Origin of the sequence: Brevibacillus laterosporus DSM 25 (assembly GCF_002706795.1) — a bacterium.
Taxonomy (GTDB): domain Bacteria; phylum Bacillota; class Bacilli; order Brevibacillales; family Brevibacillaceae; genus Brevibacillus_B; species Brevibacillus_B laterosporus.
This window is the reverse complement of record NZ_CP017705.1, coordinates 2,805,686-2,910,000: the sequence shown is the minus strand read 5'-3', so window position 1 is coordinate 2,910,000 and position 104,315 is coordinate 2,805,686. Positions and strand designations below refer to the sequence as shown.

Below are 104,315 nucleotides of genomic sequence, written 5' to 3'. Positions count from 1 at the left end.
GCTCGTGTAGTAACCCTCGTTTAACCAGCTTATCAAGTAAAAGTGGCATACTTTCTTTACAGTGCTCCGATTCAAATAGCTCAAGCATTTGTGCTAGTCGCCATGGACGATATTCATTTTGCATCTGATCTAAAAGAAATTCTGATCCTATTTTTATTTTAGCCATTAATTGAATCTCAATTGGAAGCAAAAGCAGTTCTATCCGCTTGTCCAATATTTCCAAACTGGTTACAACTTCTTCATATAATTTATAAACCGTCGGAGCTATAGTCTTTACTCTATAAAATACAGGCTCATCAGATAATACATCAACTTCAATTAATTCAAGACATGCCCAGTGAAACAAAGCTTGCAAAGCATTTTGAAAAGAATCGGGTATCTTCTGTTGTTGCAATAGTTCCTTAGCTTGAGCAAAATGATTTAATAGCGCCATATAATGTTTAAAGATAAGTTGCTTTTTCCTCTCATTTGGCAATTGTAGAAGGCCGGACATTTTATCCCTTATAAAATTAAATTTATCATAGATAATATCTGCCTGTTCCAAAAGCTGTCTTGCTCGTTTAGGGGCCCCGTGTACACACCATTGTTGAATTTGCCACTGACTAACAGTGTGCTCCTCCAAAGCAACCTTTTTGAATTGATACTGTTTGATCAGCCAATTAGGTTCGTGATTATTCACAACAATAAAGGAAATGAGGTCAGCACCTTCTGAAAGAAGCTTAATTTTTTCGGCTTGCTCGATAGCCATAATAGACAAAACATCCGTATGCATGGTCTTTTCCCATAAATACTGCTGATGATACTCCAGCAAGCTTTCTTTCATCGCTCCCACACCTCCCAACCCGATCTTCTTACTATAAATAATCACGAATGGCTTAACTACTTTAACAGGTTCGCTATATCAAGAAAGTTTCCTTCCTCTCTATTAAAGTTCCACCTCTGTAAAAACATCCATGTTAGGAATTAGTATGCATAATTCCAAGAAGCACATTACAATATCCTGACTATGGAAATAACTATAAAACTTTTTTGAATGCTTGTGCTATACTGACAACGGGAGGTATGCACTTATGAAAAATGTAGACCATTTAAGTAAGATTAAGAGAATTCGTGGATGGGCTAATTGGAATATGCTTATCGGTATCATCCTCATGTACATAGGGTATATATCTTTTGCCGGTTATTTTTTCAAATGGTTTGCCGACATTCCACTGCTTGGTGCTATTAGTCAACAGCTAAAAGGTTCTCATATGACCTTTACAATCATCCTAATTATCGGCTTTCTGATGATGATGGTAAGTACAGTTTTATATATGGTATCCGGTATGGTCTCAACTACATCCCCACAGGTGCAGTGCCCTTCTTGTGGCAAAGTAACTAAAATGCTTGGAAAAGAAGATGCTTGTATGTTTTGTGGCCAACCACTTTTACTGGAAGAAGATACCCCAGAACCTCCATCTTCGCTTGAACAGAAGATACGTTCTTAATAGAAAAAAGGCAGCGAGAATATCTCCTGCCTTTTTGTTACATTCTAATTTAAATTGCTATCAATATGCTGCCAAATATTTGGCTCTTCAAAGCCACGGCGCCATGAGGCAACCCCTGCCAAATCATATTTTTTTGAAACCTCAATCCGCTTTTTGAGCGAAGTCTCATCTTCCAACCACATTTTGTACGTCGCATTTTCTTGCTTATCATAATAGCTGACGTAATTTTGTCCCGTGGTCTCATCATAAGTGGCTGTAAGTTTGCGCTCCTCCATCCACTTTTTGGCCCCCGACATGTATAAAGCGCGAGATGACACCTTTACACTGCCATCATCTTGCTTTACTTCCTTCCATAAACGGGTGTAGAAAGGCATACCTAACAACAGTTTTTCCTTAGGTACTTCCGTCAACACCTGCTTCAAACCATTTTCTACCCATGGTAATGACGCTACGGAACCAGCTACAGGGCTAGAACCCCAGTGTTCGTCATAAGCCATCAACATCGTGTAATCCACCGTTTCAGCTAATGACTTACGATCTAAGAAATTAGACCAACGATCGCTTCCATGCATCATCGTAACATCAACAGACACCGTTAACTCCTGTTCATGTAAATACGGTGTTAACTCACGAACAAATTGGACGAAGCGCTGCTTGTCATCTAGATAAACATCCTCAAAATCAAGATTAATTCCGTCAACTTGATACAAATTAGCATATTGCACAATCTGTGTAATCATCTTTTGACGAGTCTCAAAATCAGATAACACTGCTTTTGTCCAGTCTGGATTAAATCCATTAGATACGACTGCCCATACTTTAAATCCTTCACGATGAGCCCATCTTACATATGAAGCGTCAGCTTTATTGCCGACCGTTCCTTTATCGTCTTTTAATTCAAACCATGTAGGAGCTACTACATGCAATCCAGACATTTTAGGGATGCTGTCTAATTTAGGATTTCGATTAACAACTTGCTCCTATACTACATTTAATTTTTGTCCATCCGGCTTCCAGGCAGTATTTCGTTCCTTCGGAGTATCAACATTCACTTCTACCTGATAAGAATCCAATTTCTTAACCTGATCCATTGGCAAATAACCAAGAACACCTTCATTAGATAAAAGATGATACCATCCATTTGTTTCATTTAAAATAATTACTTTTTGACCGGATGCAAGATCAGAGACAATAGGACTCTCTTTCGTAGCATCCAATCTCATTGGTAACGGCTTATCTTTTTCAGAACTAACTTGTCCCTGTTGGATTGTATCACCGTTGTTATCCACTGCGATAACATCTCTGCCTTCCATCTTACGTAGATGAATACCATATATCTTTTCTAACGGGCTTACTGGAACGTATTTTTCTCCGTCAATAATTGTGACAGGCACACGTAAATCAACTGGTTTTTTATTAACAAATGCTTGTAATTTTTCGCTCGGCATTTGGATTACTTTATCTTTGGTAGTGATGATAACAGAGCGACTAGGTTCATCCCAGAATAAGTGCTGATCGATTTGTTCCTTTAAAAATGAAAAAGGTAGCAGTACCTCGTCTTCTTTCATTTGATAGGATTGCGGAACTGCTTTTCCTTTATGTACAATTACCTGTTGGCGCCCGTCATAAGGAGTAACTCGTTGATGACTACCAGATTGAAAATACATCCAGATAAAATATCCTACTACAGCAAGCATGACCAAAAATAGTACCTTAGGAAAAAGCCTATTCCTTCTTCTTTTTCGACTTGGACGCTTTGACGTCTCTAAATGTACGCTCATGACTCCTCCCAATGTATCTGAGTTCAGTTTATTCTTCATTATAGAGACAGTTTTGAGGGCTATTTGGTTACAAACTTCTGTACATTTTGCGGTAAAATTCATAAAATGTCGAATCACGCTCATTGTAGAGACTTATTACTCTCTGCATGGAATACGGCTTAGTTGAACTTATACGTCATCCATGCCAATTTATGCTATCAAATAAGTAAAAAAAGAACCCTACACGTCGTATACCTGACATGAAGAGTTCTTCGAAAACACTTGCCATTACTTTGGCTTATTTTCTTGACAGCTATTGCATACACCATAAACTTCCATACGATGCCCAGAAACATGAAAGTTAGCTTGTTCACAGGCTGCCGCTTCTACCTGTGATAAGTACGGGAAGTGAAAATCCTGAATAGCCCCACACTCCGAACAAATAATGTGATAATGTTCATCTTCTACATTCGCATCGAATCGACTGGAAGCATCTCCGTATGTTAATTCGCGAACCAACCCTGCTTCTTTAAATACTCGCAGGTTATTATAGATGGTTGCCACGCTCATATTAGGAAATTTCCCTTCCAATGCTTTATAAATTTCATCAGCAGTTGGATGAGTCATCGTCTCAAGTAAATACGCTAATATGGCATGACGTTGCGGAGTCATACGAACACCTTGATTCTTTAAAATCTCGACAGCTCTCTCGACTTGTTGCATCATCGCCATGCACCTCACATAATATGACCTTTAAAAGTAAGTAATTAGAAATATTCTTATCCGTTAACAATAATCTAATTAGAATTGTTATAAATAAGTGTACGCTGATTCTGGAGGTTCGTCAATAACAAGCTTACATTTGGGGCTTGTTCCCCCTTATTAGCTTGTCCAAGCATCTCTTCTAATTCAATACATTACGCTCAGGATGTCTTCTTAGATGACACTTTTGGCTTCTTATTTCCTTTTAGAGCTTTTTTCCGAGTCGGGCATACATCTTCTAATGGGCAAATGTCACACTGCGGACTTTGTGCCTTGCAGTGATAACGACCGAAAAAGATCATTCGATGATGTGTGTCTGACCACTCCTTCTTCGGGATTTTTTTCATGAGAATTTCTTCTACCTGAACAGGAGTAGCATCTTGAGGACAGAATCCTAATCGTTTTGATATTCGCTCTACGTGCGTATCTACAGCGATAGCTGGTACCCCAAATGCGACACTGACCACAACGTTGGCAGTTTTCCGTCCAACCCCAGGCAACTTTACCAACTCCTCATGCTTATTGGGCACTTCTCCTCCATATTCTTCTAGTAACAGACGACAGAGCGACTGGATGTGTTTAGCCTTGTTTTTATAAAGACCAATTTGTCTAATATCCTCTTGAAGCTCTTCTAATGAAACCTTTAAATAGTCTTCTGGGGTCTTGTACTTTTGAAATAAATGTTCTGTGACTTGGTTTACTTTTTTATCTGTACATTGCGCTGACAAAAGTACCGCAATGGTCAACTCAAACGCGTTACTATGAGTAAGCTCACAATGTGCATCAGGAAACATATCCGCGAGCGTCTGTAAAAATAATTTCATGGATAATCGACGCATTTCCTTTTCCCTCCTACTATACTCCGAACCAGTTTTACTTTATGCATGCGTTCTATTGTAACATATGAAAAAGTTTGATCGAACCCTCCTCCAGCAGGTAATTACATGGAGAAAAAACGCGAGAAGGTACATGTAAACGGTCATAAATGGTATTTTAATGTGATTAGGCTGCGAATATGTAAGAAATACAGGTATATCTAGGCATCTCATCGAATGATGAATTTATCAAGAGGTGTAAAGGAGGAACTGCCGTGAAGGTATTCATAACAGGTGGATCAGGATTTGTTGGTCATGGCATAATCGCTGCCTTGTTAGAAGCTTCCCATGAAGTACACTGCTTACTTAGACTAGGATCTGAATCGAAACTTAAACAATTGTTTTCCCATACAGACCACTTTCATATTCATACAGGGGACATTTTTTCTATCGATTCTCTCCGTGTAGCGATGCGTGATTGTGATGCGGTCATTCATCTAGTAGGTATTATAAGAGAACAGTCAGGTAAAAAAATTACGTTCTCTCGCATTCATGTAGAAGGTACACGCAATGTACTACAAGTAGCAGCAGAACTATCTATCAGTCGCTTTTTATTCATGAGTGCACTTGGTACACGACCTCAGGCTACTAGTGACTATCATCAGACGAAATACGAAGCGGAACAACTGGTAAAAGCATCCGGAATACCTTATGTGATATTTCGTCCCTCCGTTATTTTTGGTCCAGGCGATGAATTCGTCACTATGCTTGCTGATGTAGTACGCCTCCCATTCACCCCTGTAATTGGAAGTGGTACATATCTCTTGCAGCCTGTTTCTCGGAAAACGGTAGCAGAGGCTTTTACGCAAGCATTGACCAATGAGCAAGCTACCAATCAGATTTATGAAGTAGGCGGCCCCCAACAGCTCTCCTACATGCAAATCTTACAGATCATTGGACATGCCATTGGGAGAGCACATATAAAGACGCTTCATGTACCACTATGGTTCATGAAACCTCTCGTTCGGATTATGCAAGGGTTCTCCTTTTTCCCCATTACTACTACCCAATTAACGATGTTACAAGAAGGCAACTATTGTGAAAATGGTGATAGATTATACAAAGATTTTCAAATTAATAAAATTGAATTCTTCTCTGGTATATCCGAATATCTTCCACAGGCTAAATTGGAGACAAGTTGACACTCCCCATGCCTAAAGGCAGGGGATTCTTGGGTAGTCACTCCTAACGGAGTGAAATTTACCAAGCTATCCCTGTGTGTCCCACAGTTCAGTTGGTTATGCCAACAATCGAAGTCCTTCTTGCTCAATATTGATGGCAGCGTTTTTGTCACGATCATGTTGTACGCCGCAGTTCGGGCATGTCCAATTACGCAAATTGAGATTCTTTACCTCTTTATTTTGGTATCCACAACCAGAACACAACTGCGAAGACGGAAATTGTTTCCCCATAATGGAAATTGTTCTTCCATACCAAGCTGCTTTGTATTCCAGCATGGTTCTGAATGCCGACCATGACGCATCTGCAATGCTTTTCGCAAGCTTGTGGTTCTTGATCATGTTTTCCACACGTAAGTCTTCCAAGCAGATCGTTTGATTTTCACGAATCAGTTGAGTTGACAGTTTATGTAGAAAATCGTTTCGTGTGTTCGATATTCTTTCATGTAGACGAGCTACTTGTTTTCGTGATTTTTCTCGGTTCTGACCACCTTTTTTACGTCTGGACAGTTTCTGTTGCCAAGTAGCAAGCTTCTTTTCGTAGTAGCGAAGAACTTTGGGATTGGCTATTTTCTCACCTGTCGAAAGAATGGCAAAGTCTTTGATGCCAAGATCAACTCCAACAGTCTTTTCTGCTTGTAATAGGGGTTGAATCTCTGTTTCGCACAAAACAGATACAAAGTATGTGCCTGAAGGATTTTTTCTAACGGTAGCCGAGAGAATGCGTCCTTCGACTTCTCTTGACTTCGCAAATGTAACCCATCCAAGTTTAGGTAGTTTAATGCGATCACCTTCCACTTTGATGTTCATCTTGCATGTGTAGGATTGCTTTGGATTCTTCTTGCTCTTGAATTTAGGATATCCTTTCTTTTCCTTGTAAAACTTTTTGTACGAAGAATCCAAATCTTTCAAAGTGGATTGCAGGGCAGTGGAATCTACTTCTTTCAGCCACTCTATCTCTTTTTTGAGTTGTGTGAGCAGGGCAGAGCAATCGTTGTAGTTGAGTGTTTTCTGTTCTTGTTCGTAAGCATCCTTTCGCTTCGCAAGAAAGTGATTGAATACAAAGCGAGTGCATCCGATAGTTTTGTTGATGAGTGTTGCTTGTTCTTTGTTTGGATACAAACGAAATTTGTAAGCTCTGTGCATGTTCAATCACTCCTTTCTTTTTGTGACTCAATGTATTGTTTAATCACATCCAGTTGAACAGTCCCAACTGTGGCAACAAAGTAAGAGTTTGTCCAAAGTGAGGGGAGTCTACTTTTGAGATGTCTAAATTCCATCCGCAAAACTCTGGATGTATAGCCCTTCAAATGTTTCACTATTCGGTGGATTCCGAATTGAGGATCGCATGTGATGAGCAAATGAACGTGATCGGGCATGATTTCCATCTCAACCACTTCAGCACGCAATTCCTGTGCTTTTTCAAGAAACAATTCCTTTAATCGAACATCTACTGGTTCAATCAAAACCTTTTTGCGATACTTTGGACAAAAGACAACGTGGTATTTACAATCAAATACGATATTATGGTTACTTTCCACTGATATACTCAAAGCCATCACCTCTGGCTAATTATACCACATGTCGTTAGATACATTTAGCATATCTAACGTAAATCAGCGAAAAAAAAAGTACTCAGAGTGTTGAAAAAGCCCCCTGTCGCAAAAAAGAGGGCTTTTCATCTGTTTTTATGGGGTACAAATATGGCTCCCCACCATCGAAAAACGCCTTAGAAACGATTCTGGAAGGCCAAATTTTTTCTACCCAATCAGCGAAATTCGTAGAGGGGGTTTCTCGACAACCTGCTATTAAATTGTTAAATTTCCAAAAGATACATTTTTACTTTCAATTGTATGTATAGTATTTTTTATAGGTATTTATTACTGCATCTTATATCTAAAAGAGGGGATAACCTCATGAAACCTGAATTGAATCCCATTAACCCCCATACAGGACATACCTATAAGAAAACTTATATCCCAGTAATAACAAAATTCTGGATCAGTCACGCAGGTGCTTTGCTTTGGATGTGCTTTTCTATTTACTTGGCGCTTCCATGGTTAGAAGACCTTGCGCATATTGTATCCTTTCCTTTAGCTTTATTAATTATCGGAGGTATATCATACATTCCTGGCTATATGAATGCCTTTTTAGTAATAAGTTTAATTCTTGATCGTCAGCCTGCTTTCAAAAATGAATTTCCTCATGATGAGATTATCGTTCTTATAGCTGCCTATAACGAAGAGAGACAAATCTATCAAACTTTGCAATATATAAATAAACAAGATTATCACGGGAAAATTAAGGTATTTGTTATTAATAATTGTTCTACAGATCAAACAGTTCACGAAATCATAAAAGCAAAAAAAGAATTAGGTATTGAAATTGCATTACTTCATGAAGAAATGCCGGGAAAATTCCATGCCTTGAACCATGCTCTAAAATTTGTTGAAACTCCTTATGTCATTACGATCGATGCAGATACACTGCTTCCTAAATCCTCTATACGTTATCTTGTAGCACGTATGAAATCTAGCCCAGAAAATGTTTGTGCTGTTGCTGGCTCGGTTCTGACCAAAAACAGCAGAGAAAACTTTTGGACAAAAATTCAAGAATGGGATTACTTTTTAGGTATTGCGTCCATTAAAAGACTTCAAGGCCTATATCAAGGAACTTTAGTTGCTCAAGGAGCCTTTAGTATATATAAAACACAATGTGTAAAAGAAGTCGGTGGTTGGCCAGATGCTATAGGTGAAGATATTGTTTTAACATGGCGTTTACTTGAGAAAAAGTGGAAAGTTTATTTTGAGCCATTGGCAGTTTCATTTACTGAAGTACCTAGTTCCCTTAAGCACTTTGTCAGACAGAGAGCAAGATGGGCAAGAGGTATGATAGAAGGTTTAAATGAAATAAAGCCATGGAACCAGCCTCAAGTATTTGTTAAATACTTAACTGGAATTAATTTAATCATGCCTTATTTAGATCTTACTTATACACTATGTTGGCTTCCTGGGCTGATATTGACTTTTTTCGGTTATTACTGGATTGTTGGCCCAATGACACTTCTTGTTTTACCTTTAACCCTAATCAGTTATAGTATTCTTTATTTTTATCAAAGAAATTTTGTATTTAAACCTTTAAATCTTAGAATTAGAAAAAACTTTATAGGCTTTATTTTCTTTATTCTTGGCTATCAAATGATTATGTCACCTATCTCTGTGTATGGTTATATACAAGAATTTTTTAAATTTAAAAGAAACTGGAAGTAAGAGAGTTATCGAAGAATGAACCATTAGCTTAGGGTGTATTAGTTCAGCAAGCTAAAGTAGCAGTCAAATATTTGTATTCCCGTCTACATAAAATTTTAATAGAACGTAACGAGTTTCTGTATAGTAATTTGTTCAAATCTATCTTATCTGTATGTAAACGTATGACTGATTTAAATTACACCAAGCAAGATGCAATAAAAATCTCTGCTAAAAAATTTAAGGTAACTCAAAAAGAAATTAAAAAATATGTAGATTTACTTGGTATAGAAAGTAAGCGGTATATTGAATCTAAGAAAACTTTTTTAACAAAAGAAGATAGGATTAACATACGAGCGCATAAACAACGATTAGAAGCTAATGATTAGTTATTTGGATAACACGATTGCAAACATAAACGAAAACAAATGAAACATCAATATTTTTCCAAATATTCTAGAGTAGCCGGACTCACTCAAAATTATCATTACACAAGCTCCGTCACTTTCTACTGACCTAGTTAAAAAGCAAGGAATCGACGACATGTTTATTTAGCCATATTAAGCAGAAAGTCTCTTCAGGCATTTTCAAAATTGGCTGGGAAACAATGGTTCAAGCTATGCTGTCCTTCATTTTTAGTATCTTTCCTATTGGAATTGTCTTCTTAATTATGGGTGCCTCAAATTGAATTTTGATGTATTTCCAATAAATCTCGTTCTATTGATAAGTCCCGTAGTATTAATAAATCTGTTTGGAAAGCTATCATCACCTTTATTAATTCCGAGTATTCATTTACTTGTTACATTAGGGCTTGGTATCTTCCTATATCAGCGTAATCGATTAGAGAAGAATGGCAAAGTTATTATGTTTCCAGCGTTAGAGCCTGTTTTTTATGAAGGGGCTATTCTGTGCTTTGCCTTGCTTGGTGGTCTTTTTTCCTCAACTGTCATTGAGAGGGATTTATTCACGTATTATGCAGGATTTATTACTCTAGGGATTTTAGCAGCGATTGGATCTTACTATTTACGTAGGGCACGCATTCGTATGTAGTTTACATGTAAAAGGATAGCCTTGTTGTCATAAGCTAGATTGGAATGGGTATACCACTGTTTGGCTTTGCAACAAGGTTATTTTTTTAAAACGACTAAAACATGGATTTGACCCAGCAATTTTACTTTTATGACAAGAGGGGATCGGCAAAGCATGACTTATTGATTATAAAAAACAGCCTTTTCTTATACACACATATAAGAAAAGGCTGTTTGAAGTTCTATTCATGTAAATTAGGTTCAGTCTCTCCTAACTGACTATTAACATACCGAGCTGCTACGAATAAAAAATCCGATAAACGGTTCAAATATTTAATAGCAATTGGGTTAATTGGTTCTGTCTCCATAAGCTCGGTAGCTCCGCGTTCAGCACGTCTCACTACCGTACGAGCTACGTGAAGAGCAGCACCCGCAGGATTTCCACCTGGCAAAACAAAATTAGTCAGTGGAAGCAGCTTCGCATCTAACTGATCGATTTGCTTTTCTAAATAATCTACGTCCTCATCGACGATAGGCCAACCAACCTTTTTCCCTTCAGGTGTAGCCAGCTCTGCTCCAATATGAAATAACTTGGTTTGGATCAGGTGAAACGTCTCTAACAATTCAGCCCATTTGCGCTCTTTAGGTAAAAAAGATACTGCTGCCCCAACATGCGAGTTAGCCTCATCGCACGTTCCATATACTTCTACTCGTGGTGCATGCTTAGGTACACGTACGCCATAAACTAAAGATGTTTGACCTTTGTCTCCTGTTTTTGTATAAATCTTCATGTCATACCCACCTTTTCTTCGTTTTTATAAGCAACGTAAAAATTTACGCTGGGCTAGCGACTATAATGAATTCTGTACTGGTTGCATCAAATGGAGCTTTTGCAAAACTACCGTAGCGTTCCAAAACTTTGAACCCAGCTAAACGCAATAAGTGATGCAATTCTGCCGGGAAGACGTAACGTAATGTAAAACGCCCAGTCACACGCTCCTGCATTTTTCCATTTTTATCAAGACGTTCATAGCTACGTGTCACTTCTGCTAATTGTTGAAAATAATCATAACGAGTAAAATCATACATCGCAACTTCCTGTCCGTCCTGCAACGGATACATGCCTCGCAATGTCAATTTTTCGCTCTCTTCATAGAGATGTTTGATATGCGGCACAAAGACATTAAAGACCAGCTTGCCATCAGGCTGAAGATGCTCTCGTATGCAGCGCAACGCCTTCAACTGTTCCTGAATATGAAGCAAATGTAAAAACGAGCGATAGGGAATCATGATTAATCCAAACTTTTTCCCTAAAGAGAATTGACGCATATCCCCTTGAATAAAAGACAAATGCTCGATTCCACCAGCTTCTTCTGCCTTTGTTACTGCTTTTGCCAACATTTCCTGAGAAATTTCAAGCCCTGTCATATGGATGCCCGCCTTAGCAAGTGGAATTGTTACTCGTCCAGTTCCACATCCTAATTCTAGGACTTCCCCGTTTGCTGCTTTAGCATATTCTTCGTAAAAAGCCGAATCTCCTGCTAATCCTTGTTGTGTGAGATCATAATAGTCAGTCCAATGATACATATTCACCACTGACCCTCCTATATTACCAACTCGTCCGATAAAATATAAGCCATGATTAATTTAGCAGTATTATCAAAAGCAGATGAATGTGTACGCTCATGCGAATGGGATGCATCAACACCTGGTCCAATCAAGCCATGAACAATATCATATCCAGCTCGTAGTGCAGCACTAGCATCGGAACCATAATACGGGTAAATATCGACTTGATAATTAAGTCCATTTTCATCCGCCAATGCAACTAACTTCTTACGGAATCCATAATGATAAGGTCCAGAGGAATCCTTTGCGCAGATAGAAACACAATATTCATCAGTTGTTTGGCCCGTACCGATAGCTCCCATATCCACCGCCAAATACTCTACAGTATCTACTGGAATACTAGAGTTACCACCATAACCAATCTCCTCATTATTACTGATCAAAAAGTGGGTCGTGTACGGTAGTTCTAGCTTATCTTCCTGAACCGCTTTTATTATACCTAAAAGGATTGCTACGCTCGCTTTATCATCTAAATGGCGCGATTTCACGAATCCACTCTCCGTAACAGTTGTACGCGGATCAAAAGAGACAAAATCACCTACACTTATTCCAAGAGCCTTGACCTCTTGAGCATCCGTCACCTTTTCGTCCAATCTGACTTCCATTAAATCCTCAGTACGCTCTGCCTTGCCACTGTCGCGATATACGTGAACAGATGCTTTAGAGGTCAAAATCGTTCCTGTATAAATGCGTCCTGTAGCTGTTTCAATCTGGCAATGTTCACCTTCAATCGCATTCCATGCAAAGCCACCCACCATAGAAAGCTTTAGGCGACCATTACTTTTTATTTCTTTGACCATAGCACCAAGCGTATCCACATGAGCCGTTAGCAGACGATGCTTATCGTTGTTGCGTCCTGATAATGTAGCCAACAATGCCCCTTTATTAGTCCGCTCGACGTGCACGCCACTTTTACTCAATTCTTCAGATACCCAGGAAATTACTTGATTTGTGTTACCAGATGGGCTTGGAATCTGTGCTAATTTGACAAATGTATCAATCATATAAGACAAGGACAAATTCATCGTCTTCTTCCTCTCCTCTTGCTGTTTTTAGACTAGATGTTCTTTTATGTATGCTACTACTTGTTGCACATGATCCTTTACTTTCACTTTAGGGTATATCTGTGCAATTTTGCCTTCTGTATCTAAAATAAAAGTAGAACGCTCAATACCCATGTACTCTCGACCATACATTTTTTTGAGTACCCACACTCCATACGCTTCTGCGACACTATGGTCTTCATCCGCAATTAATGGGAACGGTAGCTCATGTTTTGCAATAAATTTATCATGGGATGTAACGCTGTCCGGACTTATCCCAAGCACGACTGTGTTAAGAGTGGCAAAATCACCATGGTAATCTCGAAAATCACATGCTTCCGTCGTGCATCCAGGTGTGGAGTCCTTTGGATAAAAATAAAGCACGACATTTTTGCCGCGATACTCTTCTAGGTTTATGGTTTGACCATTATTTGCAGGCTTTTTAAAAGCTGGTGCTACTTGACCTACTTCCAACATGAAAATCCCTTCTTTCCTTCATTTTTCTTATTGTAACAAAAGTTAGGTTTAGGAAAAAGAAAAGGGAGAAGATGCATTGCACTTTACTTAATAAAACATTACGATTACATAATAGTAAAAATTCCGACCTTTTCAAATAGAAAAAGAAGAACCTGGTGGTGGCTAACGTGATAAGAGAAGTATTTGAAATAACAGATCCTGAGGCACTTAAATCCTTCGCTGTGCCCGAAAGAGTTAAAATTTTACAGCTTTTTGAAGACCTAGAGCCTCGAACCGCAAAACAAATTGCTACTGAACTAGGGGAAAACGCAGCACGGCTGCATTACCATGTTAAAGAATTAGTAAAAGTTGGTCTGTTACAACAAGTAGATACCCGTGTAAAAGGCTCCATTATCGAAAAATATTATCAGCCAATAGCGAAAGTCATCAGGGCCAATCTGCACCTCGTCGTGGAAGAAAATGCTCAACAATTGAGCGAAATTATGTTTTCTCCTTTGCATGCGACTGAACAGGAGCTTCTTTATACCATGAATCATCTAGCTGCATCTGATATTGATAAACGAAAGGATTATCAGGACACCTTTGCATATAACTTTGGGAATTTACATTTGACTAAAGAGGAACGTAATCAACTTTTTAGTGAAATGAAGGATCTCTACCAGCGATTTAAAGACAACAAGCCATCAGCCGATCGACTAAACTTCCATTACCTAAATCTACTCTTCCCAACTTCACCACGCCAAGATGATCCAGATAATGCTGAATTCGTAGACGATGATGAGTAAGTAACCATAGTTACTCAAAAAGGAGTGGTTGTGTATGCATAGTTCCGAAGCCTATACCGTACTGTTTGATTTTGACGGAACAATAGCTGATACATTACCAGCTATTTTTACGGCCATGCGTCATACCTTTTATACGTTTCTACAAGAGGAGTATTCTGACCAACAGATTATTGAATTATTCGGACCACCGGAAGCGGGAATTATCGAAAATAAAATTCCACCGGAGAAATGTGATGACGCCCTTCAGTGTTTTTACGAGAAATATGTAGATGAGCACCGTGAGCTAGTAACCCCTGCACCTCTGCTTACCATGCTAGAAACATTTCAACAAGCAGGTATTCAAATGGGAATTATTACGGGGAAAGGTAGAAGAAGTGCTGATCTGTCTCTCGAAGCGTTAGATCTAACTCATTATTTTCCAATCGTCATAGCAGGTGATGAAGTATCAAAGCATAAGCCTCATCCTGAAGGTATTCTTCATGCAATGAAACAACTCCAAGCTTACCCGGAAAATACTCTCTATGTAGGAGATAGCCAAGCGGATATCACAGCGGCTAGAGCTGCCGGTATTTATGCGGTTGGTGTGAATTGGTTCCCTGCATCGCAAAGCAATGGGATTTTTGATCCCTCTCCTGATGTATTGTTTACAGAACCCTCGATGATGATGGAGTGGTTGTTAAAAAGATGGAATATAGACAGTAAATAATGCAAAGAAAAAAGAGGCTTCCCTCTATATTAATGGGAAACCTCTTTTTTCTTTGCATTTTATTCATAAATCGTACTAGTTTACGAAATAACTGGTTTACTTGACGAAACGGGCTTGGTAACTATCAATCCAAGTCGCGCGGACATTTTTATAAATACCGGGTATGCAATAAGCGACAGCAGGACACCTTTGATAATATTAAAAGGTACAATTCCAAGTAAGATCATACTCCATAAGCTTTCCATATGGAACATTTGTAGTAATTGCTCCATCGAGATAGAGTAGAGCACAGCATAGAACGGCAATAATACAAAGTAGTTAGCCATAGCCATAATCACTGTCATAACAAGCGTACCTGCTGACAAACCTAAAAGAAAACCGACTTTATTTTTACATAATCGCTGTGTATAAACAGCCAAAAACACAAAGCTTCCGCCTGCAAGCGTATTAGCAATTTCTCCAATGATAAAGCCATCTGTGTTTTTTAACAGAAGATGCAATCCATTCTTTAAAACTTCAATCAATACTCCCGCTGCTGGTCCAAAGACAAGCCCACCAATAATGGCTGGTACAGTACTGAAATCAAGCTTTAAAAAAGTCGGCATCAACGGTACATGAAACTCTAGATAGTACAGCAAAAACGCAATAGCCGAAAGCATAGGTATCGTGACTAGCTTTTTCAGACGTTCTCTTTGAATCGTGTGACTTGTTTTTCCTTGCATGTTGACCATCCTCTCTTTTCTTTCTCCTTCTTGAGAGATGGCAACAGCAATCCGCAACCGCGTGTTATCTTTCGCTCCAAAACCAAGCAAGCATACGACGACTGTTCCGCTCTTAGAAAAGCATAAAAAAACCCCTAAAAAAGCATCATGCTTCTTCAGGGGCATACTGACGATTTTTACCATAATCCAGAGGGTATAGGGAAATAAAGGGCTGTTTATCGAGCAGTCCCCTCCCTCAGCCGACACAGCGAAATAAGCACGTGTGCATCGTACTGTCGTCATCCTTCTCCCATCCAGACTGTACTGTCGGCTCCGGATTCTCACCAGATCCTGCACACTCCTGCCTTATATAGCAAAAGTGGCTCGCGGGCTAACGCTCGATATGCGCATCACCGCCGGTCGGGAATTTCACCCTGCCCCGAAGGAATGTGAAATTTTTCTCACGAAACTATTATACCCTTAATTTCAATGTCTGACAATATCAATTTATTATGCTATTTCCTCACGAACCTGCACCGCTATATTTTTTAACACCTTGATTCCAGATCAAAATCCCTAAGGTAAAAAAGACAATTCCCATCACAGGGGTTAACATTGTGTACCCATATAAAGCTTCTTTTTTCAAAAAATAAGCGGAAGGATAGAAACCTACAAATGCAAATGGCAAAATCCATTTCAACAAAATTGCAATTGCATTGTTGTAAATATCTACTGGGTAACGCCCATAGTTTTGAATATTCCAGATCATAGGAGCGATTCCCGTGCGTGAGTCACTATAAAAACTGACAGACGCTATTGCAGTATAAACACCACCATAGATCAAGGTACTACTCAATACTAACAGGATAAAGATAATGGGATCATACCAGGAGATTGTAAGCTGAAGCTTCCATCCCGCGTACAGCATAATTAACAACCCCGTTAGTACTCCAAATATACGATCTGGTGAAATGGATTCCAGTGAAATTTGCGCTAAATGATTGACTGGTCGCGTCAAGATACGATCCATCTCTCCTTTGATAATATAGCGCTCATTAAAATCCCAAAAGCCAAAAAACATTGTAAACAGAGCATATGGTACTAGAAAGTATCCATAAATAAAAATAATCTCGTACATAGTCCAGCCCTGTAAGGTCGGGACATGCGTGAATACAACTAGGATGAATACCAGATTTAACAGTTCACTTACGATATTAGACAGCAATTCAGTGATGAAATTGGCCCGATACGACAGTTTTACTTTAAAATACTGGCTGAGATAATCTTGAAACAAACGTATAACTTGCCCCATCTGGCTATCCTCCTTGCACGACCAAATTTCGTTTTGCACGTTGCCACAACAGAATAATCGGTATAAACAATAAAGCGATCCAAATAACCTGTGTGCCAATTGCTATCCAGGCTTTATCACCATGGAGTGCTCCTGTAAAAATCATACTAGGTGTAAAATTGATGGCCTGAAACGGCAGATATTGTAATATCGTTTGGGTTACCCCTGGAAAGAAACTAATCGGAATGACTACACCTGACAGCAAATCTACAACCATGCGTTTTGCCATAATCATCCCTTCATTTCTCATGAAGAAAAACGTTAGTAAGCCTGTGAGTAAATTGATTTGCGTATTTACGACAAAACCAAGTAGCAAGCTTACACTGTACATCCCCCATATTTGCCCACTATGCGGAAATTCGAAAGGAATAAACAATCGCACGATGAGAAGCCCCGGAAAAGCAAAAAACACAAGGCGAAAAATCCCTTCTCCCAATGCTTGTGCTGTTTTTACTGACAGGTAATTATAGGGACGAATAAGCTCGGTAGCTACTTTTCCTTCTCTAACGTCCTGTCCTATTTCTTGGTCTATATTGTTAAAGTAGAATGCACGAGACATCCAAGCAATCGCGACATAAGAAGTCATTTGAACCAAAGACATCCCAACTAGATTGCTCTGCCCAGAATAGATTGCTCCCCATAAGAAGTAATAAGCTCCGATATTAATCGCATAAATTATAATCCCGCTGTAATAATTTACCCGGTAAGCAAGCATGGTCAGAAAGCGAATTCGTATCAACTCTTGATAAAGTTTCCACATGCTAGAATCCCCCGCCTGTCGTCGAGTAGATGTTGCGTACAATCTCTTCCGTAGAAGTTTCTTTGATCGTTACATCTGTTAGTTCAAAGCTAGCCATCACTTGAGTCAAAATCGCTGGCAACTTTTCATGTTGAAAAGACACAGACAGGGAGTACGCATTGATGCCCTCAATACTACATTCAAACCCAGATAATGCAGCACGCAGATTCTCTGCTGTCATTTTTTGTTTAAATTGGAATACTACTTCTGTCTTATTCCCCCAGCGCTCCTTCAAATCGGTTAAGAGTCCGTCAAAAATCAACTTGCCACTATCCATAACCAACACTCGTTTACATAGCGCCTCAATATCAGATACATCGTGGGTAGTAAGCAAGACGGTTGTATTTTCCGTTTCATTTAGACTTTTTAGGAAGTCACGAATCTTTTGTTTAACCAGTACATCTAAGCCTACTGTTGGCTCATCGAGAAACAACAGCTTAGGCTTATGGATAAGAGCAGCAGCGATTTCACAGCGCATTCGCTGTCCAAGACTTAATTTACGCACAGGTTGCTGGATGAACGAGCCCATATCCAATTCTTCTATTAAACGATCCTGCCATGCTTGCCCAGCTTCCTCATCCACTTTATAGACACGGCGCAATAGACGAAACGACTCTAATGGGGACAAGTCCCACCACAATTGTGAACGTTGTCCAAATACAACCCCGATGGATTCAACATATTTTTCTCGATTCTGATACGGATGATAGCCATTAATTAAAATCTCTCCGTTAGAAGGAGTCAAAATGCCCGTTAGCATTTTTATAGTCGTTGATTTTCCGGCTCCGTTTTCACCGATTAAAGCAAACATTTCACCTGCTTGTACCTCAAAGCTAAGCTCATCAACAGCCCGTACTGTTTTATATTCTCGTTGAAAAAGATCGCGAAAAGCACCAGACAAGCCATTGCGAGCTTGGTGAATGCGAAATACTTTCTCTAATTGCGTTACGTTTATCATATTTCTCGCGTTCCTTCCTCTCCAGCATTATGGTGTAACTACCACGATAGATAGTGTATATGAGCGAATGATAACTTGCAAAAAGAAACTTGCCCCAAATACACTTGGTATCCTATGTTATGATAAAAGGACCGAAAAAGGAGTGAAAGAATTCATGAATCGTGAACAATCAACTAAACTGTATGAACAAGCGTATGGTGTCATTGTAGGGGGCGTAAACAGTCCTTCCCGTTCGTTTAAAGCCGTTGGTGGCGGTTCTCCTGTCGTCATGACCAAAGCACAAGGAGCTTATTTCTGGGACGCAGATGGCAATAAATACATAGATTATCTGGCAGCATACGGTCCCATCATTACTGGACATGCTCATCCACACGTTACAAAAGCAATCGTGGATGCTGCTCAAAATGGCACACTGTATGGTACACCTACCCCTTGGGAGATTACCTTCGCTGAAATGATTCGGGAAGCGATTCCTTCGATGGAACGTATTCGTTTCAATAACTCAGGTACAGAATCTGTTATGACATGCATTCGTGTGGCTCGCGCTTACACCAATCGAACAAAAATCATTAAATTCGCTGGCTGCTATCACGGACATTCTGATTTAGTATTAGTAGCCGCTGGTTCTGGCCCATCAACACTAGGTATTCCAGATAGCGCTGGTATTCCACAAAGTATTGCTAATGAGGTTATCACCGTTCCATTTAATAATGTGGACGCCTATAAAGAAGCGCTAGAAAAATGGGGACATGAAATTGCCGCTGTTTTAGTTGAACCTATCGTTGGTAACTTTGGTATCGTGATGCCGCAAGAAGGCTTCCTACAAGAAGTCAATCGCCTGACTCACGAGGCTGGAGCCTTGGTCGTATATGACGAAGTAATCACCGCTTTCCGCTTCTGCTATGGTGGAGCACAGAACCTACTTGGAGTTGAGCCTGACTTGACTGCCCTAGGTAAAATTATTGGTGGAGGTTTGCCAATTGGCGCATATGGCGGTCGCCGTGAAATCATGGAGCAAGTAGCACCCCTTGGACCTGCTTACCAAGCTGGTACACATGCCGGAAACCCTGCCTCCATTAAAGCAGGTATCGCATGCTTAGAAGTGCTCAAAGAAACCGGTGTATATGAAGAACTAGATCGTTTAGGTATGCTACTAGAAGCTGGCATCAGTCAAGCTGCAGAAAACCACGGTGTAACCGTTCGCATTAATCGCGTAAAAGGTGCTTTAGCTGTTTACTTTACCGATGTCACCGTTACAGATTATGATGGAGCCCAAAGTGCTGATGGAGAACAGTTTGCCCAATTCTTCCGTTTGTTATTGGACGAAGGAATTTGCCTGGCTCCTTCTAAATATGAAGCTTGGTTTATCACAACAGCCCATAACGAGGCAGATATTAAACAGACAATAGAAGCAGTAGACCGTTGCTTTGCTAAAATGGCACAGAAATAAACAATGAATGAAAAGACCCCCATTCATATTAATGATATGGGGTCTTTCCCATTTTACATATGGAAAAAAACGATCGGACAAACTTCTGGCTTTAGGGGAAAACTAAGTCTGTCTTCACCCAAAAAGCGTAATACAGGAGGGGTAGTCAATGTCCAGAGGCAAAAATGACTTTCCGCAAGCACCCGAACAAACCTTCACTGATCCCAAAATGAGTGCAAAACCATTAGAATTTCTAAGCTTCCAGAATCCACGTAAAACAGAGCATCACAAAACACAGGAACATAAAACAGAAAATCGAGACCATTAATCGAAACAGCCCCCATTACAGGGGGTTTTTTGTATAAATTATACAATTTTATACCAAAATATTGCTTAATAATTCCTTAAACACACAAATATCAGAAAAAAAATTGCATAAAAACGCTTACATTTGTATAATTAATTGTTTTGTTATTGTTTTGCTTGCCCCTTTCATGTTATTCTCAATGGTAAATAACGATATGCTTCCCCTGTTTGCTATATTGAACATCCACATTGAGGTCTACTCCTCTATAAAAGGATTTATACTCAACTGTCTTAGAAGAACTAAGGAGGTGGAGGTCAGGCCTACTGACCGTTACTATGCAAAAGAGAAATGAAAAGCATACACACACCGAAAACTTTCGGAATTATCACACAACAGAGCATGATAGCTGCGGAATTATCTGTATCATTGAAAAAAAAGGAACACCTACAAGAAAAAATGTAGATGAAACAATTCGTACCCTCGTACAAATGGAGCATCGCTCTGGATTTATTGATGGAGAAGGTGACGGATGTGGTGTATTAACTGATATCCCACGCTATATCTGGGAAAAACATTTGGAAAACTCAATCTTTGAAAGCGACTTGGCTTATGATCCTTCCTTTGCTGTTGCTCATATTTTCGTTCCACGCAAAGGACATGAAGTAGAAAAAGTCCAAGAAGGTATTGGCTTGCTTATTAAAAAGCATGGCTTAACTATTTTAGCTGAACGTGAAAATCAAGTTCATTCAGACGTTCTAGGAAAAAACGGAAGACAGGATGAACCACTTTTTTGGCAAATTGCTCTAATGCCGAATCAAGCCACCCAAACAACTTCACTATCGCCTGAACAATACGTCAAATTATTGTTTGAACTGCACGTCGAAATTGAAGATACCTATCATGTACATGTTGCTTCCCTCAGTAATCGCACCGTTTCTTATAAATTGATGGGCGCAGCGAACATCTTACCCCGCTATTTCGTAGATTTAGCTGATCCATCCTTCGCCTCCACTGTTACAATCGGTCATAATCGCTACTCAACTAACACATTGTCTAATTTTTTCCGAGTTCAGCCCTTTTCTTTACTAGGACATAATGGCGAAATTAATACCATTAGTAAACTAGAAGAAGAAGCTCGCATGCTACAAGTGCCGTTAGTCGAAGGCGGTAGCGACTCTCAAAATCTAAATCGTACTATTGAAACCTTTATTCATCGCTACGGATTAACTCTGTTTGAATCCTTAGAGGTAATTTTTCCACCTATCCACAATGAAATCAAATTGTTATCTCATGATTTACAGGATTTATACACTTACTTACGACAGGCTTGGGGCCACTTTGCTCAGGGTCCCGCGGGAATTGTTTCTCGTTACGCCGATCAATGCGTATTTAGCGTGGACTCCTTGGGATTGCGCCCCGTCTGGATGGTAGAAAGTGAAGAATCACTTTATTTCTCCTCCGAACAAGGCATTATTCCTGTGTCAGAAATGGTTAGTGAACCAAAATCATTAGCACCTGGTGAGAAAATTGGTGTTCAGCTAAGCCCGCAGGGTATCACAATTTTTAGTCACTCAGAGTTACGAGAGCTTGTTAAAGGTAGCTTTCAGACAAAAATTTCCTGTCACCACTTCCGCCAGCATTTACATTACGCCTATAAAAGTGAAATGGTTGCCCCTTCTTATGATTATGAAGCGCCTACAGCTCAAACATTCAGTGCGTTTGGCTGGGATCGAGAGCAAATTCAACTTATTGAGCAAATGGCTTCTAATGGCGCAGAGCCGATTCGCTCCCTTGGCTATGACGGACCACTTGCGGCCCTCTCCAAAGAACGCCAGAATATCAGCGATTATATTAAAGAGAGCGTGGCAGTCGTAACCAATCCGGCAATTGATAGAGATCGTGAAATTGAGCATTTTTCAACACGTGTGGTTTTAGGAAAACGCACATTTCTATCCCAGAAAGATACCACACCACATACTCGCATGGAGATCGCTTCGCCGCTACTAGTAGAGGGACAATCGTTTCAAGAGCTTGCATCTCCTCAGGGAATGATGACTTTGGAACAAATTATTTCTAGCTTCCATAAAAATCCGCATAGTGTAGTCGTCCTGCCCATCGTATTTCGAGAAGCAGAACGTCTGCTAGAAGCCCTGGATCGTCTTGCCCAAGAAGCCTGTCAAGCTGTGGAAAAAGGTGCCTCCTTACTGATTCTCGATGACTCAATGGTGCATATTGAAAATCAATATTTTATTGATCCTTTACTCGTAACAGCTCACATTGACAGAGCGCTCAAACAAACTGAATCTTCCAGTAAGAACCTGCGAAGACAAGTAAGCATCATCGTTCGCTCCGGTGCTATTCGTTCCTTGCATGACATCGCTCTTCTACTGGGAAGCGGTGCAGAGGCGGTGGCTCCACACGTATTGTTTGCCACTGTATATGCAAAGGGCGGAACAACAGCTGTTCATAATCTATTTACAGCTTTAACGAAAGGCTTAGAAAAAGTAACATCAACGATCGGTATTCACGAACTACGTGGCTATGGACGCCTCTTTTCTGCAATAGGTATCAGTACAGAAGTGGCTAGTATCCTCCAAATCCCAACCTTCTGTGGCTCAGATAAAGCTGGCTTGTCACTTGACCAGTTAGAAGCAGAAAGCCGTCAACGCTACGAATTATATAGAGATGAAAAATCTCGTGAAGCACGAACCTTCCATCTATTTCCACGTTTATGGAAAGCAATAGGGCAAATTGCCAGTGCTGAAATACCTTATGCAGATTACGCATTAAAATTAGAAGAAAACGAACAGGCAAATCCGATTTCCATCCGTCACTTAACTGATATTGCTTATGAAAAAAGTAGCAATCAGCAAGAGGACGCTCAAATCGAACCCGATCAAGTAGACAACAGCGTAGGGGAGCATTCATTACCGTTTATGATTTCTTCTATGTCATTTGGTTCACAGAATGAAACAGCCTTCCGTGCCTATGCAGAAGCAGCTGATCGACTAAATATGATTTCCATGAACGGTGAAGGTGGAGAGATTAAAGATATGCTGGGTAAATACCCACGCACCCGCGGTCAACAGATTGCATCAGGACGATTTGGCGTAAACGTTGAATTAGCTAATTCTTCAAACTTATTGGAAATCAAGATTGGTCAAGGGGCCAAACCAGGTGAAGGTGGGCATTTACCCGGCTCTAAAGTTACAGAAAAAATTGCTGCTGCCCGTAATGCTACCGTAGGTTCCGATCTAATCTCACCTTCCAACAACCATGACATTTACTCCATTGAAGACTTGGCTCAGATGATTACAGAATTAAAAACAGCCAATCATCAAGCAAAAGTATGCGTAAAGGTGCCTATCGTACCAAATATCGGGACCATTGCTGTTGGAATAGCCAAAGCTGGTGCTGATTACATTACGTTGTCAGGGTTTGATGGAGGTACAGGAGCTGCCCGTGTGCATGCCCTACAACACGTTGGACTTCCTGCTGAGATTGGTGTAAAGGCAGCTCATAATGCCTTACTGGAGGCTGGCCTACGCAATCAGGTGGAGCTATGGGCAGATGGTGGCGTCAAAAGCGCACTGGATGTAGCTAAATTAATGATGCTAGGGGCTAATCGCATTGGCTTTGCTACATTAGCTATGATTGCTGTCGGGTGTACCACCTGCCGTGGCTGTCATTTAGATACCTGTCACGTTGGGATAGCCACTCAAATTGACAATATGGAGGAGGCACATGAAAAAGGCTTACGCCGTTTTGTCCCACGTCAATTTGATTTAGCGGTAGCTGGTCTTACTAATCTGTTCACTCAATTTGGTCAGGAATTACAACGAATTACTGCTACACTTGGATTGACCCATTCGCAGGACTTAGTTGGTCGATCCGATTTGTTAGTGCAAGCACGTGGTTTTAACCAAATGGATTTGGATTCACTGCTTTCTGTACATCCATTGTTTACTACCAAACAATATCGTGAAGCTATTTATGAATCCACAGCGGCTAAGGTATTGGTAGCAGCAGGAATAACAGAAAAAACAGAACAAATTCATGAAAAAGATCACTATTTCAGCCAAGATCAACCCATTCAGCAAAATTTCTCAGCCATTTTATCAGGAGAACGAGTATTGGGAAGTCGTTGGTCAGGGGCACGTGTGAAACCTTATTTGGACGGAAGCTATGTGTCCTTTCCAGAAGTCTCTTTGCACCTTGATCACGGCAGTGTTCCAGGAAATGGTCTTGCAGCTTACAATGCGGAGGGTGTGAGAATACGAGTACAAGGCGGGGCACAAGATGGTGTAGGTAAAACAAGCTTTGGAGGCGTCGTCTCCATACTCAAATCTAAAGGAGCACACGGGCAATATATAAATGGGTCTGTTGGTAAAAGCTTTTGCTATGGGGCACAAAAAGGGCTATTTATCGTGCAAGGGAATGCTGATTCTCGTGCCTGTATCCGACTTTCCGGTGCGGACGTTGTATTTGGCGGTGGTATTACAGAACCTCTTCAGGATCAATTAGGAGGTTTGGGTGCCCGCGCCAATCTAAAAGGTTTCGCTTTTGAATACATGACAAATGGTCGGGCAATCGTATTGGGTGATCCAGGTCCATGGATTTGTGCCGGAATGACAGGTGGTACCGTATATGTTCGACTACAACCAGAACTAGGCTTTGATGAAGATGCCTTGAAACGTCGTATCGCCAAAGGAGCCAAAGTATTTATTTACAAGCTTGATTCCAAAGGCATCTCTGATGTATCTGAGCTACTAGGAAAATATAAAGAAGAGCTATCGGCTACTGAACAATATGAGGAAGCAGGGCTCATTCAAAAATTATTGGAACATCCAGAAGCACACTTTGTACAAATTACTCCTAAAAAAGAGCAAGCTGATCCATCTGTATCAACTGAATAACAAAAGAAGTGAAGCAGGCCCCGTCGTGGGCTTGTTTTTTCTTTGATCTCTTTTTGTGGTACTATCAAAATAAATGAAACTTTTTTTAATTTAATTCGTATCTAAATTAACTGGCAAGACTATGCTAACGAGCTACAATCTATTTCTTTTCATGTAAAGATGTATTTTTGTGTCTTCTCACCATTTTTAGTGCACAATGAGCATAGGATGAGAAAAGGACAAGAATAATCATCATAGATAGGAGTGATATTATATGTTTTTTACCCCATGGACGCTGTTAATTTTCGCGGCATTCGGTCTAACAATGTGGGCACAGTTCCGTGTTAAGGGAACGTTTAGCAAATACTCGGAGGTACCTGTCTCCTCTGGAATGACCGGAGCTGAAGCAGCTAGACATTTACTGGATTCTAACGGTTTATCGCATGTTCCAGTCGAACATATACCAGGTACTCTTACCGACCACTACGACCCGATGTCTAAAACTGTTCGCTTATCAGATCCTGTGTATTTTAGCGATTCCATCTCAGCGGTATCTGTAGCCTGTCATGAGGTAGGTCACGCGATTCAGCACAAGGTTGATTATCCAATGTTAGTTGCTAGACATCGCATTTTCCCATTAGTTAACCTTACCTCTGGGATAGCCCCTTTCTTGTTGTTAGGTGGTCTCTTCCTTAAAATTAGTGGTCTCTTCCTACTTGGGATCATTGCTTTTAGCGTAGCCGTTCTATTTCAAGTCATCACATTGCCAGTCGAATTTAATGCTAGTAGCCGCGCTAAAGATTTAATGATTAAAATGGGCTATATCCGCAATTCAGAAGAGCGTGAAGTTAAGGCCGTACTTGGTGCCGCAGCTCTTACTTATGTAGCGGCAGCTCTCATGTCTGTGCTACAGTTGCTAGAGTATATCTGGTTGTTTAAACGAGATAGTGACGACTAACTTTTACTTCCATTCACAAAAAAAGGCGTCCCATCAGGGGCGCCTTTCATTTGTTTTTGATGCAAATTACTCCTTCACACCGGGAATTGTATCAAGCTTCCATACGCCATCCTCTTGTTTAATACGTACAGAATAGACTTTAAAATCAACTTGATCGCCTTCTCCGATAGGAACTTTAATCTCATACTCTCTGCCATTTTGGTTTTCTGTAATCATTTCTGCCTGTCCACTACCCCATTGAAGCACACTACTTTTATCAATGCTTGGTTGAGCCAGCTTTCCATCTTTTTCAATCAGCTTGAGATTGTTCACTACTTTATCGCTTGCTGTTTTTGTATAGACATTCTCCAGATATTTCATCAGCTTTTCTTTTGTATCTATATCGCTTCCTACAAAGCGATAGTCTTTACCCTCATGAGTGAAGCTCTTACTTTTATCTGGCTCTATTTTTCCACCGTTCAATACATACGCATAAGCGTCTGCTCCCTCTGCGGCCAAAGCGACAGCTTCCTTTTCATCCATATTGATATGCTTACTTCCAGCTGGTTTTGTAATTTCAGTAGCTGGTTGAGCAGTTTCTGTCGTTGGAGTTGTAGGCTTCTGGTCTGGCTGATTGCCGGTACAACCTGCCAATGCTACAACCAAAGCTGATAAAAGCAGAAAGCCTGTCCATTTTTTCATATTGTTTCACTCCTTTTTCAGTATGACGACAAAACGTAGTGGCACGTTACGCCTATTCACTCGACACTGCTTGAAAACCATGTCGAACCACATACAAGAACCATAAAAAATTTATAAAGAGGAGGATGCTCGTCATTAAGAATACACCGTTTAATCCTACATATCCAGCTAGAAATCCACCTGTCATCGGTCCAAGCATATTGCCAAGACATAGAAAGCTATTATTATAGCCAAATACTCGACTAACCATATGACTTGGAGTAGCTTTTCGTAACAATGAATTAACAGCCGGTAATAGTCCGCCTACACATAATCCCGCCATGAAACGCAAAATAAGTAGCTGCCAAAGCGTTTGCACCATCGCCGTTGGAATATAGACAATAGCAGAGGCAAGTAAACAGCCAAGCAATACTTTATGCGAACCAATTCTATCCCCCAATTTTCCTAATTGAGGAGAAGCTAGAACATTAGCTATCCCTGTCATAGCTGTAACCAATCCTGCAAAAAAGGCTACTCTCTCGCCACTTCCAATTAGCTCTTTAACAAAGATCGGTAAGATTGGAACAATCCCATTTAACGCAAATTGAACAATTACGGTCACGCCAAACAGAACCGGTAACGTTTTGCTTGCAAACACCATTTTAAAATCATCCCGCAAACTTGTCTGTTCTGTTTTTGGCAAAGGTGTAAAGTCTTCCTTGACGGTAAACGTGATGATGAGAGTTGCTATAAATAATAAACTACCCGTTACCATAAACACAGCACGGTACCCAACTAGATCAGCAAGCAAGCCTCCAAAGAAAGGCCCCATAATCGAACCAGATACAACACAGGATTGCAAAATACCCAAAGCCCATCCCGAACGCTCCTTAGGCACGCTGGAGGCTACTAAAGCATTGCTGGCAGGAATGATTCCACTAATCGTTCCGTTTAATAAACGCAGCAATAATAAATGCCATACATTTCCTGCCAGTCCGGTTAGCCCAATCGTAATTGACATTAAAAAACCAGAGCGGAGTATCATAATTTTACGCCCATATTTGTCTGCCAAATTCCCCCAAATAGGAGAAACTAATCCAGCCGTTAAAAAGTTAGCTCCAAATATGATCCCAGACCACAACGTTGCGTCATGAGTGTTCGTGATATGTAATTCTTCTTGAATAAAGAGCGGGAGAAATGGCATCACCATACTCATTCCTACCATAACGATAAACAAAGCACCACAGAGAACAAACAAATTGCGTTTCCAGGTCTCCATACCCTCACTCCTTATTTTAAGCCAGTGAAAAAGTCAGAGGCTGTTTTTCTAAGTTGGATGTTACCTGCTCATCCCATCGTGGAAATAGCTTCTTGATCTACGTTGCCAAAATCCTGTACGTTCCACAAAGCATGATAAACTCCTTGCTGTTGAAGAAGTTCTTCATGTTTCCCCATCTCCACAATTCGTCCATCCTTTAACACAACTATCTTGTCTGCATGCGTAATGGTAGACAGACGATGAGCCACAATAATAGTCGTTCTGCCCTTTGCCAAATGAGCTAAGGATTCTTGAATCATGTGCTCAGATTCCAAATCTAATGCGGAAGTGGCTTCATCTAAAATTAAAATAGCAGGGTCCTTTAAAAAGACGCGAGCAATAGCAATTCGTTGCTTCTGACCCCCTGAGAGCTTGACTCCTCTCTCACCCAATTCAGTATCGTAGCCCTCTGGTAACTCGCAAATAAAGTCATGTGCATTCGCGGCTTTGGCTGCTGCTAACATCTCTTCTTCTGTCGCTTGCGGATTCCCCATTGTAATATTCATTCTGGCTGACTCGCTAAACAAAATGTTATCCTGCATAACAATTCCAATTTGCTCACGTAAGCTGTTTTGAGTAACGTCCCGTACATCGATGCCATCAATAAGGATTCGTCCACCCGTCACATCCCAAAATCGCGGAATTAAACTAATAAGAGAAGACTTTCCACCTCCTGACATACCGACTAATGCTACCGTTTCACCAGGCTCAATCCGTAAATGTACGTCATGTAGAACAGGTTCATCTCCTTTGTTATAAGCAAATGTAACCTTTTCAAACTCTACACGCCCGCTAATCCTTTTTGTTTCAGGATTCACGGGCAACGTACAAGCTTCAGGCCGATCCACGATATCATATTGCTCATCAATAAATTCAAACATACGATCCATAGAAGCAATCGCCTGCGTCAATGTAGTCGATGAATTAACAACCCGTCTAAGTGGTGTATATAATCGCTCCAAATAAGCGTAAAAGGCCATGAGTGTTCCAATCGTTAACATACCTTGGATAACTTGATAACCGGCAAAGCCAATAACTAACAGCGGCGCAATATCAGTAATCGTATTAACCACAGAAAACGTATAGGCATTCCAACTAGTTTGCTCTAAAGCTTTATTTAGGAATCTTTGATTTTTCTTTTCAAATTGTTTAGCTTCATACTCTTCCAAAGCAAAACTACGAGTAACAGAAATTCCATTAACTCTCTCATGTAGATGCCCTTGTAATTCAGCTAGCTTCTGGGACCGGTCCCTCATTAATTGGCGCAATCTCTTATAAAAATACTTAATCGAGAATCCGTATAAAGGAAACACAACAATAGCAATCAAAGTTAGTTTTACATCCATAAATAACATAATGGAAAGCGTAATCACAATGGTCACCAAATCCAGCCAAATATTCATAAGACCTGTTTCAATAAAGCTTTTCGTCTGTTCTACATCATTCACAACTCGTGAAATAATTTCACCTACCTTATGATTGTTGTAAAATCGCATAGATAATTTCTGTAGGTGGCTAAATAATTGATTACGAATGTCGAATAGAACACGACTGGATATCCATTGGGCGTAATATTGGCGATAGTACTCTACAGGAGCTCGCACGATTGTAAACAGAAAAAAAGCAGCACACATTAACCAAAACAATTGATATAGCTTATCTTCCTTAGGCATTGTACCGGTAACCAAGGTATCTATCACATACTTGAGAATTAATGGCATTAATAATGGAATCCCAAATTTTACAATACCGATACCAATGGTTAAAATAATTTTCACTTTGTAAGGTCCCACATAACGTAAATATCTGCGTATGCTACTCATAGCACCCCTCCTGCTGTTAGTATGAAAGATGGATGCGCCGCTTTAATCCTCCGAAGCTAAGTCTCTGTGAACCGATTTTACACCAGATAGACGGTTATGTCTTGTTGTCAAGTATATGGTAACAGCCCATTTACCTCCAATAAATTCACGTTTCTTTTTCTTTTTAGCCGGTTTTCTCTGTTTTCTAACTATTGCAAGCGTATGGGATTTAAAAATACCCCTGTTATCGTTGGCAAATTTGCGCTTGACCGATAACAGGGGTGTGTGTCCATGACATATAATTGACTACTCTTCATCATTGTGTTTTAACAGTTGATAACGTTCATACCATCTTTGAACAAACCCACTCTGGAAAGGCCCACGTCTCGCTTTGATCCACTCCAAAACCTCATCCAACGCCAAGTGAACCCGTTCTTTTACATATGGAGGGTAATTCATTTGTGCGCTATGTAGTGCATATTCTTCTTCATCTAATACCGTATACGTCATATCTGGATAGACCTTCACATCCAGATCATAGTCAATGTAGCTAAGTAAATTTCCTTTTAAACTGAAAGGAGAACCGATGTTACAATAATAGTAAATCCCGTCATCACGGATCATGGCGAGTATATTAAACCATTGTCCCCGTCCAAATGTACAGATTGCAGGCTCTCTTGTACGCCATTCACGCCCATCAGACTCTGTGACTTTGACACGATCATTACCGGCTATCACCACTGCATCGCTTGTATGAATAAGCGTAGTGCGATCCCAAGTACGGTGTAAGGACTGATTATGTTTAAAACTTTCAATGCGTATAATGGAACCTGGTACTTGCGACGACATGACTCTCTCCTTTCTTCAATTCTGCATCTTTCAAAGAAATATTTCCTTTAGGAGGAAATCCTTTTAGAAAGCGTAATATACTGTTGCAACTCATATCCCATGGTTTGGTAAAAAGGTAGCACCCGTTCATTCGCCTGATTTACCATGATAAGAATTTGATTGACTCCACGTTGGTGAAAACGATTCTCTAGAGCTTCCACTAACTTACGGCCTATGCCCATTCCTTGGGAAGAAAGCGAAACGGCTAAACGATAAAAATAAGCACGAGTCCCATCTATCGTGCCGACAATAACGCCTACGACTTCTCCATCTTCCTCAGCAACCATAACCAAGTCGCTGTCCCAAGCTAATTGTTTAGCAAGAGAATCCATCGTTTCGGTATCAGTTCGATCTAATTCTGTTTCTTGCCAAATACGAGTAATTGCCGCATAATCGCCCAGACGAAACGTCCGAATAATCATAATAGGCGCCTCCCTTAGACGGCTTCATTTTTCTATTGTACACTACTAGGGAAAGTTTGTCCCCTTAAACACAACTAACATTGTAGCAGTTTTCTAACAGGAACTAAACCAGTAAAGAAATACCGCCATCAACAATAATCGTCTGTCCGCAAATCATTTTTGCTTGGTCTGATAACAAGAATATCGCCGCATTAGCCAAATCCTCTTCTTCTACCATACGACCTACTGGAGTGCGGTTAGCGGATGCTTCTAATAATTCTTCTCGGTTTGGGAAGTGCTTTAATGCGCCTGTATCGACAACGCCTCCAGACACAGCATTTACAGAGATATTATACGGAGCTAATTCTACAGCAAGATAACGAGTTAAAGCCTCTACAGCGGCCTTAGATACTCCCACAGTTGTGTAGTTTTCAATTACGCGTATGGAGCCCAAACTGGACAAGCTTACGATTTTACCACCATCATTTGTTTTTTGCATCAGTTTCGCTGCTTCTTGCGCACAGAATAATAAAGCTTTACTGTTAATTTCCATAGTCCAATCCCAGTGGCTCTCTTCAAGCTCCATTAAAGGTCGTAGGACACCAGAAGCTGCATTGTTTACAAGAATATCCAGACGGCCGAATACCTCATCAATCTCTTTAAACATTTCTTTGATTTTTGCAACATCTCCAACATTGGTTTTCACCAAATGAACGCGAACACCCTTCGCTTCCAATTCAGCTGCTGTTTCTCTTGCTGCTGTACGATTCCGTAGATAGTTAATGACTAAATCATAGCCTTGATCAGCTAATTGGTGTGCAATCGCCTTCCCAATACCTCTGGTTCCACCTGTAACTAACGCCACTTTCCCATTTCTACTCATATATTTCTTCCCTTCTTCCTAAAATGTTAAAAAAACATTTCATCTACCAGCTATTAACATCTGGTACTAATTGACTTCTATATTATACAAGCTATATCATCGCATCGCTACGTGAAAATGTGGATAAGGTGTAGCCCTCATTACCTAATTATTGCCATCTAATTAATAAGCCTTCAATGTTTTTATTTTTTTTTACAAATGATTAATATTATGCTTTACAAATTGAAAATAATGCCATACTATTAAGGAATAATACCAGTCATATGGAAAGGAGGTTCAGAAAATGATGTTTATGGGAATCTTTACACAATTAGTTGGCAACAATAGTGCTATGCATAATTTCATAACATCTTCTCTCCTCGCTTCCAGACAGGTGATGGTTGTTTAGCCATTCTTTATGCCTGATAAGTAGATCGTAGGAGAGGTATCTCTTGCGGTGCATATTTACTTTTACACGCTCAGACCGTGAGATACCCATATCTTACGGTCTTTTTATGTTCTTTTTTCATAGAAATTGAAAGGGGGTGACACAAGTCATGGTATTTCATTTTTTTATGTTTTCTGTTCAGATTAAACGCAACAAGCCGCCTGTTGAAAGGCAAACAGAACTTTACTTCCAGGAACAATGGATTAAAGAACGCGATGAAAAACGGTACATGTTAGACGCCCAAACGCCGTATATTATGTAAGTATTCTTACTTTGAATGGGAGGAATGTTGAGATGAGAAATGTTAAACGTAAACAACGTATGAAGTATGTAGGTGTAAAGGCGCTAGATGGGACCTGACTGGATGAACAAAAAATAAAAGGAGGATGTGCACTGTGCATATTCCAATGATCTTTTTTACCATTATTATTGAACGTAAAAAGAAATCACCGGAGAAAACATACCGAGATTATATCCAACATAAACGTATTGAAAAAATCCGTGAAGAAAACCAACAACGATGTATTGAGCACCATTATTTAATGAATCGATTCTAAAAAATCGGAATAAGCCTGTAAAAAGCCCCTCTTGTGAAGGGGCTTTCTCCGTTAACAATTTTCTTCCTTCGCTAATATTTCGGCAATGATCTTATTGTGTAATACGGGGAATGCATATTGTGCCATTTCCTCTGAGGTAACAAACACAGCATTCTCTTTTAGCGGCTCACCTGAAATGTGCTCCATTACATACACATCTACATTCCAATGCAAATGTGAGAAGGTATGTTGTACATTCATCAGATAATCTCCCAAATCTACCTCTAGTCCATACTCTTTTTCCAAGAAACGTAGCAATTGTTCCTCGTCATCCTTTGTCCCCGCATGCTCTATCATAGGAAATTCCCATAATCCTGCTAATAATCCCTGTTCAGGACGCTTTTGAATAAGGAATTGGGAGTCACGTTTTACTACCGCTGTTAGTAATTGAACGGGACGCGGTGGCTTTGCCTTCCCTTTGACGGGCAATGTATCCTGCACGCCTTCTTTTCGAGCTAAACAGTAATCAAAGACGGGACAGGTAAGGCATTGCGGATTTTTAGGCAGACAAACAAGTGCCCCTAATTCCATAATCGCTTGGTTAAAGTCACCCGCTCGTCCGATTGGAATTGTTTGTTTAACTAGCTGTTCCATTTTGGTCCGTGTAGCTGGTTTAGCAATATCATCATCCATCAGTAAAAGTCTGGAAAACACACGCATTACATTACCGTCCACCGCTGGTACAGGAACTTCATAAGCTATACTTAAAATGGCACCGGCTGTATATGGGCCTACACCCTTTAGCTTAGAAATTTCTTCAGGTGTGTCAGGAACCACTCCACCATACGAAACTGTAACCTCACGAGCTGCGGCTTGTAAGTTACGTGCTCGGGAATAATAACCTAGTCCTTCCCATGCTTTTAGAACCTGTTCCTCAGGAGCGGCAGCCAGCGCTTCCACTGTAGGGAATTTTTGCATAAAATTTTGATAGTAGGGTTTCACGGTTTCTACACGTGTCTGTTGTAGCATAATTTCTGAAACCCAGACACGATAAGGGTCTCGATTTATTCGCCATGGTAAATCTCGCTTTTGGGCATCATACCAATACAAGAGATCTTGAGCAAAATCAAACGCTTGAAATTCATCGGGCAGTGTATAAATAGTTGGTTGTTTTTTTCTTGTCATGCTTTTTCTTTGTTTCCCCTTTGTACTTTTCAGGTTACATCCATTTTTTATATTGCAATAGTGCAGAGATCATCTACTTCCATCTTGCCAAAAAAAACTGGTTTGAACAAGCGCCCTCCTACATTTGCCATACTGATGTATTGTTTTTGTTAGATGTAGAGAGAATGATACACAACGAAGTCACTGTCTGTGAATTGAATACTTTTTTCTAGAAAGGATTGAAGAATTACGTTAGTTGTGCCATAATTTTTCCACCATCCCCGTGCGAAAGGAGAAATCTTCTAATGGATACTGCCACGCATTTTGCCATCGGTTTTGGTTTAGCCGCCCTTGCTCATCTAGATCCTGTTGTAGCAAACAATCCGGGTTTAGCTGAAGCGGTAATGATTGGAACAGTCATCGGTCAACAAGCACCCGATTTTGATGGATTTACTCGTCTACTCGGTAATGCAACATATATCCGCAACCATCGGGGAGCCTCTCATTCGATCCCTGCTATTTTCATCTGGACACTCTCCATTTTTGGACTTATCCAATACTTCATTCCGCAAGAACACTGGGGGCATTTACTCGGTTGGACATTCTTTGCTGTCTTTTTACATGTTTTTGTCGATATATTTAACGCCTATGGGACACAGGCACTACGACCCTTTAGTCGAAAATGGGTTGCCCTTTGTACCATGTTTATCTTTGATCCTCTAATCTTTGCCTTGCATATCATCGGACTATTATTGTGGGCGGCTGGTGCTGAGCCTGGTAAGCTGTTCCTTGTTATTTACGTATTTATTGCCCTTTATTATGTAAAAAGGTATCGGGTACATGCACGTGAGCTAGCCTATCTTCAATCTTCTTTGGGACTAAAAGGAGAATATACGCTAATCCCTACTTATTCATGGAGTCAGTGGACGTTCGTCGTAAAAACGCCTCAGCAATGGTATGTAGGAGAGATACATCAAGGCTCAGAGCCATTAGTGCTTGATATTTTCCCAATTCCAAAAACTGAGCCAGAGCTTATTACCCTTACGAGACAGGATAAAAAAGTGCAGGCCTTTCTTTCCTTTACCCACCATGTTCATGCAGAAGTGATACAACGTTCTTTTGGCTATGAAGTAAAATGGAAAGATTTGCGTTATCGTGCTAAGCATATGGGTAAATCGCATTACATGCTGGTAGCTGTCGTCTATCTAGATCAAGATAAACAAATTCGCGATTCATTCGTAGGCTGGATTCACCACAGCGAAGACCAGTTAACCAAAAAATTAAATCCCCAAAAAGAGATTCAGGTTAATTAGAAAAGCAAAAGCTCCTTCCTAGTGAGGAGCTTTTGCTATTTGACACATTCTATGTTCGAGATTTATTTGGTCTACGGGAAGCTGGCTCTACATGAATCAGCATTCGTTCAATCCCATTAAAGCCTTTCAGATATTCTTCAATCCTATCCGTAACATCATGACTTTCTGCTACAGTTAAGGATGATGGTACTTCAATAATACAATCAACATGAACAGCGCTTCCATGATAACGAGCCCGTAAATCAGTCACTCGGCTAACACCATTCACTTCCATAATACGATCGTGAATCTCTTGCCATTTATCTTCTTCAAAGGCATCCATCAGGCTGTCAACTGCCTGTTTTCCTACCACATATGCCGTCTTAATAATGAGTAAGCCAACGATAAGTGCCACTAGGGCATCTGCCCATAGCCAGCCTAGTCGGGCTGTACCAATACCAATTAATGTTCCAATACTTATAATCGCGTCACTTCGATTATCATAAGCAGCAGCCATAACTGCCAGATTATCTGTTTCTTTGCCAATAGCCATATTGTAACGAGATAAGAGATATAGAATGAGAGCACCACCAAAAGCTACATACATAGATAAAGGATCAGGAGCTATTACTTGCGCTTCTGGTCTCCATAATTTCATGAAAGCACCCTTTAAAACATCTATTCCTACCACTGCCATCATAAAAGCCGCTAATAGGGCTGCTGTCGTTTCTGCACGAAAATGTCCATATCGATGATTGTGATCAGCTGGTTTTTGGGAAATATACATACCAATCATCAGGGCAATAGACGCCAACACATCTGATACGTTATTCCATCCATCTGCTGTCAATGCCTCAGATTGAGCAAACATCCCAACCAGAATCTTACTAACAGACAGGATCAAATAAAGGAAGATGCTAATCTTAATGGCTCTGCTTCCCTTTTTGTATTTCAGGAGCTTCGTGCTCCCTTCTATACTTTCCACAGTAGATTTCCTCCTCATACCGAACTTTCTATGTTTAATGGTAACGATCCAAAACCGTGTTAGTCCAGAGAAACGTTTTTGCAAAAAGGCAGGATTGCATCTATAAGGAAACAGATTTGCATGGAGGAAACCCTTTATAAAGCTAGATACTATTGGGCTTGTAGGAAAGTGAAGCACTTATTTTTTGGAAAGCGTTTTAGACAGTTCCTTTTTTAAATTTGTATGCTAATTCCTTTTTAGGATGTTATGCTTCTTAAAAGTTGTTGTCGGATCAAATAAAAAATTCATACTAGGACGAGGAAATAAAACCCAACCTCTAGATTTATTTATATCTTGGAGACGAGAAAAATGTGAGTAGAACAGCAGAAATTAGTGGGTTTATGTGGAAATTTTTAAGTCATTAATTGATGAGCCCTAACGTGCATCATAGCCAATGGCTGTGGTCGACATTTATCTTATAGCATTACAATAAAAAAGGGTAAGCATACCTATTAGATCCATCTAATAGGAGGCTTACCCTTTGTATTTATTCCATGTATTAGCGAGCTGCTTCGAAGCGTTTGTTTACTTCTTCCCAGTTAATCAAGTTCCAGAAAGCACCGATGTAGTCTGGGCGTTTGTTTTGGTAATTCAGGTAATAAGCATGCTCCCAAACGTCTAGACCAAGAACAGGCTTTTTACCTTCCATTACTGGGCTATCTTGGTTAGGTGTGGATGTGATCGCTACTTTATCACCGTCTACAATTAGCCAAGCCCAGCCAGAACCGAAACGGCCTGTAGCTGCTTTTGTAAATTCAGCTTTAAAGTTATCATAGCTACCGAATGCAGCATTGATTGCGTCAGCAATAGCACCTGTTGGGTTTCCGCCGCCATTTGGACTTAGAATTTCCCAGAATAAGCTGTGGTTCGCATGTCCACCACCATTGTTACGTACAGCTGTGCGGATACCTTCTGGAAGTGCATCCAGATTAGAAATTAATTCTTCTACGCTTTTTCCTTGAAGATCAGCATGACCTTCTAAAGCGGCATTTAAATTGTTAACGTAAGTAGCATGATGACGATCATGGTGGATTTCCATTGTTAGTGCATCAAAATGTGGTTCCAATGCATTGTTTGCATATGGTAGTGCAGGTAGTTGATGTGCCATTACAAAAACTCCTCCTTTATGTAAGTAAAAAATCCTTAACTCTTGCTTTACTATTTAATTATAGCGTAAATGACTGGATTAATGCAACTAAAATGTATTGAAAGTATAGTAAGGTATTTCATTCTACATTACTGAAGGCTGAACCCTTGCAAACCCGATCTCTCATGATAAACTGTACATTATCAAATATTTCACAATTGAATAAAGGAGTCTGACTCTAAATGGAACTAGATATATCAACCATTATTTTACTTGCTTTAATCGGATTTTTAGCTGCGTTCATTGATAGCTGTGTTGGCGGGGGAGGTCTAATTTCTCTTCCTGCTTTGCTTGGTTTAGGCCTTCCCCCTCACCTTGCATTGGGAACCAATAAACTGGCAGGTACTCTTTCGTCCCTAACCAGTTCGATCACCTTCATTAGTATGGGGAAATACGATAAGAAGCTAATGTTAATCCTCGCTCCTGTTTCATTTATCGGTGCATGGATAGGTGCCCTGACGGTTTTAGATGTTCCTCAAGGCTTTCTTAACACGCTAGTTATTATTATGATGGGTCTTATCTTTGTTTATACTCTTCTAAACAAAAAGTTTGGCCATGAAGCAAATTTTAAAGGGTACACAACCTTTACAGTTAGCTGGGGCATTTTATTTGCCTTTTTGATCGGTTTCTACGACGGTTTTTTCGGTCCTGGCACAGGCTCCTTCTTTGTATTCCTCATGGTGCTACTATTCGGCTATGATTTTGTAATCGCTGCTGGTAATGGTCGTATCCTGAATCTAGCCAGCAATATCTCATCACTTGCTGTATTCATCTGGAATGGTAAAGTTCTCTTTTCTATTGGCTTAGTTATGGGATTGGCCATGATTTTAGGCGCAACTCTTGGTGCCCGTGTGGCAGTTATGACTGGTGTTCGCTATGTGCGCCCGTTGTTTCTTATCGTGTCAGTCTCTCTCATTACAAAAATGGTATATGAACTATTAATCAAATAAGAGTAAAGCAAAACGGCGTGCACCACCCAGTGGTTGCACGCCGTAATTTTTTACTATAACAGGTGACTTTCTCCTGTTTGATCAATGAAACCTGTTTCGCTAATGGGCACCAGTTCTCCCCGTTATTTGCCATCCCTATGTTGCTTTATACGGGCAATGATTCCGTCCGCTAATAGGCCAATACCTGCACCATAAAAGGGCGCTGCCATTCGAAATCCTGTTGGTAAATCTTTAAGAAAAAACAGTATGACTCCAATGATAAAGCCTAACATCATAAAGCGAATACGCGAGGAGCCCAAGTTGCTTCCCTCCTATTTTGACTTAGGTTTAGGGAATTTTGTGTTCGGCATTTTCATGTTTTTCATGTTGCGGCTCATTTGTTTTAGCTGCTTTTGATTTAAATTCATACCCATAGAACGTGCCATGGTTTGAATTTGTTTTTCATCCATTTGCATGTTGGCTACTTGCTTTTTAAGATAGTGAACTCCACCATAGAACCCACCAGCTAAACCTGCGAGTAGCGTAACAATTGGAATAACCCAGTTGTACCACATGTTCCATTACCATCCTTTTTTAATATCTTATCCCGTCCATTTTACCATAAGAAGCTTCCCTGTCCATGTAGATTTGTGTCGTACAGTATGAAATGAGGCTAACTTTTTATAATAGGACCTGCATATACTGTGCCGAGGTGAAGAAAAATGACTACTTTCGTCATGATCGACCCTGGACATGGTGGCATTGATCCAGGAGGGGGAACCAACAGCTTGTTTAAAGAAAAAGACCTCGTATTAAAGATTTCCCTTTATCAGCATCAACGCTTTTTAGACTTAAATATTCCAGCTATGCTTACTCGTTCCGCAGATATGACGCTTGGAAGCGACCAGCGTACATCATTAGTTCGTAATAGCGGAGCACGTTATTGCCTATGTAATCATGTTAACTCAGGTGGCGGTTCCGGGGCAGAAGGAATCTATTCCATTCACGCCTCCTCAGCCATGGCTCGTTCTCTTTTTGAGGAAATCGAGACAGCTGGTATGCCTGTGAGACGGATCTATACGCGTACTCTTCCCAATAATCCCCAACTTGATTACTATTTTATGCATCGAGACACAGGAAATGTAGAAACGGTCATAATCGAATATGGATTTGCAGATAACCCAGCAGATGCCCAGTTCTTAAATACGAAGTGGAAGGATTTAGCGGAAGCCGTTGTTCGTGGCTTTGCTGAGTTTGCCAATCTACCTTATACTCCCCCATCGAGTACTTCACCAAAGCCTGAACCACCTAATGATTGGAAAGAAGAAGCTGTTAACTGGCTTTACCAAGAAGGTATTTTAACGAATGAGGATTGGCGACAAAATATTGATAAACCTTTGCCGTTATGGGCAGAAGCCATCGTGTTGCGTCGTTTATACGAAAAAATAATGAAAAAATGATTATATGAAGACATGACCAAACAAAAGGAGACGTTCCCATGAGCTTAGACATTGGTGCTATTGTAGCCATCGCTATGGCGGCAACCTCTACTCTATCTACCTGGTTAGGTATTCCTGTGAAGTTAAGAGCCTGGACAACATTGGGATTTATTTTGCTACTAAAGCTGGGCTACGATTGGTTATATGGTCCTGTACCATTTATCTGGAAGGATTCACTCATGCATGGAATTACGGCTGGTCTAGCAGCCGTAGGAATTTACTCCACCACGAAAAATACCCACCAACATGTGCGCTCACTAAAAAATGAAACGATCAATAACGAACCAAATACTAATAAGTTGACCAATGATATTGATCCCACAACGCTTGTTTTCTCTTCTCAAGATCAAGTTGTTGATCAATCTTCTGTGCAGCCCTTCAATCAATCCCATTCACAGGTTTCATCATTACAAACACAGACCCCAATAGAAAATCCTAGTTCACCACAGCAGTCATCAATAGAAACTGCATTGAATCAACCCCTACACTCCACTACCACCCCTTCTTCTATCCCCCATTCCGGTCCAGAGAACCTGCCCCCTACTACCTTCAAACCATCCAGTGAAGCACCTTTTGAAGAACCTACTCAATCATCTAATGATTCCTCTGATAAAAAATCTTCCTACGAAGACTATGTCTAAAAGCGAGCCAAAGTTGACCGGCTCGCTTTTAGATACAGCTATTTCTTTTTCACATAACGTGTGAGTGGAGTATCATCCAAACCGGAATAATTGGTTTTAGCCACAACGCTGACAAGCTCATCTTCTGGGAACCGATAAGCAGTTAACTTCCCCCCAAACACACATCCCTGGTCAATATTAATCGCGTTCTGCCTCTCACTGCGTTCTGGTTCTGGGCGAGGATCATGTCCCCAAATGATTAACATATCGGATAAATGCTCTACCGTCCAATCTTTGCGGATAGGCCTTCCATCTGGACCCAAACCTGCAACATCTCCATATCGACAAAAGTTTTGGATGGTCGGTGAATCCTCCCCAATATAACTGTCCTTAATCCCAGCATGCACTGCAACCAAGGCTTTTTTACCTCGATACTTCACAATAATATGCGAAGGTGCTGACATGAGCAATTGCAAACTGGCATAACGAAATTGAGCAGTGCGTCGTGCCCCGTGTTCCGTTTCGTAACGTTCAAATTGTTGTTCCACTAACTCATCACCATGCGCTAGCATGACACGTCTTCCATCTAGCCAACGTGCAATTTTCCAGCCATGATTGCTGTCTACCATCTCAGCTAGCCCCTCTTTTATATGCCTGATAAAAAAATCAAGCAGCTTAAGTGATTCAGGCCCCCTACTCGTAATATCTCCCAGTGACAATATCTTTCTTCCCATAGGATGTTTATATAGCTGATCCTTTGCATCGAACGTGTAGCCGAGCACCGACAACAGTTCAATAAATTCTTCATAGCAACCATGTATATCTCCGATGACATCTACTCCACTATTTGCTGTGAAGAATTTGGATCGCTTCGGCATAAACTTTTTCATGCGACCAACTCCACTATATTCCATATTCTTATAGTATTACCCTAAGTAGTCCTATTTGATAAGTAATAGAAAGAAAAACCCGAAGACACTCTCCGGATTTTGTGGGGTTGCTTATTTATTAATGTAATTGATGTTTATGTACATAAATAGCCGCTTGTGTCCGATCTTCTACACCTAGTTTTGATAAAACATTACTTACATGCGTCTTAACCGTTTTAATTCCAATTATTAATTCATCTGCGATCTCTTGATTCGATTTTCCCTGCCCGATCAGCAACAGTACCTCCAATTCACGCGGTGTCAATTGCTGGTGCGCTGGCGTCTGCGCACCTGTACGAAAACGTGCCATGATCTTGCTCGCTACTCGTGACTCCAGTACAGGCTCACCATCTACCGCTGCACGAATAGCTTTTACAATTTCGGAGGCACGGGAGGTTTTTAACAGATAACTAAATGCTCCTGCCTCAATAACCGGATACACTTTTTCATCGTCAATAAAGCTGGTAAGTACAATAACCTTCGTCTGAGGCAACACTTCCCGAACTTTCCTAGTTGCCTCGATACCTCCCATGCCCTCCATGACTAAATCCATGAGTACGACATCTGGTTGCATTTCCTCTACCAGACGTACACCCTCTTCCCCACTTGAAGCCTCTCCTACTACTTCTATATCATCCTCTGTGGATAAATAAGAAGCGAGTCCCATACGTACCATCTCATGATCATCTACTAATAATACCCGGATCATTCTCTCCATCTACTCCTTTTGGGTGTACGTCCAGCAGTAACGGGACGCGTATTTCGATCTGTGTGCCATTGCCTGGTGATGAGTAAATCTCCATTGCACCGCCGATTTCATCAACCCTCTCACGCATGGACACCAACCCATATGAGGTCATTTTTTCTCCATCTGGATCAAAGCCAATTCCATCATCCGCAATGCGTAAACGTACATGCCCTTGTAGCGTGAATAATTTTATTGTAATGCTATGTGCTCTGGAATGACGCAAGGAGTTAGATAACGCTTCCTGCAAAATCCGAAACAACTGATCCTCAATGCCATTTGGGATGTTGGCAATATTACTGATTTCCCAATTAATATCCAATGTATGCTTGATCTTTAACTCTTCTAACAGCTCCTCAACCGCTTCACCTAACGATTTATTTTGTAATGTAGCAGGACGCAAATGTAACAGTAATGCTCTCATCTCTGCCTGTGCTCCTGCTGCCATTTCCTCTACCAATTCAATCTGTTGTGCTGCTCGACTTGGATTTTTATCAATCAATCGCTTAATGGCAGCAGTGGTCATCGCGATAGCAAACAATTGCTGACTGACTGCATCATGCAATTCACGTGCAAGTCGTTGGCGTTCCTCTGTCACCGCGGCAACTTTAACCTGATCATGCAATTCTGCATTATGCGTGGAGAGTCGTTGTAATGATGCTACCTGACCTTCCCATTTAGCTGCAAGACGATTCAACTGCCATCCCAATTCGCCAATCTCGTCTGATCCTAATTCAGGTACCCGATATGATAACATACCGCGTTCTAAATTCATCGTCGCTTCCCATAAAGAATAAAGACGCTTTTTTAACAGATTACCAGCGATATAACCACTGACTAACCCAACAACAGTAGCCACTAATAATCCCACAACTAATTGGAAAAAGAAGATACGCCAGCTAAAATCAACGTTCACAGATACGTGTAGATATTTGGCCAACCACTCATTAACTTCTGGTCGATCCTTACTAAAATGACCGATCCATAAGAAAATACCGAACATCGTCAACACCGTGCTGTTTGTCCAGAACAGCGCTTGTTGAACCGCCTGCCATTGAATGCTTTTTAATGTCGAATATGATTGTTTCATACGTCAGTACACCCTCTCATCAGATGTACTTGACATCAATATCGCCCACCCAGAGCGAAATGATGATTTTTACTTTTTCAGTAGCTTCAGCGTAGTTATGAGTGGACAACATCACTTTACGCGTAATTCCATTTTGACGATGGCCTAGTACTTCCAATTCTCCGATAGTTACTTCTGCCATCACCTGTACCGGCATATCGATCGGAACATAGATCGTGACATCTCCAATCCAGCCGTTGACGACTAGCGTTCCTTCTTTTTCAGGAATCACAGCACGAGAAAGATCAATTACCACATCGCCGATCCCTTGCCAAATCCGCATATTTTTTAGCTCAAAGCGGCCTGAAATCAATCGATAATCACCAATCAACGAACTGCGTGTATCTTGAGGATTATGAATGTGAACATGATCATAGAACGTTTTATCAAAGCTTTTATGAAAGGTTTTATCGCTCGATTTACGCTGTTCTTTTTGAGCACCGTCCTTTGAAAAAATAGGTTCATCAGGCCCTGTATCAGAATAATAAGAGCCAGAATAGCATTCACCTTCAATCCTAGGCCCAGCCTGTGAATACGGCTCCTTCTTTGCCTTTTGATTATTCTGTTCACTTGTAAAGGAACTTTGACTCGTCGGCTCAGACTGAATACCATCCTGCATGTTTACTTGTGCCTTTTGCCGTTGTCTCTCCTTTAGTAACGCATCCATTGCAAGATCTAACTCATCCTGCTTAGGTGTCGATGTTGATTGTGAATTAGAGGATGTTTCTTGTATCTTCTCTTCTGTATAAGTGAAGTCTGGGCCAAATTCATTCTTATTTCGACCTTTACGACGTATTAATCGAATGCCATAGTAGATAAAGAACAGGGAAAAAATAAAGCCAAACAAATTGTGGATGGCAATGCCAAACCATTCCTGAAAAATATTAAGAATACCAATGGTTAATAAGATACCACCAGTAATTTTTCTTCCTCTTTTCCAAAATCGATACCCCCAAAAAATTAATAGCAGAGGCCATAAGGAAAAAATGCTAAAAAAAATCAGCCCTAAATTATTGAGGAAGAGACCTAAACCAACAAAGATGATAATGGTACCAGCTACCATTTTTTCTACGCGAGAAAATTTCAAACGGAGCCTACTCCTCTCTCAACTGATTTTTATCTTTTCTTACATACATATACAAAAGCTGGCGGGATATTAAATGGGGTAAATTTAATATCAACCTTTGAAAATCGCAATTCAAGCTCATTCTTCAGTTGCAAGGAGTACTGAAAGGTAACAAACACCCCACCCGGTTCAAGAGACTCGACCACACAATCCAAAATGTCACTACGCAATTTTTCTGGGAAAACAGCAAATGGTAGTCCAGACACAATGGCGTCTAGTGAGGGAATATTTAATTCATTCATATACTCTGATAATCTTACCGCTTCCGAGCAAATTGGTACCTGAGGAAAACGATGATGTAGCATTTGTTGAAATTGTGGATCACGCTCCACGATAAAAAACCGTGCATCTTTCTTCATCTGTGTAAGAATAGCACGTGTAAACACACCGGTTCCTGGCCCCAATTCGGCAATATGTCCTACTTGCTCCCATGGAACATTTTTCATCATTAGACTACTTAAATAACGCGAACTGGGGATAACGCTCCCTACTTGTCCCGGCCGTGAGACAAAGCGTCTCAGAAACACAAGCAAATCTGACATCTGGTAAACCCTCCTAGGGGAAAAGCAGCCCCTAATCAGGGCTGCTGTGTTTAATAATATCTAGTTCTTTGTTGCTGACTCTACTTCTTCCCTATTTTCAACGGATTTTCCTGCCAGCTTCTCTTTTAATTTTGCTAATTCATAATCTAATTCATCTTTTTTGTCCAGCTTTTTCAATGAACGATGGTATTCTGTGTCCTCATACATACCGCTCATGCTAGCTTCTGCTTCCATCTGCATCACTTTTTCTTCCATGCGATGGAAACCGCGAGCCGCGTTTTCAACACCCATGCCTGTTACATAAGAATTTACTTGTTTTTGTGTACGAGCTACTTGAGCTCTGGACATTAACATATATTTTTTAGCACGCATTTTATAGAATTCTTCTTTTAGTTCAGCCAATTTTTCACGCATTTGCTGAGCAGCATTACTAGACGAATCTAATAGTTCTTTTAATTCAAGTGCACGTGATTCATAAGTTTTTTGATCCAATAGAGCGCGTCTAGCCAATTCGTCTTCGCCTTCAGTAAGAGCTAGCATCACTTGACGCTCACGTTTACCTGCTAAGGTATTCGCCTCTTCATATTGTTGGCGGAACTTCTTCTCCTGTGCCACCTGGCGAGCTACCGCTACTTCTACTCGACCAATCTCTGCTTCCATATCGCGCATGTATTGTGTAAGCATAACAACCGGATCTTCTATGGAATCAATCGCATTATTTACGGAAGCCACCGTTACATCACGCAGTCTTTTAAAAATACTCATTTAGAATTCCTCCTTAGAGTTTATCATTTTTTGGTTTTTGTAATCAAAACAAATCCTTATGTTGACGTTTCTTTACCTCGTATTCCCAACGATCTAGCTTATCTTCTCGTAACACACTCTGTGCCCACTCTCTCTCCCACATCGATGGAGTTGATTCATGCTGGGAAGTATGTCGTTGGCTTTTCATTACTTTAAATCCACAGTAGATGATCGCAATTGCTAACATGCAACCAAATAGCAAGCTCAATTTATTTAAGAGCATTAATAGCCCGAAGAGGAAAACAAATATTCCCCATCCTTTATTTCCTGTTGAGCCAGCGCTTAACACCTTTTTGCAACCATAGACCATTAACAGTCCTGCGATAAACATGGGGATTAACCTGTCGATTCCTAGCCCTAGTTTGTCAAGCAATACCAGTACCCCTACGACAATCAGCGTAAGCCCCAGAAATATTTTTCCGGATTGCCCTTGCAAGTGTTTTCCCTCCTTTTTTCATTCGCTTGTTGTTCATGACCTTATTGTAGTCGACCCTGAAAAAATCTATAACGGGCGAGCGGATGGTTTTCGCCTCAGCCCTGAGTCGGAGAGAATGTCCATCCGTGAAAGGAAAGATAGATTTCAGCTGGTAGTGAGAAGAAATCAGCTAAATCAACAGGAAACGACAGGAAGTTTCACTTTGTTTCTACCTATAAGAATGTAATGGAAGTGACACTCTTATCAGAATCAGATAAGACGGGTATTCTCTAAAAAGATTACTTAAAAATATGTCGAAAAAGTGAACTTTAATAAAAAAAAAGGAGAATAACGACGAAAGTAGAATTTAATCTCTCTGTAAAAAAAAATCGAAAATTAGCCGAATTCCAGACAATGGAAACGGGGGAACCATACTTTGGGGTGAATAGCTGTTATTACAAACAGCTTAGGGAAACCTTTCGACCGAACCCATCAGCTAACCTCGGAGGCTTAAAAGGAAGGGGCTCTTTCGTTGCGTAAGTTTGTGTGTTCCATACTAATGACTGCATTACTAGCCGTGGGTGGAGGTTCTGTATTCGCATCTTCCGACTCATTAGACCAAACCATCAATCCTTTGTATGGCGTACCTTACAAAGCAGCCGGTAAATCTACTTCAGGTTTTGATTGTTCCGGTTTTACCGGGTACGTGTTTGGGGCTTTAGGTGCAAAACTTCCAGCTTCTTCTTCTTCCCAATTCGATGTGGGAGAGTCAGTAGATCGAGAAGACCTAAAGCCGGGAGATTTAGTGTTTTTTAACACGAATGGCAGAAACATCTCACACGTAGGCATCTATATTGGAAACAATATGTTTGCTCACTCTGAAACAGGAATTGGAGTAACGAAGACAAGCCTTGATGATCCCTACTATTGGAGTAAGAAATACGTAGGTGCTAAACGTGTAGCAATTCCAGAATTGGAAGACTAAAAATCTTTTTCCATGAAGCTGAAAAAGAAGTACGACCTTTTAATACAAAAGCCAGGGACATGAGTCTCTGGCTTTTTCTGACTACAATTAGTACCAGCTCACATGATAAGACTATATGTTTCCTTATATTTAATTGTGCCAGACGCCCTTATCCATGATATGATGAAATTAATTGCATTTCGTAGAAACTAGGAGGGTCTCCCTTGAAAGATCATATTTTTGTTGTGGACGATAACCAAGAGATTGTCGATCTGCTCCAAGACATCCTTGAGAATGAAGGTTTTGACGTTTCTCATGCAAATAGTGGAGAAGAAGCACTTGCAAAGCTAGATAGTGGGTTAACTCCCAATCTCATTTTGCTTGATATTATGATGCCACAAATGAGCGGGTATGAACTGTGCGCGCAAATTCGTCGTGAACGGGAAATGCCAATCATTTTCTTAAGTGCAAAAGGTAAACCAGTAGATAAAGTAGTTGGACTAGAAATTGGTGCTGATGACTATATCACCAAGCCTTTTGATACAGAAGAATTGCTGGCTCGCATTCGTGCTCACCTTCGTCGCTATGACCGTTTGAGAAAATTAACTGCTCAAAATGAACAACTAGATAAGGAAGCAGGAAATTCAGCTCTCACCATCTTAAAATTTAAAGGGCTAGAAATTCATAAGGAAACCTACTCTGTCTATGTAGGAGAAAATAAAATTGATTTGTCTACAAAAGAATTTCAATTGCTAACCTTCTTAGCAGAGAATCCAGGTATTGTTTTTACCCGAGAACAAATCTATGATCGCGTATGGGGCTATGGGTATGGCTCACTTAATACTGTTACGGTACATATTAAGAACCTACGTGAAAAACTAGAAATAGAACGTACATTTATTAAAACACAATGGGGAACTGGTTACGTCTTTATCGGGGAGCGTATCTAATTCGTGAAAATCAGCAATAAAATACTGCTCGCCTTTTTAGCTGTCATCATGATTCATATTTTGGCGTACCGCTTTGTCTTTCAAAACATTATTGTGGATCAGCTTAAAACAGATCGCCACGAGCAGTTTTTGCTGGGAAAAGAAGTGGCCGAGCGAGTCAGCTTTAATGAAGTGATTCGTCGTTCCTTGTTTAAAGATCCCAATGAATTAAAAGAATTAACTAAACAGTTGCCTGAAGACTTGATGTACACGATTGTAGTGGAAGATGAAAGTGGCAATGCCATTACCACGAAAACCTCAGAAGCCTATAATGCTAAAGGCAAAGGATCGAAAAAGGTAATAGCAGAGTATTCCATTGATCGTAGTGCTCCTGTAGAAGGTAGGACTGTTGTTCGTTTCTATACAGATGATTATGATATCCTTGCTTCAAAAGGGGTTACCATGATCATTGTGTATATTTATGTTAGCTTAATTTTCATAGGTATTATTCTATTTATTGTGGTCATTCGTTGGATACTACGTCCTGTTAATGAACTTTCTCGTGTTACCCAGGAAATTAAGATGGGTAAACGTGATGTTGCCTTTTCTTATCAATCTACTGATGAATTTGGGCAACTATTCCGCTACTTCGACGACATGGTAGAAGAACTCACTTTTGTTGAAGAACGACAACAAGAATTGATGGCCGCTATTGCCCATGATTTCCGTACACCTTTAACCACGATTAAAGGATATGCATCTTATATTGCCTCAGGTCGTGTTACCGATCTTGAGCGCATACAGAAGCAAATGGCCAAGATAGAAGAAAAGGCACTTGATTTGGAAAATTTATTAGATGAGTTGCAGGACCATAATCAATGGATGGGTCGCTTTCCACTCAATCTAACTCGCATTCATATTCGAACGTTTGCTAGCAACATCGCTGAGGAATACGCCACCCGTCTGGAACAAAGTCCCATCAGCTTCTCTAGTAAATTCCGTGTTTCTGATTCATTACATATGGAAGCGGATGAACAAAAACTACGACGTGTTTTAGAAAATCTATTAAATAACGCCATACATTATAATAAACCTGATGGAAGTATCCTGTTTACCTGTGATATGGGAAACAATGAAGTGAGCTTCTCTGTCATTGATAAAGGGGATGGAATCGCGGAAGAAGATTTATCTAAGATCTTCACCAAATTCTATCGGGCTGAAAAATCACGTAATCGCAACAGTGGTGGTACAGGACTAGGATTAACAATCTGCCAGCGACTTGTCGAACGTCATGCTGGAAAAATTACTGTGAGTAGCCAGTTAGGTATAGGCAGTGCCTTTACAGTAACCATACCTCTTAAACAGAAAAAAACACCTCCTGATAAGCCGTTACCACAGGATTAGGAGAACCAACCCGTTTTTCCTAAAGGATAGTCAACTAAGAACGTAGTAGATATAAAATACCGCATCAGAGCTAGTAACTCGGATGCGGTATTTGTTGTTTTATTCATTACCTTATTCTCGTTTCTATACTACGATACAGCCTGAAACCTCAGATTACGCCTCTCGTTGCTCTAATAATCGTAATGATTCAATACAATACTCTACAATTTCATTCAAATCAGGAATGTTACCTTCGTCGATCTTACGATGAAAATCTAATTTTATTCGTACCTGGAATTGTTCAGGTGGCCATCTAAATTCCTGATGCTCATCTACTGTAAACATTACCTGCTGTGTAATATGTGGCCGATGTCCCCAAATATCATTTAACAAATGTATCACTTGCTCAGATTCGTAGGGCACATCTCTCATGGATAGATCGAAATGAATACAGATCCGACAGCCCATCGGTACGGCGAGCGTTTGTTCTAACTGCTCACTTGCGATATCAGATAGTTCCGTTGAAAGCTGAATTTCAGCAGTTACCTGATGCTTGTTTGTGTCCTCTTTAGAAGACAATAAGTGAAATTGAATATGAAAATAGCGTCCAAATTTGGCTAAATCAACAGCATCTACTCGATTTATAACCAAAATATCGCCATCCAAATCATGGTCATAAACAGCGCCTTCTAATACAACTTTTATATTGTCATAAATAATTGGATGAAACATCAAAAAGCTCCTCTCCATATTCTGTTCTTAGAATGCCCTGTTTTTTTTACTGGTGCAAGTAAAACGTAAAGAAAAAAAATGCCTTCAGTGCTTCTTTGCATTAGTAGCGATAGGAGCACAAAACAATTTATACATATACAAAAAGAAGCCATTCTGCTTGACTGGCAGAATGGCTTAATAAAGGGTGTGTATATGGAGTAAAGAAAGGGTTCCAAAAAAGGTAATTTATAGCATATTGATTAAACTTCTACGATGATGTACTTCTTTTCGGAGCAATCCAAGCATTCGGACATATAGGATTCTGCTTGTTCTGTAATCGGTTGACCACAGCATTCACATTGTTTTGGTCCCAATGTAGCAAAGAAATGAGTCATTTTCTCCATGTTAATCGCCTCCGTATGTTTTCTTGCTCAATGTGTGATTTGTTGACTTTATTGTACTACAACAGCAATAAAATAAAAATCTTGTTATAGCACATTTTACAGCGATTATCCGTTATTTAGTTATCCTATCTCTCGAATACTCTTTCTTTCTCTGTATTAATACTATTTTTACTAAATTTCGCTGTTATAATACAAGAAATAATATCCAGTAGTGAAAATGACTGGGGAAACAAGCTACCCCGCTACAAGGAAAGGAACAATCCACAACAACCTTACTATTCGTAAATTTTTAATTGTAGTACTACATGTAAAGACATCTTTATCTTGCCCACTCCTCCTTTCATTACGTAATGGTTATTATCTTAGATACAATTGATTTTTTGACATTATATTAGTGTTGCTTTATAATGAATGATAGTCATTCATTTAAAAAGAGGAGGTAAATGATATAGCTAGCATTTCTGACGGAAAATACAATAAAATTTTAGAAGCTGCCATTGACGTCATTTCAGAAAAAGGACTTGATAAGACTTCCATTTCAGATATCGTAAAAAAAGCAGGAATTGCCCAAGGAACTTTTTATTTATATTTTTCATCTAAAAAGGCTTTAATACCAGCCATTGCAGATAATCTTCTCACAACTACTTTAGAAAGAATTAAGGAAAAGATCCAAGGGAAAGAAAACTTTTGGGACGCCTTAGAAATTGTGATTGACGAAACCTTTAACATAACAGATTCATATAAAGAGATTATTGTCCTTTGTTATTCCGGTCTTGCCATAGATTATTCAATGGAAAAATGGGAAGCGATATACCGTCCCTATTATCATTGGTTTGAAGTTATATTAAATAAAGCCATAAACGATAACGAGATCATCAATGACATTAATGTGGAACGAATGGCAAAAATGATTATCAACCTTGTTGAAAATGCGGCTGAACGATTTTATATAGGGCGCGATCAGGATGATACTGTGGATATCGTTAAGGCGGAGACCTATAGCTTCATCAAAAGATCACTGTTAAAAAAATAAATAAAGTTATTGGGTACGTCCAATATTTTTTTAAAATAAAAATGACTGACATTCATTCATATGAAAAGGGACTATTTATGAATCTTCTAGTTATTGGTCTAATTTCATTAAAGCTTACAGACAATAAAAGCGAAGACGTACAAGGAAAAGAAGTTGCTTACTTAAATGATTCTTTGTATTTTTACCGTCCATATTTGAATTTGTGATGTAACATTTTAAAAAAAGGAATGGTTGTTTATGAATAAAGCTTGGATTTATGTCATTTTAACTTGTTTATTCGAATTGTTTTGGGTTTATGCATTTAACGTGGCAACAACATGGTGGCACTGGGCTATCGTAGGTGTCATTATTATTGCAGATTTTTACCTTCTCTCTAAGGCATGCGAAACATTACCAACGGGTACAGTTTATGCTATTTTCGCAGCAGCAGGTACAGTAGGTACAGCCCTAATGGACATTTTTATCTTTGAAGGGTTATTCAGTCTAGCAAAAGGTCTATTTATGGGTCTTCTAGTCATCGGCGTAATTTCATTAAAACTTGCAGACAATAAAGGCGAAGACGCACAAGGGAAAGGAGTTGCTTAATTATGGGTTGGTTATTTGTATTTCTAGCGGCAATATTTGAATTGATTGGTGTAATAGGCTTAAAAAAGTTTAGTATAAATAAATCTTTAATAAATACAGTTCTTTTCTTTGGAGGGTTCGGTACATCTTTTGCCCTCCTCTACGCATCTCTTAATTATCTTCAGTTAAGTGTAGCCTATGCCGTTTGGATTGGTATTGGAACAGCCGGTGCGGTACTAGTAAATATGATTTTTTTCAACGAGTCAAAAAGCATAGGACGTATCATCAGTCTCATCATCATTGTCGTCGGTGTGACTGGACTAAAAGCAGTCTCTTAACCTACATCTTATAGAGTAAAAAGAAAACCGTATTCCTTGAAAGGAAGCCTCTATTACATGTTGCCCCTCTTTATACTGAAAAACCTCGCAGTTATGACTGCGAGGCGGCTCTGGATAGCTCATTGCCTGTTGTGGGTAAAATTATTTTTTGTTTCAAAAAATCCTGTTCCTGCTTATCTGTGATATAACCAAGCTTTTTCATTCGACTTAATACCACATGTTGCCGGGTCATTGCTTTATCAGGATATTTGATTGGCGAATAATTTTCTGGTGCTTTTGGTAAAGCTGCTAACATAGCTGCTTCACTCTCATTAATTGTTTTTAGCTTTGGATCATGTAGACGTACCGTCTTTCCAAAATAATGTTGAGCTGCTGCTTCAATTCCGTATTTTCCATGACCAAAATAAATATTGTTTAAATACATCTCTACTATTTCATCTTTAGAAAATTGACGTTCTAAATTCATCGCGATTAAGGCTTCTTTTACCTTACGTGTATAGGTTTTCTCATTTGTTAAAAATAAATTTCTAGCTAGTTGCATGCTGATCGTGCTACCACCCTGCCGCTTACTCTCTGACATCGTGTTAATCCATAAGGCACGTCCAAATGCAATGTAATCAATTCCTTTATGGTAATAGTAGCGATGGTCTTCAATTGCGATAAAAGCATCCTTCAGATAGGCAGGCATTTCATCTGTAGCAACATACGTGCCCTGGCCTCCTAAACTACTACCTACCGTCTTGGTTAAGATCTGTTGGTCAATTAAATAAGTACCTGCTATGGTTACAATAGAATATGCAATAATCTGTAAGAAAAGCGCAGCAATCAACAGTATCACTAACCACTTTGGTACTCTGGTACGCCAGGTTTTAGGCTTGCTCTGTTTTAACGGTTGTGCAGTTCCTTGTAAGACATGATTCATGATTGCTGCCTCCTTTCTTCTTATAGGACGTTATTTTCTTTGACATGTTTCGACTTTTTCCTCGTTGTAACCTAATTGTAGTCCAAAATCCTTACCATGACCTATTGAAAAGTCTTACAGAAACCTTAAATTTTTGTAAGGTTTCTTGTTCATAAGCTGGCCCCATAACAGAAAAAAGCCTGACTCCCATAAGGAATCAGACCTCAAATAACCTTAACAAGTAAGTAAGCTCTGGTAAGTACGCATACCTACACAGCTTCGTAAATTGCCTCGTAACGCTTGCCGATCTCTTCGTCGTTTAAACCGAATTCTTTCATACGTTTAATCATTACTTGCGCCCAAATATTTGTGCGTTCAGCAATTTTAGCGAATTTCTTGGATTCTTTCCCTTTACGCTTAGAACGCTCTTCGCTGTTCGCTTTTAAGTTATCAAGAATGAAGATCATACGCATGGTATCCTCTTCGTTCAAGTTTGTCCATTCAGTATCTAAAAATACCAATACATCTTTATAATACTTATCAAATTCAAGGAAAGAGATTTCTGTATCCATGTTTAGATATTCTTTCAATTGGTCAAACAATGCATCCATCTTTTCGTAACACTCCCTTAATTGGCTTAAGCACCATTATAACAAAAATGAAGAAGACAGGGAAAGAAAAAAGCTTGAATATTGCTAAGTAGTAATTATTTCTAAGCAGACACTTATAGGAAGAGAATCTTTTTCAGGTATATCCTAGTTGCCACTAGCATTCTGCTTCACAGGGCCTTTCATTTCTCATAGTAAAAACCCGTTTTGCTTGGTGGATCGTTTTTTATTTGTTAGTATAGAGACTATCGGTTACAATTCGTGTAGCTTATATTGTAGTTTCTAAGAAAGAGGTTTATCTCATGAATAATAGAAGGAACCATCCCAAAAAACACGTAACTAAAAACAACAGCAAATTTACCAGTAAAAGTCAGGCCCCAGCCAAACAATATACGGTCAAAGAACCATCTGAATTACTACCGTTTTTATTACAGCATATTACACATCTCAGCCGGAACTCTATTAAATCCCTGTTAACACGCGGTCAGGTATTAGTAAACGACCGAGTGGTGACGACTCATAATCATGTATTGCATCCTGGACAAACGGTCTCCCTACAGAATAAAAAGGTTTCTGAAACACCACCTATGATTGGAATTAAAATTTTATTTGAAGATGATGATGTCATTGTTATCCAAAAAGAGGCTGGCTTGCTATCTATTGCTTCTCCACAAGAGAAAGAATTAACCGTCTATCGTCAATTAATGACCTATGTTCGTGTTGAGAATCCTAAAAATAGAATTTTTGTGGTGCACCGCCTAGATCGAGACACGTCTGGTGTTATGATGTTCGCTAAAAATGAACATGTTCAACAGGCACTTCAAAACTCTTGGAAAGACAGTGTCAAAGAACGTCTGTATGTTGCTCTTGTTGAAGGAAACGTTAAGAAACAGGCCGGAACTATTTCATCATGGCTAAAAGAAAGTAGTACATTAAAAATGTATTCCAGTCATTATCCAAATGATGGACAGCATGCTGTTACTCACTACAAATTGCTTCAGTCTGATCGGAATTTCTCCTTGCTAGAAGTTCAACTAGAGACAGGCCGCAAAAATCAAATCCGTGTCCATATGGAAGATATAGGACATCCTATTGTAGGTGATAAGAAATACGGCGCTAAATCAAAACCAATCGGTCGATTAGGGCTACACGCACGAGTCTTAGCTTTTGTACACCCTAGTACAGGAGAACTGCTGCGTTTTGAAACAGATATTCCTAAGACTTTTTTTCATCCATTTAAGAAGGAAGCCCAGCAATAAAAGCAATGCAATAACCGTTCTATTATCTTGACATGACAACAAACATTTACATATACTGTAAGTGTATAACAAATATGAAATGATAATGAGGTGTAGAAAAGGATATGATGATTTTATCGACTGTTCTTCTAAGAGATTAGGCTTACTACGGGAGAAGTCTGCCCATTTTTCGTTAGCCAATCCGAGGACAGTAGATAAAGAATCGTATTCCTTTCTTACTAACATTATTTGGTAGTGGGTAAGGTATATTCGCCTTACCCATTTTTTATGTTCAGCTAATTGAATATTATTTTTATCATACTGTTCTCTCGTTGGCTTTCCATGTGAAACAAGAAGGAGAGAATGTCTAATGAGTATGTTAACAGTTCAAAATGTTACACAGATGTATGGTGATAACATTATCTTTCAAAATATAAGCTTTCGATTACTTCAAGGGGAACATGCTGGTCTTGTTGGAAGCAACGGAGCGGGAAAATCAACACTGCTTCGAATTTTAGCAGGCGAACTACTCCCTGATTCAGGGAAAGTTGAGTGGCTTTCTCATCTCAAGATTGGTTACCTACAGCAGCATATTCATTTACAAGCTGGTACAACTATTTTGCAGTATTTACAAGGTGCTTTTACCCATCTGTATGAGATAGAGAAAATGATGCTAGCATTAACAGAGGAAATGGCTATCCCCAGTAATAACCTTGAACAACTGCTAGCTCGCTATGGTGAGTTGCAAAGTATTCTTGATCACTCTGACTTTTATCATATAGAAGCCAAAATTGAAGAAATCGCTTCTGGATTAGGAATTACTGAACTCGGTATGGATCGTGATGTTGAAAAGCTAAGCGGTGGTCAGCGAACAAAGTTATTGTTAGGAAAGCTTTTATTAGAAGAGCCTCATGCTTTGTTACTCGATGAGCCAACAAACTATCTTGACGACGTGCATATAGCTTGGCTTACCAATTATTTAAAAAGCTATAAGCATGCCTATTTTGTGGTCTCGCATGATGAAAGATTTCTCAATGAAATTACAACTACCAATTATCATTTAGAACATCAGACGATCAAACGATACACAGGGAACTATGATTATTTCGTAACAAGCTATGCACAAAGTAAACTACAGCTACAAAATGCATATGAAAGGCAACAAAAGGAAATAACCAGGCTAGAGAATTTTATTGAAAAAAATCGTGTTCGCAAAGCCAAACAAGCAAAGAGCCGTGAGAAAGCATTAGAAAGAATGGCTCGCGTTGGGAAACCAACCTCAACGACACAACCACGCTTTATTTTTCATATTCAATCGGAGCCAGTAAGCCAGATTTTAGAAGCACAGAATTTACAAATCGGATATACAGAACCATTATTGGGGCCAATTGATTTACGAGTAAACCGCGGTGAAAAAATAGCGATTGTGGGCTACAACGGTATAGGTAAATCTACCATGCTTCGAACACTATTAGGATATTTGCAACCATTAAGTGGCAATGTACTAATCGGAGAACGAGTAAAACCAGCTTATTTTTCACAAGAAGGGTTGTCTTCGAATCAAACACCACTTGAGCAAGTCTGGTCATTGCGACCTGATTTAACCCAAAAAGAAATTAGGCAGGAGCTAGCTAGATCTGGTCTTACTGAACAACATATTCGCCAAAGACTCTGCTCATTGAGCGGTGGGGAACAAGCAAAGGTCAGGTTATGCGAGCTCATGCTAACAAACAGCAACGTACTCGTGTTAGATGAACCGACGAATCATTTGGATGCTGGCTCAAAAGATGCTTTTAAAGAAGCACTCAAGCAATATAGGGGAACAATATTACTTGTTTCTCATGAACCTGCGTTCTATGAAGAATGGATAACGCAAGTGTGGCAAGTACAGGAATGGTGCCAATAATAAAGGAAGAGGTTTCAACTGGAGTTTGCGCTCCGTTGAAACCTTTTTATTTAAGTTAGAAAATTACCAATTATTTGATATTATTGAACTTGAGTCATTATGCAGAGCTTTTATGCACTGATAAATCTCATGAATCTTTACGCTCGTCTGGTGCTTCTCGTTAGGGTTGGCTGTCCACTATCTCTTCTTGCTCTGCCAATGACTCTCTCGTATCCGTTTGTTTTTGCAATTGCATTTTAAATAAGGGAATCACTACACAAACCGCAGTTACAAATAATAATCCAGCAATTTGATAGCTTGCTTGTAGAGAAACTGATTCTTTCACCACCCCAGCTAAACTCATCGTTACGACCATCATTCCTGAAAATAAGGGACTAAGAACCCCGTTTACCCTCCCAACAAATTTTTGTTCAGAGGAAAACAAAATCATGGTATTAATTCCAATTTGAATACAGGGGAAAAACAGTCCATTTACAAATTGGAAGATCAACACAACCCAGAAGCTCTGCGTAAAACTAATACCAAATACGGAAAACGCACTGCTCAAAAGTCCCAGTGCTAGCAGTTTTTGCGGTGAGATTTTTTTCGAGAGAGTCATTACCAATGCCCCGCCAAGTAACATAGCTACTCCAGTCGTTGTAAATAACCATTGTAAATTCTCTTTGGGTAAACCTAATTGTTCTACAACTACAAAAATACCTAATGGCTGGATAAGACCTACTGCCAGACCCACTGCTATGAAACAAATGCTTAACCGGCGTAAGACAAATTTAGACCATACGTAACGTAAGCCGTCTCCCATTTCTTGCAGTAAGCTTGTTTGATTAGAGTTCTGTTCAGGTTGATGATCTTTTGGTAATTGATACAGGACGGCTGCTGATAATAAAAAGGCAACCCCTGTTACACCAATCGATATTGTAATACCAAAGCTTTGATATACCATTGTTCCAATCGCTGGACCAAGAATCATAAAGATCGCTACTAGAGTTTGAAACATAGCCATTCCCGCTTGCATTTGTTCAGCTGGTACATGCTGTTTAAACAGTTTCATTGCGGACGGCTGTGAGAATTGCGACAAGATCGCTGAGAACAATGTAACAAAGAAGATAACCTTCCATGATCCAAACATAAGCGTTCCTAATACACAAAAAACAGAAATAGCACTTAAGATGTCGCACCATACCATTGTTCTCTTGGGTCTCCAACGATCGGCAAATGTTCCACCAATAAATGAAAAGATAAAGATGGGGGCAAACTCCGCCACTGATATCAAAGAGACAACATACGGGTCATTATTTGTAATCTCCATGACATAGAGAAGTACAGCAAAATTACGCACCCACGTACCAATCTGGAGAAAAATACCTGATAAAAGAATAACGCGAATAAACGTATGTGAAAAAATATGCGGTTGTTTTATTGTTTCCACCATGTTTCCCCCTATTTTTGAAAGAAAAAAGAGATAGTCACAGGTTTGCTATCCCTATGTATCCCCTGTTGAAAATTTTTATTCTTAAAAAGCTGGTGGTATAACTAAAGAATGGTTTCTCCTATGAAAAAACTTCACGTGAAAGATGTATCGTATTACATTTTCCTCAGGGGTATCTCCAATTGGCGAAAAACTTGCTCTTTGTTTCATCACTTACTGAGCTACATTATGATACCCGGCTTCCCCATACGGTTGTAGTTTTACCAACCATTTTTCGTACATCTTGTTTAGTTCATCAGCAGGATCAAAATATCCCTCCGTTTTTTCCTTTAGCTCTTCCAAAACTTCAAAAATAAAAGCCTCCTCTCCATATTCATTCCATTCCTGTTGTAGCTGCTTATTTGGATGAGAGCCTGCTTTTAATTGAAATAATCGACCATTCATCATCTTTAAATTGGGAGTACTTCCTACAAATATCTTTTGGTTTTGAATGTTTTTAATTTGATACACTCCTCCTATTGGCTTTGTTTCTTTGTATTGGCGTTTTAATTCCGCTTTTCTGCTTGTGGACATAATGATTTTCCTTTCTACTGTAAGATATGGCTTCCAGAGATGATCTAGTTGCAAATCAAACGTTATTTTTATTTGTTTATATAATAATAGACAATAGATGTTTTTGTCTACAGTTAAATGTAAGTAGTGATTTTAACTTCCTTATTTTTATTATGATTCCCTTTCGTCTTTTTCATCAGCTTATGTTTTCATAACAGGTTGACCAGCTGTCAGATCGAAAGTAGTGGAAGAAAAAAACACTTTGCTTCTCTTTCCAAGGGTAATTTTCATTTTCTCCTTACCTGTAGTAAAGATATAATGGTATGGATGGACAGAATATCACCTAACGTAAGAGGAGGTAGCATATGAAGCCGATTGTGGAAGTTGCAAATCACCTAGGTATTACAGAAGATGATCTAGAGCTTTATGGGAAATATAAAGCTAAGCTTTCATTAGACGCATGGGAAAAACGAAAGGATCAACCAGATGGTAAATTAGTGTTGGTGACTGCCATGAATCCTACACCAGCTGGAGAAGGTAAAACACTAACAACCATTGGACTTTCTCAAGCATTAAATCATATTGGTAAAAAAACGATAGCTGCCTTACGTGAGCCTTCACTAGGTCCATGCATGGGTATGAAAGGCGGAGCTACAGGCAGTGGTAATGCTCAAATAATGCCAGCAGAAGATATCAATCTACATTTTACAGGCGATATTCATGCCATTACAGCAGCGCATAATCTATTATCTGCTCTTATTGATAATCATCTTTTTCAACATAATTCCCTTCGCCTTAACCCAAGTAAAATCGTCTGGAAACGAGCACTCGACATGAACGATCGTTCACTTCGACATATTGTAGTTGGATTAGGTGATGCGAATGGCGTAGTTCGTGAGGATGGCTTCATGATCACCACAGCATCAGAGATTATGGCGATCCTTTGTTTAAGCGAAAGTTTGGAAGATTTAAAAGAGCGTCTAGGTCGAATCATTATCGGTTATGACTTGGATGATCAGCCAGTCACAGCTAAGCAATTAGAAGCGATCGAGGCTATGACTGTACTCTTAAAAGAAGCAATTAAGCCTAATTTGGTACAAACCATCGAAGGAACTCCTGTCATTGTGCATGGGGGGCCTTTTGCCAATATCGCTCATGGTTGTAGCAGTGTAATTGGTACAAAACTAGCTCTAAAGCTAGCCGATTATGTAGTGACGGAAGCTGGATTTGGTGCTGATCTTGGCGCTGAAAAATTCTTTGATATCAAATGTAGAAAAGCAGGTCTCACGCCTCAAGCCGCTGTATTAGTCGTTACTGTAAAAGCACTTAAATATAACGGCGGTGTAAAAAAAGACGAGTTGCAAAAGGCCAACCTGCCTGCTTTGGAAGCTGGTTTTTCTAACGTACAGCGTCACATCGAGAACTTGAAAAAATTTGGTGTACCTGTGGTGGTTGCGATTAATCATTTTGCGACAGATTTTTCTGAAGAGGTCGCTTTTGTCAAAGAGAAATGTCAGACTCTCGGTATAGAAGCGGCAGTATCAAATGTGTGGGCAGATGGTGGTGCTGGCGGTGTGGAACTTGCTGAGAAGCTAGTCAGCGTACTGGAGGGAATACCTTCTGAATATAAGCCATTGTATGAATTAAACAAACCCATAACAGATAAAATCAAGACGATTGTGGGAGAAATCTATCGTGGCTCTGATGTTTCTTTCTCACCAGCAGCTATAAAGACGTTACGTAAAATTGAAGAGTTAGGGTTGTCGGACTTGCCTGTTTGCATGGCTAAAACTCCTTATTCTTTCTCAGATCAAGCGAACTTATTAGGAGCTCCTACGGATTTCGTAGTGAATGTAAGCGAAATTCGTCTTTCCGCCGGAGCTGGATTTATCGTTGTTCTTACAGGCAATGTATTGACCATGCCAGGTTTGCCAAAAGTACCTGCCGCTCAGCATATTCATCTAGATAAGAATGGACAAGTAACGGGACTAATGTAGGTATTTGATAAAAAACCCCCTTTGAGTAGACGGTAATAAGAATATCTTTTCCTGTTTACTTGAAGGGGGAATTTATAAGAATCAAGGAGAGTTAAGCTGATACCGATAAAATACAGTTACTTTCCGAAAATATCTTGTAACTTCGACTTCGCTTCTACAAATTTTTGCGAGTTTACAACATTTGTGTCTCCCTCCTGCTGATCTTGATGTGTCTTGATTACATCCAAAACATAAGAGTATATGGTAAGTTCATCAGTTGTTAAATTATTGATGCCGTATCTGCCTATATAGTCAAAAATAAATTGTGATTCCTCAGAGTTTGTGCCCGTATTATAGCTTATTTTTCTATCTAGCATATTGTATATGGCTATTGATTCATCCCAAAATAATCGACCCACACTAGCTGGTTTACTAGTAACATTTTTAGGTACTGTAAAATTAACAACAGTAATACCTACTCCCCCTATTAATCCCAAAATAAGAAGGAAAATCAGACAGCCCATCACTGGCGAAATTTTAAGTCGTTTTCCACAGTGTGGGCAAATCTCAGCCTTTACTGCAATCTGTTTTTGGCAAACCTTACAGGTAGTCAGTACATTTTTCTTTGATACCTTATGTAATTGATTTTGTCTCATAATCAAAAAAACAAGTAAGCAAATTAGTACAATAAAAACGGCTATAAATCCCGTTACTACAGCAATAGACAAGTATAGCACTCCATTCATGATAAGATGTCAAGATTGTAAATAAACATAGAAATTAGTCCCACCATAAAAATTATCAAAGTTAATACCATTGGTGCCCATTGTCTTAATGATATCGTATTGATCAGAACCTCTCATATCAGCTATCAAATCATAGGTATTAATCGAATTCCTTTGACCCTCTCCTCTACGGGATGATGGGTAAGTTGAAACAAATTGGTTCTGACAATATCCTTTAGTAATGCTCCACTTTGTTCATCTATGCCATTTTCCTGAAGTAACTCTTTTTCAATGTCAGTAAGTTTAGGTTCACGTTTCATGTTTCCCTCTCCTTCTTTCGAGATATGAATTCGATCTATGATTTACCAAAAATACTATACAATTATTCTTTATTTTCATAAAAATATGTATAACAAGAAAATTATATCATGCATGATAGGAGTTGAACTATTCCTTGTTACTGACTTTCTTTGCTGGTTAAATTAAAAAGCCATTCTAATCCATGAAGTGCACCCCTTAAAGTAAAAGTTCTTTCAAAATAATGCACGCTATTCTAAGTTGATTAATTATCTGAAAAATACAGACCAACCTAATTCAGAAAAATGTATTCGATTCATTTCAGATGCTGGATATGGTGGTGGCGGCGATCAATACTATGATGAAGTAATAGACTATCTTGATACACTACGTAGACGAAGTGATATATAAAAAAGAAAGGAAGCACCAAAGGGTGCTTCCTTTCTTTTTAAAGTCCCTTGTATAGGGATATATATAAATCAATTTCTTTTTTTAGCCAAGTACCATAGCCCTTCACTATATAAACCTCCCATTCATCCAGTTTATTTGGGTTTTGTACACCAATAAAAACATCGTTTTGAGACTGTTGATTAATATAAAGTACAATATCTTTTCTAGGAAATGCATTTACACCCTCTTCTGGAATAAAGGGAGTCTGTATGACTCTAACATACGTATAGTCGTTCTGACTGGTTCCTTCTTCTTGGCTTTCTTGAAGGAATCCTAATTCTCGTTCGTTTTTCACTACTATATTCTCATCACTTTTTCGATATGTTAGGCGAAATAAATCCATAGCATTTACTAAAATCCCCATATTTTGTGAGGGCTTTTTGAACTCAAAAATGTCATGTCCTCTTTGTATAACAAGTTTTTCAATGGTAGATTTATCTGTTTGTTTTTCCTCAGATTGTGCCCCTCCCTGATGTATCTCACCTTGAGTAGGAACTGTACATCCACTTAATATTCCAATCAAAACTAACGAGAGAAAAAATTTTTTCATTTACGTACACCTCCCAATCAAAATTCGGTTCATCCTTTTCTTTGACGAGTAAGCAGCAATAAAAGTTTCGTATTTTTGGAAGAAAAGGTAATTAATTCCTCCTCACAACTCCCTTCGTTATCCTCAAAAATTACAAATCTCACGTTAGAAGAAGGCGATTTATCTGACTTGAGCATCCTTAAAAATCTTGAATCTCTACAGTATATTACTGTGGGAAAAAATAAAATTAAGGATTTATCTTCTATACAATCACTACGTAACCTTATTTTCCTAGATGTATCCAATAATCCCCTTCAATCAATTGATCCAGTAAAACAGTTTTCTAACTTGGAACGATTACAACTTATGAACACAGCCGTAATGGATATTAATGTATTAAGCTCTCTTTCAAAACTTAGATTTTTAGATATTCGAGGGACGAATGTGACATCAGTCAAACCTTTATCTGAACTTAAAAAACTTACCATTTTATTAGCGAATCCCCAAAAGCTAAAAGATGTAAATATTCTCGATAAAAAAGTAAACGTAGCAGAAGATGCAAATTATATTAACGATGGAGATTAAGATCCCTGTTAAACGTTTTTCTTGCCATTTTGCTTTCCCCCAACCTTATTTGTAATAGATAGTGACTTATTTTGACCGGTCAATTCGTCACTCTCACTTATCTAGAAAAAATAGAAGCTAAATAGCAACTGATCCGACCATTTTTTTAATAGAGATACAAAATTGAATATAGAAAATTGACAAACCTTACGGAATAAGTCTATTTCCTCAATTTATTATTATTTTTATTGTTTCATACGTCTTGATAATGTGTGTTGCCCTGTCAACACACCAATTAATAGGATAGAACTTCCGATCAATATAGCCTCTATCATGACTTTAGAAATCCCCTTTACTACTAAGCCAGGTAATATTTCTGTGGGGTGACGTCTAAGAAACGTGATACAGTCCTCAACAACACCAGTCTCCCCAATGAGGATATCTGACCTATACAAGTTTGCTGTAGCCGAAATCTTGTTTTTAAGGATTTTTGTTCGTCTGAGTGAAGCTAGTTTGTTGCTCTGCCTTGTATAGATGTATTTTGTTGGTTTTTCTATCCACTGGTAAGCCACCCATTGGTCAAAGATATCCAGGTACTCATTGGCGAGCAGTGGAGAGAGGATACCACCTTGCATTGTTCCTAGCTCGTTTACAGAAGTTTCTTCAAAAATGCCTGTGCCCATAAAGAAGCACCCCCTTCGAATCATATTGGAAATACGATTCAGGAGGTGCTTTTTCCTTGTCTCAATTTACTGGGTCACTTCACATCTTACTAGCAGGGCTGCTTTTATCCCTATCCCCACTGCAATGCATTCTTTGTAAATATAAGAAATCTGAGAAGTGAGGAAAGTGAATTTTAAATTTGTACTCGGATTGAAAAGAAACTGTGTAGCTGATTAATTCCTGGATATTGTTGTTCAAAAAGGCGAACATTTTCTATTTGGTTTATAATAAAAATGCAGATGTGCTGAATTGGTTGTCAGAACATCTGCTTTACCAATATCATCAATTAATATCGTAATCTATACCGAAATATTTTGGTATTATTGTTTCGTATACATGTCCATCAACCTTATGAAGTAGCTTAGTCACTTCGATATGGAAGTAATTTAATATGTTTTCTTCTGTCATCAACTCAGATACTGGACCTGTAATAATTGGTTGGTCTTTAGCAACCATGAGCACTTTATCTCCAAAATAAAATGCATGATTTGCGTAATGTGTATTGATAACACATGCTAGCCCACGTTCTTTCACAAGCTTTTTAATCGTTTGTAATATAATTTTCTGCTTATGAATATCTAGATGCGATTCTGGCTCATCCAATACTAAAATTTTAGGTTCTGATACCAATGTACGAGCAATCAATGCAAGTTGTAGTTCCCCACCACTAACAGCTGTGCACGGCTGTTCTGCTAGGTGTTGAATACCTACCATATCGAGTGCATCTAGTGCAGCTTTTCTATCGACTTCAGATGGTTGTGCGTAAGTATGAAGTAACAATGCACGCCCCATTATTACTAAATCTAAAATAGAATAGCCAAATGTCATTTTAGATGCTTGTGGTACATAACCAATAGTTTGCCATACTTCCTTTCGACTATAGCTAGAAAGAGGTTTCCCACCTAATAAAGTTTCTCCCTTTTTCCATCTCAACAACCCCATTATACACTTTAGCATTGTCGTTTTTCCCGCACCGTTTGGGCCGAGAATGGACATAATTTCCCCAGGCTGTAGTTCAAAGTTGATATCGTTATGGTATAAATACTTTTGTTCATTGCCATGATTTGATTTTTTATAAAAATAGTTGCCATCTTTTATTTGTAAAATCAACTCCAGCCACCTCCTGTTTTTCGTAATAAATACGCAAAAAAAGGTGCCCCGACAATTGCTGTTAAGATCGATAATGGTATTTCTGCTGCGGTTAAACTTCTCGCTAAATTATCAATAATTAACAAATACATCGCACCAATTGAGATGGATGCAGGCAATACATACTGATTATTACTACCAACAAGCATTCGGGCAATATGTGGGATAATTAAACCAACCCAGCCTATGATTCCTGCTATTGCGACTGCAGAAGATGTAATTAACGTTGCCCCTAAAATTACAAGCCATTTCATCTTCGCTACCGATATCCCAAGCGATTTTGCTTCATCTTCAGAAAGCGATAAAATATTTAAACGCCAACGTAAGATATATAAAATGATGATTCCTATTAATATGAGTGGACCACCAATTAATAAATCTGAATAGCTTGCTGTTCCGAGGCTGCCCATCAGCCAATAGGTAATGGAGGGCAGCTTTTCTTCTGGATCAGCTAGAAACTTCACTAGTGAAATAAGAGCTTGAAATAAGGCGCTTGTTACAACCCCTGCTAACACTAGCATAAAAATAGGCATATCTCGTTTGGAACCACCGATAAGAAATGCGAATCCAATGGCTAACATTCCCATCAGTAGTGAGAAAATTTGCATTGTAAAACCATTACCAAAGAGTAATATTCCAATAGACGCACCGAATCCAGCACCGGCAGAAACACCTAAAATGTCAGGACTGACTAAAGGATTCGCAAACATTCCTTGGAATGCAGCACCGGCGATGGATAGACCGCCGCCGATGAGCATTGCAAGTAAAATACGGGGAAGACGGATATTCATTACAACCGTTTCATCCATATTTGTCCACGTCTTTTCTATAGGGACTATTTGTGAAAGTAATATTTTAGTTTGTACAATAAAATCTACGTGATAACGTCCAATGCCAATTGATATAAGTCCAAATATCAGCGGTAGCATCCAAAGTAATGATTTTATGAATCTAGATTTCATTTGAAAGCCACCTTTAAACTAATATTTTGCTGCCTCTGATGGGGGATTTAAGATTTCTTGTACTTGCTTATCTGTTAATTCATAATCATAGAAACGCTTATAGTAATCCTTAATTTCTTTATTCATGTCGTATGTGAAAAGTTCTGGATAGTTTTTCTGTGCCATCCATTTCAGCATTAGAGGAGCATCTCCACTTGGTGGATACCAACGATATATTCCAAGAGGCATTTTATAAACTTTCTTATTTTGCACTGCCTTTACTTGGCTCCAGTCTTGTCCATCAAATACGTTCTTATATAAGTCTTCTGGTTGTGTTTCCGTGAAATTTGTAATGTAAATGATGTCCGGATTCCATTCATAAATTTGCTCCATATTAATTGCTTTAATACCTTTTATTTTTTCAGCAGCAACATCAATACCTCCCGTTGCGTTTAACCAACGATTTCCATGCATACCGACTCCGGCTGTCGAAATTTCCCCATTACTATGATATTGAAGGATCATTACACGAGGTTTAGCTTCTTTCACTCCTGAAAGTACTTCACTAATCATTTTCTGATTTGCTTCACCCTCTTCAATAATTTCTTTTTGTCGATCTACCGTACCTGTAATTTCCCCTGTTAAAGACAACCACCGATTTAATGTATCAAGTGGGTTTAAAGAAGTTGTTTTTGTATCTAAAGCAACTGTTGTAATACCTGCTTCTTCAAGCTTTTTTACAGTCTTTTGTTGGTTAGCGATTTCAAAATACACTTGAGGATTTAACGATAATAATTCTTCGATGTTTACTTCACCATTTTTAATAAAATTTGTTTTCGCTTTTAGAATAGATGGAGAAATGTCTTTTAAAATCGAATGTGATGCTGCATTATATGAATTCGGATGAATCCCTACAATTTCATCCGTTGAATTGGTTGCAATATACCATGTCGAGAAGTATGGAAGAATACTTCCCATTACTACACGATTAATTTTTGCTGGAATTTCCACCTTTCGATTTAATTCGTCAACAATTAGTTTTGTTTCTTGAGTTGGCTTAAGTTCTTTACTCGTAGAAGTCTCTTCTGTATTACCACATCCAGCAAGAAACAATAGTAGAGTAATAGCCGATAAAATAAATTTACACTTCATTCTTTTACCTCATTCTGATATTATTTTTATTGATAACGATTTTCATTATCAATTTACCGCAATACTATTCTTTGGTCAATCTTAATTTCAAAATTTTAATATTAAGATAATAATATATTTTAATTTTTGAATATGGTGACGGTGTTCACCGTTAAATAGACATATGTAACAGGACCTATTTAAACCCAATTCGATTGGAGGATTTTTTTTGGCTCAGTTTAAAGAAATTTTATGGTTAGATCCAGGTCATGCATTTGGTCTAGAGAATCGTACAAGTCCATTTATCGTAGAAAACTTTACACAAATTGATCAGTATGACTTTGCTGAGATAAATCTAATGTCATTCAAATGTATTGTCATCCATGATTTAATTGATCAGGAATATATGTTTAAACATAAGGAAAAAATTTCTTCGTTTTTAGATGGAGGTAAAATTGTTATTTTTTCTGGACAGTTATGTAAAGAATGGTTACCTGGTTGTCCAATATTTATGCCTAAACAGATAAATTCATACAAAGATTATGAGATTTCTATAGCAACATCAAATCCAATATTTGAAGGTGTTAATCCAAACGATATGACTTATAACAAAGGAGTGGCTGGTTTTTTCGCTCGCGGCACATATTCACCTGTTCCAGCCAAAGCTGAAGTATTGCTTACACTTTCTGATGATTTGCCGGTAACATATATTGATCGGCATACAACGAAAGGGACAATTTTAGCTCACGCGGGGCGAGACATTTTTGCCCATCGTATGCAAAATAAATCAACAGATCGTATTAGTGCGCAGTTACTTCAATGGATTCACGATGAATACGAAACAATACAAAATTCGGGAGGGAAATAATGAGAAAAATCGCTGTAATTTATAGTGGAAACGCTCCGCATCATCGCACATTTAATGAACCTAAATACCGACAATATATGAAAGAACTCATATACTTTCCCGAATTTTTAGATACCCCTCTAGAAAGTTTTGATGTATTAATAGTTCCGTCTCAACTGAACCAAAAATTACTTCTAGAATCTAAAGAGAAAATTCATGCTTTTGCACAACGAGGAGGAATTGTGGTTTCATTTGGCCCACAACCCTGGGAGTGGTTACCAAACCAAAAATGGGAGGACCGAGAAACGAATTTTTGGTGGTGGTTAGAAAAAGGAGCCCAAAGTGGTCTAGTATTGTCTGCATCTGAATACGACCTTTTTAATTACATTACTTTATCTGATGCAACTTGGCATCAGCATGGCGTGTTTTGGCCAATAGAAGGTACGAAAAAACTAATCACAACAGAAGATGGAGGTGCAGTTATGTATGTAGATAAGATAAGCACTAATGGAACTTGGATTATTACAACACTTGATCCTGACTATCACTTTGGCTCATATTTTATGCCAGCCACTGAACGTTTCTTTGATGGCTTTTTTCCTTGGCTAGCACATGGAAAAATATAGCATGGTTTTTTTGCAATCTTAAGATTCAAATCAGCCTCATCCGTTCCGTCGCTTCCTATTGATCCTAGGTCTTTTCCACCATGACCGGGATCAATAGCTATGACTGGATCTGCATCTGGCTCATTTTTCATAGGAGACACTTTTTGTTTCTTACTTTTTTCACATTGTGGTTGTTTGTTAAATTATCCTGTTCATCGGTTAGTTTCGTACTTTTCATACCGTCTGTTTTTAGTGCTGTCTCATTTCCTGTTATAAAAAAGGTTTCTTCTGTGTCCAATAACAAGCTGTGTTATCATAAAGACCTACACTAAGATAGGAGTATAGATAAAAAGGAGATCACGCAGATGAAACCGATGTATGTCGCTCTGTTACTTTTCACAAGCTTCCTATGGAGTGGCAATTTTGTAGTGGGTAAATTCTTGGTGAATCATGCATCCTCCATGACCTTAACCAATTTACGCTATATGATTGCCGTTGTTGTATTAATTCCTGTAGTCTACCTAGCTGAAAAGCGCCTACTACCACCCCGGAGAGCTATCTTGCCGCTCATCCTGATGGGAGCTACTGGCGTGGTCTTATTTAATTTATTTATGTTTTGGGCTCTAGAACGTACAGCTGCAACAAATGTCGGCTTACTCTCTACACTTAATCCTATCTCAATTGCGATCTTTTCTTTTCTATTATTGCGTGAGAAAATCAAATTTTTGCAGATAGGATCAATGATTCTGTGTTTTACGGGGGTTCTATTAGTACTATCTAAAGGAGATTGGCATGCCTTGTTGTCACTTCGCTTTAATTCCGGTGACCTTTTGATGCTAGCAGCTGTTGCTACCTGGGGACTCTATTCTGTAGCGGGGAGATGGGCCATGCGTGACGTTTCTGCACTGATGTCCACTTTGTATTCTGGATTCTTCGGGGTCTTAATGCTGTTGCCCTTCAATTTAAGTAGCTTTACGATTACTGATTTTAATGCTGAGTTTATTTGGGGCATATTGTATATCAGTGTGTTTGCAACTGTTATTAGCATGGTGCTATGGAACATGGGGGTTAAGCAGCTTGGTGGTACCGCGGCAGGAATGTTTCTTAACTTTAATCCCATTTTTACGGCAATCTTAGCTTTATTGTTGTTAGATGAACAGATGACCTGGACTCAGGTATACGGGAGTCTGATTGTCATTCTGGGGTGTTTTTCGTTCACACGCCTTCGTAATATCTCCTTGCCTTTTGAAAAAAAGCTTTCAAATCTGAAAGATAATTCATAGATAGATTTTATGTATCGCATGAAGTAATCACGTGCTTATGCAAAAACAGACCTCCCCTATCGTAACAAAAAGGGAGGTCTGTTTTTAACCTTGTTACGTACGATTAATGTGGAAGCAAACCATACAACAAAATATCCAAGGTATACCTTATATGCTCTTCATCACTATCAAGCGATACTCTTCAGGATCAATCGTATTCTTACATAACAAAATGCTTGCTACGCTTGAAACTAATACCCGCACCACTATTTCTGGTGGTAAATCTCGCAATTCTCCACTAGCAATAACGCAAAATCAACCGCTTTTTCCGCGTGTATCCGCGTTGTGTCAAACAGTGGAACAGTCGCGTCCTCTGGGGACACTAACAAGGTAATTTCCGTACAACCAAGGATAATACCTTCCGCTCCCGCCTTCACTAACTCATCCATAATGTTCCGATAAGCCTGTCGAGATGTGTTGGTAATAATCCCTTTACAAAGCTCATCAAAAATCACCTGATGAACAATATCTCGCTCTTTTTCCGCTGGTACAATAATTTCAATACCATGGTTTTTCATTTTTTCAATAAAAAAGTCTTGCTCCATCGTAAACTTAGTACCTAGCAATCCTACTTTTCGTAGCTTTCGTTCCTGAATCTTTTCTGCTGCTGCATCTGCAATATGTAAAAAGGGTATTGTGATGTGGGCAGAGATTTGCTCGGCAATCTTATGCATGGTATTGGTACAAACTAGAAGACAATCTGCGCCAGCCTTCTCGATACGTTGTGCTGCCCCGCCCAATATAGCTGCAGCATCATCCCAACGCCCTTCCTTTTGACACTGGACAATCTCTTCAAAATTAACGGAGTATACAACACATCTAGCTGATGCAAGAGCCCCGACTCGTTGATTCACCATCTGATTGATATGTTTGTAGTACTCAGTAGTAGATTCCCAGCTCATACCGCCTAACAGTCCGATTGTTTTCATGCTGTATCCTCCTTCTTACATGTTTCTGATAGATTTTGACAATCGTATCATGAAGTTAATGAGAGTATCAAGATAAATTGGATACAACACACGAGCACAAACAATATGAAGCCATGTATATTCACATAGAAAAAAGCAAGATCGCTAAAGGCAGGAAATCACGTCTTAATCGATCTTGCTTTATTAGCTTAGTGCTCTTCTTCTACTTGCTCTGCTTTTTTCGGCAAAAAAATCGTTACAAACATCCCAATAATCGCCGTTACAAATAAAGCATGGAAAACCTTTACTAGCCCTGTTTCCATATGGCCTTGCAATAGATACATATTAAATACAGCACCAAACATAGTAATCCCTACTGTTTGTCCCATCGTTCTCATGAATTGTACGGAACTGGTTGCGACACCACGTTGACGCCAGACGACGCTACTTTGTACAGCAATCGTGATAGCAGTCATCGTAAGACCGAAGCCCAGACCCAGAATAAACATTAAGAAACCAATGTAGAAAACAGATGTGGTTGGCGTGAGGAATGATAGGAGAAGTTGACCAATCAAAAAGAAAACTCCACCGATTGCAACCAACCATTTATATCCCAAACGACTGTAGTAACGTCCACCTACAGAGGCAGCTAATGGCCAGCCAAGAGATAACGGCAGGACGACGATCCCCGCAAGCGTTGCAGATAATCCAACAATATTGATAAGCCAGTTTGGCATATAAACCGATATACCAATTAATAAAGCCCCATGTAATGCAGAAATAACTTGCGAAGTTGCAATCAGACGACGCTTAAATAAGGATAATGGAAGCATCGGTTCAGGTGTTCGCCTTTCAATAGCAATAAAGATGCAAAATAAAACGAAACTGACAATAAGTAAGGATATCGTTGTAGAATTAAAAGTAATCCCTTGTCCTTCACCCTCTGCTAAGAGTGTGTACAGGAATGAAACCAAGCTACCAGTAAAGAATAAAGCTCCCCAATAATCAATGTGCACTGTTTTGGGAGTAAGTTCTTCATGGAAATATTTCGAAATCATAAAGATACTAACAAGTCCAATTGGAATATTAATATAAAAAATCCATTCCCAAGCCACATAATCTACAAAAAAACCACCGATTACAGGCCCTACAATTGCCGCGACTCCCCATACCGCACTAAATAACCCCATCAATTTAGCGCGCTCTTCCTGTGTGAACAAATCCCCAATGATAGTCATGGTGATCGGTTGAACAGCCCCCGCTCCCAAGCCCTGAATACCTCGGTATAGCATGAGCTGCGTCATGGAGCTAGATAAGCCGCATAAAAATGAACCTGTTAAAAAAACGGTCGCACCAAATAAGAAGATTTTTTTTCGTCCAAACAAGTCAGCTAACTTCCCATAAATAGGTGTTGTAACAGCCGTTGTTAACAAATAAATGGAGAATACCCATGAAATGAGTGTCGTTTGTCCCAAATCATTTGCTATGGCAGGCATTGCTGTTGTGACTACGGTCGTATCAATGGCTGTTAGAAATGTCGTTACCATCAAAGCAGTCAGGATGCTTCTTTTAGAACGTACCATGCTCGTACACCTTCTTCTTCCTACTTAAATTACTATTTTCTATACATAATAGTTGATTATGTTTCACAAAAGAACAATTGTCAATCGTTTCTTCCTATCCCTTCCCCCCTTCATTCCCTTATGAAAAGAAATAACCCCCCGCTAGCGGAGGGTAGACAGCCTACAATTATTCTTCCCCAAAAGGACTCATATTTTCCCAATAGTAACTACTTAAGGTATCAGTTCTCCTTTTTGTAAAGAAAGAAATAACTCTTTCAACTCGTTAGGCAATTCAACAGCACGCCGTTGTGTCTGATCAATCATAACCATCGTAACCAAGCCATCAGCGACCAAGCCCTTCTTCTCATGATGCAATTCGTGCTTGATCACAAAGCTTCGTTTTCCTACGTTAACCAAGGTAGTTTGAATAGTAATCTCATCACCCATGACTAGCTCACTTCGATAATTGACATTCATATTCACAACTACCGGGAAAATATGCCGTTTCTGTAGCTCTTCTATAGTATATCCTTCAGCGATTAACCAGTCAAAGCGAGCCCATTCCATATATTCCAAATATTTGGCGTTGTTCACATGACCAATGAAATCAACTTCTGTAGAACGAACCGTAAAAGCAAAGGTATGTGCCATGTCTGTAGCCTCCTTATTTTCCCTTTTTTTGATTATATACGATTCTTGTAGAGCTTGAACATTTTTCTTTTTTGCTTGCGTGAAATTTCAAAAATTATCCCATATAATAAATGACAAGGTTATCTATTATACGTTAAGGAAGGGTGTGTCCCATGATTGTTCAAGAATTATTACCGCAATACCATGCAGCTCATCAGAAGCGTTATCTAGCTTTATTGCAAGGAATCAGTGAAGAACAGCTATCATGGAAAATTGCTCCTGCCACTAATTCAATCGGTTTTCTTATCAGGCACATCGCTGAAGTAGAATATGCTTTTTCTCAGATGTTTTTTAACCAAATACCTGCTAAGGAAGAAGGCAGCTTTACCTTGGGAAAAGTCACAGACACAGGAATTTGGACAAATGGAAACGATCTGATGGATTACACCGAACGTGCTAGTCAATTCTTCTTACAATCAATGGAATTATTGCCCGAGGAAAGCTGGGACCAACCAGTCGAATCTCGTATTGGTATGATGACCCCACGGGATGCCTTTGGTCTATTAATTTATCATAAAAGGTATCACGCTGGTCAAATTGGCTGGATCAAAAAATACGGAGCCCAAGCCTAATATGAAGCTATCCTTCCTTCAAGACGATGTACTCATCACTCCATTAGAACAACAGGAGCTTCCTCGTGCAGTTGAAATATATAACAGCAATCCAAACTATAATGTAATAACAAACGGAGAGCCTACATTAACTCTAGCTGAACTAAACCAAGAATATGCGGACATGAACAAATATCCATCCGGTCATTGGCTTGCCATTCGGCACGAGGATAAAATAATTGGAATCTCACATTTACTGTTGGAAAATCCAAACGACCAAAAACCTTGGATTGGTTTATTACTAGTGGATTCCAGCTATCAAGGTAAGGGTTACGGAAAAAAAGCATATCTAATGCTAGAAGAGTATGTTCGTTCATTGGATAAAACGACCATACATATTGGTGTCATTGCCTCCAATCAATCTGCCTTAGATTTTTGGGGAAAATTAGGTTTCGAACAGTATCGACAGGTGACTGCCTCTGTAGGGAAACTGACGCAACCGATCTTATGTATGGCAAAATTCTTATAAGAAGGGGCTATAACATGAAACATTCCCGTTTTGAAAATGCTCTACCTGACTCCCTGACCTGTTAAGGATTCGGGTTCCCTGTCTTTGCTGTATGAGAAATAAAAAAACCGACTTATCCTTATTGAGGAAAAGTCGGTTTTTCATCTATTTTTTCATCGAAATAGAAAGAATGCAGCGGAGCATCCTTACTTTTATCTATTTACGAAGTTTGATTACCGTTTCACGTAATTGTTCTGTATCAATCGGTAATACTTCCACTTCATCCAAATTTTTTACCTTGTTAATTAATTCATTCACAGACTGATCCGGGATGTCACGTCCTCTAATTTGACGTAGAAAATCAAGTTGAGAAAAGGTTCTCCATAATACGAACAAGCGTTGACCAGTAAGCTCCATTTCGTTCTCTCCCCACAACTAGAATAATTATAATTATACTACATTTATACCCCATTTTTCCTGCTTTAAAAAACTTCAATTTTCTTATAAAAAAAATTTAATTATGTATCTTCGGATCGTTTTACCCCACAAGCTTATAAATTATAGGTAAACAATAGTGACTGAATTTTCACTCTCTATGTAAGCTTTCATCCCCGTACGTAGCTCAAATGCCATCCACTGTGGGCGACCAATTTTATTATATCGCACTCCATTAGGATTTGTTAATAGCTCCCAATTATCTTCTACCATACATAATATAAGCATACCAGAATTGATAACTGACTTCATGTTCCATCTACTGGAAGATGTTTGTACCATTCAATCATTCAGGTAATCTAATCCTTTATCTTCAGCATCACATGAAAATAAAATAAACCAAGTTTCTAGCATAGACACCGGTGAATTGTACCCGTTTTCAGCTCTATGCAAGAAACTCGGCTTCTTATCATTTTACATCCCAATATCTATCATGTCTTGCTAACAAATTAACGGCTAAACAAGCCTTTGATTACAAATGCTACATTGGCTGGACGCTCCGCTAAACGACGCATGAAATAACCATACCAATCGTTACCATATGGAACATACACACGCATTTTATAGCCCTCTTTTGCCAAGTCTAGTTGAGATTGGGGACGAATACCATACAGCATTTGGAATTCAAATTGATCTCGAGAAATACCTATCTCCTTCTCTAACTGCTTCACATATGCAATGATGGAATCATCATGTGTTGCAATCGCTGCATAATTACCGTTTTGGAGATGTTGCTTAATAATCTTCTTATAATTTTCATCGACATCTGTTTTCGCTGGATAAGCCACCTCTGGTGATTCTTTATAAGCACCTTTTACCAAACGCAGGTTAACTTGTTTATCTTTCACAGCCTCCACATCATTCTCTGATTTATAGAGGTAAGCTTGAATAACCGTACCAACATTATCATAATCCTGTAACAATTCATGCAGAATTTCCAAGGTCACTTGGTTATGAGCGTAATCCTCCATATCAATACGAACAAAAATATTCCCACATTGCTTAGCTGTATCTAGAATTCGACGCATGTTGCTTACACATAGGTCGCGACTAATATCCAATCCTAACTGTGTCATTTTAAGCGAAAGATTACAATCCACTTTAGACTCATAGATTGCTTCAATCGTTTTCATACAATAATCAGCGGATTCATTGGCCTCTTCTACGCTAAATACAAATTCCCCAAGATGATCTAGCGTGCAAACTAGCCCTTTTTGATTCAGCTCGTGGACACCGCGAATGGCTTCTGCGATAGTTTCTCCCGCCACTACACGCCTGGCTCCAAATCGAAGCCCCCATTTTTTGGCCGCTTTATTTAATCCTTGGTTTTTAGAAAGGAATAAGAAAAAGTTCTTTAAGATTTGTTCCATCATTACATCCCCCTCAAGCTGCTTTACCTGTACATTTACTTTCTGCTTTATATACCAAGCAAGCATCATGCCAACTTATCAAATTCAGGAAAAATCTCATGAAATCGTCAATTTCTACCCTTTCAGATGTTCCATCGTGTGAAAACACATAGTATTTTGACATTTATGTACACTTTTGTTCAAAATCATGTACACTAATGATTAAGAGTGTCTTTTTTGTGAAGTTAACATTCATAATGTCAAACAGCACAGGTGATCCTATGAAATCCTTCTTCTCTTTGCAAATGAAGGTAACAGCATTCATGTTACCGCTTTCAAACTCTGAGCTTTTTCCAAGCCAAGCGAGATTTACTGGGAATGTAATGCATTCTTACTTGCCTGAATATTGCGCCATTCCTAGTTCACATACGCTATGGCAAGCCTTTCTCTGTGTATCTAGCTTTCTTTCTCAATCAGAAATTTCAGCTTTTCGCACAAAGCTACTCGTGTTGGATTCCCCAGATGGACAGCCTATTGGGTATCTCCCCTTTGAACAATTATTTGAAACCATTGGCACAGTCGCTAACAATCAAGAAGCTCTCCTTCATACTTTATTAGCTACTATGAGTGAGGCGACTACCATTGTAGACTCTTCTAATCAGGTTGTTTATTGGAATCCGGCAGCAGAAAAGCTGTATCAAATAAAAAAAGAAGATGTTGTGGGTACTCCGTTGGATAACCATTTCGCTAGCGAATCCATTCGTTTAAAAATTGCTTTATCAGAGGGGTCAGCCGTTCAAAGGTTATACCATATCCCACGCCCTAATCAACACGTTCTTATTAACTCTGCCCCAATCACTCAATCATCAGAGATTATTGGAGCCATCTCGATTGAGCAGGACATTACCGAATTAGTCAAGCTACATGAGGAATTAACTAATACAACCGAGCATTTACACAATTTGCAACAAGAAATGACTCGCTACCAAGCCTCTACCGATCCATTTTTCCCTATAAAGGGGCATTCGCCTGCTTTACAAACAGCTATGCAAACAGCTCGGAAGGTTGCAGTAACCGATGCTACTGTCCTCATATATGGAGAGAGCGGAGTGGGTAAGGAACTATTTGCTCAGGCTATTCACCAAGTAAGTAAACGCAGTAAAAAATCTTTTGTAGCCATCAACTGTGCAGCCATTCCAGCCGCCCTATTTGAGAGCGAGCTTTTTGGTTATCAAGGGGGGGCTTTTACGGGAGCTGAGCGAAAAGGTAAACCTGGCAAAATCGAGCTGGCTCATGAAGGTACCCTCTTTTTAGACGAAATCGGGGAACTCCCACTAGAATTACAAGCGAAGTTATTGCGCGCCCTACAGGAGCGACAATTCTATCGAGTAGGTGGAACAGAACCGATTTATGTGAATACACGAATCATTGCGGCTACAAATAAAAATCTAGAAAGAATGGTGGCAGAGGGGCGTTTTCGTGAGGATTTATATTATCGATTAAATGTTTTTTCTTTAGAGCTACCATCGTTACGGGAACGTTTAGAGGATATTTTAGAATTAGTCCCCATTTTCTTGCATGAATATTCTCTTGCTAACGATCACGCAGTACCTCGCATTATGCCAGATGTAATGCAAGCACTCCTTGATTATCATTGGCCTGGAAACATTCGTCAGCTCCGTAACATCATTGAGCGTTTATCAATTTTACAAGAGAACGGAGTCATTACATGGGAACATCTTCCTGCCGCATTAAAAACCGCTCATGAACGTAATTCAGATAATCAAACTCATTCGGGTAGCTTATCATCAACAGAGCTGTCTTCCACCTATACAGTATCCACTGTATCTCCTTCTAATGGTAACCAGACAAGATCCGACACGTATGGCGTACACAACGAATATGTACCAGCTCGGTTCGGAAGAGAAGGTGATAAGGAAAAAACAAAAATATTACAGGCATTGGAACGCACATATGGAAATAAAAAAGCGGCCGCGCAATTATTAGGAATGTCACGCGGCACACTTTATAACAAAATGAAAAGATATGGACTTGTAGAGGAATCAAGTAAACGCTAATATCCCCTTTCCTTTAAGAGACATTTATGTCTCTTGTCACATTCTGCTTTCTTTGCGGCCAAAGGTACCGCTGTAGCATCATAGCACCTATCCCTAAAAGAGCTAGCATGATACCACAGATCTGGAAAGCGAGGCTTGGTCCCACCAAGGTTACCAAGCCTCCTCCTAAGAGCGGGGCAATTACCCAAACCATGCTACTCATAGACTGCACAATCCCCATAACTCTTCCCACTGCCTCTTTTGGTGCTTCATTCATAAACAAATAATTTGATGTTACCGACCAAAGTCCAGTACCAGCTCCTCCAATCAAGCAGGGAAGGATCATGAATACGAAATCTACACCTGCTCCCATACTCCCCAGCCAAATAAAGCACCCGCCTATTAACGTGGCACTTATTCCAATTGCAATCCCATATCCTGTCATTACACTCCGACGTTGAAGAAAACCTATCATCGTAATTGCACCTAAACCAAACAACGCTATGCCCCAGCCCATCCACTCAGGATGCAGAGGAGCTATATCCCTTACTAGCACAGACATTTGCGAATCAACAAACTGAATCGTCATGGAAACAAGCAACATAAAGAAAAGACTTACTAGAAGTACTTTGTTTCTTAATACGATGCTCCATCCATCCTTCCAAGCATAAATGAATGGCTGCTTGTTTGAGTCCGAACTCTTTTCTACATGGACATCTTGAGAGGTTGCGCCACACGTACTCTCCTTCTCCGTTGGCCTTATCCAACCTAGCAAACAACAAGCAAGCAACAGACAGCTTCCATTTACAACTAAACAAATTTGACTTGAGGTGACCGATAATAAAGAAGCTCCTAAAAGTGGGCCTATAATTTTGGCTAATTGAAAAATGAGTGTATTAAGACTTGTGGCTTGCAATAGCTGATCATCACTAACAATCTGACGAGTCATAGCCTGTTCTGCTGGTAAATTAATTACTTCCAAGGTAGCTCGCATTAGCAAGATGCCATATAGAATCCATACCCCCGAAGCAAACAGTAGACTGAAGGTGAACAGGGCCCTCAATAGATTGCTTGCAAGCATTACCTTTCGTTTATCCCAGCGATCAGCTAATACACCTGCTACTTGCCCCAATAAAATCCCTGGCAGAGCATAACTAATCGGCAACAAAGCAATTAAAAGCGGAGAAGATTTCCATTCAAATGTCACGATGGCCATAATTGCAATATAGTCAAACCATCCACCAAAGCTGGATATTCCATATGCCGAAAAAAGCTTACGAAAGGTGTGATTCTTCCACACCGACACCGAACCTGATTCTCTCTGTGTAATTTCCAAAAATACCACCCTCCTCTTCCTTTCAACATGTTACCGTTGGTATGTCAGAGGAGTATCAGAAAGAACATTTTTTTAAGAAAAGTGTTGTTCCAACTGGGCTTCTAGTCGATCGAGATATTTCTCCCAGCCTAACTTATGCTGTAGTTGATTCCACTGTTGTTCTGCCAATTTACTAATGATCTTTAAGGCTGCTTGTTTATTCCCCAGATATCGCGTGTATTGCAAAGCCATCAAAAGGGTAGGCAAGAATTGAGAACGTTGTAGATCCTCTATCCCTTTTGTCCAATCAAGTACCCCTTCATGTTCATTACCTTTAATAGAAGTAAGCAATCCCTTATGAATTTGCCACAGTCCACTCTCCCGTAATCCTGGGAAGTAAGGTAACAAATCCTCTAGCTCTTTCAAGGTTTGTTCTGCACGTCCCCATTCAGATTGGGCTGTATAAAAAATGACCTCTTCCGTCATGAGTAAGAAATGAAGCCACTCATTCCCCTGCTCTCTTGCCATTATCCAGTTACTCTTCAAAATTTGCGCAGCCTGTTCAAATTGGTTCGTTTGCACGTAAAAAGAGATTAGATTTATCGGTAGTTCAGTTTGACTATATGAAGGAAGACAGCCTGATTGAAGTGCCTGTTCACAGAAATGTAAGGCTTTCGTTGTATTCTTTGAAAAGCCTATATAAAAAAGTAACAAAAAATAGGCGCGGTGCTGAAAAGAATGATCATTTGACTCTAACAATCGCTGTACATCTATTTTAGAGAAATAAGAGAGACACTTGAAATCTTCATCAACAGGCAACCCCCATTTTTGTTGATGACTCAGCATAGTAACTAGCTGTTCTCCTAGACCTAGAAAGTGATACGTATGTAAAAGCTCTCTGGTTTTTTGTTGAAGCAATGTATTTTTAGCAAATGAAGTAATCTCTCCATGCTTATCCTTTACATAGAAACGATAGCCTCTGCCGCGAATCGTTTCTATTTCATATAAGTGAATATACTTCCCTAGCTTTTTTCTCAAGCGATAAATATGATCATCTACTGTTCGGTCTATAGGCGCTTCTTGAGGCCAGACGTGATCTAATAGTTGTTCGCGCGAAAGGCTTTGATTCTGGTTTTGAAATAAAAATTGCAGAAGAGCATATTCTTTTGGTAAAAATGAGATAGAGTCAGACAAGATTTCTACTGTAAAAGCATCATCATGGAACAGCAAGCAATCAACTCCTGATAGACAGAATGTTTCATTTATTATAATCAATAAGTTGTACTTTGCCGATCCCCTCTTGTCATAAAAGAAAATGTGCTAAACCAAGCCCTTATTACTAGCCGTTTTGAAAAAATAACCTTGTTGCAAAGCCAGATAGTGGTACGCCCACTCCATCTAGCATTGACAACAAGGCTATCCATTTACATGTGAATTACATACGAATCCGAGCATTACGTAAAAAGTAAGATCCGATCGCTGCTAAAACCCCTAGAGAGATAAATCCGGCGTAATATGTGAATAAATCCTTCTCAATGACTGTTGAGGAAAAAAGCCCACCAAGCAAGGCAAAACACAGAATAGCTCCCCCATAAAAAACAGGCTCTATCGCTGGAAACATAATAACCTTGCCATTATTCTCTAATCGATTACGTTGATATAAGAAGATACCGAGTCCTAATGTAACAAGCAAATGAATAAACGGAATTAATAAAGGTGACGATAGCTTTCCAAACAGGTTTACCAATACTACTGGACTTGTCAACAAAATGAGATTTATCGGAAATAGGTCAAAATTCAATTGGATACCAAAGTTCATTTGTAAAAATCCATTAATTAAGAAGGCAATTCCAACAGGAAAGATACTAAAGATTATGGACAGCATGGCTTGAACCATCGTTCCACCCGATAGGGTTCCAATCATCAGTACGAAGCTATAAAATGCGATTAGACCTAATGATGACTGGAGCAATGGATAAAGATGTTCTTTCAAAATGAAAAACTCTCTAAAGGGAGATACCAAAATAACTGTCATATCAATCATAGTATTCAACATCAAACTAATAACAATCGCTGATGCTCCCAGCATCCATTTGGTCAAATAAATATCTCTGCGTGAAAAAGGCATAGAGAAAGTAAAGTCATTTACTAAACTTCTTCTCTCTGATCCCATCAAAGTCAAAGCAAGTAATAAAAGTAGGGGGAAGCTAGCAAGTAGATAATTTGAATTATTGGAAACGAGATAAAAAAATTCTGCCCCTTCTTTTTTAAATTGAGCTACGTTCATAATGACCTGGTTTTCAGTTAGAAATAAGGTATTCTGCATACGTGAGAAGCCCATACATATAAAGGTGATAAATGGTAATAACCATATCATTGATTTACTCTGTTTCCATTCCTTTAGCCATAATGCTTTATGAAACATAATCGTCACCACCTAGCTTGGTAATAAATAAATCTTCTAAATCAACTGGTAATTTTTCTAATAATAACGGTTGCTCTTCTTGTAATCTGGCTAATGCTGATCCTGTTGGGTCCTCCAGTAGTAATGTATGTACACGCCCTACCTGATGGAGAAGATAGACCTGTGGCAAGTCAAGCAGTGTCTGTGGAGCATCTCCTTTAAAAACCACTTGAAACTTTTTAAACCTCTCCTCTGTATCTGATTGTGAGGTCGTTGCCTCAACACTTCCTTTTTTTATCATGATAATCATGTCAGATATTCTTTCTAACTCTTCTAGTTGGTGCGAAGAAATGATAAAGCTTACTTCACGTTCGGCAACTTCTTCAACAATCATGCCTAGTACCTGTTTTTTGACTATCGGATCAATTCCGTTTGTTGGTTCGTCTAGTATAATTACGGATACCTTTGAGGAGAACGCTAGGATCAGTGATGCCAGTGCTTTCATTCCTTTAGAGAACTGACGAATTCTTTTGCGTCTCGGAAGCTTAAAACGCTCCATCAACGTTACATAGTGATCATGATCAAAGTTAGGATACATAGCTTTGTACAGCTTGGCGCATTCATCCGGTGTATAAAAATGGAGCGCTTCAGGAGAATCGGGAACAAAAAGCATGTCTCTTTTACATTCTGGGTGTTGGTGTATGGAGCGACCATTTAACTCCACACTCCCCCCATCCGTATCCAAAATTCCCATGATTGTACGCAATAATGTTGTTTTACCCGATCCATTACGACCAACAAGACCGACAATTACACCCTTAGGTATTTCAAAGCTAATGTTATGTAATATTTCTTCTTCATCTATTACTTTATTTACATTATATAAACTAAGCATCTGAATCACCTCGTAATTCTAACATGTACTTCTCAACCCATTCTTGTACTTGCTGTGTGCTAATCCCTAGGTAACTTGCTTCAATAACGATTTGTTTTAACGATTCCTGAAATTTATCCAAACGTTCTATTTCCATCCGAGGAACCTGCTGCTTGGCAACGAAAGTTCCTTTTCCACGCAATGTCTCGATTATTCCTTGTCTCTCCAATTCCTGATATGCCTTACTCACTGTATTTGGATTTACGACAATCATGCCAGACAGCTCTCGTACCGATGGCAATTTTTCTCCCTCCTGTAGTATCCCTTTTAGAATCAACTCTTTTATTTGCTGAATGATCTGCTCATAAATGGGCGAAGGACTTCGTTCATTAATCAGGATCATAATAATCAACCACCTCTTACCGTTCGGTGTGTACTATATCATCTAGTACACTTAATACACTACTTCTTTTTTTTATTGGTGTCAATACCTTCCACAAGTATATTGAGAAATTACACTTCCTATTTCTGCATTAAAAAAGCCTTCACCAACCTAATAAGATTGGCAAAGGCTTATGAAGATAGGACGTGTCGAGGAAATACTATTTTTAACGGCACTTCCATATTCAGAAAATGTAAAACAAACCGAAAAAATAAGGTATAATAGGAACACCGTCAACAAAGGAGGTATTCCCTGATGAATCAATATAAATTGGTGACTTTTTGCCTTGCAGTATTAGTTGCCTTCTGCTTGGTAGGAGTAGGTATCTTTATTGGGCTGAAAAGCGCACTGGGCATCATTGGCTGCTTAGTATTGGCAACCTGTTTGATGGGATTTGGATTCTCTTACAAAAAGAAGCATCTTCGTCCATAAATCATGTTTCTTTCCGGCGAATAAACAGGCTGTTAACGTAAAATAAAAAAGAAGTGAAACTACTTGCCTTTTTTAATAAACGCTTGGAAATCGTATAAATTTGCGGCTGTTCCCGATTTACTTTCTGATCGGCCAAATAAAAAGCAAGTAGCCCGTCAACGATCATGCGATGAAACGCAGGATGAGGCAATTGATCAATGCTTCGTTTGGCACGTTCAATAAAGTATTGCAGCCGCTCATACGCTTCTTCGTCAGATTGATAATAGCTGACAAAGTTCAAATCTCCACCTTCCCGATCCTCTTCCAAATCGATCAGATAATCTAACAAAATATGTACTCCACCTATCCAAGGAAAATAGGCATGATGTAATGCTTCGATTTCCTTCTGATCAACCACAGGCTCTGTTGCCAAACAAAACAACGCAAAAATACCAACTGTTGAACCAGTCGCTGCGGCAAACTCTTGCCATTCTATCTCAGGATAGCTTTCCTTATGCTGGTCCCACCATGTTAATAAAGCTTCTTCCCGCTTCTCTTGGGCGATATGTTTATATACTTGCAAATCGCTATAGAGCGTAGATAAATTCAGAATATGTTGCTGAACATCTTTATAAGAAGGTAGCTTTTGAATCATCTCTTGACATCGCAAAACCAATCCAGTCAAAAAGCCCCCGTCGTCCTTTTCCTCACGAAACTCATAGTAGTCTCTTAGCGGTGCATCAGGAGTTAGTGCATCCTGCATGGAATAATGCAGCTGGCGAAAGTCAATTGGATCAAGTGATGTACTGCGATCACACAAATTATCTAGATAATCACTGATAGTCTGATAAGCTACGATTAGCTTGACCAGCGTTTCTTTATAAGAAATAACTTGAGAAGCATAAACAGAGCCACCCTGACAATGAAATTTCTTGGAATCCATGCTGGCTATGGCTTGTTTTCGAAGTTCCCTATCTGGGATTTCTTTCGCTCGTTCGTACCAATAAGCGAACTCTTGCTCAAGCAAGGGCAAAATGTAGCGATAGACGCGAAAAAGTAATTGCCAAGGCTTATGAATCGGTTTCGCTTGCAAGCTAAAGTTCCTCCTTTGGTTTTTTGCTATAAAACATCTTATCATATCTCAGGAAGAAAAATCTGCTTTATCCCCGTGTGTAACCAATTTGATATATCTAAGAACGAGGCTTCTGGAAAATATGACAGATTCCAAACCATAGGCTCCTTTGCTTTCCACCATTCTTATTTACTTACATATAGATGAAATTGTCTTCTTCATATACTTGTGCATAGCCTCAACCAGTGGATACTTCCCATTATGGATACACCAATCAAAAATAATTCCTCTAGAGAGCATAATTAAATATTCAAGTATTTCGCCCTCTTTTAAATCAGTCGTTAATTCCTGTCTAGCTTGCCCCCGATTAATAATTTCCTGAAGTTTTGTCCATGTAGAGGAATTTTTTAAAGTAAACAGTCGATTATTTCCATGATAAAGCTGCTTATTAATGTGCAACCCCAATTCAGACGTATGCTTTGCCAATTGAACAAAAAAATGTAAGAGCTGATCTTTTGTTGGCTCTTGCTTTTCGTCAGCTTGTATATCAAGAGCAAAGCGTTTATCTATTTCCTGAAATAAACAAAGATAAATTTCTTCCTTGGAGCTAAAGTAGTAATAAAATGTTCCCACTGATACATTTGCTTTCTTACTAATTTCCTCGATAGAGATGCTTTCAAAATTTTTTTCTTTTATCAAATCCAGAGCTACATGATAAATAGTGCGCTTTGTTTCTATTGCTTTTTCTTGTCGCTTGGTTAATTTTCTTTCCTGCATAGTATTTATTCTCCTAGTAACATGTACGTATTGGAAGACAGCAAAAACCACATTTTGCGAAAGCATTTGCCATTCCCTAGAAAATATTGTATCAATTTTTCCAATATACAGCATACAATCTCCGGAAGTAAAAAATTTACATTTTATCTTCCATCATTTATACTTGTTTTATAAACTGAATTACATTCAGTGAATGATATTCAGTTTAATTATTTTCAACATTTTTAAAGGAGGAAATAGTATCATGAATGACTTTAAACAATCTTTTATTATGATTCCTAGCAATTATTTTAGAGATGAAGAAGTTCAACTAGATCCTTATCACCCTTTTCAGTGGTACGAAAAAATGAGGCACCAAACTCCCGTTTATTATAATGAAAGAGCAGACATGTGGAACGTTTTTTTATACCAAGATGTCAAGCGTGTAATGGAAGATAAAAATTATTTTTCTAGTGTATTGCCTCCAAAAAGAGCATCTCCATTTAATCGAAGTGTGATTGGCATGGATCAGCCTATGCACACAGATATTCGTTCCATTGTTATGCATTCTTTTACTCCAAAAATGATGAAATCCTGGGCCCCACGTATTGAAGAAATCACGAAGGAGCTTCTGGAAAACGTACAAGATAAACAAGAATTTGATCTAGTACAGGATTTCTCATACCCGCTACCTGTCATTGTAATTGCAGAGATGTTGGGGGTTCCTTCGTCAGAGATGCCGAAATTTAAAGAATGGTCAGATATCGTTGTTAGTTCTCCAGACACCGATGATCCAGATCATCTGGCACAATTCCTATCGGTTCGTACACAGGCTGACGAGGAGTTAACCAGCTTTTTTACAGAGATTGTTGATCAAAAACGAAGAAACCCTCATCAAGAAAATAATATTATATCTATTCTTATTCAGGCTGAAAGCGAAGACAGTAAAATTTCCATTGATGAACTTGTGGCTTTTTGTAAATTATTACTAGTGGCAGGAAATGAGACGACAACAAACTTTATTTCTAATGCGATGTATAGTCTATTGGAACATCCCGAAGCTTATAGACAAGTCCAACAAGATTTGTCCCTTGTTCCCCAAGCTTTGGAAGAAACATTACGCTATCGTTCTCCAGCGCAGCGAGTCGTTCGTAGAGTAAAAGAGGATGTAGAAATCGGTACTAATCTACTAAAAAAAGATCAGATCGTAATTTCATGGATAGGGTCAGCTAATCGAGATGAGACAGTATTCGAACATGCTTCTACATTTGATATCAGCCGAAAGGTAAATCCTCATCTTGCCTTTGGACAGGGCATTCATTTCTGCTTAGGCGCGCCTTTAGCCAGATTAGAAGCAAAAATATCTTTGACAGAATTATTAAAAAACGATAAACGTATTTCATTCCACGAGATCAATCGCCCGGTGCCTATTAAAAATAGCACTACCATTTATGGTTTAAAAAGCTTTCCCATTATCGTTACCTAACTATATCTCTATTTTATCTATTCAAGCTTATGCTACATGCTAAAACCCTCCATAGGGAGGGTTTTAGCTACTTGTTTATGATTCTAGATTCTCTTCTAGTTCTCTCTGATGATTCATATAAACTTCCTTTTTAAGATGTGTCCAGCCATCAACTTGCTCAACCAGGCCTTCTTTCATGAGTTTGCCCATGGCACGTTTAAAGGAAGCTTTACTCATTTCGAAGCGATCCTTAATCTCTTCTGGCGTAGATTTATCTGTGTATGGCATCGCTCCACGTTCCTTTAGCACGCCTAAAAGTATCTGAGCATCAATTCCATAACGTACTTCTTTACGTTCCTGCATGGACCCATTCAAGCGGCCATCTTCGCGCACATAGCTGACCCGTGCTCGTACTCTTTGTCCCATGCGCAAGGATTCAGTCATTTCATCCTGATGAATAAATAAGATATGCTTATCGTCAGTGAAAATGAATACACCTTCCATAAACACACGGTACACGATACCTTCTACCCATTGATTCTTCATTTCGCTAGATGCATTCCGAGATAAGTCCCAAATGATATCTTCAGTGGCTGGTTGTCCTAGAAGACGACCGCGTTTATCAAGTTTTAAGGTCACCAACAATTTATCCCCAGCTTGTGGCCACTCTTCCCATTCCTTAGGCAGATCATCTTTAAATACCAGCAAGTCTTTTTGAATTCCATTATGTAAGAAGACGCCTACGCGTGTGGAAACATCCACAACATCTAACCATTTATACTCGCCCTCTTTCACCAAAGGCATCTGCATCGTTGCTGCTAAGCGATTTTCATGGTCGTGATACAAAAAGACTTTAACGGTATCGCCTAGCTCTAACTGGTCTGTCGCTTCGTTTTGATGCAATAAGATATCTACTTCGCCATCAGTTAGAAAATATCCATACTCTTCCACTCTAGAAACAGGCAAAGAAACAATCATCCCTGCCTTATACTTCGTAGACTGAGCTGGCATCGTCTTTTCAGAAAAGCTGGCTCCCCTGCCATCCCCTCTGTATCCAGCACCCGAGGAGCTAAAGCGGCCGCCTTGCTGTCTGCCACTACCTCCGCCGCTTCTGGCACCACGTCCTCCTCTTCCTTGTCCATCTCTATTACCAAACTGTCGCTTATCTCTCATTTCGTCACTTCCTACTCTATGTCACGCTCAATATATTTCGTAAGGTTATCCCTTCGTCCCCTCATTATACACAATCTGTTGGTGCGTTCCACGTGAGACTTCACAGCTTGTAAGGATTTTGTAAAAAATGAATAAAAAATGGAGCTTTTTCACACCTCAATCTGTAGGAACAGCTTTCCTTGCCTATCATTTACAATAAACATCTTTCTAAATTTTTATCCATAAAAACAGCAAGTCCGACTCCTTATATGCATACACTTGTCTTATCGAGTAGTAATTCATCCTAAGAGGAGAGAAGAGCATGCTAGCATATATAGAATCAATTTTTCTTGGTATCATTCAAGGATTTACCGAATTTTTGCCTATATCAAGCACGGGACATCTTGTCCTGTTTGGCAAATTGTTCGGATTACGTGAAGCTGGTCTGTTATTTGACACATTACTCCATCTAGGGACACTTGTTGCCGTTGTCATTGTCTTTTGGACTGAAATTATCTATGTAATTCGCCATCCGTTCAGCAAATTAACTCGTTTGTTGATCGTAGGTACCGTTCCAACTGGAATTATTGGTCTGACTTTCAAAGATTACTTCGAGAAAATCTCACAGACTGGGCAAACCATCGGGGTAGAGTTTCTCGCTACGGGGCTGATTCTATGGGCCGTGGAATCCATGCGCAAGGGTACACGAAACTTTGAACAAATCAATTACATAGATGCCTTATTTATCGGTACTTTGCAAGGAGCGGCTATTTTACCAGCCATTTCTCGTTCTGGCCTCACAATTGCTGGTGCATTGTTAAGAGGAATTGATCGGAATGATGCCGCTCGTTTTTCCTTTTTGCTATCTCTTCCAGCTATCTTAGGAGCTTGCGCTTTACAGGTCAAAGATTTAGTGGAACAGCCCGTATTACCAAGCGGTATTATTCCTATGCTGGTAGGAGCTATGTTTGCTGCTATAACAGGATATATCGCTATTCGTTGGATGATAAAACTGATCAGTAGTGGATCAATGAAAGTCTTTGCCTATTATGTATTCGCTTTAGGTGCTTGCATTATCGTATTACAATGGTTCGGAAAATGGTAGCGTTCTATTTTGCGCATAAGAGAAAAGCGTACAGGAGCTATTCGTGCATCTTCTGTACGCTCTTTACTGTTACAAGTAAATGTTTTGTCGTTTTTAAAGAGACTACGTCTACCGATTCCCTTCCCGTTCCTTCTCATTATAACGTTGGGCAACCATTTTCATTACCATGAAAAATACGGCATATACAGATACTGCTAGTAACGAGGTTGCAAACCACGTCGGAGTCCCCAGGCTAAGATACATAACAATATGAGCAATAAACAACCCAATAATCCATGCTAGTAAGTTAGCCCTCAGAAAAAAGTTCATTAGTGAACGCATATTACTCCTCCATCCTAGTGTTCCTAGGATTGGTATTGCCCAACTAATTAAAAACTATTCGCTGAAAAAGCCTGAATAGTAGCAAATGTCATTTTGCAGTCAAGTTAGCTTTTTATTATACGGTAAAATTATCAAAAAAATCCCTCAGGATATATCATCACGAACAAAGCTCCTTATTTTCCCTTCTCCGTCTACTCCAATTCGTATAACATCAACGACTACCTCAGATGGATTTTTGGTGCTAACACGCTGATACGTAATCACTCTGGTCCCCTGTAATATGTTGTCAAGTTCAGTAGCAGCTTGGCTAATCGGTAGCTCATAAGGTAAATTAGATGCTATCTGATACTCATTAGCTTCTCTTCCCAGCATCCTTTCAAGAAATACCTGAGCTTGTTTTGCAGCTTCCCCTTCGACGGGCAAATAATGGACAGGCTTGCTTTTTACACCTATAGATAGCGCTCGTAATAAGTGACCATTTTTTCCATTGATCGTAAGAGATAGCTTTTCATCTTCTCCTTTTATCAATTGAACGTCCCAATATTCCCGACTTTCTTCTCGGCGAAATGTTCCTTTAACAATCTGGTACTGGCTCCATGGCTCATAGCTACTTATCAGATGCTCAATTCTCTCACGCCATTCTTTAGGCCAAGCTTTCTGGGGATTTTGCTGTTTCAAGGGGATGACTACTGCCTTCTCTCCACTTTTTCCTGTATTTTTAGTAAATGGTGAAGCTGACTTTACTACGTCTGCTTGTACCCAGGCTGGGCTTAGAACCAGCAAGGTTACTATACAAGTGGTGTACAGCATTCCTATCATCTTACGTCTCGGTACCTTTCGTTTCATATATACCTTCTCCTTCGTTTATAAGTGATGGGAAGAATTCCAGTAGCATTGCTCTATTAGACAGTTTATAAGTTTATTTGTTACAATAAAGTAATAATTTGGATAATATTCAAACTAGCTCTTTCTAGCATAAAATCAGGGAACAAATCACTTCGCAACAAGCTGTCTAGATAAATACCTTGCTCATTTTTATCTAAATATTTACAATTAAAATACTATTTAACACCTAGTAGGAAATACTCTATTTATTTCAAAATGAAGGGGGTAATCGCTATGAAATTACCAACGTGGGCTGAGTCTTATTTGCACAAAATACATCTGAAACAAGAAGAGCCTTCATTCCAATTTCTACAAAAAATCTGTCGTAACCACCTATCGACGATACCTTTTGAAAATATTAGTAAACTGATTTACTATCGAGAATATAGCCGAAACAACTTCTACATTCCCCCACTAGATATTGTCACTCTCCACCTGCATACCATGCAATTTGGTGGAACCTGCTACGTGCTTAATTCAACGTTTCAACAACTCTTACTAGAGCTTGGATTCAAAGCCAAATTACTGCCCGTTGGCAAAACACATGTTGGCATTCTGGTTGATCATCCTGATGATCCAGGCATACCTTTATATGTAGATTGTGCCTCAGGTGCTCCCTTTTTTGAACCAGTTGATTTTACACGTAATCCAGATAACTGTAGTGAATACGCTGACATTTCAGTCCATTTAGTTGCAGATACAAAAAATCCGGGACGCTATGTCTACAACCGATACGTTAAAAATCAATTACTCGAACAAGATTGGACGTTTGATCCAACAGTCACGAAAAATCTAATCTATTTTACTGATACGGTTGCAAAATCATTTGATCTAGATAGAAAATTTATGTCTCTCTTGTTCATTCAATTATTTCAACTAGATCAACACAGGAAGCTAACCATTCACAATAATGAATTTAGTATCGCAGATGAAAGTGGGAAAGAACAGCTTATTTCTCTTTCCAATACGAAAGAGGTAGAAGAGGTCATACAAGAAGAATTCAAGATGCCGAAATTACCTGTAAGAGAAGCTATCGGGGTACTTGCTGGATTAGGAATTGACATCTTTAAAAAGGTAGAAAAGGTAAAAAATAATCTCGTTTAAACATAGTTCACCATGTTGTTATTGTCAATCGAAGGAAAAAACAGTAGGATAATTTTCCACACGCATTTATTTTAGTAGAAACTATCGAATAGCTGTGGCCAGAGGAGGAATTTATGGCAAAACCACAATTTATTGATTTAAGCGTTACTCTTAGTCCTAGCATAAAGGAGCCTTTACCAGCAAAAATCGATTACTCTTCCCATGAAGAAGGGGCCATTCAGGGAGCGCAAATCCTAGGTCTCAAACCTGAAGACTTTCCGGAGAAAAAAGCCTGGGCAACAGAGACTGTCACCGCAAATACTCATTCGGGAACACATATTGATGCCCCTTGGCATTACTGGCCGACTTCAGAAGGTAAACCCTCCAAAACCATTGATGAGCTACCGCTAGAATGGTTTTTTGCTGACGGTGTTTTATTTGATTTCAGTGACAAGGAATCAGGCTATGAAATTATGACAAATGACCTGATTCAGAAGCTAAAAGAAATGGATTATCAGCTAAAACCATATGATATTGTTTTAATTCGTTCTGATGCAGATAAAAAAATTACCAATGACAACTATGCCTATATTCATGTTGGCGTATCCGAAGAAGCAACTCGCTGGCTTATCGATCAGGGAATCAAGGTTATGGGTACTGACGGCTGGGGCTGGGACATCCCTTTGAATATTCAAGCAACAAACTACAAACAAAACCCACGGGAAGGACTTCTCTGGGCGGCTCATTACGTTGGTAGAGATAAAGAATACTGCCAAATCGAAAAGCTTGCCAACCTAGATAAAATCCCTTCACCACATGGCTTCAAAATTAGTTGTTTTCCCATTAAAATCGACAAAGCAAGTGGAGCTTGGACAAGACCTGTAGCCATTATTGAAACACCGTAGATATTACACAAGACCAAAGGATATGAAGATACTCCATTTCATAGAACCTGACTACTATCAACTTCAAGTAGCCTTAGTCCTCATTTTCGCTGGACTAAGGTTTATTTATTGCCCATGAAAAATCCCCTTTACGTAAACCATCGTGTTAATCACACTGGTTATGTGAAGGGGATTAGATTATTATTTGGAAGGTGTTTTTGACTACACCAGCTACTGCTTTTTTAATTTATTGAGAAGCTCTTCTTAGTAAACATTAACTGTAATGTTTACGTTTTTGTTACCGAATTTCACCTTAACAGTTGCTTTACCAGCCTTGCGTGGGGTAATTTTTCCATTTTTAACTGTCACGACATCCGTATTAGTGCTTGTCCATGTTGCTTTAGAGGTAACGTCCTCGTTTGATCCTGCTTTGTAGACAGCAGTAGCTTTTATCTCAAAATCATCATCGTCTTTGAACAGGTGTAGCTGCTGCGTCGTAACCACCAATTTATTTATTTGGTCGACTTGTACGCTTACAGTTGCCTTTTTGTTACCAAAGCTTGCTGTTACAGTAGCTGCACCCGCTTCTTTTGGTTTAATTAATCCGTTATCAACAGTAACTGCATTTCCTTTTACCTGCCAGGTTACTCTATCTGTAACATTTTCCTTGGAGGAATCCGTATAAACAGCCGTCACAGAAACCTTTTTTGAATCATTTCGAAGTAAATCCACTTTTTTCGAGCTTACTTCTAATGTTTTTAGCTTTTTAGTTACCGTTACAGTCGTGGTAACTGATTTTCCCATATAGTTGGCTGTAATAACTGCTGTTCCAGCTCCTACAGCCTTTACTCTACCGTTAGTAACAGTTGCTACCGAGCTGTTTGACGTATTCCATGCTGCCTTTGAAGTGACAGAAGTAGGTTTTCCTTCTGTGTATTGTGCACTTAGAGTAAGTGATTTGGTGTTCCCTGCTTCAAGCGCTAAAGTATTGGCTGAAATCTTCAAAGAAGACAGAACTTTTTCAACAGGCTTGGTTGCAGACTTCGTAGCGGCTTCCAAAACGGAAGTAGTCGGCATACCAAAAGCCATACAAATAGCTAAACCCAATCCTAATACTTTATAAAACCTATTCTTTTTCATACGTTCACCCATCCTCTGATTATCTTTACGTCATTAAATTGATATCACTTATAATTATATCGGTAAAGAAGGGGAACATATAAAGACTAAAATACAATATTTTGAAATATCACCCATGAATAAAAGCTTTGCGCACACGATCCCAAAAGGTTAAGCGTTTGTATCGAGCGAATTTGACCTTTTGAAGACCCACACGACAAGTGATTGAATCAACATTCTTCCATACGCCTTGCTCTCGATCCATGCCAAGCATAATTTCAGGGTTCATGATAACAAGCTCTACATGATGGTGCTTAGGTAAAACTAGTGCGCTGTTTATCGTCCGATAGGATTGATTATTGATTGAAGCAATTTCTGCTAGTTGGATTGCCTCCAGCGAAGGATGTAATAAAGCACCATCCACCGCTTTATTATAAGCAGTGCTTCCTGAAGGTGATGAAATAATAAGACCGTCTCCACGAAAATGTTCAAATTCTTCTCCGTTAATAAATACGGAGACTACCAAGGAAGAAAGGCTGGCATTGCGAATGACTAGCTCATTTAGTGCCCACTTCTCCAACAGCTGTCCATCCTTGGTGCGGATTTGACAGGAAACGGTTGGATACTCCGCTATTAAAGGGTCTACCTGCTCCAAAGCCTCCGCAAATTCATCCAATTGATCAGGATGCCAGTCTGCATAAAATCCCAAATGCCCCGTATGAATTCCAATATAATGCGGTTCAAATCCATATTGATGAACAGCCTCCAGCATGGTTCCGTCACCTCCAATAGACAAAACCATATCTGGTTTCTCTTGGCTTTTGGAGTCTAGAAACCGATAGGTACGCAAGGTGGAAGTAGCTAGCTTTTCACGCAGCCTTATATCCACCTGGCGTGTATGATCATCATTACGTAAAACCGTTGCGATTTTCATTTCGTAAAATCCTTTCTCTTTTGCGATAACCTTGATCTCTTATTCATCATACTATTGCAAGTAGCTATCAGCAAATGAGTTAGTGACTATTTTACAAAAGGTCGAGTATTTCTCTTTTCCTCATTCTCCCGCAAATATCGTCTGCTCTAACCTCCTTAGTAGTTCTTCAGCCTGTGTAATGTATATTGATTCAATATCCGCATCTTTATTAATGGGTTCTTGAAATTGATTAAACATCGAGGAAACGACCGGACCTGCTGCATAATCAATATCATCGTCAGATCCAGTTTGGTAAATATGCTTTAGCACAAATGGTTGTTCAAAACGTAAAACAGCGTGAGGTTGATCCAGTTCTCCGCTCACCACCTGTACCGGTAAACGCAAGAAAACCATTCCTTTATCGTCGAGTTTACGATCCAAAAAACCACTTCTATATTCCCAATTTGACAGAGTAAAGCCCTCTTTCCCCAACGTCTCCATAAGATCTCCGTATATCGCTTGCTTGCCCTCAATTTGACTTGCTATTTGTTTCATCGAAGCTACCCCTTTCCTTTCTTCATTATCCGTTTAGCCTTCTCCAAATGGCTTTGATTTAGTTAACAACCATCATTTACCATCAGTAACTTTAAAAGGAATCGCATGCTCCATGTCGAAAGGGAAGTACAGGTAGAAATCTATCTACATAACATCATGTACCTACTCGGAAAGGAATTTTATTTTTGTGAAACGAATCTTGCTAACACTGTCACTACTTTCAATGACCCTTGCGGGAAGCCAACTAGAAGCAGCTACTGGTTCAAATGTATCAACAAGTACAAAGATAGAAGCTACACCAAAAGTAGTTAGTTATTACGCCGAAAATTATCCAGGTGATCTAGCTGCCTATACATCTCTGCATCATTATCAGGATAAAATATCTGACGTCGCCTTCTTTAACTATAATGCTACCAAAGAGGGCAATTTGGTAGGAACATTACCTAAAACAGCTCTACAGTTAACGAAAGATACAAAAAAAGGTAGCTTTTTAGTCATTACTAATCATGGGACAAAGTTATTTGATAAGGAAATAGCCCATTCTATCCTGACCAACAAGGACTATAAAGCACGTTTTATACAGCAAGTCCTCACCACCGTGCAGCAAAATCAATTGTCAGGTGCTAATCTTGACTTTGAAAATGTTCCCGCTGGGGATCGTCAAGCTTACTCCATGCTCGTTGGGAGCTTAGCAGACCAGCTTCACGCGATCAAAAAACAATTAATTGTCTCTGTACCAGCCAAAACAAACGATGATCCTGCTATATTCTGGGTATATGGCTTTGATTTAAAAGCACTGGGTGCCAAAGCTGACTATCTTCAACTAATGACTTATGATGAGCATGGTACCTGGTCGGAAGAAGGCCCCGTTGCCTCCTACAATTGGGTGGAAGATGTCATACGCTATAGTGTCTCTCAAGTTCCTTCCAATAAGCTTTTAATGGGTATCCCAAGCTATGGCTACGAGTGGAGTACAGAGAAAAAAAGGGCTGTCAGCTTTCGCAATATACCTGCCATCATAAAGGAAAGTCAAGCTGTTCCGGTTTGGCATGATACATATAAATCACCCTATTTGCACTATATGAAAAACGGTGTATGGCACACACTTTGGTATGAGAATGAATACAGTATCGCCGCCAAACGTAGTTTAGCTGTAAAGTACAAGCTGGCTGGCTTTGCTGTTTGGCGCCTTGGATATGAGAATGATCCTTTTTGGACGGCACTGTTTCCTAAGAAGTCATAAAGATAGCTGATTTTCCAATCATAATAGCCGCCAGCATTTTGCTGACGGCTTTTTTCCTATTTATATACTACATGTCAGGATGGTTACGAAATTCCCTTACTAGGTACATGTTTCATCTTATCTAATTTCCAGGTTCCTAATTCTTTAAGCAGGAAATAGACAATCTGCCCTCCATCCGGTCGTTTATACAAGATATAGCCGTCCCGTTTACCAAGAAAGGTCATAGGTAGAAGATAAAATTGCTTTTGAATAGCTTCTTTTTGTGAAAGTAACTCCTGATTAAATAAGAGCAAGGCATTATCAGGATCATTGCGATATCGATGGGCAATTTGGTAATATCCGATTTGCTGATAGCCAGTTAATTTGATTTGAAAGTAATCCTCAAACTCTTTTTGTACTTGTTGCTCCTCCACTTTGCGCTTTGCCTCCCACTCGTCTCCTTGGTGAGAGTACCCGGTCAATTGTACTCCGTTTGGATGTACCGCAAGCTTAATCGTTTCGATTGCAAAAGGCGGTGAATGATTTCCCTCATAGGTCTTCACCTGAAAAACAGCTTCGTAGGAGTGAGGCTGATTCGTTAGGCGAGACACACCTACCACTCTAACTGAGGATAAATCATACGCGCGTGGATAACCATAATAGTGAGTTATTGCTTTGATTACATGGGGATTCATCGTTAAAATAAGAGCTCCTTGTATCGGTTCATAAGGTACAGGAGATGATAGTTGAGCCCATGCGTAATTAGAAGAGGTAGACACAGTAAACAGAAGCACAGCAAAAGCAACTATCGCCATCTGATTCCATCTATTTTTCCATTGCTTCATCTGCGATCATCTCCTTTTCTGTTAACCTTCCTCAAACTCCCATGCTTTATGAAAAGGGTGAGCACCTTCTACTCATTCTTTACTCGTATGAAACAAGACGAAACCGATCAGGCAAGAAAGCACTCATATGCTCTGTTTCATCTGAACTGACATACTCTGCTATCAGCTTCGCTGTAAGGGGTGCTAGAAGAATTCCATTCCGGTAATGTCCGCAAGCTAGCGTCAGCCCAGTCCAGTCTGGTACAGGACCTAAAATGGGACATCCGTCAGCCGTAGCAGGTCGTAATCCAGCCCAGGCTTGTAAAAACGGGGCTTCTGAAATGGCTGGTACAATCGACATTGCACCTTTTAATACTGTCGATACACCATAAACAGTTGAAGAACGATCAAATCCAGCCAAATCTTCTGTAGCTCCAACAATAATACGTCTATCCTGTTTAGGCACTAGATACCCGTTTTTTCCAAAAACCACATGGGAAAGAGGCAAATGAATCGAATCAACTGCTGCGATCTCTCCTCTCACTGGATAAACAGGAACATCTACTCCCACCTGATGTAAAATATCAGCAGTCCACGCACCAGATGCTACAATGACGTGATCCGCTTCCATCTCTCCTTTATCTGTGACGACACCAGTTATTTTCTTTCCAGCATGTTTTAATCCGATTACAGTAGTATTTTGTAATAAATGAACATTTCGTTTTTCGGCCTGTATTACTAAAGCTTTCAATAATAAACGGTTATTAATGTCAGCTTCGTGTGGAGAATAAATGGCTTGCCGTACCATTTTTGATAGATGTGGTTCTCGTTCCTGTACTTCTTCGGTGGACAACAATTGGATATCATAACCTTCTGACTTTTGCCACTGGTAGCGATCTTGTAACCATTCCTCTTCCATATCGGTCATAGCTACTGTCAAAATTCCTGCTGTAGATAGCTGGCAGTCAATGCCCGTAGCTTCCTTTAATTCTAGCACCCAATTCTCGTACATCTGTAGGGAACGAATTCCCATGTCAAGAAGCGGGCCCGGCTTCGTAAATTCTTTTAAAGGGGCAAGCATCCCTGCTGCTGCAACAGAAGCCTCTCCTCCGAATACTCCCTGTTCAATGAGAGTAACAGCCAAGCCTACGTTAGCAAGTTCAGTGGCAATCGACAAACCAATTATCCCTCCGCCAATCACAATGAGATCTGGACACCTTTTCATTGTTCTTCACCCTTTCTCTTGTCTACTGAGTGGGGAATCGATTGGCTCTCTACACAAAGAAATGAAAAAAACCACTTCTCCGCGTAGGAAAAGTGGGTAAGTAACCAACACCAAATCTAACCACTTCCCTTCGCCAGCATGACCTGGATCAGGTAAAAAGGGTCAACAGACGCGCTCTGTCCTCTCAGCCCTGCAAGTTAGGACTCCCCCAGTAGATCAATGTGAAATTATTAATCTTCGTCTTTGTAATCATAGCTTTCAGGAATCGGCTCGAACTTCTCCGCCTCTTCAAAAGCCTTCAATCTCTCTAGCTCTTCCATATGGTAGGTAAACTGCTCTTTATTAATAAAGTAGTCCTCACCATTATGGACTGCACGGATACGTTTCTCCGCTATTTTTTCCCGTATAAACCATTCAGGCATTTCCAGATAAGCAGCTGCTTCCTTTACACTTAAATACATGGTTTACTGTCCTTTTAAGCGGGCCTCCAACTCAGCTTTCTGCTTTTCAAAACCTGGCTTACCAAGTAGTGCGAACATGTTCGCTTTATAAGCCTCTACGCCAGGCTGATCAAATGGATTCACACCTAGCAGATAACCGCTGATGCCGCATGCTTTTTCAAAGAAATAAAGAAGCTCACCAATATGATACGCTGATAGCTCAGGCAATTCAACTACTAGATTGGGAACGCCCCCATCCATATGCGCTAAGATCGTACCTTCCATCGCTTTTTTATTAACAAAGTCCATGCCTTTTCCACTAAGGAAGTTCAAACCATCTAAATTAGCCGCATCCTGCATGATTTCAATGTCAGTAGCTGGTTGGGCAACTGAAAGCACCGTTTCAAACAAATTACGGGAACCATCTTGAATAAACTGCCCCATGGAATGTAAGTCAGCAGAGAAGTCAGCAGCAGCTGGGAAAATACCACGACCATCCTTACCTTCAGACTCTCCAAACAACTGCTTCCACCATTCATTGAAATAATGGAATTGAGGTTCATAGCTTACTAACATTTCAATTTGCTTACCTTTTCGCAATAAGCAATTACGGATAGCAGCATACTGATAACATTCATTTTCTCCAATTGCTGGATTCATGTAGCGCTGACGAGCCGCCTGTGCTCCACTCATCAAAGCATCGATATCTGCACCAGATACAGCGATAGGCAACAAACCTACTGCGGTTAAAACAGAGAAGCGTCCACCCACGTTATCTGGAATAACGAAGCTTTCATATCCTTCTTCGATCGCTACTTGTTTCAAAGCCCCGCGCGCTTTATCTGTTGTTGCATAAATACGTTTACGCGCTTCTTCTTTACCATACTTTTTCTCCATGAACTCACGGAAAATACGGAAAGCAATAGCTGGCTCTGTAGTCGTTCCCGATTTAGAAATAACGTTGACCGAGACCTCTTTGCCTTCGATAACTTGCATAAGGTGAGTCAAATAGACAGGGCTAATATTATTACCCACGAAATAAATCTCAGGTGTTTTACGTTGTTCTTTTGTTAAAGAGTTATAGAACGTATGTCCCAGTACATCTATTACTGCTTTAGCCCCCAGATAAGAGCCTCCGATACCAATTACCAGCAATACGTCAGAATCAGACTTGATTTTTTCTGCCGCAGCTTTGATACGTGCGTATTCTTCTTTATCGTATGTATCCGGTAGGTCTACCCAGCCTAGATAGTCACTACCAGCACCAGTACCCTCATGTAATTGTTGATGCGCTAGCTTAATAGCTGCTTCTAAATGCTGCATTTCGTGTTCTGAAACGAATGGCAATGCTTTGTCATAACTAAAACGGATCGCTTTTGTCACGATAATACCCCCTGAATCGTAAGTTGCACATCTAATAATAAAACTGCTATTTATTATTGTACGCGATATCCTCTCTATTCTATCATGCAGAATTTAACGGAATCACGTCAATTTAAAAATCAGTTTTTTCTTAAAATTATTATATTTTTGTTATTCCTTAAGTTTTTCAGAAATAACGTAAATTTTTGTAACCATTTAGAAGTTGATGCGTAAATCCATTGTAAAGAAATTTTTTGAGGAGGCTATTATGAAGAAACGTTGGTGGGGTGTTATTGCAGCTGGAGTAGTAGTCGTCGGCGCCTATGGTTATTTTAAAATGACCGCTGTCGACGCAACGGGCCTTCCTGTTTCCGTCACTCCTGTTGCAAAAGGAAGCATTGAAAACAAGGTAATGGCATCAGGAATGGTTAAAGCAAAGCAAGAGGTGACGCTCTTCTCCCCAAATAATGGGACCCTGTTACAATTTACTGTACAAGAGGGGGACAATGTTACTGCTAACCAGGTTATTGGTAGTATAGATGTAACCGATCTATCGAGCGAAATCGCTTCTATTAATGCGCAAATCGCTTCGCAGCAGGCTGAACTTAATCGTGTAAAATCAGGCAAAGAACCTGAAACGATTGCCCAACAGGAGGAACGTGTTCGTCAGGAGAAAGAAAAGGTTGCATCTGCCCAGAAGGAATACAACCGTACCAAACAATTGGTTGAGGCTGGTGCTTCTCCCGCAACTGAATTGGACAAGGCTAAGGACTCTTTATCACAAGCGCAATCATCTCTTACAATGTCCCAAAGTGAACTAGCCCTAAATAAAAAAGGTCCAAAAAGCACAGATATTGCTTCTGTTCAAGCACAAATTAATCAGCTAAACGTAAAAAAAGCAGAGCTAGCGAAGCAAAGCTCTCAATCCACAGTGGTAGCTCCATTCACAGGTACCATTTTGAAAGTGGATGCTAAGAATGGTCAAGCCGTTACGAAGGGTACAGAAATTATTACGATGGGTGACCTATCAAAATTACAAGTAGTCGCAGATATTAACGAATCAGATGTAAAAGATATTCAAGTAGGGCAAAAAGCACTCGTAAGTGGTACTTCTATGGGCAAAGAAAAAGCAGAAGCTACCGTAACTCGTATCTCGCCACTGGCAACGAAGATTCAAAAAGGCGAAACGACAGGAAAAACAAAAGTAAATGTAACATTGGAATTAGATCAAGCCGTCTCTGTGCTAAAGCCTGGCTTTAATGTAGATGTGGATATTATGATCACCAATAAAAACAACATTCTTGTTGTCCCTTTCCAAGCCGTTGTGAATGATCCAAGCGGTTCATTTGTATGGGTAGTAGAAGACGGTCTGGCGAAAAAACGTCCAGTAAAAACAGGTACCGAAAGCGACTTGAATGTAGAAATCACGAGCGGTCTGAATGAAGGAGACAGTGTCATTAGCAGTCCTTCTGCTGATTTGATGGAAGGCATGCCGGTAATGGCAATGGAAGCAGGCGTACCTGGAGCCGCATAAAAGGAGGGAAACAGATGTTAACCGTTACTGATATTCGTAAAACCTTTATGAACGGTGATTCTGAGCTTCCCATCCTAAAAGGAGTTAATTTTACCGTTAACAAAGGGGAATTCGTCGCGATCATGGGGCCCTCTGGTTCTGGTAAATCCACCTTTATGAACATGCTGGGTTGCCTGGATCGTCCCTCCTCCGGTTCTTATGTACTGGACGGAGTAGAGGTCACTACGTTAAACGAAAATCAACAAGCTGATCTTCGAAACCAAAAAATTGGGTTTGTCTTTCAGGCATTTAATCTATTACCACGTATTTCTGCGGTTCGCAATGTAGAATTACCTATGCTCTATGCAGGCATTTCTCTTGGTGAACGCAAAAAGCGTGCAGAAGAGGCTCTGATTAGTGTAGGTCTAAAAGAGCGGATGGATCACAAGCCGCCACAAATGTCTGGTGGTCAAAAGCAACGTGTAGCCATCGCACGCTCTCTCGTTAATCGACCCGCTATTTTACTAGCCGATGAACCGACTGGAAACCTGGATAGCCGTTCTACAACAGAGGTTATGGCTATTTTTCAAAAATTACACGCTCAGGGAGTTACCATTATTCTTGTTACGCATGAATTGGATACAGCCCAACACGCAGAACGTATTGTTGTCTTTAAAGATGGTGTCATTATTAAGGATGAAAAAGTGAAAGAACGACTCTTCGCTGTCACAGATGAAAACGAGGTGTTCACTACATGAACCTCATAGAGAGCTTTCGTATTGCCATTGATGGGATTTGGTCCAATAAATTACGTTCTATTTTAACCATGTTAGGTATTATTATCGGCATCGCTTCCGTCATTGCCATTATGACGATGGGTAAGGGCGGAAAAGAAATGATGACAAGTCAGTTCGGGAATGTAGCTGATGCAAAGTTTACCGCGATGGTAAGCTGGGAGAGCGAGGAGCCTGCCAAAGATGATGATTTGACCATCGATGATGCCATTACATTGGAAAGAATTAATCCTTACATTAAAAATGTCATGGCTCAAATCTATGGTGGTGGAACCATTAAGGATAAGAAAAAAGATATCAGTGCCCAAGTTTTTGGTACAACTGGTAACTTTTTAGAAGTAAATACGAGCTATAAGATTGACCAAGGTCGTTTCTACACCAGAGACGACGATAAAGAGCAACGTGATGTAGTTGTATTAGACAAAGGTTTAGCTGATAAATTGTTTCCTCAGGGAAATGCTGTAGGAAATCGTATTTACATGTCAGATGCCTCCTTTGTTGTTATTGGAATCCTCAAAAATGATATGCAGGGCTTTATGGGCGGTGGCATGCAGGATCTCGTGTACATGCCTGCACGAACCTATCTCAATCATAATGAGAAAGCAACCGTGAACATGTTCCACATTCAAGCAAAATCAAATGCTACCATTCAATCGGCCATGGACTTTACCAAACAATATCTAAATCGCGTACATAAGCATAACGATCATTATATGGTAAAAAACAGCGCCGATGATCTAAAAGAAATCACGAAGATGCTTGACATGCTTACGATGGTCTTCTCTGTTATCGCCGGAATTTCTCTATTAGTTGGTGGTATCGGGGTTATGAACATCATGCTAGTCTCTGTGACGGAGCGTACGCGCGAAATTGGGATTCGGAAAGCATTAGGTGCTAAAAAACGGGATATCTTGACCCAATTTTTGATCGAATCCATTATTGTCTGCTTAATTGGTGGTGGTGTAGGGGTAGGTCTTGGTCTTGGACTAGCTTCTATTATTATCTCATTTGCAGGCATGCCTCCTGTTACATCTTGGGAAAGTATTCTTATCGCATTTGGCTTCTCTAGTGCAATCGGGATTTTCTTTGGAATCTACCCTGCAAACAAAGCAGCCAAGCTAGATGCCATTGAAGCATTGCGCTACGAATAATCGGAAGAGATATTACAAAAAAAATACTCGACAGGC

The 104,315-nt window shown here is 39.5% G+C and carries 112 protein-coding genes and 3 riboswitches (1 of these 115 cut by a window edge); of the genes, 42 read left to right on the top strand and 70 right to left on the bottom strand.

Annotation, left to right across the window (positions count from 1 at the left end; translation table 11 throughout):
• A protein-coding gene (locus tag BrL25_RS14070) for a nucleotidyltransferase-like protein (RefSeq protein ID WP_018674413.1) crosses the window boundary here: on the bottom strand, positions 1-823 show its 5' portion. 65 nt of this gene lie to the left of the window's left edge; the window shows 823 of its 888 coding nt (coding positions 1-823); the start codon lies at positions 821-823; the stop codon falls past the left edge of the window.
• Positions 824-1,070: 247 nt separating this feature from the next.
• Between BrL25_RS14070 and BrL25_RS14065 the strand changes: the two genes are divergently transcribed.
• Positions 1,071-1,487, top strand: coding sequence for a DUF2614 family zinc ribbon-containing protein (locus tag BrL25_RS14065; RefSeq protein ID WP_018674412.1), 417 nt, complete (start codon positions 1,071-1,073; stop codon positions 1,485-1,487).
• A 44-nt stretch (positions 1,488-1,531) separates the two neighbouring features.
• On the opposite strand, the gene BrL25_RS26390 is transcribed toward BrL25_RS14065, so the two are convergent.
• The 4 genes from BrL25_RS26390 to nth form a co-directional block, all read right to left on the bottom strand.
• Complete coding sequence (locus BrL25_RS26390; protein ID WP_018674411.1) at positions 1,532-2,422, bottom strand: glycosyl hydrolase family 18 protein; 891 nt, start codon at positions 2,420-2,422, stop codon at positions 1,532-1,534.
• A 45-nt stretch (positions 2,423-2,467) separates the two neighbouring features.
• Positions 2,468-3,268 (bottom strand): stalk domain-containing protein, encoded by an 801-nt coding sequence (locus BrL25_RS26385; RefSeq protein WP_018674410.1) that lies wholly within the window; start codon positions 3,266-3,268, stop codon positions 2,468-2,470.
• A gap of 267 nt (positions 3,269-3,535) precedes the next feature.
• Positions 3,536-3,973 (bottom strand): Fur family transcriptional regulator, encoded by a 438-nt coding sequence (locus tag BrL25_RS14055; protein WP_018674409.1) that lies wholly within the window; start codon positions 3,971-3,973, stop codon positions 3,536-3,538.
• A gap of 197 nt (positions 3,974-4,170) precedes the next feature.
• Positions 4,171-4,848: an endonuclease III gene (nth, locus tag BrL25_RS14050; RefSeq protein ID WP_018674408.1), complete on the bottom strand. Its 678-nt coding sequence runs from the start codon at positions 4,846-4,848 to the stop codon at positions 4,171-4,173.
• A gap of 251 nt (positions 4,849-5,099) precedes the next feature.
• Here nth and BrL25_RS14045 point away from each other — a divergent pair, with 251 nt between their 5' ends.
• Positions 5,100-6,026 carry an NAD-dependent epimerase/dehydratase family protein gene (locus tag BrL25_RS14045; protein WP_018674407.1) on the top strand — a complete coding sequence of 309 codons (927 nt, stop codon included), beginning with the start codon at positions 5,100-5,102 and terminating at the stop codon, positions 6,024-6,026.
• A 96-nt stretch (positions 6,027-6,122) separates the two neighbouring features.
• Here the strand turns inward: BrL25_RS14045 and tnpB are convergent, their stop codons facing one another.
• Positions 6,123-7,208: an IS200/IS605 family element RNA-guided endonuclease TnpB gene (tnpB, locus tag BrL25_RS14040; protein WP_099327261.1), complete on the bottom strand. Its 1,086-nt coding sequence runs from the start codon at positions 7,206-7,208 to the stop codon at positions 6,123-6,125.
• Between the two features lie 2 nt (positions 7,209-7,210).
• Positions 7,211-7,621, bottom strand: a complete 411-nt coding sequence (gene tnpA / locus BrL25_RS14035; RefSeq protein WP_157775852.1) for an IS200/IS605 family transposase — start codon at positions 7,619-7,621, stop codon at positions 7,211-7,213.
• Between the two features lie 357 nt (positions 7,622-7,978).
• Here tnpA and BrL25_RS14030 point away from each other — a divergent pair, with 357 nt between their 5' ends.
• From BrL25_RS14030 to BrL25_RS14020, 3 genes are all read left to right on the top strand, one after another.
• Positions 7,979-9,331 (top strand): glycosyltransferase family 2 protein, encoded by a 1,353-nt coding sequence (locus BrL25_RS14030; protein ID WP_018672475.1) that lies wholly within the window; start codon positions 7,979-7,981, stop codon positions 9,329-9,331.
• Between the two features lie 161 nt (positions 9,332-9,492).
• Entirely contained in the window at positions 9,493-9,696 is a 204-nt protein-coding gene (locus BrL25_RS14025; protein ID WP_236847619.1) for a hypothetical protein, read from the top strand.
• A 295-nt stretch (positions 9,697-9,991) separates the two neighbouring features.
• Positions 9,992-10,357: a hypothetical protein gene (locus BrL25_RS14020; protein WP_018672473.1), complete on the top strand. Its 366-nt coding sequence runs from the start codon at positions 9,992-9,994 to the stop codon at positions 10,355-10,357.
• Between the two features lie 220 nt (positions 10,358-10,577).
• On the opposite strand, the gene BrL25_RS14015 is transcribed toward BrL25_RS14020, so the two are convergent.
• The 4 genes from BrL25_RS14015 to bcp are packed head-to-tail and all read right to left on the bottom strand — an operon-like array spanning position 10,578 to position 13,484.
• Positions 10,578-11,126: a cob(I)yrinic acid a,c-diamide adenosyltransferase gene (locus BrL25_RS14015; RefSeq protein ID WP_018672472.1), complete on the bottom strand. Its 549-nt coding sequence runs from the start codon at positions 11,124-11,126 to the stop codon at positions 10,578-10,580.
• A 43-nt stretch (positions 11,127-11,169) separates the two neighbouring features.
• Positions 11,170-11,922: a class I SAM-dependent methyltransferase gene (locus BrL25_RS14010; protein WP_081621629.1), complete on the bottom strand. Its 753-nt coding sequence runs from the start codon at positions 11,920-11,922 to the stop codon at positions 11,170-11,172.
• A 17-nt stretch (positions 11,923-11,939) separates the two neighbouring features.
• Positions 11,940-12,989 (bottom strand): M42 family metallopeptidase, encoded by a 1,050-nt coding sequence (locus tag BrL25_RS14005; RefSeq protein ID WP_018672470.1) that lies wholly within the window; start codon positions 12,987-12,989, stop codon positions 11,940-11,942.
• A 27-nt stretch (positions 12,990-13,016) separates the two neighbouring features.
• Positions 13,017-13,484 carry a thioredoxin-dependent thiol peroxidase gene (bcp, locus tag BrL25_RS14000; RefSeq protein WP_018672469.1) on the bottom strand — a complete coding sequence of 156 codons (468 nt, stop codon included), beginning with the start codon at positions 13,482-13,484 and terminating at the stop codon, positions 13,017-13,019.
• 158 nt (positions 13,485-13,642) lie between these two features.
• On the opposite strand from bcp, the gene BrL25_RS13995 reads away from it, so the two are divergent.
• Together BrL25_RS13995 and BrL25_RS13990 are read left to right on the top strand one after the other, a co-directional pair.
• On the top strand, positions 13,643-14,269 hold the full coding sequence (locus tag BrL25_RS13995) for a winged helix-turn-helix domain-containing protein (protein WP_018672468.1): 627 nt from the start codon (positions 13,643-13,645) through the stop codon (positions 14,267-14,269).
• A 34-nt stretch (positions 14,270-14,303) separates the two neighbouring features.
• Positions 14,304-14,975, top strand: a complete 672-nt coding sequence (locus BrL25_RS13990; RefSeq protein ID WP_018672467.1) for an HAD family hydrolase — start codon at positions 14,304-14,306, stop codon at positions 14,973-14,975.
• Positions 14,976-15,055: 80 nt separating this feature from the next.
• Here the strand turns inward: BrL25_RS13990 and BrL25_RS13985 are convergent, their stop codons facing one another.
• From BrL25_RS13985 to BrL25_RS13970, 4 genes are all read right to left on the bottom strand, one after another.
• Positions 15,056-15,979, bottom strand: a complete 924-nt coding sequence (locus BrL25_RS13985) for an ECF transporter S component (protein ID WP_018672466.1) — start codon at positions 15,977-15,979, stop codon at positions 15,056-15,058.
• Positions 15,975-16,127: riboswitch (FMN riboswitch) on the bottom strand. (Overlaps the previous gene by 5 nt.)
• Positions 16,128-16,199: 72 nt before the next feature.
• Positions 16,200-16,988: an ABC transporter permease gene (locus BrL25_RS13980; RefSeq protein WP_018672465.1), complete on the bottom strand. Its 789-nt coding sequence runs from the start codon at positions 16,986-16,988 to the stop codon at positions 16,200-16,202.
• 4 nt (positions 16,989-16,992) lie between these two features.
• Positions 16,993-17,787: an ABC transporter permease gene (locus BrL25_RS13975; RefSeq protein ID WP_018672464.1), complete on the bottom strand. Its 795-nt coding sequence runs from the start codon at positions 17,785-17,787 to the stop codon at positions 16,993-16,995.
• 1 nt (position 17,788) lies between these two features.
• On the bottom strand, positions 17,789-18,784 hold the full coding sequence (locus BrL25_RS13970; protein ID WP_018672463.1) for an ABC transporter ATP-binding protein: 996 nt from the start codon (positions 18,782-18,784) through the stop codon (positions 17,789-17,791).
• Positions 18,785-18,938: 154 nt separating this feature from the next.
• Here BrL25_RS13970 and BrL25_RS13965 point away from each other — a divergent pair, with 154 nt between their 5' ends.
• From BrL25_RS13965 to BrL25_RS13955, 4 genes are all read left to right on the top strand, one after another.
• Positions 18,939-20,234, top strand: coding sequence for a glutamate-1-semialdehyde 2,1-aminomutase (locus BrL25_RS13965; protein WP_018672462.1), 1,296 nt, complete (start codon positions 18,939-18,941; stop codon positions 20,232-20,234).
• Between the two features lie 148 nt (positions 20,235-20,382).
• Positions 20,383-20,541 carry a hypothetical protein gene (locus BrL25_RS25195; protein WP_018672461.1) on the top strand — a complete coding sequence of 53 codons (159 nt, stop codon included), beginning with the start codon at positions 20,383-20,385 and terminating at the stop codon, positions 20,539-20,541.
• Positions 20,542-20,855: 314 nt separating this feature from the next.
• On the top strand, positions 20,856-25,436 hold the full coding sequence (locus tag BrL25_RS13960; RefSeq protein ID WP_018672459.1) for a glutamate synthase-related protein: 4,581 nt from the start codon (positions 20,856-20,858) through the stop codon (positions 25,434-25,436).
• A 253-nt stretch (positions 25,437-25,689) separates the two neighbouring features.
• Positions 25,690-26,373: a zinc metallopeptidase gene (locus BrL25_RS13955; protein WP_018672458.1), complete on the top strand. Its 684-nt coding sequence runs from the start codon at positions 25,690-25,692 to the stop codon at positions 26,371-26,373.
• Between the two features lie 66 nt (positions 26,374-26,439).
• Here BrL25_RS13955 and BrL25_RS13950 read toward each other — a convergent pair whose 3' ends face one another.
• The 6 genes from BrL25_RS13950 to fabL form a co-directional block, all read right to left on the bottom strand.
• Entirely contained in the window at positions 26,440-27,054 is a 615-nt protein-coding gene (locus tag BrL25_RS13950) for a DL-endopeptidase inhibitor IseA family protein (RefSeq protein WP_018672457.1), read from the bottom strand.
• A 52-nt stretch (positions 27,055-27,106) separates the two neighbouring features.
• A complete protein-coding gene (locus BrL25_RS13945; RefSeq protein WP_018672456.1) occupies positions 27,107-28,312 on the bottom strand; it encodes an MFS transporter in 1,206 nt (401 codons plus the stop codon).
• A gap of 68 nt (positions 28,313-28,380) precedes the next feature.
• Positions 28,381-30,174, bottom strand: a complete 1,794-nt coding sequence (locus BrL25_RS13940) for an ABC transporter ATP-binding protein (RefSeq protein WP_018672455.1) — start codon at positions 30,172-30,174, stop codon at positions 28,381-28,383.
• Positions 30,175-30,459: 285 nt separating this feature from the next.
• A complete protein-coding gene (locus BrL25_RS13930; RefSeq protein WP_018672454.1) occupies positions 30,460-31,002 on the bottom strand; it encodes a DUF402 domain-containing protein in 543 nt (180 codons plus the stop codon).
• A 47-nt stretch (positions 31,003-31,049) separates the two neighbouring features.
• Positions 31,050-31,463: a GNAT family N-acetyltransferase gene (locus BrL25_RS13925; RefSeq protein WP_018672453.1), complete on the bottom strand. Its 414-nt coding sequence runs from the start codon at positions 31,461-31,463 to the stop codon at positions 31,050-31,052.
• Positions 31,464-31,566: 103 nt separating this feature from the next.
• On the bottom strand, positions 31,567-32,325 hold the full coding sequence (gene fabL, locus BrL25_RS13920) for an enoyl-[acyl-carrier-protein] reductase FabL (RefSeq protein WP_018672452.1): 759 nt from the start codon (positions 32,323-32,325) through the stop codon (positions 31,567-31,569).
• 536 nt (positions 32,326-32,861) lie between these two features.
• Here fabL and BrL25_RS25190 point away from each other — a divergent pair.
• Together BrL25_RS25190 and BrL25_RS25185 are read left to right on the top strand one after the other, a co-directional pair.
• The gene (locus BrL25_RS25190) at positions 32,862-33,014 is read left to right on the top strand and encodes a hypothetical protein (protein ID WP_018672450.1); all 153 of its coding nucleotides are present in this window, start codon (positions 32,862-32,864) and stop codon (positions 33,012-33,014) included.
• 133 nt (positions 33,015-33,147) lie between these two features.
• Positions 33,148-33,309 (top strand): hypothetical protein, encoded by a 162-nt coding sequence (locus BrL25_RS25185; protein WP_018672449.1) that lies wholly within the window; start codon positions 33,148-33,150, stop codon positions 33,307-33,309.
• Positions 33,310-33,360: 51 nt separating this feature from the next.
• Here BrL25_RS25185 and mutY read toward each other — a convergent pair whose 3' ends face one another.
• A complete protein-coding gene (gene mutY, locus BrL25_RS13915; protein WP_018672448.1) occupies positions 33,361-34,473 on the bottom strand; it encodes an A/G-specific adenine glycosylase in 1,113 nt (370 codons plus the stop codon).
• 284 nt (positions 34,474-34,757) lie between these two features.
• Here mutY and BrL25_RS13910 point away from each other — a divergent pair, with 284 nt between their 5' ends.
• Positions 34,758-35,765: a metal-dependent hydrolase gene (locus tag BrL25_RS13910; protein WP_018672447.1), complete on the top strand. Its 1,008-nt coding sequence runs from the start codon at positions 34,758-34,760 to the stop codon at positions 35,763-35,765.
• A 49-nt stretch (positions 35,766-35,814) separates the two neighbouring features.
• On the opposite strand, the gene BrL25_RS13905 is transcribed toward BrL25_RS13910, so the two are convergent.
• Complete coding sequence (locus BrL25_RS13905) at positions 35,815-36,729, bottom strand: cation diffusion facilitator family transporter (RefSeq protein ID WP_018672446.1); 915 nt, start codon at positions 36,727-36,729, stop codon at positions 35,815-35,817.
• A gap of 538 nt (positions 36,730-37,267) precedes the next feature.
• Entirely contained in the window at positions 37,268-37,876 is a 609-nt protein-coding gene (locus BrL25_RS13900) for a superoxide dismutase (protein ID WP_018672445.1), read from the bottom strand.
• A 221-nt stretch (positions 37,877-38,097) separates the two neighbouring features.
• Here BrL25_RS13900 and BrL25_RS13895 point away from each other — a divergent pair, with 221 nt between their 5' ends.
• Positions 38,098-38,865 carry a TSUP family transporter gene (locus tag BrL25_RS13895; RefSeq protein WP_018672444.1) on the top strand — a complete coding sequence of 256 codons (768 nt, stop codon included), beginning with the start codon at positions 38,098-38,100 and terminating at the stop codon, positions 38,863-38,865.
• 122 nt (positions 38,866-38,987) lie between these two features.
• Here BrL25_RS13895 and BrL25_RS25180 read toward each other — a convergent pair whose 3' ends face one another.
• Positions 38,988-39,164 carry a hypothetical protein gene (locus tag BrL25_RS25180; RefSeq protein ID WP_018672443.1) on the bottom strand — a complete coding sequence of 59 codons (177 nt, stop codon included), beginning with the start codon at positions 39,162-39,164 and terminating at the stop codon, positions 38,988-38,990.
• Positions 39,165-39,176: 12 nt separating this feature from the next.
• Entirely contained in the window at positions 39,177-39,419 is a 243-nt protein-coding gene (locus BrL25_RS13890) for a YneF family protein (RefSeq protein ID WP_018672442.1), read from the bottom strand.
• 147 nt (positions 39,420-39,566) lie between these two features.
• On the opposite strand from BrL25_RS13890, the gene BrL25_RS13885 reads away from it, so the two are divergent.
• Together BrL25_RS13885 and BrL25_RS13880 are read left to right on the top strand one after the other, a co-directional pair.
• The gene (locus BrL25_RS13885) at positions 39,567-40,304 is read left to right on the top strand and encodes an N-acetylmuramoyl-L-alanine amidase family protein (RefSeq protein WP_018672441.1); all 738 of its coding nucleotides are present in this window, start codon (positions 39,567-39,569) and stop codon (positions 40,302-40,304) included.
• A gap of 38 nt (positions 40,305-40,342) precedes the next feature.
• Positions 40,343-40,984, top strand: coding sequence for a hypothetical protein (locus BrL25_RS13880; RefSeq protein WP_018672440.1), 642 nt, complete (start codon positions 40,343-40,345; stop codon positions 40,982-40,984).
• 38 nt (positions 40,985-41,022) lie between these two features.
• Here the strand turns inward: BrL25_RS13880 and prpE are convergent, their stop codons facing one another.
• The 7 genes from prpE to BrL25_RS13845 form a co-directional block, all read right to left on the bottom strand.
• Positions 41,023-41,853, bottom strand: a complete 831-nt coding sequence (prpE, locus tag BrL25_RS13875) for a bis(5'-nucleosyl)-tetraphosphatase PrpE (protein WP_018672439.1) — start codon at positions 41,851-41,853, stop codon at positions 41,023-41,025.
• A gap of 118 nt (positions 41,854-41,971) precedes the next feature.
• Entirely contained in the window at positions 41,972-42,601 is a 630-nt protein-coding gene (locus BrL25_RS13870) for a response regulator (protein ID WP_018672438.1), read from the bottom strand.
• Positions 42,576-43,727 (bottom strand): sensor histidine kinase, encoded by a 1,152-nt coding sequence (locus BrL25_RS13865; protein ID WP_018672437.1) that lies wholly within the window; start codon positions 43,725-43,727, stop codon positions 42,576-42,578. The genes BrL25_RS13870 and BrL25_RS13865 overlap by 26 nt, the downstream gene beginning before the upstream one ends.
• 19 nt (positions 43,728-43,746) lie before the next feature.
• Positions 43,747-44,853, bottom strand: coding sequence for a cell wall-active antibiotics response protein LiaF (liaF, locus tag BrL25_RS13860; RefSeq protein WP_018672436.1), 1,107 nt, complete (start codon positions 44,851-44,853; stop codon positions 43,747-43,749).
• Between the two features lie 29 nt (positions 44,854-44,882).
• On the bottom strand, positions 44,883-45,434 hold the full coding sequence (locus BrL25_RS13855) for a class I SAM-dependent methyltransferase (protein ID WP_018672435.1): 552 nt from the start codon (positions 45,432-45,434) through the stop codon (positions 44,883-44,885).
• 60 nt (positions 45,435-45,494) lie between these two features.
• Positions 45,495-46,199 (bottom strand): PspA/IM30 family protein, encoded by a 705-nt coding sequence (locus BrL25_RS13850; protein WP_018672434.1) that lies wholly within the window; start codon positions 46,197-46,199, stop codon positions 45,495-45,497.
• A 43-nt stretch (positions 46,200-46,242) separates the two neighbouring features.
• Complete coding sequence (locus BrL25_RS13845) at positions 46,243-46,674, bottom strand: LiaF transmembrane domain-containing protein (RefSeq protein ID WP_018672433.1); 432 nt, start codon at positions 46,672-46,674, stop codon at positions 46,243-46,245.
• 367 nt (positions 46,675-47,041) lie between these two features.
• Positions 47,042-47,179, top strand: a riboswitch (cyclic di-AMP (ydaO/yuaA leader).
• 6 nt (positions 47,180-47,185) lie between these two features.
• Between BrL25_RS13845 and BrL25_RS13840 the strand changes: the two genes are divergently transcribed.
• The 3 genes from BrL25_RS13840 to BrL25_RS13830 all read left to right on the top strand — a co-directional run bounded on the left by BrL25_RS13840 (position 47,186) and on the right by BrL25_RS13830 (position 49,950).
• Positions 47,186-47,638, top strand: coding sequence for a C40 family peptidase (locus BrL25_RS13840; protein WP_018672432.1), 453 nt, complete (start codon positions 47,186-47,188; stop codon positions 47,636-47,638).
• 203 nt (positions 47,639-47,841) lie between these two features.
• Entirely contained in the window at positions 47,842-48,567 is a 726-nt protein-coding gene (locus BrL25_RS13835; RefSeq protein WP_018672431.1) for a response regulator transcription factor, read from the top strand.
• Between the two features lie 3 nt (positions 48,568-48,570).
• Positions 48,571-49,950: a sensor histidine kinase gene (locus BrL25_RS13830; RefSeq protein WP_018672430.1), complete on the top strand. Its 1,380-nt coding sequence runs from the start codon at positions 48,571-48,573 to the stop codon at positions 49,948-49,950.
• Positions 49,951-50,103: 153 nt separating this feature from the next.
• Here BrL25_RS13830 and BrL25_RS13825 read toward each other — a convergent pair whose 3' ends face one another.
• Together BrL25_RS13825 and yhfH are read right to left on the bottom strand one after the other, a co-directional pair.
• Positions 50,104-50,661 carry a hypothetical protein gene (locus tag BrL25_RS13825; protein ID WP_018672429.1) on the bottom strand — a complete coding sequence of 186 codons (558 nt, stop codon included), beginning with the start codon at positions 50,659-50,661 and terminating at the stop codon, positions 50,104-50,106.
• Positions 50,662-50,900: 239 nt separating this feature from the next.
• A complete protein-coding gene (gene yhfH, locus BrL25_RS13820) occupies positions 50,901-51,044 on the bottom strand; it encodes a protein YhfH (RefSeq protein ID WP_018672428.1) in 144 nt (47 codons plus the stop codon).
• Between the two features lie 448 nt (positions 51,045-51,492).
• Between yhfH and BrL25_RS13815 the strand changes: the two genes are divergently transcribed.
• From BrL25_RS13815 to BrL25_RS13805, 3 genes are all read left to right on the top strand, one after another.
• Positions 51,493-52,077, top strand: coding sequence for a TetR/AcrR family transcriptional regulator (locus BrL25_RS13815; protein ID WP_026315230.1), 585 nt, complete (start codon positions 51,493-51,495; stop codon positions 52,075-52,077).
• Positions 52,078-52,314: 237 nt separating this feature from the next.
• Entirely contained in the window at positions 52,315-52,662 is a 348-nt protein-coding gene (locus BrL25_RS13810) for a DMT family transporter (protein WP_018672425.1), read from the top strand.
• A gap of 2 nt (positions 52,663-52,664) precedes the next feature.
• The gene (locus BrL25_RS13805; RefSeq protein ID WP_018672424.1) at positions 52,665-52,979 is read left to right on the top strand and encodes a DMT family transporter; all 315 of its coding nucleotides are present in this window, start codon (positions 52,665-52,667) and stop codon (positions 52,977-52,979) included.
• 91 nt (positions 52,980-53,070) lie between these two features.
• Here BrL25_RS13805 and BrL25_RS13800 read toward each other — a convergent pair whose 3' ends face one another.
• Both BrL25_RS13800 and BrL25_RS13795 read right to left on the bottom strand, forming a co-directional pair.
• Positions 53,071-53,901, bottom strand: a complete 831-nt coding sequence (locus BrL25_RS13800; RefSeq protein ID WP_018672423.1) for a transglycosylase domain-containing protein — start codon at positions 53,899-53,901, stop codon at positions 53,071-53,073.
• Between the two features lie 248 nt (positions 53,902-54,149).
• Complete coding sequence (locus BrL25_RS13795; protein WP_018672422.1) at positions 54,150-54,491, bottom strand: hypothetical protein; 342 nt, start codon at positions 54,489-54,491, stop codon at positions 54,150-54,152.
• A gap of 299 nt (positions 54,492-54,790) precedes the next feature.
• Between BrL25_RS13795 and BrL25_RS13790 the strand changes: the two genes are divergently transcribed.
• The gene (locus tag BrL25_RS13790; protein ID WP_018672421.1) at positions 54,791-55,747 is read left to right on the top strand and encodes an RluA family pseudouridine synthase; all 957 of its coding nucleotides are present in this window, start codon (positions 54,791-54,793) and stop codon (positions 55,745-55,747) included.
• Between the two features lie 349 nt (positions 55,748-56,096).
• On the top strand, positions 56,097-57,632 hold the full coding sequence (locus BrL25_RS13785; protein WP_018672420.1) for an ABC-F family ATP-binding cassette domain-containing protein: 1,536 nt from the start codon (positions 56,097-56,099) through the stop codon (positions 57,630-57,632).
• A gap of 160 nt (positions 57,633-57,792) precedes the next feature.
• On the opposite strand, the gene BrL25_RS13780 is transcribed toward BrL25_RS13785, so the two are convergent.
• A complete protein-coding gene (locus BrL25_RS13780; RefSeq protein ID WP_026315229.1) occupies positions 57,793-59,064 on the bottom strand; it encodes an MFS transporter in 1,272 nt (423 codons plus the stop codon).
• 210 nt (positions 59,065-59,274) lie between these two features.
• Positions 59,275-59,634 (bottom strand): GIY-YIG nuclease family protein, encoded by a 360-nt coding sequence (locus BrL25_RS13775; RefSeq protein WP_018672418.1) that lies wholly within the window; start codon positions 59,632-59,634, stop codon positions 59,275-59,277.
• Between the two features lie 344 nt (positions 59,635-59,978).
• Here BrL25_RS13775 and BrL25_RS13770 point away from each other — a divergent pair, with 344 nt between their 5' ends.
• A complete protein-coding gene (locus BrL25_RS13770; RefSeq protein WP_018672417.1) occupies positions 59,979-61,610 on the top strand; it encodes a formate--tetrahydrofolate ligase in 1,632 nt (543 codons plus the stop codon).
• A 116-nt stretch (positions 61,611-61,726) separates the two neighbouring features.
• Here the strand turns inward: BrL25_RS13770 and BrL25_RS13765 are convergent, their stop codons facing one another.
• The 3 genes from BrL25_RS13765 to BrL25_RS13760 all read right to left on the bottom strand — a co-directional run bounded on the left by BrL25_RS13765 (position 61,727) and on the right by BrL25_RS13760 (position 63,611).
• Positions 61,727-62,326 (bottom strand): zinc ribbon domain-containing protein, encoded by a 600-nt coding sequence (locus BrL25_RS13765; protein WP_169449957.1) that lies wholly within the window; start codon positions 62,324-62,326, stop codon positions 61,727-61,729.
• A gap of 134 nt (positions 62,327-62,460) precedes the next feature.
• Positions 62,461-62,634, bottom strand: a complete 174-nt coding sequence (locus BrL25_RS24810; protein WP_018672414.1) for a hypothetical protein — start codon at positions 62,632-62,634, stop codon at positions 62,461-62,463.
• A 425-nt stretch (positions 62,635-63,059) separates the two neighbouring features.
• A complete protein-coding gene (locus BrL25_RS13760; protein ID WP_018672413.1) occupies positions 63,060-63,611 on the bottom strand; it encodes a hypothetical protein in 552 nt (183 codons plus the stop codon).
• A gap of 75 nt (positions 63,612-63,686) precedes the next feature.
• Between BrL25_RS13760 and BrL25_RS13755 the strand changes: the two genes are divergently transcribed.
• The gene (locus BrL25_RS13755; RefSeq protein ID WP_018672412.1) at positions 63,687-64,175 is read left to right on the top strand and encodes a leucine-rich repeat domain-containing protein; all 489 of its coding nucleotides are present in this window, start codon (positions 63,687-63,689) and stop codon (positions 64,173-64,175) included.
• Between the two features lie 224 nt (positions 64,176-64,399).
• On the opposite strand, the gene BrL25_RS13750 is transcribed toward BrL25_RS13755, so the two are convergent.
• The 4 genes from BrL25_RS13750 to BrL25_RS13735 all read right to left on the bottom strand — a co-directional run bounded on the left by BrL25_RS13750 (position 64,400) and on the right by BrL25_RS13735 (position 68,119).
• Positions 64,400-64,837, bottom strand: a complete 438-nt coding sequence (locus BrL25_RS13750) for a hypothetical protein (protein ID WP_018672411.1) — start codon at positions 64,835-64,837, stop codon at positions 64,400-64,402.
• A gap of 322 nt (positions 64,838-65,159) precedes the next feature.
• Positions 65,160-65,987, bottom strand: coding sequence for an ABC transporter ATP-binding protein (locus BrL25_RS13745; protein ID WP_018672410.1), 828 nt, complete (start codon positions 65,985-65,987; stop codon positions 65,160-65,162).
• Entirely contained in the window at positions 65,984-66,988 is a 1,005-nt protein-coding gene (locus BrL25_RS13740) for a FecCD family ABC transporter permease (protein ID WP_018672409.1), read from the bottom strand. Before BrL25_RS13740 ends, BrL25_RS13745 begins: the two co-directional genes overlap by 4 nt.
• Before the next feature lie 18 nt (positions 66,989-67,006).
• The gene (locus BrL25_RS13735) at positions 67,007-68,119 is read right to left on the bottom strand and encodes an ABC transporter substrate-binding protein (RefSeq protein WP_018672408.1); all 1,113 of its coding nucleotides are present in this window, start codon (positions 68,117-68,119) and stop codon (positions 67,007-67,009) included.
• A 208-nt stretch (positions 68,120-68,327) separates the two neighbouring features.
• On the opposite strand from BrL25_RS13735, the gene BrL25_RS13730 reads away from it, so the two are divergent.
• Positions 68,328-68,966: a hypothetical protein gene (locus BrL25_RS13730; RefSeq protein WP_018672407.1), complete on the top strand. Its 639-nt coding sequence runs from the start codon at positions 68,328-68,330 to the stop codon at positions 68,964-68,966.
• Complete coding sequence (locus tag BrL25_RS13725) at positions 68,966-69,571, top strand: hypothetical protein (protein ID WP_018672406.1); 606 nt, start codon at positions 68,966-68,968, stop codon at positions 69,569-69,571. Before BrL25_RS13730 ends, BrL25_RS13725 begins: the two co-directional genes overlap by 1 nt.
• On the opposite strand, the gene BrL25_RS13720 is transcribed toward BrL25_RS13725, so the two are convergent.
• Positions 69,490-69,702: an N-acetylmuramoyl-L-alanine amidase family protein gene (locus BrL25_RS13720; protein WP_081621628.1), complete on the bottom strand. Its 213-nt coding sequence runs from the start codon at positions 69,700-69,702 to the stop codon at positions 69,490-69,492. The two genes, BrL25_RS13725 and BrL25_RS13720, sit on opposite strands and share 82 nt — an antisense overlap.
• Positions 69,703-69,915: 213 nt before the next feature.
• Between BrL25_RS13720 and BrL25_RS13715 the strand changes: the two genes are divergently transcribed.
• A complete protein-coding gene (locus tag BrL25_RS13715) occupies positions 69,916-70,833 on the top strand; it encodes a DMT family transporter (protein WP_018672405.1) in 918 nt (305 codons plus the stop codon).
• A gap of 245 nt (positions 70,834-71,078) precedes the next feature.
• On the opposite strand, the gene BrL25_RS13710 is transcribed toward BrL25_RS13715, so the two are convergent.
• The 3 genes from BrL25_RS13710 to BrL25_RS13700 form a co-directional block, all read right to left on the bottom strand.
• Entirely contained in the window at positions 71,079-71,801 is a 723-nt protein-coding gene (locus BrL25_RS13710) for an aspartate/glutamate racemase family protein (protein ID WP_018672404.1), read from the bottom strand.
• 188 nt (positions 71,802-71,989) lie between these two features.
• Positions 71,990-73,363, bottom strand: a complete 1,374-nt coding sequence (locus BrL25_RS13705) for an MDR family MFS transporter (protein ID WP_018672403.1) — start codon at positions 73,361-73,363, stop codon at positions 71,990-71,992.
• 210 nt (positions 73,364-73,573) lie between these two features.
• On the bottom strand, positions 73,574-73,993 hold the full coding sequence (locus BrL25_RS13700) for an acyl-CoA thioesterase (RefSeq protein ID WP_018672402.1): 420 nt from the start codon (positions 73,991-73,993) through the stop codon (positions 73,574-73,576).
• Between the two features lie 152 nt (positions 73,994-74,145).
• Between BrL25_RS13700 and BrL25_RS13695 the strand changes: the two genes are divergently transcribed.
• Both BrL25_RS13695 and BrL25_RS13690 read left to right on the top strand, forming a co-directional pair.
• Positions 74,146-74,604: a DinB family protein gene (locus BrL25_RS13695; RefSeq protein WP_018672401.1), complete on the top strand. Its 459-nt coding sequence runs from the start codon at positions 74,146-74,148 to the stop codon at positions 74,602-74,604.
• A gap of 1 nt (position 74,605) precedes the next feature.
• A complete protein-coding gene (locus BrL25_RS13690; protein ID WP_018672400.1) occupies positions 74,606-75,112 on the top strand; it encodes a GNAT family N-acetyltransferase in 507 nt (168 codons plus the stop codon).
• Positions 75,113-75,307: 195 nt separating this feature from the next.
• Here the strand turns inward: BrL25_RS13690 and BrL25_RS13685 are convergent, their stop codons facing one another.
• The 3 genes from BrL25_RS13685 to BrL25_RS13675 form a co-directional block, all read right to left on the bottom strand.
• Positions 75,308-75,508, bottom strand: a complete 201-nt coding sequence (locus BrL25_RS13685) for a hypothetical protein (protein ID WP_003335469.1) — start codon at positions 75,506-75,508, stop codon at positions 75,308-75,310.
• Positions 75,509-75,649: 141 nt separating this feature from the next.
• On the bottom strand, positions 75,650-75,838 hold the full coding sequence (locus tag BrL25_RS25340; protein ID WP_018672399.1) for a hypothetical protein: 189 nt from the start codon (positions 75,836-75,838) through the stop codon (positions 75,650-75,652).
• A 197-nt stretch (positions 75,839-76,035) separates the two neighbouring features.
• Positions 76,036-76,956, bottom strand: coding sequence for a proline dehydrogenase family protein (locus BrL25_RS13675; protein ID WP_018672398.1), 921 nt, complete (start codon positions 76,954-76,956; stop codon positions 76,036-76,038).
• Between the two features lie 260 nt (positions 76,957-77,216).
• Here BrL25_RS13675 and BrL25_RS13670 point away from each other — a divergent pair, with 260 nt between their 5' ends.
• On the top strand, positions 77,217-79,013 hold the full coding sequence (locus BrL25_RS13670; protein WP_018672397.1) for a sigma-54 interaction domain-containing protein: 1,797 nt from the start codon (positions 77,217-77,219) through the stop codon (positions 79,011-79,013).
• Positions 79,014-79,026: 13 nt separating this feature from the next.
• On the opposite strand, the gene BrL25_RS13665 is transcribed toward BrL25_RS13670, so the two are convergent.
• The 5 genes from BrL25_RS13665 to BrL25_RS13645 form a co-directional block, all read right to left on the bottom strand.
• Positions 79,027-80,328: an MFS transporter gene (locus tag BrL25_RS13665; protein WP_018672396.1), complete on the bottom strand. Its 1,302-nt coding sequence runs from the start codon at positions 80,326-80,328 to the stop codon at positions 79,027-79,029.
• Between the two features lie 72 nt (positions 80,329-80,400).
• Complete coding sequence (locus BrL25_RS26310) at positions 80,401-81,537, bottom strand: winged helix-turn-helix domain-containing protein (RefSeq protein WP_018672395.1); 1,137 nt, start codon at positions 81,535-81,537, stop codon at positions 80,401-80,403.
• 205 nt (positions 81,538-81,742) lie between these two features.
• Entirely contained in the window at positions 81,743-82,732 is a 990-nt protein-coding gene (locus BrL25_RS13655; protein WP_018672394.1) for a membrane protein, read from the bottom strand.
• Positions 82,722-83,606 (bottom strand): ABC transporter ATP-binding protein, encoded by an 885-nt coding sequence (locus BrL25_RS13650; protein WP_018672393.1) that lies wholly within the window; start codon positions 83,604-83,606, stop codon positions 82,722-82,724. The genes BrL25_RS13655 and BrL25_RS13650 overlap by 11 nt, the downstream gene beginning before the upstream one ends.
• Positions 83,599-83,988, bottom strand: coding sequence for a GntR family transcriptional regulator (locus BrL25_RS13645; protein ID WP_018672392.1), 390 nt, complete (start codon positions 83,986-83,988; stop codon positions 83,599-83,601). The genes BrL25_RS13650 and BrL25_RS13645 overlap by 8 nt, the downstream gene beginning before the upstream one ends.
• A gap of 294 nt (positions 83,989-84,282) precedes the next feature.
• Between BrL25_RS13645 and BrL25_RS25175 the strand changes: the two genes are divergently transcribed.
• Positions 84,283-84,459 (top strand): DUF5325 family protein, encoded by a 177-nt coding sequence (locus BrL25_RS25175; protein WP_018672391.1) that lies wholly within the window; start codon positions 84,283-84,285, stop codon positions 84,457-84,459.
• 1 nt (position 84,460) lies between these two features.
• Here BrL25_RS25175 and BrL25_RS13640 read toward each other — a convergent pair whose 3' ends face one another.
• Complete coding sequence (locus BrL25_RS13640) at positions 84,461-85,531, bottom strand: tetraprenyl-beta-curcumene synthase family protein (RefSeq protein WP_018672390.1); 1,071 nt, start codon at positions 85,529-85,531, stop codon at positions 84,461-84,463.
• A 168-nt stretch (positions 85,532-85,699) separates the two neighbouring features.
• Complete coding sequence (locus BrL25_RS13635; RefSeq protein WP_236848041.1) at positions 85,700-86,401, bottom strand: TetR/AcrR family transcriptional regulator; 702 nt, start codon at positions 86,399-86,401, stop codon at positions 85,700-85,702.
• Between the two features lie 130 nt (positions 86,402-86,531).
• Between BrL25_RS13635 and BrL25_RS13630 the strand changes: the two genes are divergently transcribed.
• Positions 86,532-87,752: a cytochrome P450 gene (locus BrL25_RS13630; protein ID WP_018672388.1), complete on the top strand. Its 1,221-nt coding sequence runs from the start codon at positions 86,532-86,534 to the stop codon at positions 87,750-87,752.
• Between the two features lie 75 nt (positions 87,753-87,827).
• On the opposite strand, the gene BrL25_RS13625 is transcribed toward BrL25_RS13630, so the two are convergent.
• Positions 87,828-88,904 (bottom strand): CvfB family protein, encoded by a 1,077-nt coding sequence (locus BrL25_RS13625; RefSeq protein WP_018672387.1) that lies wholly within the window; start codon positions 88,902-88,904, stop codon positions 87,828-87,830.
• 301 nt (positions 88,905-89,205) lie between these two features.
• Between BrL25_RS13625 and BrL25_RS13620 the strand changes: the two genes are divergently transcribed.
• Positions 89,206-89,988 carry an undecaprenyl-diphosphate phosphatase gene (locus BrL25_RS13620; RefSeq protein WP_018672386.1) on the top strand — a complete coding sequence of 261 codons (783 nt, stop codon included), beginning with the start codon at positions 89,206-89,208 and terminating at the stop codon, positions 89,986-89,988.
• Positions 89,989-90,096: 108 nt separating this feature from the next.
• Here BrL25_RS13620 and BrL25_RS13615 read toward each other — a convergent pair whose 3' ends face one another.
• Together BrL25_RS13615 and BrL25_RS13610 are read right to left on the bottom strand one after the other, a co-directional pair.
• Complete coding sequence (locus BrL25_RS13615; protein ID WP_018672385.1) at positions 90,097-90,309, bottom strand: hypothetical protein; 213 nt, start codon at positions 90,307-90,309, stop codon at positions 90,097-90,099.
• A 144-nt stretch (positions 90,310-90,453) separates the two neighbouring features.
• Positions 90,454-91,155 (bottom strand): hypothetical protein, encoded by a 702-nt coding sequence (locus BrL25_RS13610; protein ID WP_018672384.1) that lies wholly within the window; start codon positions 91,153-91,155, stop codon positions 90,454-90,456.
• Between the two features lie 273 nt (positions 91,156-91,428).
• Here BrL25_RS13610 and BrL25_RS13605 point away from each other — a divergent pair, with 273 nt between their 5' ends.
• The gene (locus BrL25_RS13605; RefSeq protein ID WP_018672383.1) at positions 91,429-92,298 is read left to right on the top strand and encodes an arylamine N-acetyltransferase; all 870 of its coding nucleotides are present in this window, start codon (positions 91,429-91,431) and stop codon (positions 92,296-92,298) included.
• A gap of 113 nt (positions 92,299-92,411) precedes the next feature.
• Positions 92,412-93,182, top strand: coding sequence for a cyclase family protein (locus tag BrL25_RS13600; protein WP_018672382.1), 771 nt, complete (start codon positions 92,412-92,414; stop codon positions 93,180-93,182).
• 243 nt (positions 93,183-93,425) lie between these two features.
• Here BrL25_RS13600 and BrL25_RS13595 read toward each other — a convergent pair whose 3' ends face one another.
• The 3 genes from BrL25_RS13595 to BrL25_RS13585 form a co-directional block, all read right to left on the bottom strand.
• Positions 93,426-94,301 (bottom strand): hypothetical protein, encoded by an 876-nt coding sequence (locus BrL25_RS13595; RefSeq protein WP_018672381.1) that lies wholly within the window; start codon positions 94,299-94,301, stop codon positions 93,426-93,428.
• 109 nt (positions 94,302-94,410) lie between these two features.
• Positions 94,411-95,214 (bottom strand): NAD kinase, encoded by an 804-nt coding sequence (locus BrL25_RS13590; protein WP_018672380.1) that lies wholly within the window; start codon positions 95,212-95,214, stop codon positions 94,411-94,413.
• 120 nt (positions 95,215-95,334) lie between these two features.
• Positions 95,335-95,748, bottom strand: coding sequence for a YugN family protein (locus tag BrL25_RS13585; protein ID WP_018672379.1), 414 nt, complete (start codon positions 95,746-95,748; stop codon positions 95,335-95,337).
• 187 nt (positions 95,749-95,935) lie between these two features.
• Between BrL25_RS13585 and BrL25_RS13580 the strand changes: the two genes are divergently transcribed.
• Positions 95,936-96,991 carry a glycosyl hydrolase family 18 protein gene (locus BrL25_RS13580; RefSeq protein WP_018672378.1) on the top strand — a complete coding sequence of 352 codons (1,056 nt, stop codon included), beginning with the start codon at positions 95,936-95,938 and terminating at the stop codon, positions 96,989-96,991.
• 83 nt (positions 96,992-97,074) lie between these two features.
• Here BrL25_RS13580 and BrL25_RS13575 read toward each other — a convergent pair whose 3' ends face one another.
• The 4 genes from BrL25_RS13575 to BrL25_RS13560 all read right to left on the bottom strand — a co-directional run bounded on the left by BrL25_RS13575 (position 97,075) and on the right by BrL25_RS13560 (position 100,842).
• On the bottom strand, positions 97,075-97,815 hold the full coding sequence (locus tag BrL25_RS13575) for a DUF3888 domain-containing protein (RefSeq protein WP_018672377.1): 741 nt from the start codon (positions 97,813-97,815) through the stop codon (positions 97,075-97,077).
• A 79-nt stretch (positions 97,816-97,894) separates the two neighbouring features.
• Positions 97,895-99,019, bottom strand: coding sequence for a glycine oxidase ThiO (thiO, locus tag BrL25_RS13570; RefSeq protein ID WP_018672376.1), 1,125 nt, complete (start codon positions 99,017-99,019; stop codon positions 97,895-97,897).
• A 108-nt stretch (positions 99,020-99,127) separates the two neighbouring features.
• Positions 99,128-99,239, bottom strand: a riboswitch (TPP riboswitch).
• A 10-nt stretch (positions 99,240-99,249) separates the two neighbouring features.
• Positions 99,250-99,480, bottom strand: a complete 231-nt coding sequence (locus BrL25_RS13565; protein ID WP_018672375.1) for an excisionase family DNA-binding protein — start codon at positions 99,478-99,480, stop codon at positions 99,250-99,252.
• A 3-nt stretch (positions 99,481-99,483) separates the two neighbouring features.
• Entirely contained in the window at positions 99,484-100,842 is a 1,359-nt protein-coding gene (locus BrL25_RS13560) for a glucose-6-phosphate isomerase (protein ID WP_018672374.1), read from the bottom strand.
• A gap of 247 nt (positions 100,843-101,089) precedes the next feature.
• On the opposite strand from BrL25_RS13560, the gene BrL25_RS13555 reads away from it, so the two are divergent.
• From BrL25_RS13555 to BrL25_RS13545, 3 genes are read left to right on the top strand one after another with little or no spacing between them, the layout of a single operon-like run.
• Complete coding sequence (locus BrL25_RS13555; protein ID WP_099327258.1) at positions 101,090-102,355, top strand: efflux RND transporter periplasmic adaptor subunit; 1,266 nt, start codon at positions 101,090-101,092, stop codon at positions 102,353-102,355.
• Positions 102,356-102,369: 14 nt separating this feature from the next.
• Complete coding sequence (locus tag BrL25_RS13550) at positions 102,370-103,092, top strand: ABC transporter ATP-binding protein (RefSeq protein ID WP_099327257.1); 723 nt, start codon at positions 102,370-102,372, stop codon at positions 103,090-103,092.
• Positions 103,089-104,279, top strand: coding sequence for an ABC transporter permease (locus BrL25_RS13545; RefSeq protein WP_099327256.1), 1,191 nt, complete (start codon positions 103,089-103,091; stop codon positions 104,277-104,279). Before BrL25_RS13550 ends, BrL25_RS13545 begins: the two co-directional genes overlap by 4 nt.
• Positions 104,280-104,315 lie beyond the last annotated feature (36 nt).

Bases quoted from the DNA above. Each gene is read 5' to 3' on its own strand.
- BrL25_RS14065 (WP_018674412.1), top strand. From the start codon at position 1,071: ATGAAAAATGTAGACCATTTAAGTAAGATTAAGAGAATTCGTGGATGG.
- BrL25_RS26390 (WP_018674411.1), bottom strand. From the start codon at position 2,422: ATGTCTGGATTGCATGTAGTAGCTCCTACATGGTTTGAATTAAAAGAC.
- BrL25_RS26385 (WP_018674410.1), bottom strand. From the start codon at position 3,268: ATGAGCGTACATTTAGAGACGTCAAAGCGTCCAAGTCGAAAAAGAAGA.
- BrL25_RS14055 (WP_018674409.1), bottom strand. From the start codon at position 3,973: ATGATGCAACAAGTCGAGAGAGCTGTCGAGATTTTAAAGAATCAAGGT.
- nth (WP_018674408.1), bottom strand. From the start codon at position 4,848: ATGCGTCGATTATCCATGAAATTATTTTTACAGACGCTCGCGGATATG.
- tnpB (WP_099327261.1), bottom strand. From the start codon at position 7,208: ATGCACAGAGCTTACAAATTTCGTTTGTATCCAAACAAAGAACAAGCA.
- tnpA (WP_157775852.1), bottom strand. From the start codon at position 7,621: ATGGCTTTGAGTATATCAGTGGAAAGTAACCATAATATCGTATTTGAT.
- BrL25_RS14030 (WP_018672475.1), top strand. From the start codon at position 7,979: ATGAAACCTGAATTGAATCCCATTAACCCCCATACAGGACATACCTAT.
- BrL25_RS14025 (WP_236847619.1), top strand. From the start codon at position 9,493: ATGACTGATTTAAATTACACCAAGCAAGATGCAATAAAAATCTCTGCT.
- BrL25_RS14015 (WP_018672472.1), bottom strand. From the start codon at position 11,126: ATGAAGATTTATACAAAAACAGGAGACAAAGGTCAAACATCTTTAGTT.
- BrL25_RS14010 (WP_081621629.1), bottom strand. From the start codon at position 11,922: ATGTATCATTGGACTGACTATTATGATCTCACACAACAAGGATTAGCA.
- BrL25_RS14005 (WP_018672470.1), bottom strand. From the start codon at position 12,989: ATGAATTTGTCCTTGTCTTATATGATTGATACATTTGTCAAATTAGCA.
- bcp (WP_018672469.1), bottom strand. From the start codon at position 13,484: ATGTTGGAAGTAGGTCAAGTAGCACCAGCTTTTAAAAAGCCTGCAAAT.
- BrL25_RS13990 (WP_018672467.1), top strand. From the start codon at position 14,304: ATGCATAGTTCCGAAGCCTATACCGTACTGTTTGATTTTGACGGAACA.
- BrL25_RS13985 (WP_018672466.1), bottom strand. From the start codon at position 15,979: ATGACGACAGTACGATGCACACGTGCTTATTTCGCTGTGTCGGCTGAG.
- BrL25_RS13980 (WP_018672465.1), bottom strand. From the start codon at position 16,988: ATGGGGCAAGTTATACGTTTGTTTCAAGATTATCTCAGCCAGTATTTT.
- BrL25_RS13975 (WP_018672464.1), bottom strand. From the start codon at position 17,787: ATGTGGAAACTTTATCAAGAGTTGATACGAATTCGCTTTCTGACCATG.
- BrL25_RS13970 (WP_018672463.1), bottom strand. From the start codon at position 18,784: ATGATAAACGTAACGCAATTAGAGAAAGTATTTCGCATTCACCAAGCT.
- BrL25_RS13965 (WP_018672462.1), top strand. From the start codon at position 18,939: ATGAATCGTGAACAATCAACTAAACTGTATGAACAAGCGTATGGTGTC.
- BrL25_RS25195 (WP_018672461.1), top strand. From the start codon at position 20,383: ATGTCCAGAGGCAAAAATGACTTTCCGCAAGCACCCGAACAAACCTTC.
- BrL25_RS13960 (WP_018672459.1), top strand. From the start codon at position 20,856: ATGCAAAAGAGAAATGAAAAGCATACACACACCGAAAACTTTCGGAAT.
- BrL25_RS13955 (WP_018672458.1), top strand. From the start codon at position 25,690: ATGTTTTTTACCCCATGGACGCTGTTAATTTTCGCGGCATTCGGTCTA.
- BrL25_RS13950 (WP_018672457.1), bottom strand. From the start codon at position 27,054: ATGAAAAAATGGACAGGCTTTCTGCTTTTATCAGCTTTGGTTGTAGCA.
- BrL25_RS13945 (WP_018672456.1), bottom strand. From the start codon at position 28,312: ATGGAGACCTGGAAACGCAATTTGTTTGTTCTCTGTGGTGCTTTGTTT.
- BrL25_RS13940 (WP_018672455.1), bottom strand. From the start codon at position 30,174: ATGAGTAGCATACGCAGATATTTACGTTATGTGGGACCTTACAAAGTG.
- BrL25_RS13930 (WP_018672454.1), bottom strand. From the start codon at position 31,002: ATGTCGTCGCAAGTACCAGGTTCCATTATACGCATTGAAAGTTTTAAA.
- BrL25_RS13925 (WP_018672453.1), bottom strand. From the start codon at position 31,463: ATGATTATTCGGACGTTTCGTCTGGGCGATTATGCGGCAATTACTCGT.
- fabL (WP_018672452.1), bottom strand. From the start codon at position 32,325: ATGAGTAGAAATGGGAAAGTGGCGTTAGTTACAGGTGGAACCAGAGGT.
- BrL25_RS25190 (WP_018672450.1), top strand. From the start codon at position 32,862: ATGGTATTTCATTTTTTTATGTTTTCTGTTCAGATTAAACGCAACAAG.
- mutY (WP_018672448.1), bottom strand. From the start codon at position 34,473: ATGACAAGAAAAAAACAACCAACTATTTATACACTGCCCGATGAATTT.
- BrL25_RS13910 (WP_018672447.1), top strand. From the start codon at position 34,758: ATGGATACTGCCACGCATTTTGCCATCGGTTTTGGTTTAGCCGCCCTT.
- BrL25_RS13900 (WP_018672445.1), bottom strand. From the start codon at position 37,876: ATGGCACATCAACTACCTGCACTACCATATGCAAACAATGCATTGGAA.
- BrL25_RS13895 (WP_018672444.1), top strand. From the start codon at position 38,098: ATGGAACTAGATATATCAACCATTATTTTACTTGCTTTAATCGGATTT.
- BrL25_RS13890 (WP_018672442.1), bottom strand. From the start codon at position 39,419: ATGTGGTACAACTGGGTTATTCCAATTGTTACGCTACTCGCAGGTTTA.
- BrL25_RS13885 (WP_018672441.1), top strand. From the start codon at position 39,567: ATGACTACTTTCGTCATGATCGACCCTGGACATGGTGGCATTGATCCA.
- BrL25_RS13880 (WP_018672440.1), top strand. From the start codon at position 40,343: ATGAGCTTAGACATTGGTGCTATTGTAGCCATCGCTATGGCGGCAACC.
- prpE (WP_018672439.1), bottom strand. From the start codon at position 41,853: ATGAAAAAGTTTATGCCGAAGCGATCCAAATTCTTCACAGCAAATAGT.
- BrL25_RS13870 (WP_018672438.1), bottom strand. From the start codon at position 42,601: ATGATCCGGGTATTATTAGTAGATGATCATGAGATGGTACGTATGGGA.
- BrL25_RS13865 (WP_018672437.1), bottom strand. From the start codon at position 43,727: ATGAAACAATCATATTCGACATTAAAAAGCATTCAATGGCAGGCGGTT.
- BrL25_RS13855 (WP_018672435.1), bottom strand. From the start codon at position 45,434: ATGTCAGATTTGCTTGTGTTTCTGAGACGCTTTGTCTCACGGCCGGGA.
- BrL25_RS13850 (WP_018672434.1), bottom strand. From the start codon at position 46,199: ATGAGTATTTTTAAAAGACTGCGTGATGTAACGGTGGCTTCCGTAAAT.
- BrL25_RS13825 (WP_018672429.1), bottom strand. From the start codon at position 50,661: ATGTTTCATCCAATTATTTATGACAATATAAAAGTTGTATTAGAAGGC.
- yhfH (WP_018672428.1), bottom strand. From the start codon at position 51,044: ATGGAGAAAATGACTCATTTCTTTGCTACATTGGGACCAAAACAATGT.
- BrL25_RS13810 (WP_018672425.1), top strand. From the start codon at position 52,315: ATGAATAAAGCTTGGATTTATGTCATTTTAACTTGTTTATTCGAATTG.
- BrL25_RS13805 (WP_018672424.1), top strand. From the start codon at position 52,665: ATGGGTTGGTTATTTGTATTTCTAGCGGCAATATTTGAATTGATTGGT.
- BrL25_RS13800 (WP_018672423.1), bottom strand. From the start codon at position 53,901: ATGAATCATGTCTTACAAGGAACTGCACAACCGTTAAAACAGAGCAAG.
- BrL25_RS13795 (WP_018672422.1), bottom strand. From the start codon at position 54,491: ATGGATGCATTGTTTGACCAATTGAAAGAATATCTAAACATGGATACA.
- BrL25_RS13790 (WP_018672421.1), top strand. From the start codon at position 54,791: ATGAATAATAGAAGGAACCATCCCAAAAAACACGTAACTAAAAACAAC.
- BrL25_RS13785 (WP_018672420.1), top strand. From the start codon at position 56,097: ATGAGTATGTTAACAGTTCAAAATGTTACACAGATGTATGGTGATAAC.
- BrL25_RS13780 (WP_026315229.1), bottom strand. From the start codon at position 59,064: ATGGTGGAAACAATAAAACAACCGCATATTTTTTCACATACGTTTATT.
- BrL25_RS13775 (WP_018672418.1), bottom strand. From the start codon at position 59,634: ATGTCCACAAGCAGAAAAGCGGAATTAAAACGCCAATACAAAGAAACA.
- BrL25_RS13770 (WP_018672417.1), top strand. From the start codon at position 59,979: ATGAAGCCGATTGTGGAAGTTGCAAATCACCTAGGTATTACAGAAGAT.
- BrL25_RS24810 (WP_018672414.1), bottom strand. From the start codon at position 62,634: ATGAAACGTGAACCTAAACTTACTGACATTGAAAAAGAGTTACTTCAG.
- BrL25_RS13760 (WP_018672413.1), bottom strand. From the start codon at position 63,611: ATGAAAAAATTTTTTCTCTCGTTAGTTTTGATTGGAATATTAAGTGGA.
- BrL25_RS13750 (WP_018672411.1), bottom strand. From the start codon at position 64,837: ATGGGCACAGGCATTTTTGAAGAAACTTCTGTAAACGAGCTAGGAACA.
- BrL25_RS13740 (WP_018672409.1), bottom strand. From the start codon at position 66,988: ATGAAATCTAGATTCATAAAATCATTACTTTGGATGCTACCGCTGATA.
- BrL25_RS13735 (WP_018672408.1), bottom strand. From the start codon at position 68,119: ATGAAGTGTAAATTTATTTTATCGGCTATTACTCTACTATTGTTTCTT.
- BrL25_RS13725 (WP_018672406.1), top strand. From the start codon at position 68,966: ATGAGAAAAATCGCTGTAATTTATAGTGGAAACGCTCCGCATCATCGC.
- BrL25_RS13720 (WP_081621628.1), bottom strand. From the start codon at position 69,702: ATGAAAAATGAGCCAGATGCAGATCCAGTCATAGCTATTGATCCCGGT.
- BrL25_RS13715 (WP_018672405.1), top strand. From the start codon at position 69,916: ATGAAACCGATGTATGTCGCTCTGTTACTTTTCACAAGCTTCCTATGG.
- BrL25_RS13710 (WP_018672404.1), bottom strand. From the start codon at position 71,801: ATGAAAACAATCGGACTGTTAGGCGGTATGAGCTGGGAATCTACTACT.
- BrL25_RS13705 (WP_018672403.1), bottom strand. From the start codon at position 73,363: ATGGTACGTTCTAAAAGAAGCATCCTGACTGCTTTGATGGTAACGACA.
- BrL25_RS13700 (WP_018672402.1), bottom strand. From the start codon at position 73,993: ATGGCACATACCTTTGCTTTTACGGTTCGTTCTACAGAAGTTGATTTC.
- BrL25_RS13695 (WP_018672401.1), top strand. From the start codon at position 74,146: ATGATTGTTCAAGAATTATTACCGCAATACCATGCAGCTCATCAGAAG.
- BrL25_RS13690 (WP_018672400.1), top strand. From the start codon at position 74,606: ATGAAGCTATCCTTCCTTCAAGACGATGTACTCATCACTCCATTAGAA.
- BrL25_RS13685 (WP_003335469.1), bottom strand. From the start codon at position 75,508: ATGGAGCTTACTGGTCAACGCTTGTTCGTATTATGGAGAACCTTTTCT.
- BrL25_RS25340 (WP_018672399.1), bottom strand. From the start codon at position 75,838: ATGAAGTCAGTTATCAATTCTGGTATGCTTATATTATGTATGGTAGAA.
- BrL25_RS13675 (WP_018672398.1), bottom strand. From the start codon at position 76,956: ATGGAACAAATCTTAAAGAACTTTTTCTTATTCCTTTCTAAAAACCAA.
- BrL25_RS13670 (WP_018672397.1), top strand. From the start codon at position 77,217: ATGAAATCCTTCTTCTCTTTGCAAATGAAGGTAACAGCATTCATGTTA.
- BrL25_RS13655 (WP_018672394.1), bottom strand. From the start codon at position 82,732: ATGTTTCATAAAGCATTATGGCTAAAGGAATGGAAACAGAGTAAATCA.
- BrL25_RS13650 (WP_018672393.1), bottom strand. From the start codon at position 83,606: ATGCTTAGTTTATATAATGTAAATAAAGTAATAGATGAAGAAGAAATA.
- BrL25_RS13645 (WP_018672392.1), bottom strand. From the start codon at position 83,988: ATGATCCTGATTAATGAACGAAGTCCTTCGCCCATTTATGAGCAGATC.
- BrL25_RS25175 (WP_018672391.1), top strand. From the start codon at position 84,283: ATGAATCAATATAAATTGGTGACTTTTTGCCTTGCAGTATTAGTTGCC.
- BrL25_RS13635 (WP_236848041.1), bottom strand. From the start codon at position 86,401: ATGCTGTATATTGGAAAAATTGATACAATATTTTCTAGGGAATGGCAA.
- BrL25_RS13630 (WP_018672388.1), top strand. From the start codon at position 86,532: ATGAATGACTTTAAACAATCTTTTATTATGATTCCTAGCAATTATTTT.
- BrL25_RS13625 (WP_018672387.1), bottom strand. From the start codon at position 88,904: ATGAGAGATAAGCGACAGTTTGGTAATAGAGATGGACAAGGAAGAGGA.
- BrL25_RS13620 (WP_018672386.1), top strand. From the start codon at position 89,206: ATGCTAGCATATATAGAATCAATTTTTCTTGGTATCATTCAAGGATTT.
- BrL25_RS13615 (WP_018672385.1), bottom strand. From the start codon at position 90,309: ATGCGTTCACTAATGAACTTTTTTCTGAGGGCTAACTTACTAGCATGG.
- BrL25_RS13610 (WP_018672384.1), bottom strand. From the start codon at position 91,155: ATGAAACGAAAGGTACCGAGACGTAAGATGATAGGAATGCTGTACACC.
- BrL25_RS13605 (WP_018672383.1), top strand. From the start codon at position 91,429: ATGAAATTACCAACGTGGGCTGAGTCTTATTTGCACAAAATACATCTG.
- BrL25_RS13600 (WP_018672382.1), top strand. From the start codon at position 92,412: ATGGCAAAACCACAATTTATTGATTTAAGCGTTACTCTTAGTCCTAGC.
- BrL25_RS13595 (WP_018672381.1), bottom strand. From the start codon at position 94,301: ATGAAAAAGAATAGGTTTTATAAAGTATTAGGATTGGGTTTAGCTATT.
- BrL25_RS13590 (WP_018672380.1), bottom strand. From the start codon at position 95,214: ATGAAAATCGCAACGGTTTTACGTAATGATGATCATACACGCCAGGTG.
- BrL25_RS13585 (WP_018672379.1), bottom strand. From the start codon at position 95,748: ATGAAACAAATAGCAAGTCAAATTGAGGGCAAGCAAGCGATATACGGA.
- BrL25_RS13575 (WP_018672377.1), bottom strand. From the start codon at position 97,815: ATGAAGCAATGGAAAAATAGATGGAATCAGATGGCGATAGTTGCTTTT.
- thiO (WP_018672376.1), bottom strand. From the start codon at position 99,019: ATGAAAAGGTGTCCAGATCTCATTGTGATTGGCGGAGGGATAATTGGT.
- BrL25_RS13565 (WP_018672375.1), bottom strand. From the start codon at position 99,480: ATGTATTTAAGTGTAAAGGAAGCAGCTGCTTATCTGGAAATGCCTGAA.
- BrL25_RS13555 (WP_099327258.1), top strand. From the start codon at position 101,090: ATGAAGAAACGTTGGTGGGGTGTTATTGCAGCTGGAGTAGTAGTCGTC.
- BrL25_RS13550 (WP_099327257.1), top strand. From the start codon at position 102,370: ATGTTAACCGTTACTGATATTCGTAAAACCTTTATGAACGGTGATTCT.
- BrL25_RS13545 (WP_099327256.1), top strand. From the start codon at position 103,089: ATGAACCTCATAGAGAGCTTTCGTATTGCCATTGATGGGATTTGGTCC.